Origin of the sequence: Nonomuraea sp. NPDC005730, from assembly GCF_040630865.1 — a bacterium.
Taxonomy (GTDB): Bacteria; Actinomycetota; Actinomycetes; order Streptosporangiales; family Streptosporangiaceae; genus Nonomuraea.
In genome coordinates this window covers 57,672-139,517 of the sequence record NZ_JBEXYK010000019.1, presented here as the reverse complement: position 1 = coordinate 139,517, position 81,846 = coordinate 57,672, and the positions used below count along the sequence as shown (strand labels likewise).

The 81,846-nt window shown below is 70.9% G+C and carries 78 protein-coding genes, 1 rRNA gene and 2 pseudogenes (1 of these 81 cut by a window edge); 54 read left to right on the top strand and 27 right to left on the bottom strand.

What is annotated here, in order from left to right:
• Positions 1-88, top strand: a 5S ribosomal RNA gene (rrf, locus tag ABZ444_RS23350); the annotation flags it as partial.
• A 1,043-nt stretch (positions 89-1,131) separates the two neighbouring features.
• Here rrf and ABZ444_RS23345 read toward each other — a convergent pair.
• The gene (locus ABZ444_RS23345) at positions 1,132-2,559 is read right to left on the bottom strand and encodes a hypothetical protein (protein ID WP_358000375.1); all 1,428 of its coding nucleotides are present in this window, start codon (positions 2,557-2,559) and stop codon (positions 1,132-1,134) included.
• On the opposite strand from ABZ444_RS23345, the gene ABZ444_RS23340 reads away from it, so the two are divergent.
• Positions 2,503-3,531, top strand: a complete 1,029-nt coding sequence (locus tag ABZ444_RS23340; protein ID WP_358000372.1) for a hypothetical protein — start codon at positions 2,503-2,505, stop codon at positions 3,529-3,531. The genes ABZ444_RS23345 and ABZ444_RS23340 overlap by 57 nt on opposite strands.
• An 80-nt stretch (positions 3,532-3,611) precedes the next feature.
• On the opposite strand, the gene ABZ444_RS23335 is transcribed toward ABZ444_RS23340, so the two are convergent.
• On the bottom strand, positions 3,612-4,538 hold the full coding sequence (locus ABZ444_RS23335; RefSeq protein ID WP_357983482.1) for an MBL fold metallo-hydrolase: 927 nt from the start codon (positions 4,536-4,538) through the stop codon (positions 3,612-3,614).
• Between the two features lie 110 nt (positions 4,539-4,648).
• Here ABZ444_RS23335 and ABZ444_RS23330 point away from each other — a divergent pair, with 110 nt between their 5' ends.
• A complete protein-coding gene (locus ABZ444_RS23330; RefSeq protein WP_358000369.1) occupies positions 4,649-5,041 on the top strand; it encodes a single-stranded DNA-binding protein in 393 nt (130 codons plus the stop codon).
• Between the two features lie 170 nt (positions 5,042-5,211).
• Here ABZ444_RS23330 and ABZ444_RS23325 read toward each other — a convergent pair whose 3' ends face one another.
• A complete protein-coding gene (locus ABZ444_RS23325) occupies positions 5,212-6,849 on the bottom strand; it encodes a DUF1015 domain-containing protein (protein ID WP_358000367.1) in 1,638 nt (545 codons plus the stop codon).
• Positions 6,850-6,972: 123 nt separating this feature from the next.
• Between ABZ444_RS23325 and ABZ444_RS23320 the strand changes: the two genes are divergently transcribed.
• A complete protein-coding gene (locus ABZ444_RS23320) occupies positions 6,973-7,398 on the top strand; it encodes a tetratricopeptide repeat protein (protein ID WP_358000364.1) in 426 nt (141 codons plus the stop codon).
• 163 nt (positions 7,399-7,561) lie between these two features.
• Entirely contained in the window at positions 7,562-8,077 is a 516-nt protein-coding gene (locus tag ABZ444_RS23315; protein WP_358000361.1) for a hypothetical protein, read from the top strand.
• A gap of 28 nt (positions 8,078-8,105) precedes the next feature.
• Here the strand turns inward: ABZ444_RS23315 and ABZ444_RS23310 are convergent.
• Positions 8,106-8,938, bottom strand: a pseudogene (locus ABZ444_RS23310) (IS5 family transposase).
• Between the two features lie 557 nt (positions 8,939-9,495).
• Positions 9,496-9,933, bottom strand: a complete 438-nt coding sequence (locus ABZ444_RS23305) for a TipAS antibiotic-recognition domain-containing protein (protein WP_358000358.1) — start codon at positions 9,931-9,933, stop codon at positions 9,496-9,498.
• Positions 9,934-10,054: 121 nt separating this feature from the next.
• On the opposite strand from ABZ444_RS23305, the gene ABZ444_RS23300 reads away from it, so the two are divergent.
• The gene (locus ABZ444_RS23300) at positions 10,055-11,026 is read left to right on the top strand and encodes an HAD-IIA family hydrolase (RefSeq protein WP_358000355.1); all 972 of its coding nucleotides are present in this window, start codon (positions 10,055-10,057) and stop codon (positions 11,024-11,026) included.
• Between the two features lie 334 nt (positions 11,027-11,360).
• Here ABZ444_RS23300 and ABZ444_RS23295 read toward each other — a convergent pair whose 3' ends face one another.
• The gene (locus ABZ444_RS23295; protein ID WP_357983467.1) at positions 11,361-11,708 is read right to left on the bottom strand and encodes an SCP2 sterol-binding domain-containing protein; all 348 of its coding nucleotides are present in this window, start codon (positions 11,706-11,708) and stop codon (positions 11,361-11,363) included.
• 127 nt (positions 11,709-11,835) lie between these two features.
• On the opposite strand from ABZ444_RS23295, the gene ABZ444_RS23290 reads away from it, so the two are divergent.
• The 13 genes from ABZ444_RS23290 to ABZ444_RS23230 all read left to right on the top strand — a co-directional run bounded on the left by ABZ444_RS23290 (position 11,836) and on the right by ABZ444_RS23230 (position 25,657).
• The gene (locus ABZ444_RS23290) at positions 11,836-12,009 is read left to right on the top strand and encodes a hypothetical protein (RefSeq protein WP_352326208.1); all 174 of its coding nucleotides are present in this window, start codon (positions 11,836-11,838) and stop codon (positions 12,007-12,009) included.
• A complete protein-coding gene (locus ABZ444_RS23285; RefSeq protein ID WP_358000352.1) occupies positions 12,006-12,818 on the top strand; it encodes a TlyA family RNA methyltransferase in 813 nt (270 codons plus the stop codon). Before ABZ444_RS23290 ends, ABZ444_RS23285 begins: the two co-directional genes overlap by 4 nt.
• Complete coding sequence (locus ABZ444_RS23280; protein ID WP_358000349.1) at positions 12,815-13,717, top strand: NAD kinase; 903 nt, start codon at positions 12,815-12,817, stop codon at positions 13,715-13,717. The genes ABZ444_RS23285 and ABZ444_RS23280 overlap by 4 nt, the downstream gene beginning before the upstream one ends.
• Positions 13,718-13,811: 94 nt before the next feature.
• Positions 13,812-15,521, top strand: a complete 1,710-nt coding sequence (recN, locus tag ABZ444_RS23275) for a DNA repair protein RecN (protein ID WP_358000346.1) — start codon at positions 13,812-13,814, stop codon at positions 15,519-15,521.
• Positions 15,522-15,594: 73 nt separating this feature from the next.
• Entirely contained in the window at positions 15,595-16,791 is a 1,197-nt protein-coding gene (gene steA, locus ABZ444_RS23270) for a putative cytokinetic ring protein SteA (RefSeq protein WP_357983505.1), read from the top strand.
• A complete protein-coding gene (locus ABZ444_RS23265) occupies positions 16,788-17,762 on the top strand; it encodes a copper transporter (RefSeq protein ID WP_358000343.1) in 975 nt (324 codons plus the stop codon). The genes steA and ABZ444_RS23265 overlap by 4 nt, the downstream gene beginning before the upstream one ends.
• A 1-nt stretch (position 17,763) precedes the next feature.
• Positions 17,764-18,615, top strand: a complete 852-nt coding sequence (locus ABZ444_RS23260; protein WP_358000340.1) for a hypothetical protein — start codon at positions 17,764-17,766, stop codon at positions 18,613-18,615.
• 72 nt (positions 18,616-18,687) lie between these two features.
• Positions 18,688-20,280 carry a lipid II flippase MurJ gene (locus ABZ444_RS23255; RefSeq protein WP_358000337.1) on the top strand — a complete coding sequence of 531 codons (1,593 nt, stop codon included), beginning with the start codon at positions 18,688-18,690 and terminating at the stop codon, positions 20,278-20,280.
• Between the two features lie 749 nt (positions 20,281-21,029).
• Positions 21,030-22,622, top strand: a complete 1,593-nt coding sequence (locus tag ABZ444_RS23250) for a glycosyltransferase (RefSeq protein ID WP_358000334.1) — start codon at positions 21,030-21,032, stop codon at positions 22,620-22,622.
• Between the two features lie 176 nt (positions 22,623-22,798).
• Positions 22,799-23,782: a TerC family protein gene (locus tag ABZ444_RS23245; RefSeq protein WP_358000331.1), complete on the top strand. Its 984-nt coding sequence runs from the start codon at positions 22,799-22,801 to the stop codon at positions 23,780-23,782.
• 108 nt (positions 23,783-23,890) lie between these two features.
• On the top strand, positions 23,891-24,532 hold the full coding sequence (locus ABZ444_RS23240) for a phosphatidylserine decarboxylase (RefSeq protein WP_358000393.1): 642 nt from the start codon (positions 23,891-23,893) through the stop codon (positions 24,530-24,532).
• Positions 24,519-25,346, top strand: coding sequence for a CDP-diacylglycerol--serine O-phosphatidyltransferase (gene pssA / locus ABZ444_RS23235; RefSeq protein WP_352364447.1), 828 nt, complete (start codon positions 24,519-24,521; stop codon positions 25,344-25,346). The genes ABZ444_RS23240 and pssA overlap by 14 nt, the downstream gene beginning before the upstream one ends.
• 35 nt (positions 25,347-25,381) lie before the next feature.
• The gene (locus ABZ444_RS23230; RefSeq protein ID WP_358000328.1) at positions 25,382-25,657 is read left to right on the top strand and encodes a hypothetical protein; all 276 of its coding nucleotides are present in this window, start codon (positions 25,382-25,384) and stop codon (positions 25,655-25,657) included.
• Position 25,658: 1 nt separating this feature from the next.
• Here the strand turns inward: ABZ444_RS23230 and ABZ444_RS23225 are convergent, their stop codons facing one another.
• A complete protein-coding gene (locus ABZ444_RS23225) occupies positions 25,659-26,315 on the bottom strand; it encodes an MBL fold metallo-hydrolase (RefSeq protein ID WP_358000325.1) in 657 nt (218 codons plus the stop codon).
• Positions 26,312-27,103 carry a maleylpyruvate isomerase family mycothiol-dependent enzyme gene (locus ABZ444_RS23220; protein ID WP_358000322.1) on the bottom strand — a complete coding sequence of 264 codons (792 nt, stop codon included), beginning with the start codon at positions 27,101-27,103 and terminating at the stop codon, positions 26,312-26,314. Before ABZ444_RS23220 ends, ABZ444_RS23225 begins: the two co-directional genes overlap by 4 nt.
• 217 nt (positions 27,104-27,320) lie before the next feature.
• On the opposite strand from ABZ444_RS23220, the gene uvrA reads away from it, so the two are divergent.
• Positions 27,321-30,161, top strand: coding sequence for an excinuclease ABC subunit UvrA (gene uvrA / locus ABZ444_RS23215; RefSeq protein WP_357983431.1), 2,841 nt, complete (start codon positions 27,321-27,323; stop codon positions 30,159-30,161).
• A gap of 70 nt (positions 30,162-30,231) precedes the next feature.
• On the opposite strand, the gene ABZ444_RS23210 is transcribed toward uvrA, so the two are convergent.
• A complete protein-coding gene (locus tag ABZ444_RS23210; RefSeq protein ID WP_358000319.1) occupies positions 30,232-30,948 on the bottom strand; it encodes a DUF2306 domain-containing protein in 717 nt (238 codons plus the stop codon).
• A 242-nt stretch (positions 30,949-31,190) separates the two neighbouring features.
• Between ABZ444_RS23210 and ABZ444_RS23205 the strand changes: the two genes are divergently transcribed.
• From ABZ444_RS23205 to whiA, 7 genes are all read left to right on the top strand, one after another.
• Positions 31,191-31,604 (top strand): Rieske (2Fe-2S) protein, encoded by a 414-nt coding sequence (locus ABZ444_RS23205; RefSeq protein WP_358000316.1) that lies wholly within the window; start codon positions 31,191-31,193, stop codon positions 31,602-31,604.
• 155 nt (positions 31,605-31,759) lie between these two features.
• On the top strand, positions 31,760-32,227 hold the full coding sequence (locus ABZ444_RS23200) for a Rieske (2Fe-2S) protein (protein WP_358000313.1): 468 nt from the start codon (positions 31,760-31,762) through the stop codon (positions 32,225-32,227).
• A 76-nt stretch (positions 32,228-32,303) separates the two neighbouring features.
• Positions 32,304-32,756 carry a Rieske (2Fe-2S) protein gene (locus ABZ444_RS23195; protein WP_358000310.1) on the top strand — a complete coding sequence of 151 codons (453 nt, stop codon included), beginning with the start codon at positions 32,304-32,306 and terminating at the stop codon, positions 32,754-32,756.
• 103 nt (positions 32,757-32,859) lie between these two features.
• Positions 32,860-34,764, top strand: a complete 1,905-nt coding sequence (gene uvrC, locus ABZ444_RS23190) for an excinuclease ABC subunit UvrC (RefSeq protein WP_358000390.1) — start codon at positions 32,860-32,862, stop codon at positions 34,762-34,764.
• A 44-nt stretch (positions 34,765-34,808) separates the two neighbouring features.
• Positions 34,809-35,675, top strand: coding sequence for an RNase adapter RapZ (gene rapZ, locus ABZ444_RS23185; RefSeq protein WP_357705735.1), 867 nt, complete (start codon positions 34,809-34,811; stop codon positions 35,673-35,675).
• Between the two features lie 11 nt (positions 35,676-35,686).
• Complete coding sequence (gene yvcK, locus ABZ444_RS23180; protein ID WP_358000387.1) at positions 35,687-36,643, top strand: uridine diphosphate-N-acetylglucosamine-binding protein YvcK; 957 nt, start codon at positions 35,687-35,689, stop codon at positions 36,641-36,643.
• A gap of 71 nt (positions 36,644-36,714) precedes the next feature.
• Entirely contained in the window at positions 36,715-37,695 is a 981-nt protein-coding gene (whiA, locus tag ABZ444_RS23175) for a DNA-binding protein WhiA (RefSeq protein WP_138714326.1), read from the top strand.
• Between the two features lie 187 nt (positions 37,696-37,882).
• On the opposite strand, the gene ABZ444_RS23170 is transcribed toward whiA, so the two are convergent.
• Positions 37,883-38,590 carry a hypothetical protein gene (locus ABZ444_RS23170; protein ID WP_358000308.1) on the bottom strand — a complete coding sequence of 236 codons (708 nt, stop codon included), beginning with the start codon at positions 38,588-38,590 and terminating at the stop codon, positions 37,883-37,885.
• Between the two features lie 182 nt (positions 38,591-38,772).
• On the opposite strand from ABZ444_RS23170, the gene gap reads away from it, so the two are divergent.
• The 5 genes from gap (at position 38,773) to ABZ444_RS23145 (ending at position 42,538) form a co-directional block, all read left to right on the top strand.
• Positions 38,773-39,777 carry a type I glyceraldehyde-3-phosphate dehydrogenase gene (gap, locus tag ABZ444_RS23165; protein ID WP_357983413.1) on the top strand — a complete coding sequence of 335 codons (1,005 nt, stop codon included), beginning with the start codon at positions 38,773-38,775 and terminating at the stop codon, positions 39,775-39,777.
• A 37-nt stretch (positions 39,778-39,814) separates the two neighbouring features.
• Positions 39,815-41,002, top strand: coding sequence for a phosphoglycerate kinase (locus ABZ444_RS23160; RefSeq protein ID WP_358000384.1), 1,188 nt, complete (start codon positions 39,815-39,817; stop codon positions 41,000-41,002).
• 1 nt (position 41,003) lies between these two features.
• The gene (tpiA, locus tag ABZ444_RS23155) at positions 41,004-41,789 is read left to right on the top strand and encodes a triose-phosphate isomerase (RefSeq protein ID WP_358000305.1); all 786 of its coding nucleotides are present in this window, start codon (positions 41,004-41,006) and stop codon (positions 41,787-41,789) included.
• Positions 41,790-41,888: 99 nt separating this feature from the next.
• Positions 41,889-42,119 (top strand): preprotein translocase subunit SecG, encoded by a 231-nt coding sequence (gene secG, locus ABZ444_RS23150; protein ID WP_090942947.1) that lies wholly within the window; start codon positions 41,889-41,891, stop codon positions 42,117-42,119.
• 74 nt (positions 42,120-42,193) lie between these two features.
• A complete protein-coding gene (locus ABZ444_RS23145; RefSeq protein WP_103961760.1) occupies positions 42,194-42,538 on the top strand; it encodes an RNA polymerase-binding protein RbpA in 345 nt (114 codons plus the stop codon).
• A gap of 49 nt (positions 42,539-42,587) precedes the next feature.
• Here the strand turns inward: ABZ444_RS23145 and ABZ444_RS23140 are convergent, their stop codons facing one another.
• A complete protein-coding gene (locus ABZ444_RS23140) occupies positions 42,588-44,192 on the bottom strand; it encodes an amidohydrolase (RefSeq protein ID WP_358000302.1) in 1,605 nt (534 codons plus the stop codon).
• A gap of 28 nt (positions 44,193-44,220) precedes the next feature.
• Positions 44,221-45,597, bottom strand: a complete 1,377-nt coding sequence (locus ABZ444_RS23135; RefSeq protein ID WP_358000299.1) for an FAD-dependent oxidoreductase — start codon at positions 45,595-45,597, stop codon at positions 44,221-44,223.
• A 304-nt stretch (positions 45,598-45,901) separates the two neighbouring features.
• On the opposite strand from ABZ444_RS23135, the gene ABZ444_RS23130 reads away from it, so the two are divergent.
• Both ABZ444_RS23130 and ABZ444_RS23125 read left to right on the top strand, forming a co-directional pair.
• Positions 45,902-46,918, top strand: coding sequence for a GNAT family N-acetyltransferase (locus ABZ444_RS23130; protein WP_358000297.1), 1,017 nt, complete (start codon positions 45,902-45,904; stop codon positions 46,916-46,918).
• A 138-nt stretch (positions 46,919-47,056) separates the two neighbouring features.
• Positions 47,057-47,236, top strand: a complete 180-nt coding sequence (locus tag ABZ444_RS23125; RefSeq protein ID WP_358000294.1) for a hypothetical protein — start codon at positions 47,057-47,059, stop codon at positions 47,234-47,236.
• 338 nt (positions 47,237-47,574) lie between these two features.
• Here ABZ444_RS23125 and ABZ444_RS23120 read toward each other — a convergent pair whose 3' ends face one another.
• Together ABZ444_RS23120 and ABZ444_RS23115 are read right to left on the bottom strand one after the other, a co-directional pair.
• A complete protein-coding gene (locus ABZ444_RS23120; RefSeq protein ID WP_358000291.1) occupies positions 47,575-48,006 on the bottom strand; it encodes an RICIN domain-containing protein in 432 nt (143 codons plus the stop codon).
• 369 nt (positions 48,007-48,375) lie between these two features.
• Positions 48,376-48,759: an STAS domain-containing protein gene (locus ABZ444_RS23115; protein ID WP_358000287.1), complete on the bottom strand. Its 384-nt coding sequence runs from the start codon at positions 48,757-48,759 to the stop codon at positions 48,376-48,378.
• Positions 48,760-48,972: 213 nt separating this feature from the next.
• On the opposite strand from ABZ444_RS23115, the gene ABZ444_RS23110 reads away from it, so the two are divergent.
• On the top strand, positions 48,973-49,296 hold the full coding sequence (locus ABZ444_RS23110; RefSeq protein WP_358000284.1) for a helix-turn-helix domain-containing protein: 324 nt from the start codon (positions 48,973-48,975) through the stop codon (positions 49,294-49,296).
• 748 nt (positions 49,297-50,044) lie between these two features.
• Positions 50,045-50,278 carry a hypothetical protein gene (locus tag ABZ444_RS23105; protein WP_358000281.1) on the top strand — a complete coding sequence of 78 codons (234 nt, stop codon included), beginning with the start codon at positions 50,045-50,047 and terminating at the stop codon, positions 50,276-50,278.
• A gap of 464 nt (positions 50,279-50,742) precedes the next feature.
• On the opposite strand, the pseudogene ABZ444_RS23100 reads toward ABZ444_RS23105, so the two are convergent.
• A pseudogene (locus tag ABZ444_RS23100) lies at positions 50,743-51,159 on the bottom strand (Clp protease N-terminal domain-containing protein); the annotation flags it as partial.
• 74 nt (positions 51,160-51,233) lie between these two features.
• On the opposite strand from ABZ444_RS23100, the gene ABZ444_RS23095 reads away from it, so the two are divergent.
• Both ABZ444_RS23095 and ABZ444_RS23090 read left to right on the top strand, forming a co-directional pair.
• The gene (locus ABZ444_RS23095; RefSeq protein WP_358000278.1) at positions 51,234-52,106 is read left to right on the top strand and encodes a hypothetical protein; all 873 of its coding nucleotides are present in this window, start codon (positions 51,234-51,236) and stop codon (positions 52,104-52,106) included.
• A 39-nt stretch (positions 52,107-52,145) separates the two neighbouring features.
• Positions 52,146-53,015 (top strand): oxidoreductase, encoded by an 870-nt coding sequence (locus tag ABZ444_RS23090; protein ID WP_358000275.1) that lies wholly within the window; start codon positions 52,146-52,148, stop codon positions 53,013-53,015.
• A 32-nt stretch (positions 53,016-53,047) separates the two neighbouring features.
• Here ABZ444_RS23090 and ABZ444_RS23085 read toward each other — a convergent pair whose 3' ends face one another.
• Positions 53,048-53,851 carry a class I SAM-dependent methyltransferase gene (locus tag ABZ444_RS23085; protein WP_358000272.1) on the bottom strand — a complete coding sequence of 268 codons (804 nt, stop codon included), beginning with the start codon at positions 53,849-53,851 and terminating at the stop codon, positions 53,048-53,050.
• 100 nt (positions 53,852-53,951) lie between these two features.
• Here ABZ444_RS23085 and add point away from each other — a divergent pair, with 100 nt between their 5' ends.
• The gene (gene add, locus ABZ444_RS23080; RefSeq protein ID WP_358000269.1) at positions 53,952-54,971 is read left to right on the top strand and encodes an adenosine deaminase; all 1,020 of its coding nucleotides are present in this window, start codon (positions 53,952-53,954) and stop codon (positions 54,969-54,971) included.
• A 40-nt stretch (positions 54,972-55,011) separates the two neighbouring features.
• Here add and pgl read toward each other — a convergent pair whose 3' ends face one another.
• From pgl to tkt, 6 genes are read right to left on the bottom strand one after another with little or no spacing between them, the layout of a single operon-like run.
• Positions 55,012-55,785: a 6-phosphogluconolactonase gene (pgl, locus tag ABZ444_RS23075; protein ID WP_357983369.1), complete on the bottom strand. Its 774-nt coding sequence runs from the start codon at positions 55,783-55,785 to the stop codon at positions 55,012-55,014.
• Positions 55,786-55,811: 26 nt separating this feature from the next.
• Positions 55,812-56,726 carry a glucose-6-phosphate dehydrogenase assembly protein OpcA gene (locus tag ABZ444_RS23070; protein WP_358000265.1) on the bottom strand — a complete coding sequence of 305 codons (915 nt, stop codon included), beginning with the start codon at positions 56,724-56,726 and terminating at the stop codon, positions 55,812-55,814.
• On the bottom strand, positions 56,726-58,327 hold the full coding sequence (zwf, locus tag ABZ444_RS23065) for a glucose-6-phosphate dehydrogenase (RefSeq protein WP_358000262.1): 1,602 nt from the start codon (positions 58,325-58,327) through the stop codon (positions 56,726-56,728). Before zwf ends, ABZ444_RS23070 begins: the two co-directional genes overlap by 1 nt.
• A gap of 1 nt (position 58,328) precedes the next feature.
• Complete coding sequence (locus ABZ444_RS23060; protein ID WP_358000259.1) at positions 58,329-59,945, bottom strand: glucose-6-phosphate isomerase; 1,617 nt, start codon at positions 59,943-59,945, stop codon at positions 58,329-58,331.
• Positions 59,942-61,033 carry a transaldolase gene (gene tal, locus ABZ444_RS23055; RefSeq protein WP_358000256.1) on the bottom strand — a complete coding sequence of 364 codons (1,092 nt, stop codon included), beginning with the start codon at positions 61,031-61,033 and terminating at the stop codon, positions 59,942-59,944. The genes ABZ444_RS23060 and tal overlap by 4 nt, the downstream gene beginning before the upstream one ends.
• Before the next feature lie 7 nt (positions 61,034-61,040).
• Positions 61,041-63,134, bottom strand: coding sequence for a transketolase (tkt, locus tag ABZ444_RS23050; protein WP_358000253.1), 2,094 nt, complete (start codon positions 63,132-63,134; stop codon positions 61,041-61,043).
• 272 nt (positions 63,135-63,406) lie between these two features.
• Between tkt and ABZ444_RS23045 the strand changes: the two genes are divergently transcribed.
• Entirely contained in the window at positions 63,407-64,351 is a 945-nt protein-coding gene (locus ABZ444_RS23045; protein ID WP_357983351.1) for a heme o synthase, read from the top strand.
• 125 nt (positions 64,352-64,476) lie between these two features.
• Entirely contained in the window at positions 64,477-65,667 is a 1,191-nt protein-coding gene (locus ABZ444_RS23040) for a PrsW family intramembrane metalloprotease (protein ID WP_358000251.1), read from the top strand.
• Here ABZ444_RS23040 and ABZ444_RS23035 read toward each other — a convergent pair.
• Together ABZ444_RS23035 and ABZ444_RS23030 are read right to left on the bottom strand one after the other, a co-directional pair.
• Complete coding sequence (locus ABZ444_RS23035) at positions 65,643-66,350, bottom strand: ElyC/SanA/YdcF family protein (RefSeq protein WP_358000248.1); 708 nt, start codon at positions 66,348-66,350, stop codon at positions 65,643-65,645. The genes ABZ444_RS23040 and ABZ444_RS23035 overlap by 25 nt on opposite strands.
• A gap of 22 nt (positions 66,351-66,372) precedes the next feature.
• On the bottom strand, positions 66,373-67,359 hold the full coding sequence (locus ABZ444_RS23030) for a COX15/CtaA family protein (protein WP_358000245.1): 987 nt from the start codon (positions 67,357-67,359) through the stop codon (positions 66,373-66,375).
• Positions 67,360-67,476: 117 nt separating this feature from the next.
• Here ABZ444_RS23030 and ABZ444_RS23025 point away from each other — a divergent pair, with 117 nt between their 5' ends.
• The 3 genes from ABZ444_RS23025 to ABZ444_RS23015 are packed head-to-tail and all read left to right on the top strand — an operon-like array spanning position 67,477 to position 70,283.
• A complete protein-coding gene (locus ABZ444_RS23025) occupies positions 67,477-68,592 on the top strand; it encodes a proline racemase family protein (protein ID WP_358000242.1) in 1,116 nt (371 codons plus the stop codon).
• Entirely contained in the window at positions 68,589-69,602 is a 1,014-nt protein-coding gene (locus ABZ444_RS23020; protein ID WP_358000239.1) for an ornithine cyclodeaminase family protein, read from the top strand. The genes ABZ444_RS23025 and ABZ444_RS23020 overlap by 4 nt, the downstream gene beginning before the upstream one ends.
• A gap of 12 nt (positions 69,603-69,614) precedes the next feature.
• Positions 69,615-70,283 carry a GntR family transcriptional regulator gene (locus tag ABZ444_RS23015; RefSeq protein WP_358000236.1) on the top strand — a complete coding sequence of 223 codons (669 nt, stop codon included), beginning with the start codon at positions 69,615-69,617 and terminating at the stop codon, positions 70,281-70,283.
• 241 nt (positions 70,284-70,524) lie between these two features.
• On the opposite strand, the gene ABZ444_RS23010 is transcribed toward ABZ444_RS23015, so the two are convergent.
• The 3 genes from ABZ444_RS23010 to ABZ444_RS23000 form a co-directional block, all read right to left on the bottom strand.
• A complete protein-coding gene (locus ABZ444_RS23010; RefSeq protein ID WP_358000233.1) occupies positions 70,525-71,442 on the bottom strand; it encodes an EamA family transporter in 918 nt (305 codons plus the stop codon).
• Positions 71,443-71,526: 84 nt separating this feature from the next.
• On the bottom strand, positions 71,527-72,297 hold the full coding sequence (locus ABZ444_RS23005; RefSeq protein WP_358000230.1) for an ABC transporter permease: 771 nt from the start codon (positions 72,295-72,297) through the stop codon (positions 71,527-71,529).
• Complete coding sequence (locus ABZ444_RS23000; protein WP_358000227.1) at positions 72,294-73,202, bottom strand: ABC transporter ATP-binding protein; 909 nt, start codon at positions 73,200-73,202, stop codon at positions 72,294-72,296. Before ABZ444_RS23000 ends, ABZ444_RS23005 begins: the two co-directional genes overlap by 4 nt.
• Positions 73,203-73,358: 156 nt before the next feature.
• Between ABZ444_RS23000 and ABZ444_RS22995 the strand changes: the two genes are divergently transcribed.
• The 10 genes from ABZ444_RS22995 to ABZ444_RS22950 all read left to right on the top strand — a co-directional run.
• Positions 73,359-74,135 carry a VOC family protein gene (locus ABZ444_RS22995; protein ID WP_358000224.1) on the top strand — a complete coding sequence of 259 codons (777 nt, stop codon included), beginning with the start codon at positions 73,359-73,361 and terminating at the stop codon, positions 74,133-74,135.
• Positions 74,136-74,228: 93 nt separating this feature from the next.
• Positions 74,229-75,464 (top strand): multidrug effflux MFS transporter, encoded by a 1,236-nt coding sequence (locus ABZ444_RS22990; protein WP_358000221.1) that lies wholly within the window; start codon positions 74,229-74,231, stop codon positions 75,462-75,464.
• Positions 75,465-75,555: 91 nt separating this feature from the next.
• Positions 75,556-76,254 carry a metalloregulator ArsR/SmtB family transcription factor gene (locus tag ABZ444_RS22985; protein ID WP_352328768.1) on the top strand — a complete coding sequence of 233 codons (699 nt, stop codon included), beginning with the start codon at positions 75,556-75,558 and terminating at the stop codon, positions 76,252-76,254.
• Positions 76,251-77,663 carry a Fe-S cluster assembly protein SufB gene (gene sufB / locus ABZ444_RS22980; protein WP_358000217.1) on the top strand — a complete coding sequence of 471 codons (1,413 nt, stop codon included), beginning with the start codon at positions 76,251-76,253 and terminating at the stop codon, positions 77,661-77,663. Before ABZ444_RS22985 ends, sufB begins: the two co-directional genes overlap by 4 nt.
• Complete coding sequence (gene sufD, locus ABZ444_RS22975) at positions 77,663-78,784, top strand: Fe-S cluster assembly protein SufD (RefSeq protein ID WP_358000214.1); 1,122 nt, start codon at positions 77,663-77,665, stop codon at positions 78,782-78,784. Before sufB ends, sufD begins: the two co-directional genes overlap by 1 nt.
• On the top strand, positions 78,781-79,098 hold the full coding sequence (locus ABZ444_RS22970) for a non-heme iron oxygenase ferredoxin subunit (protein ID WP_352325535.1): 318 nt from the start codon (positions 78,781-78,783) through the stop codon (positions 79,096-79,098). The genes sufD and ABZ444_RS22970 overlap by 4 nt, the downstream gene beginning before the upstream one ends.
• A 2-nt stretch (positions 79,099-79,100) precedes the next feature.
• A complete protein-coding gene (gene sufC / locus ABZ444_RS22965) occupies positions 79,101-79,847 on the top strand; it encodes a Fe-S cluster assembly ATPase SufC (protein ID WP_352325533.1) in 747 nt (248 codons plus the stop codon).
• Complete coding sequence (locus tag ABZ444_RS22960; RefSeq protein WP_358000211.1) at positions 79,844-81,100, top strand: cysteine desulfurase; 1,257 nt, start codon at positions 79,844-79,846, stop codon at positions 81,098-81,100. The genes sufC and ABZ444_RS22960 overlap by 4 nt, the downstream gene beginning before the upstream one ends.
• 2 nt (positions 81,101-81,102) lie before the next feature.
• Positions 81,103-81,540: a Fe-S cluster assembly sulfur transfer protein SufU gene (gene sufU / locus ABZ444_RS22955; RefSeq protein WP_352325531.1), complete on the top strand. Its 438-nt coding sequence runs from the start codon at positions 81,103-81,105 to the stop codon at positions 81,538-81,540.
• Positions 81,537-81,846: the 5' portion of a metal-sulfur cluster assembly factor gene (locus ABZ444_RS22950; protein WP_352325530.1), read on the top strand. The gene runs 50 nt beyond the window's last position; only the first 310 of its 360 coding nucleotides appear in the window; its start codon is at positions 81,537-81,539; its stop codon lies beyond the right edge, outside the window. Before sufU ends, ABZ444_RS22950 begins: the two co-directional genes overlap by 4 nt.

Here is an 81,846-nt window from a genome sequence, read left to right as displayed (position 1 = left end):
CGGTTACATTCCGAACCCGGAAGTTAAGCTTCTCTGCGCCGATGGTACTGCACTCGGGAGGGTGTGGGAGAGTAGGTCACCGCCGGACAATCTTTCAAAGGAGCCCCACACGGATCGTGTGGGGCTTCTTTGCGTTGTACGCGCTTCCCGATGAAGAGCTTCAAGGCCCGCGCAGCACGCCAAAGCCTTGGGAGTCCGGGTCTGTGTAATAGGCGGCTGCCAGTCGGGTCGCGCCAACCGGTTCGCGAACACGCAGCTGCCTCTCAGGAGCAGGGCGCTGCAAGCGTCCATAGGGTGACGTGCTCTCCGTGCCCGACTTGGCCCCTGTTGGTAATGAGTACATCGACCCCAGCAGACTTCCGTTCCGACGACTTGAGGCCGCGCGTGACAGCCCCATGAGCTTCGCGAACGGCAATGGGTGATGGCGGTGAGCTATTTCCGCGCACACGGTCCAGCCGCCTTCCCCGAGCAGCCTTTCCCTGGAAGGAGCGGTGGAGTGGGACTGGATGTTGCTCCCTTGCGTTTGATCGGTCGCATCACAGCGGAGGCTGCTCTCGGGGCGCCCGGCGCACAGCAGTTGTGAGGAGCCACCCTCAAGCCACAGGCACGTCACCGCTGTGCTTGTCGCAGGACCCATCGTTCAGAGACTTCTCCGATGCCTCCGGGCTACACCTGCATGAGAACGTCGGCCAGATGCAGTTGGGGAGACTTACTGTTCTTCTGTTGCTTGGGTTCGACCATGAGATCACTGCCGCGATCCTTCTAAGCAGTGTCCTTCTGTGGGTGGAGCGAAGGCGGAATGATCGCGGGTGGGCGCGTTGATGGAATGGTCGTGGGGTGTCTGGAGGGCTCGTGAACGTTCGGGGGCTTGCTAGGCTGGGGGGAGCGGGCCACCCCCACGGGTGGCCTTCGTCGCGTAAGGCCCGAGGGCGGGCGGCGACCAGCCACGGTGGACCGCCGTTGTGAGTCCGCTGAGTGAGCCAACGAAATGGACCAGAAGTGAACAGAGATGACGGATCGGACGGCGGACAGCGCGGGCGCGGCGACCACGGGGACAGGCGCTCTGGCGGCGGCAGGACTGGCGGATACGGCTCTCGCGGGCGTGATTCCGGTGGCGATCGTCCGTTCCGTTCAGAGGGCCGGCCGCGGCCGTACAACCGCGAGGACAGCGCGCCTCGAGGCGGGGAGGGTTCCCGCGACGAGCGCGCGCCGCGGCGCGAGGGCGGTTTCCGGGACGAGGGCCGCTCCTACCGCGACCGGGACGACCGCGGGCCCCGCCGTGAAGGCGGCTACGGTGACCGCCGTGAAGGCGGCGGCTACGGCGAGCGTCGCGAGGGCGGCGGTGGCTACGGCGATCGCGGGCCGCGCCGTGAGGGTTCTGACCGAGGTCCGCGTCGCGAGGGCTTCGACCGGGGTCCCCGCAGGGAGGGCTTCGACCGGGGGCCGCGTCGTGAGGGCGATGAGCGTCGTCCTTACCGGGACCGGGATGATCGCGGGCCGCGTCGTGAGGGCGATGACCGCCGTCCCTTCCAGGACCGGGGGCCGCGTCGTGAGGGCGATGAGCGTCGTCCCTTCCAGGACCGGGGGCCGCGTCGTGAGGGCGATGAGCGTCGTCCCTTCCAGGACCGCGGACCTCGGCGTGAGGGCGGCGGCTATGGCGACCGTGGTCCGCGCCGTGAAGGCGGCGGCTATGGTGACCGCGGACCGCGCCGGGAGGGGTTTGACCGGGGTCCCCGCAGGGAGGGCTTCGACCGGGGGCCGCGCCGTGAGGGTGACGAGCGTCGTCCCTTCCAGGACCGGGGGCCGCGCCGTGAGGGCGATGAGCGTCGTCCCTTCCAGGACCGCGGACCTCGGCGTGAGGGCGGCGGCTATGGCGACCGTGGTCCGCGCCGTGAAGGCGGCGGCTATGGTGACCGCGGACCGCGCCGGGAGGGCTTTGACCGTGGCCCGCGTCGTGAGGGCTTCGAGCAGGGGCCGCGCCGTGAGGGTTTCGACCGGGGGCCGCGTCGAGAGGGCTCCGACCGGGGTCCGCGCAGTGAGGGCTTCGACCGCGGGCCGCGCCGTGAAGGCTTCGACCGGGGTCCGCGCCGTGAGGGCGGCGGGTACGGCGAGCGCCGCGACGACCGCTTCGGTGACAGGGGCCCGCGCCGGGAAGGCTCTGACCGTGGTCCTCGTGGTGAGGGTTTCGACCGGGGTCCGCGTCGTGAGGGCGGGTTCCGTGACGACCGCGGCGGCGGCCAGCGTCGTGAGGGTTTCGACCGGGGTCCGCGTCGCGAGGGTGGTTACGACCGTGGCCCGCGCCGCGACGACTCCTACGGGCCTCGTCGTGAGGGCGGCGGCTACCGTGAGTCGCGTCCGTTCTCGCGTGACGACCGGGGAGAGCGTCCGGGCGGCGGCACCCGCGCCAGGTACGGTCGGGAGGAGCGCGACTCCGACGCTCCGCAGCGGGAGAGGCTGCCCGAGGTGGCGCCCGACATCACCGCGGAAGAGCTCGACAAGGAAGTGCGCGAGGAACTGCGTTCCCTGCCCGGTGACCTCTCTGACCTGGTCGGCAGGCACCTGGTCGCCGCGGAGCGCGCCCTGGAGGAGGACGACCCCGACAAGGCGCACGAACACACCAAGGTGGCGCGCCGGTTCGCCGCTCGCATCGGTGTCGTACGCGAGGCTGCGGGCATCGTCGCCTACCGGGCCGGACACTTCTCCGAGGCGCTCAGCGACCTGCGTGCGGCCAGGAGGATGACCGGGTCGGACGCGTACCTGCCGGTCATGGCCGACTGCGAGCGCGGTCTGGGCCGTCCGGAGCGGGCCATCGATCTCGTACGTTCGCCGGAGGCCGAGCGCCTCGACCGGGCCGGGCGCATCGAGCTGACCATCGTCGAGTCGGGCGCCAGGCGTGACCTCGGCCAGCAGGATGCGGCCGTGATCACCCTCCAGCGCCTGCCCGAGCTGCGCGACCCGCAGCCCAAGCCGTGGTCGGCGCGCCTGGCGTTCGCCTATGCCGACGCCCTAGCCGACGCCGGTCACCAGGAGGCGGCGACCGACTGGTTCGCGCGTGCGATGGCCTTCGACGAGGACGGCGAGACGGACGCGGCCGAGCGGTACGCCGAGCTCACCGGAGCCGTCATTGAGGACGTCGAGGAGGACTTCGAGGAGGACCTCGACTCCGAGGACGACTTCGACGACGCCGGCGCCGCCGACGAGGGCAAGCTGGCCGAGGAGGAGGAAGAAGACGCCGAGGCCCTGGCCGAGGCGGACGACCTCCTGGAGCCGGAAGCGACCGAGCCTTCCGAATCCGCCGAGCCTTCTGAAGCCGTCGAGCCGGAGGACGCCGTCAAGCCGGAGGACGCCGTCGCTGCCGAGGCCGTCGAGCCGGAGGCGGGCGAGCCCGCGGACAGTGGCGAGGAAGAGAAGCCGGCGGAGGCCGGGACGCCGGGGATCACGCCTGCGTTCATCGAGCCGAACTTCGGTGACGTGCTGGAGGTCGAGACGGACGAATCCGCTCAGGACCGGCCGAAGAAGAACGACGAGTAGGTGTTGCTGCTCCGCCGTACCCCGGATGGTTCGGGGTACGGCGGAGCTTTTGTGTCACATGGGGTGTGGCCGGCCGGTCGTCATCGTTCGACGCGGTTGAGCCAGTGGAGGATGCCCGCGACGTTCGACGGGGCGCCGCTCAGAAGTTCGAACTGCTCGGCCGTCGCGTCGTCGGACTTCAGGGCGGTGTAGCGCTCCTTGGTGCGGTCGCGGACCATGGCGACCGCGTGATCGAGGTCGAGGCCCTCGGAGTGTGCCTGGCGGGTGAGATCCACCCAGACCTGGAGCTCTTCGGCGGATCGCTCAAGAGTCTCCTGGACGGCGCCGACCGGTCCGTAATGGCTGAACAGCAACCGCTGCGGACCAAGTGCCTGGAACAGGGCGATCGAGTCGAGGGCCGTCTGAAGGTCGAAGTCCGGCGGCGGCGTGGCGGGGCGCAGGTCGCCGGTCTGGGGCAGGTATACGCCCGCGGCGTCCCCGACGTAGAGGTCTCCGGTGGCGGAGTCGATCAGGCCGACGTGGTGCTTGGCGTGGCCGGGCGAGTAGTGGCTGCTCAGCGTGCGGCCGTTGCCCAGGTCGATGGCCCCGGTGTCGCCCAGGGCGACGATGCGCTCGGCCTCGGTGGGGGACAGTTCGCCGAAGAGGGTGTCGAGCTGGTCACCCCAGACCATCCGGGCGCTGGCCATCAGACGCGACGGATCGGCCAGATGGCGCGCGCCCTTCTCGTGTACCACCACCTGCGCGGACGGGAAGAACCTCGCGATGTCCCCCACACCGCCCGCGTGGTCCAGGTGGATATGGGTCACCACCACCGTGGCCAGGTCGTCCGGGCCGACGCCGAGCGAGGCGAGCGCGTCGCGCACCACGGGGGACGAGGTCGAGGTGCCCGTCTCCACCAGGCACGGCCGATCTCCCAGGATCAGGTAGCCGGCGGTGATGCCCGCGTATCCGGCCATCTTGGTGTCGATCTCATAGACGTCGCCGCCTAGTGCGGTGATGTTGTCCACAGGCACTCCCGCGCGTACATCCGTCATCCCCAGAACGACGTTCGTATCGATCCGGGCTTCCCTTCATCGTAGAGAGTGATCTCCTCCGGAACACAAACGGGAGGACGACAATGGATCGGAACGAGGTCGTGCTGGTGGGGCGGCTGTCGGCCGCGGTCGAGGAATACGCGATGCCGAGCGGCGACATGGCCACGAAATGGCGCGTCATCGTACGCCGCCGGCGCAGGCACCGGCGAGGCCCGGCTCTCACCGACAGCATCCCGTGCGTCACGTTCGACCCCGGGGTGGCGGAGATCGTACGGGGTCTCAAACCGCGGGACTTCATCGAGGTGACGGGCGCGTTCCGTTGCCGGGTCTTCGGCCCGGCCGCCGCCAAGATCTGGCGGTACGAGGTGGAGGTCAGCGCCGTCGAACCTGTCGAGGAGATGGTTCCTGAGCCGGCTGAGGAGGTGGTTCCGAGCCGGGGGCCGCGGCAGGTGGCTCAGTTGGCCGGGGCGGGGTGACCTTGTCGGCGATGGCGAGGTGCCGCCTCGAAGGGGCGCTTCGATCTGGGCAGGGGGGCATGGGTCTGCCTTCCCGTTGGCCGGTGGCCACGCCTGATGCTGGGTTCGGGGCTTTGCTGGATCGGGATTAGGGGGAGCAGGGGAGGCGCGGCTACGCGGCAGGGGCGGCGTCAGTCGATGGCGAACGTGCGCAGGACCAGGCCGGTACGCGGTTTGGGGCCGAAGGAGGTGGACTTGCGGGGCACTCGTTCGCCGCCCGCGGCGACCGCCAGCACGTCGTGGACCATGAGCGGCTTGAGGATGACGGCTGTGCCGCCCGTCTGGATCGCGAGCCGCAACGCCGCCTCGGTGTCGTGGTGGACGATGCGTACGGCCCGCTCGTCGTCCTCCATGCCCCACACCTTGGGCAGGATGAACTCGGTGAGGATGGAGGTGTTCAGCGAGTTCCAGCGGTCCGAATGGTGGTCCGGCATCGCCAGGTTGAGCTGCACCGGGTCGGGGTCGGTGAGCAGATGGGTGCCGCCCTCACCGGCGAGCAGGAAGGCGGGCTCGGCCGCGTCCTGCAGCGCCGCCAGGCCCTGCGCCAGGTCGTCGTAGTCGTGCACCTGCCAGGCGCCCCTGGCCCTGGCGGCGGCCTCGGTCAAGGGGAGACCGGGGATGACGCGGTGGATGGCCTTGAGGTCGGGTGGGTAGGCGGTGGAGTCGACGATCAGGGCCAGCCCGAAGTCCCATGGGCCCAGCGCCTGCCGGGGTTCGGCCGGGGCGGAGGCCGGTTCCGCTGACGGATGGGCCAGGTGATCGGTCAGCTCGTGCCGGAACGAGGTGACTGGGCTGGGGGAGGGGTGTCCGGGGTGGTCCGGCGTGGCGGAGGGGGCGGGTGACAGCTGAGGTGTGCCCTGGGAGTTCTGGGTGGGCATGCTCAGGGGCGCGTTGAGGGAGACGTGCTGAGAGGCTTGGGGAATTGTGGGCCGGAGGGCTTCTTGTGACAGGTCGTGGGGCGTGGCCTGGTGGGTTCCGTCCCGCAGGGCTTGGCGGGCGGCGTGCTCCTGACGCTGGAGGACGCGGTAGGTGGCGTACCGGTGGTGGCCGTCGGCGATCAGGGCCTGACGGTTGCGCAGGTCGGCGTTGATGGCGTCGATCTCGTCCTGGTCGGTGATCGCCCACAGCCGGTGGGTGAGGCCGTCCTCGGTTCCGGCCGTGACGAGGGGCGGCCGTTTGGCGGCTACCTCGTCCACCAGGCGGGTGGCCCTGCCGTGGTCGCCGTTGTAGAGCAGGAAGATGGGTTCGAGGTTGGCCTCGGTGGTGCTCATGAGGGCCAGCCGGTCGGCGATGGGGCCGGGCATGACGTCCTCGTGGGGGAGGATGACACGTTCGGCGGGGTCGATCAGGCCGACGTCGCCGATCAGGCCGCGCTGGAGGACGTGCGGGCCGCTCTGCTCGTACACGTACAGGGCGGGGGTGTCGTCGGCCACGAGGACGCCGGCGTCCAGCCAGGCCCTCAAGGTGTCCCTGGCCTCGGAATAACGGGCTTCCAGCGGCACCTCGGTCCGGTGGCGGAGTCTGGACGAGGTTGCGGCCGGGCCAGGAGGGGTGCCGTGTTCGGTGGCGGGTGTCGCTTCGGGGTTGCAGGGAAGGATGAGCCGGACGACGTTGTTCGGGTGGGAGGCAAGGAGGGCTTCGACGTCCGCATCGCTGATCAGGTCGTACGGTGGGGAGGTCACCTTGGCGGGATCTTCGACATCGAAACGTACGCCTCGGAAGGGCCGTAGCACCAGTCCGTCCGGCACCGGCAGTTCAGGAGTCCCCATACCGGGCATGCTCCCATAAATGCTTGCGCCTACCAGGAGTTGCCCCAATCGTTTGCTGTCGCGCCCCTTACGCGGCGGAGCGGGAGCGAGGTTCGTCGTCCAGCGATGAAGGAGTCCTCACGCATGGTTCAGGGCGGAAATGGTCACGATGAGTCCTTGGGCGGCATTCCTGGGGGCGGTGTCTACGACTGGTATCAGCGTGGTGTGAAGTTGCTGAAGGAGGGGAGTCCGGCGGCTGCCGCGGCGCTGCTGGAGCGGGCTGCCGCTGCCGAGCCGCAGTCACGGAGCATCCTTGAGGCGCTGGCTCGGGCGCAGTTCAACTCCCGTCAGTACGCGGAGGCCGCGGCCAGCTTCCGGCAGATCGTGGATGCGAACCCGGCTGAGGATTATGCGTACTTCGGGCTGGGCTTGTCGTTGTGGCGTACGGGGGATCTGGAAGGGGCTCAGGAGCCGCTGGCCATTGCGGTGGCCATGCGGCCGGACGAGCGGCATTACGTGTCGGCCTTGAAGAGCGTGCGGGCGACGTTGAGGGCTCGGCGAGAGATGTAGGGGACTGACGCCGCCCAGAGCGGATGAAACGCCCGGCACAGGGACCCCGCGCGGCCTGTCCACTTACAGACCGCGCGAATAGGGCTTGGGTCGGAGGGCACAAGTGGCTACGTGCCTCGGCTGTCGATCATCATCGTGACCAGGCTTGACCTATGCTGAGCCAATGACCGGCAACGGCGCACCCACGAGAGGCTCGGGCGCTGAAGAGCCTGGCGTTGACGCGAAACTGCCCGCGACCGTGCGTATCGCCGGGGTTGTGTTGAGAAGGATGGAGAGCCCTTCATCGCTGGCCTGCTGGACCGGTTACTTCCCGGAGCCGACAGGCGCGGTCGAGACCGGGATGAGTCTGGTGATCGAGCCGGCCGCCCCGCCAGAAGAGGCCACCCTCCATTTCGCTCACGACGTCGTGAGCCACTTCGATGTCTTCGTCGACCAAGCTTTGGAGTACTGCCGCACCCGACTCCGGGAATCGCACTTCGAGCTCACAACTGAGGAACTGAGCTGGCTCGACCTTCCGGAGTTGCCACTGGCAGTTCCCGAAGCAACCGTGTGGGCCGACCAAACCTGGGCAATCCGTTTCACGGAGAGCAGGCTCCGGCTGGCGGACCCCTACGGAATCCTCGTGACGTTCAACGGAAGGCAGCCTGTCGACGTTGAGGGCCTCGACGACGAGCAATGAACCGCTCGACGCGCCATCGGGCGTGTGTTCACGGGTGGCGGTTGGGTCGGTTGTCCCAGCGGTGGGTTGTCCAGGCCCGGCGGGTCAGGCTGCGTACGGTGATGACGGTGTCGGCGAGATCGAAGAACGCGTTAATGACCGTTGCGTGGTGTTCGTGGCAGCGGGCGAGGCGCTGGAAGGCGTTCTGCCAGGCATGGGTCCGCTCCACATGCCACCTGTCAATTGCCTGGACCGGTGCCTTCTCGCCCTTGTGCGCGATCCGGCCGTCCAGGCCACGTTCGGCAAGCAGGGCGCGGGTCTTGTCGGAGTCGTAGCCGACGTCCAGGTGCACGGTGATGTCGTCGGGCAGGGGTCGGAGGTCGTCCAGCAGGTCCAGGGTCGCGGCGAGCAGCGGGGAGTCGTGACGGTTCGCTCCGGCCAGGAACGGCCCAGCGGAATGCCGTAACCGTCCGTCATCCTGGAACGCTTCAAGCCCTGCTTGCCGCGGTCGACCGGGGAACGCCCCGCCACCTCACCACCACCAGGCGCCTTGGTGATGCAGCCGTCCACAGCAATCCGGTCCAGGACCAGGCCGACGATCCGGTCGTAGGACTCCAGCGCGATCCGCTTGAACTGCGCGAAGACACCCAGACGTATCCACTCGTCACGACGGCTGCGGATCGTCGTGGCCGAGCACGTCGCATCCGCGATCGCCTCGTAGGAGCAGCCGAAACGCAGCAGCTTGTCGAAGACGACCCGGTCACCGATACGCCTGCGATGACAGCCCAACGGATGGCCCGGGTGGAACTCCGGCCGCATTGGCGACAGGGCCGCGAACTGCTCCCACAGCGGTTCGGTCAGCCATGACGGCAGAACAGGCACAAGTCTCCCCAACGATCACACAATGTCGCCACTCCATGATCGCCAGGACTCGTACCCGCTCTGCCACCAGTCTCCCCAACCGCCCCTATCCGCGCAGCCACTTAGTCGCCATGGCCAGGACGCTCCCCATCCGAGTTGCGGTGTTTGCTTGCGGCCGGTCGTGCTGATCGGGCGCGTCGCAGCAGATCGCTTGCTTAGTGAGGCTCTGTGCTGGAGGGCGGGTATCCGTGGCCCGGCACGCGACTATGCCGTGCCCTTGTCGGCCCATCAGGGTGACGTTGTTGCTGAGGTCCTTCCAGGGTCTCGATGAGACGTGCATGCCGTCACGCATGGGCGGCCATGTCCGCGCGTTCTCCAGACGCTGACGGCAGCCCGGGGACATTGCCGTGGCTGCATTTGGCCCCCATCATCATGGGCGGAAGCCTGCCGCGAGGGTCCTTGTCCGGTCTTGCGCGGCAGAACGGCGCCTTGAGGGGCCGCCCCCAGTTCCGGGCTTGCCGGCCGCCACGTTCCACACACGCGGCATCACGTCTATGCGACCCGTCAGATGGTGGGGGTCAGCCGTGGCGGGTGGCGTTGGCCAGGATGGCGGATCGGAGGTAGGCGGCCAGGCCGGGGGAGGTGCGGTCGAAGGTGGCGGTGAAGCGGGGGTCGGAGACGTACAGGTCGGCGAGGCCGCGGTGGATGCCGTACGTGCAGTCGTAGAACCAGCGGGAGAGGTGGGCGCGGTGCTCTTCGGCCAGGTCCATCGCGAGGCCGCTGTCGGCCGGGACGTCGGCGTGCATCGCCTCGGCGAGGCGGGCCGAAAGGGCGGCCGCCTCGGCTTCGTGCCGCTGCCAGTCCTCCTTCGTGTACGACGAGGTGCGGCGTGCGCTTTCGGCCCAGGCATGCGTGTCGCCCCAGCGTTCCTCGGCCTCCGCCGCGTATGCGTCATGGGTGGGGGCGTCGAGGAGTTCTGCGCGTTCCTGGGGCGTGGGGTCCGGCTCGCGGGACATGGTCGTCCTTCCGGTGTCGGGTACGGGCTGCCCGAGCCACGAGGAGAGGGCTTCCTGTGGCGGGGTACGAAGGCGACGCTAAAGTCTCACGCGGCGTGAGAGTCAAACGGGAAGAGGCGCTGTGCTGATTGACGGCTATGACACCCTGCTGCTCGACCTCGACGGTGTGGTCTACCTCGGGCAGCACGCGGTACCCGGGGCGAGGCAGGCGCTGGAGGAGGCGCAGGGCAAGGGGGTCCGGCTCGCCTACGTGACCAACAACGCCTCCCGGACGCCTGCCGCCATCGCCGCCCACCTGCGGGAACTCGGCGTCCCGGCGACGGCGGCCGATGTCGTGACCTCGGCGCAGGCGGCCGCGCGACTGGTCGCCGAGCGGGTGGCTCCGGGCGCCGCGGTGCTGGTCGTGGGCGGGTCGGGGCTGCGGGTGGCCGTACGTGCTCATGGGCTCAGGCCGGTGTCCGTCGCCACCGAGTCGCCCGCGGCGGTGGTTCAGGGGATCGCTCCTGGTTTGTCGTACGCCCTGCTGTCGGAGGGGGCGTTGGCCGTACGGCAGGGCGCGCTGTTCGTGGCCTCCAACGGGGACAGCACCATGCCGACCGGGCGGGGCGAACTGCCGGGGAACGGGGCGATGGTCCGGGTCATCGCCGCCGCCACCGGGGTCGAACCGGTGTACGCCGGTAAGCCGGATCCGCCGTTGCATCGGGAGTCGATGATCCGTACGGGCGCTCGGCGGCCGCTGGTCGTGGGGGATCGGCTGGACACCGACATCGAAGGGGCCTCCAACGCGGGGGTGGAGAGCCTGCTGGTGTTCACCGGGGTGGCCACGCCGCTCGACGTGCTGACCGCTGCGCCGCGGCACCGGCCCACGTACCTGGCCGAGGACCTCGGCGCGCTGGTCCAGCCCTATCCCGACGTGCGGGAGGGCACCTGCGGGGGATGGCGGGCCGAGTGGCGCGACGGGGCGCTGCACCTCGAAGGCGACGGCAGCCGGATCGACGGCCTGCGCGCGGCCTGCGACGCCGCCTGGACGGCCGCGGGCGACGGGCAGATCGGGGAGGACGCGGTCAAGGACGTCCTGAAGCGCGTGGGATGAGGCGTGCGGCACGGGCGGAGGTGCCGCCTCGACCTTGCCTTCCCCGTCGTGGCGGCGTCCTTCTTCCACGGTCCAAAACCCGGACTCGTACACGCGTGGTGCAGGGGCAGTGTCGTGATCGCGGAGGTGTGGGCTTGTCGGGAAAAGCACCAGAGAGGGGTGACGTGGCCGCCGGAGGGCGGCTCAGTCGGTCGGGGGTCGAGGGGCAGGTTCGCTGTTCGCTTGTCGCCTAACAGTTAACGCACGCGCCGAGTAGTTGCCTGACAGTGAACACACGCGCTGAGCAGCTGCGTAAGACTCAGCACCCGCATTGAACAGTCGCCTGGAGAACCGATCAGATCAGCTTGCGCAGGCGCAGCAGGTCGCCGAAGCTCGCGTCGATCTTCACCCGCCCTCCGAGCAGCGCACGGGCCAGGTCCAGTTCGCCGTCGACCAGCGCGACCAGGTCGTCGCTCGCGATGGTGATCTTCACGTCGGCCGGTTTGCCGCCCGCCGGCGGGTCCTCGGTGAACGGGTCGAGCCCCCCGTGGTGCAGCCGCCCGTAGAAGATCACGTCGAGGTCGGACACCCGGGCGCTGACCGTGCGCTCGACCACGTGTTTGGCACGATCCTCCGCGCCGATCTCGTCGAACTGGGCGACGAGCCTGGCCAGTGCCGCCCGGCACTCCTCGACGCTTGCCATGTTGGGCATCCTTTCTTTCCCTTTGCGGTCGGTAGCGTTCCACATCACTAGCACCCCCGTATGAGCTTCAACGCGTGACACGCCTGCCAAGGTCCCGGGCGCTCGCCCGAGGCGTTACGGTCGAGTCATGAGTGAGCTGCCGGAGGAGACCGGTGACGAGCGGGTCGACGCCATCGTGGCCGGTCTCGGTCGTGTGGGCGAGCTGCCGGTGAACGAGCACGTGGCGGTGTTCGAGGAGGCGTTCGCCGGGCTGGAGTCCACTCTCGCGGGTGCGGGCGACGAAGCGCTGGGCGAGCGGTGAGCCGGCGGATCCGTCTCGACAGCGAGCTGGTGCGCCGCGGGCTGGCCAGGTCGCGAGAGCAGGCCGCCCAGCTCATCGAGGCCGGGCGGGTCAGCGTGGGCGGCCAGCAGGCGAGCAAACCCGCGACCCAGGTCGACACCGCTTCGGCCATCGTCGTCGCCGAGTCGGCCGACGGGCCCGACTACGTTTCGCGGGGAGCGCACAAACTGCTCGGGGCGCTGGAGGCGTTCAAGAGCCTGTCGGTGGAGGGGCGCAGGTGCCTCGACGCGGGAGCCTCCACGGGAGGCTTCACCGACGTGCTGCTGCGCCACGGCGCGGCCCACGTGCTCGCCGTCGACGTCGGCTACGGTCAGCTCGCCTGGTCGCTGCGCACCGACGAGCGGGTGACCGTGATGGAACGCGTCAACGTGCGCGACCTGACCCCCGAGATGGTCGGCGAGCCGCCCACGCTGGTCGTGGGCGACCTGTCGTTCATCTCGCTGCGGCTCGTGCTGCCCGCGCTGGCGCAGGTCGCCGCGCCGCGGGCCGACTTCGTCATGCTGGTCAAGCCGCAGTTCGAGGTGGGCAAGGAGCTCGTGGGCGCGGGCGGCGTGGTGCGCGACCCCGAGCTGCGGGCCAGGTCGGTGCGCGAGGCCGCGGCCAAGGCGCAGGAGCTGGGGCTGAGCGTGCGGGGCGTGACCGCGAGCCCGCTGCCCGGCCCTTCCGGAAATGTCGAATACCTGCTGTGGCTGGGCAAAGGAGAGGGTGAGCCGCCCGTCGCCGAGCTCGATGCCGAGATCCAGCGTGCCGTCGCGGAAGGGCCGCAATGAACCGGACCGTGCTGGTCGCCGTCCACACCGGGCGGGACGCCGCCGTCGAGAGCGCCCGCCTGGTCATCAACCGGCTGGTCGGGGCGGGCATCAACGTACGCGTCCTGGACACCGAGGCACGTGACATCGGCTGTGGCGGGGTGGAGGTCGTCCCCAGCGACGACCCCGGCTCGGCCAAGGACGCCGAGGTGATGATCGTGCTCGGCGGCGACGGCTCGCTGCTGCGCTCGGCCGAGCTGGCCAAGCCCGCCGGCACGCCGCTGCTCGGGGTCAACCTCGGGCACGTCGGGTTCCTGGCCGAGGCGGAGGTCGCCGACCTGGCCTCCGCGGTCGACAGCGTGGTCGCCGGGCGCTACGACGTCGAGGAACGCATGACGATCGACGTCCTGGCCAGGCAGAACGGCCGGGTGATCGCCGACACATGGGCGCTCAACGAGGTCACCGTGGAGAAGCAGGAACGCATGCTGGAGGTGGTCGCCGAGATCGACGGGCGGCCGCTGTCCCGCTGGGGCTGCGACGGCGTGATATGTGCCACTCCTACGGGTTCGACGGCGTATGCCTTCTCGGCCGGCGGGCCGGTGGTCTGGCCGGAGGTGGAGGCGCTGCTGCTGGTGCCGATCAGCGCCCACGCGCTGTTCGCGCGTCCGCTGGTGGTCTCGCCCCGGTCCACGATGGCCGTGGAGATCCTGCCGGACACTCCGGGCGGGGTTCTGTGGTGCGACGGCCGCCGCCGTTTCGAGCTGCCCTCCGGGTCGCGTGTGGAGGTGCGCAGGGGCGCCGAGCCGGTGCGCCTGGCCCGTCTGCACGGGGTCGAGAACACCGGCGCGCCCTTCACCGACAGGCTGGTCGCCAAGTTCGAACTACCGGTTCAGGGATGGCGCGGGAGAGTGCGACCCTGAATGAATGGAGGGCAGAACGCGTAGGATCCCATGGGCAACAGATGTCCGGAGACAATCGACCGGCCATCAGGCACGGCAGTGACGGGAGTGGGCAGTGCGACCAAGGGTCGAGGAGGTCCGCATCCAGGGGCTCGGCGTCATCGACGAGGCCGTACTCGAGCTTTCGCCGGGCTTCAACGTGGTCACCGGCGAGACCGGCGCGGGCAAGACGATGGTCGTCACGGGGCTCGGGCTGCTGTTCGGCGGCCGTGCCGATCCCTCGCGCATCCGTCCGGGGGCCGACAAGGCGACCGTGGAAGGCACGCTCGTCGTCGAGTCCGGCGGCCGGGTCGCCCAGCAGGTCGAGGACCTCGGCGGTCAGGTCGAGGACGGCGAGTTGATCATCTCGCGCACCGTCTCGGCCGAGGGCCGCTCCAGGGCCTGGCTCGGGGGCCGTACGGTGCCCGTCGGCACGCTGACGTACCTGGCCGACGACCTGGTGGCGGTGCACGGGCAGATGGACCAGCAGCGGCTGCTGCAGGCCGCCAGGCAGCGCGCCGCGCTCGACCGTTACGCGGGGAACGAGCTGGTCAAGCCGTTGCGGGCGTATTCGCAGGCATACAAGCGGCACAAGCAGGTCGGGGCGCTGCTCGACGAGCTGACCACCCAGGCCAGGGAGCGTGCCCATGAGGCCGACCGGCTGCGGTTCGGCCTGGAGGAGATCGAGAAGGTCGACCCCAAGCCGGGCGAGGACGCCGACCTGCGCGAGGAGGAGGAGCGCCTCTCGCACGCCGACGCGCTGCGCAGCGCCGCCACCACGTCCCACACCGCGCTGCTCGGCGACCCGATGGAGGCCGGCGGCGGCGCCCGTGACGTGATCTCGCTGCTCGGGGAGGCCCGCGCGGCCGTCGAGGCCGTGCGCGACTACGACCCCCAGCTCGCCGGCGTGGCCGACCGGCTCGCCGAGGCCGGATACCTGATCTCCGACGTCGCCACCGACCTGGCCGCCTACGCCGAGTCCATCGAGGCCGACCCCGCCCGCCTCGGAGCCGTGCAGGAGCGCAGATCCGTGCTGGGCAGCCTGATCAGGAAATACGCCGAGGACAGCGCAGGGGTGCTGACCTGGGCCCAGCAGGCGGCGGCCCGCCTGGGCGAGCTCGAAGGCGACGACGAGCGCATCGAGGAGCTCACCCGCGAGCACGAGGAGCTCACCACCAGACTCACCACCCTGGCCGCCGAGCTCACCAAGGTGCGCGAGGCCGCCGCCGAGCGGTTCGGCCAGGCCGTGACCGAAGAGCTGACCGCGCTGGCCATGCCCCACGCCCGGGTCGTGGTGCAGCTCACCCAGAGCGCCGAGTTCGGCCCGGAGGGCGTCGACGAGGTGGAGCTGCGGATGTCCGCCCATCCGGCCGCGCCGCCGCTGCCGCTCAACAAGGGCGCCTCCGGCGGTGAGCTGAGCCGCGTCATGCTCGCCATCGAGGTCGTGTTCGCCGGTGCCGACCCGGTGCCGACGTTCGTGTTCGACGAGGTCGACGCGGGGGTCGGCGGCAAGGCCGCGGTCGAGATCGGGCGCCGGCTGGCCCGGCTCGCGCGCACCGCGCAGGTGATCGTCGTCACCCACCTCCCGCAGGTGGCGGCCTTCGCCGACCAGCATCTGGTCGTCGAGAAGGCCAGCGACGGCAGCGTCGTGCGCAGCGGTGTCGTCACGCTCAACCACGAGGGGCGCGTCCGCGAACTGTCGCGCATGCTGGCCGGTCTGGAGGACTCCGAACTGGGCCGGGCACACGCGGAGGAGCTGCTGGGGCTCGCAGCGGCCGACAGGTGATTCTGTGTGACATAGTGGACACGCGGCGTAGTGCTTGGCCTCCGCGCTGTTTCCCTCTGGCAGGATGGTCATGATGAAGGTTCCGGGGAGCAAGATGCCGGGCCTCCGTGGCAGGAAGGTCGGTGACCTTCCCGGTGTGACGGCAGTGGCGAGAATCGACCGGCGAACCAAGAGGCTGACCAAGCGCCTCCAGCCCGGAGAAATAGCGATTATCGACCATGTCGACGTTGACCGGGTCAGCGCGGAGGCGCTCGTCGCGTGCGGCGCGGCGGCTGTGGTCAACGTCGCCGCGGGCATCAGCGGCCGCTACCCCAACCTGGGGCCCCAGATTTTGCTCGACGCGAGCGTTCCGTTCGTCGACAACGCCAATCCCGAGCTGTTCGAACGCGTCAAGGACGGCGATGTCGTCCGCGTCCACGAGGGCGTGATCTACCTCGACGACGACGTCGTGGGCAAGGGCGACGAGCAGACGACCGAGGCCGTCGAGGCCGCCATGGCCGAGGCGCGCGCCGGGCTGGCCGTGCAGATCGAGGCTTTCGCCGTCAACACGATGGAGTACGTTCGAGGTGAGGGCAAGCTTCTCATCGACGGAGTCGGCGTGCCTGAGATCCGCACCCCGATGGAGGGCAGACATGTCCTCATCGTGGTGCGCGGATATCACTACAAGGAAGACATCGCCACCCTCCGCCCCTACATCAGGGAATACCGGCCCGTCCTCGTCGGCGTCGACGGCGGTGCCGACGCGCTGCTGGAGGCCGGCTACCTCCCCGACGTGATCGTGGGCGACTTCGACTCCGTCTCGACCAAGGCCCTGACCTGCGGCGCCGAGCTCGTCGTGCACGCCTACCGCGACGGCCGGGCCCCCGGCCTGGAGCGGGTGCACCAGCTCGGCCGCGAGGCGGTCATCTTCCCGGCCACCGGCACCAGCGAGGACATCGCGATGCTCCTGGCCGACGACAAGGGCGCCGAGCTGATCGTCGCGGTCGGCACCCACGGCACCCTGGAGGAGTTCCTCGACAAGGGTCGCTCCGGCATGGCCAGCACCTTCCTGACCCGGCTGATCATCGGCAGCAAGCTCATCGACGCCAAGGGCGTGAGCAGGCTCTACCGCAGCCGCATCACCACCTCCCAGCTCCTGCTGCTGGTGATCACCGCGTTGATCACCATGGGGGTCGCGCTCTTCCTGTCACCGCTCGGCCAGACCTGGCTGAACGGCCTGCAAGACGTCTGGAACGCATTCATCTTCTGGCTGGTCGGACTCTTCTCGTGATCGATTTTCGCTACCACGTCGTCTCCATCGTCGCGATCTTCCTGGCGCTGGCCGTCGGGATCGTCCTGGGCACCACGCTGCTGCAGGAGCCCGCGGTCAAGTCCGCGCAGGAGCTCACCGCGCAGCTCACCAAGACCAAGGACGAGCTGCGCGTGCAGATCGACCAGCTCCAGGGCCGCGAAGCGGGCAACGACGCCTTCGTCACCAGCGTCACCCCGAAGCTGGTGGCCGGCGAGCTGACCGGCCAGCGCGTGCTGCTGGTCGAGGCGCCGGGGTCGAGCACCACGTTCCGCGAGGCCGAGCAGCAGGTGCTGGAGGAGGCGGGCGCCGAGGTGAGCGGGCGCGTCACGCTGACCGAGAAATTCTTCGACCCCGACCGCAGCGGCGTGCTCGACGGCCTGGTCAACCAGCTCAAACCGGTCGACATGGTCTTCCCGTCCACGGCGACCGTCTGGGACAAGGCCGGCGCACTTCTCGCCTCCACGCTGCTCACCACCGACCAGGCCCAGGCGGGCACCCCCAACGCCGCGACCGCCGCCGTCATCAGCGGGTTCGAGGCGGGCGGGCTGGTCAGCACCGACGGCGACACCGCCAAGCGGGCCATGCTGGCGGTGATGTTCGCGCCGGAGAAGACGTACGAGGGGGAGCAGGCCGAGACCCAGCTGGGCGCGCTCGTCTCGGTCGCCGACCGGTTCGACGCGGGGGGCAAGGGCGCGGTGCTGGTCGGCAGCGCCGCCAACGCGGCCGTCACCGGGGGCGCGGTCAGTGCCCTGCGCGACGACGGCGACGTCGCCAAGCGCGTGTCCACCGTCGATACCGTCGATATGCCCACGGGCCGGGTCGTGGTCGTCTACGCTCTCCGGGAGCAACTGAGCGGGCGGGCCGGCCAGTACGGCATCGGCAAGGGGGCCTCGGCCACCCAGCCCGCGCTGCCGTCCACCACACCCTCACCGACCCAGTCAGGGAGCTGACATGGCCCGTGGCCTGCTCTACGCGCTGGCCGGCGCCGCGATCGGTGCCGCCGCCGCCCGTGCCGCCTACTCCGCCTTCACCCGGAACCGTCCGGCCGACCTGGGCGGGCGCTGGACGCGCAAGAACCATCGCGGCGAGCCCATCACCCTGCTGGAGGGGCCCGCGTTCGTGGCGGGCTCCGGCGCCGCGGCCGCGCTCACGCCCGGCCTGGCGCCGCGTACCCGGCTGGCCGCGGTGCTGGCCGGCGTCGGCACCGGCGCCCTCGGGGCCTACGACGACCTCTACGGCACCACGTCCTCCAAGGGCTTCAAGGGCCACCTGACGGCTCTGGCCCGCGGCGAGGTCACCAGCGGCGCCGTCAAGATCCTCGGGATCGGCGCCACCGGGCTGGGCGCCGCCGCCCTCGTCTCCGACGGGCCCGTCGACACCCTGGTCAACGGCGCGGCCATCGCGGGCGCCGCCAACCTCGCCAACCTGTTCGACCTGCGTCCCGGGCGGGCGATCAAGGTCGGGCTGCTGGCCGGCGGGCCGCTGCTGGCCGTCTCGCTGCTGCGGTCCTCGCCCGCCGCCGCGGCCTTGGTCGCCGTGCCGCTGGGCGCCGCCGCGGCGCTGCTGCCCGACGACCTCGGCGAGCGCGCCATGCTCGGCGACGCGGGCGCCAACTCGCTCGGCGCCCTGCTCGGGCTGGCCGCGGTCACCAAGCTCGGCAGGCCCGGCAGGCTCGTCCTCCTGGGCACGGTCGCGGCGCTCACCGCCGCCTCGGAGAAGGTCAGCTTTACCAAGGTCATCGCCGCCAACCCGGTGCTCAACCGGATCGACATGCTCGGGCGGCGTCCCGTCGACCACGTGTGACCCTCCGCGCGCGATTGTCGGTCGCACCTGCCAGGATGTCGGCGTGACCGGATACTGGGCGGGGGAGGCCGGGTGCGGAGCGTGACGGCGCGGGGCGTGGCGGGTGGCGCCCTGCTCATCGGGGCGATCACCGTGCTGGCGCGGATCGCCGGCTTCGCCAAGCAGTACGCCTTCGCCCAGACCGTCGGCACCAACTGCCTGTCCACCGCCTACATGACGGCCAACCAGATCCCCAACATCGTCTTCGAGGTCGTCGTCGGGGGTGCGCTGGCGGGCATGGTGGTCCCGGTGCTGGCCGGGTCCGCCGCCTCGCGCGAGCGTACCGGGCACATCAGCTCGGCGCTGCTGACGTGGGTCGTCGTGGTCCTGGTGCCGCTGGGGGCGCTCACCGCGTTGTTCGCCCGGCCGGTCATCGGCCTGTTCCTCGGCGAGGCCGTCAACGGGTGCGACACGACCCAGCTCGTCGCCCTCGCCACCCGGATGCTGGTCGTCTTCGCCCCCCAGATCCCTCTGTACGGCGTGGCCGTCGTGCTCTACGGCGTGCTGCAGTCGCACAACCGCTTCGCCGGGCCCGCGGTCGCGCCGCTGGTGTCCAGCATCGTGGTCATCGTGGCGTACCTGCTGTTCGTGCCGCTCAGCTCGGGGATGGTCGACCCGGCGCACCTGCCAGGGCCCGCCGAGCTGGCCCTGTCGGTGGGCACCAGCCTGGGCGTGCTCTCGCTCGTGCTGACCGTGCTCGGGCCCGTGTCGCGGCTGGGGCTGCGGTGGCGGCCCACCTTACGCTTCCCCGACGGTGTGGCCGGGCAGGTGCGCAGGCTCGCGCTGGCCGGGATCGCGGCGCTGCTCGCCCAGCAGGCCGCCATGATCGTCGTGGTGCTGCTGTCGAACAAGGCGATCGGCAACGGCGCCCTCACCGTCTACAACTACGCGTGGGCGATCTACCTGGTGCCGTACGCGGTGCTGGCCGTGCCGATCGCCACCAGCGCGTTCCCCCGGCTGTCGGCGCAGGCGGGCGACGCGGTCGCCTTCTCGGCGCTGGCGGCGCGGACCACCCGGGCCGTGGTGCTGGTCACGGGGCTGGCCGCCGGCGTGCTGGCCGCCGCGTCGGGGCCTGGGGCGGTGGTGTTCCTGGGAGGCAGGAGCGAGGTGCCGCCGCCTCAGCTCGCCCTGGCGATCGCGCTGTTCGCGCCGGGCATCGTCGGCTACGGGCTCATCGCCCACCTGAGCCGGGTGCTCTACGCGGCCGGGCTCGGGCGCGCGGCTGCCACCGGGACGGTGGTGGGGTGGCTCGTCGTCATCGTCGCGCAGACCGTGCTGGTGTTGCTGCTGCCCGCCGGGTGGAAGATCGGCGGGATGGCGCTGGGGATGAGCGTCGGCATGACCGCCGGTGGGGTGTTGCTGCTCGCGGCCGTGGTGCGGGTGCGCGGGAGCGGTGCCGCGGCGGGGCTGCCCAGGGCCGCGGGGGCGGCGGTCGCCGGTGGTGTGCTGGGGTATTTGGCGGGGGCTGGGGTGGTGAGGTGGCTCGGCGTCTCGGGCATCTGGCCGAACGTGGGTGCCGTGGTGCTGGCGGCGATCGTGGCCGTGGTGGTGGGGGCCGTCGTCGTGGCGGTGGTGGACCGGCCGGATGCCAGGGTGGTGGCTGGGCTGCTCCGACGGGGCGCCTGATCCACTGCCACTGATCTTTTGCCTAGGGTGCGGTAGGTGCGCTCCGGCGGTTCCTGGTCGCGTACGGCTTCGGGGGTTCGGGTGGCTGGTCGCGTACGGCTTCGGGGGTTCGGGTGGCTGGTCGCGTACGGCTTCGGGGGTTCGGGCGGCTGGTCGCGTACGGCTTCGGAGTTCGGGCGGCTGGTCGCGCACGGCTTCTAGGGCTCGGGCGGCTGGTCGCGTACGGCTGGTCCTGCACGGCTTCTGACACTTGGACGGCTGGTCCCTCGCGGCTTTTGGGGCTGGCACGCCTGGTGGCGCGGGGTTCTTGGTGGCGCGGCCCTTGATTTTTTTAGTTCCTGCTCTTCCGCGGTGCGTGGATTGCCGTTGGTGGTTGGTTCCGGAGGCGGGGTCTTCTGTGTGAGGCATAGCTTCCTCGGAGGCTTGCCTTTGTGGGGCTGGCCTGCGGTAGGTGACAGGCCATGCAGGGCCAGGAGCCGTCTGGGGCGTGGCCTGCGGAAGGTGTCTGGCCTTGAGAAGGTGTCTGGCCTTGAAAGGGGCGCAGGGCATCGGGCGCATGGTTCCAGTGGTGCCGGACCTTTCGTGGGCAGGCACCACGGGGCTGACGGGTGTGTGAAGGCGATCACACTCCTGGGGGCTCAGGGGCTGTCGAACTGCCCGGCATCCAGAAGGTGTCATGGGGCTGGGGAACCTTGGATCCTTGGCTTCGGACACAGGGGCCAGCGCGGTTGGTTGCTTGGTCGGTGGTCATGGCGTGCAGTCCAAGGCGTGGTGGTCGGGGGGCGGCAGCCAGCCTTGGGTACCTGTGGAGGGCCGGTACTGGGCGTCGGCGGGTTGTGCGGGTGAGATCGGGAAGCTGCGGCGTGAAAAGGGTTACGGTTTCAGCTTTGAGGTGTGGCTGCGGTCTCGGTGAGGGCCTAGGAGGGGTCGTGCGGGTGGCTTTTGTGATGGGGACCACGTCGGGTGGGACCGGGCGGCATGTACGGATGCTCGTCGAAGGGCTGGTGCAGCGCGGGCACCAGGTGGCGGTGGTGGGGCCGGGGAGCGTCGAGGAGGCGTTCTCCTTCCGGGCGGCGGGAGCCGCGTTCGCCGAGGTACCCGTGTCCGACCGGCCGCATCCGCTGAACGACCTGCGCGCGGTGCTCGCGATCCGGCGGTTGACGCGCGACGCCGACGTCGTGCACGCCCATGGCCTGCGAGCGGGGGCGTTGACGAGCCTGGCGCTGAGGGCATTCAGGGCTCAAGGGACAAGGGGCCGGCTGGCCCCGGTTGAAGAAGCTGGGCACCGGGAGGCGAGAGACCGAGGGGCCTTGGTTCAGGACGTCGGGCGTCGGGAGACTGCGGGCCAAGGGGCGCCGGTTCAAGACGCGGTGGGGCTGGAGACTGCAGGCCAAGGGGCGCCGGTTCAAGACGCGGTGGGGCTGGAGACTGCAGGCCAAGGGGCGCCGGTTCAAGACGCAGGGGAACGCGAGGTAAGGGACCGGAGGGGCTCCGTTCAAGACACAGGGGGACGAAGGGGCGACAGCCGGGAGGGGAAGAGGCGAGCAGCGAGGCGATCTGGGAAGGGGCCCGGAGTGGTGGTCACCTTGCACAACGCGCTGACCGCCGGCGGTTTCGTGGGGTTCGTCTACGGGGTGCTGGAGCGGATCGTGGCGCGGCGGGCCGACCGGGTGCTGGTGGTCTCGCCGGACCTGGCGGAGCGGATGACCGCCCTGGGAGCCCGGGAGGTGGCGGAGGCGGTGGTGCCGGCGCCGCCGCTCCGGCCCGCCCGGCGCAGGCCCGAGGAGGTGCGGGAGGAACTGGGGGCGGGTGATCGTCCTGTCGTGCTGACGATCGGCCGGCTCGCCCAGCAGAAGGGGCTCGACACCCTGCTGGACGTGGCGGCGGGGCCGTGGGAGTCGCCGGCGCCCCTGTTCGCCGTCGCGGGCGAGGGGCCCTTGCGGGCGGAGCTCGAGGACCGGATCCGGGGGCGAAGCCTTCCCGTCCTGCTCCTGGGAGACCGGGAGGACGTCCCCGACCTGCTGGCGGCCGCGTCCGTCGTGGTCAACTGCAGCCGTTGGGAAGGGCTGCCGCTCAGCCTCAGCGAGGCACTGATGGCGGGCAAGCCGGTGGTGGCGTCCGACGTCGGCGGGATCCCGTGGCTGGTCGGCGACGCGGGGATGCTGGTGCCGTACGGGGACGCCGAAGGGCTGCGCGGCGCGTTGCGCAAGGTCCTGGGCGAGCCGGGGACGGCGCGGACGCTGGCCGAGGCGGCGGCCCGGCGGGGACGGGAGTTGCCGGACGGTGACGATGCCGTGGAGAGCGTCCTCGGGATGTACGAGGGGACAAGATCGAATGGATGATGGGATCAGAGTGTCGGCGTATACTGCGTGGGTTAGGGAGGGGAGTATCCCTTCGCGACAGCCTCGTCATCACGGTGCAGCCCCACTCCACGGGGCCCCCGGGGCTGCCGGTCCGCGTTGCTCGCGGGCGGGAGAGACCTCCGGCAATGAGTCATGCATGCCGGAGGGTTTGAACCGTGACCGTACCTGTGTGGGCCTGGATCGCCGTCATCGGCGGTCTGCTGGTCGTCCTCGCCTTTGACCTCTGGATCGTCGACCGTGGCGAGGCCCGTGAGTTCTCCATGCGGCAGGCCGGATATTGGGTCACCTTCTATGTCGCCCTGGCCGCGTTGTTCGGCGTGGGGTTGTGGGCCACCTTCGGGGCCGCCAAGGCGGGGGAGTTCTTCGCCGGTTACATCACTGAATACAGCTTGAGCGTCGACAACCTGTTCATCTTCTTCATCATCATGAGCAGGTTCGCGGTGCCGCGGCCCTACCAGCACAAGGTGCTGCTCGTCGGCATCGTGCTCGCGCTGGTCATGCGCGGCATCTTCATCGCCCTCGGCGCCGCCGCGCTGGAGCGGTTCAGCTGGCTCTTCTACGTCTTCGGCGCCTTCCTCGTCTACACCGCCGTCAACCTGATCCGGCAGCACCTCAAGGGCGAGGAAGACGAGTTCAACGAGAACATCCTGCTCAGGTGGGTGCGCCGGGCGTTCCCGACCACCGAGGGGTACGTCGGTTCGAAGGTCAGCGTCAAGATCGACGGCCGCCGCATGGTGACCCCCATGCTCATCGTGATGGTCGCCATCGGCACCACCGACCTGCTGTTCGCGCTCGACTCGATTCCGGCCATCTTCGGGCTCACCAAAGACCCCTACGTCGTCTTCACGGCCAACGCGTTTGCCCTGATGGGGCTGCGTCAGCTTTACTTCCTGCTGGGCGGGTTGCTGCAGCGACTCGTCTACATCAGCTATGGTTTGGCGTTCATCCTCGGGTTCATCGGGGTTAAGCTGATAATGGAGGCGTTGCATGCCAGCGGCGTCTCCTGGGCACCCGAAATTCCCATCTGGGTGTCGCTCACGGTCATCGGCTCCACCATGGCGATCACCACGGTTGCGAGCCTGATCAAAGCCCGCATGACGAGCGGCGAAGGCGAGCACACGCACCCGGAGCAGGTCTAGCGGAACGGCTATCGAGGCGCTTTGCTTGTGTAGTTGCGCCGTGTAATAGTTGCGAGTTCCGTAACAGCATGGCAAAGCGCCTAGTCCAGTCACCACCAAAGGTTGTACGTGTCAGACGATTCTGCTAAGTCGAGCCGCGTCCGGCTCGCGCGCGGGGTCTCCCCGTGGCTCCTCCCGACGGCGGCCGCGGCGGCCGCCACCGCGCTGCTGACGCGCCGAGACCGGCGCTGGGCCCTGGCTGCGGCCCCGCTGGGTGCGCTCACCGGCGGCATGCTCTGGTTCTTCCGCGACCCCGAGCGCGATCCTGGCGAGGGGCGCATCCTGTCGCCCGCCGACGGCGTGGTGCAGAGCATCGACCCCTGGCCGGACGGCCGCACCCGCGTCGCGATCTTCATGAGCCCCCTGAACGTGCACGTCAATCGTGCGCCTCTTGCGGGAAATGTCACGTCCGTGCAGCATGTCGCAGGTGGGTTCCTGCCGGCGTTCAACAAGGACAGTGACCAGAACGAACGCGTGGTGTGGCATTTCGAGACCGCGCTCGGCGACATCGAGATGGTGCAGATCGCGGGCGCCGTGGCGCGCCGGATCGTGCCGTACCTGAGCGCCGGGGCCAAGGTGGCGCAGACCGAGCGCATCGGCCTCATCCGGTTCGGCTCGCGGGTCGACATCTACCTTCCCGAAGGCATCTCGCCCGCGGTCACCGTGGGGGAGAAGACGGTTGCGGGGGTGACCAGAATTGACCACGGCTGACGCCGGCAGCTGGCAGGCGGGCGAGGAAGAGCCCCGCGGTCCCGTGGGCAAGGCGTTCCGCCTGTCCGCCGCGGACTCGCTCTCGCTGGGCAACGCGGTCTGCGGGTTCCTCGCGGTCTGCGTTCTGGCCTACTCGGCGATTCAGCAGCTCACGGTCGCCGACGGCAAGTTCACGCCCACGCCGAGCTACTTCGCCACGGCCATCGTCCTGCTGCTCATCGGCGCGACCTGCGACCTGTTCGACGGGCTCGTCGCGCGGCGCTTCCGCGCCTCGGCGATGGGCGCCGAGCTGGACAACCTGGCCGACGTGATCAGCTTCGGGTTCGCGCCCGCGTTCATGGTCGTGATCTGGGGCGTCGGCGCGCCGCCTTCGGTGCCGTTCATCGCGGTGGTCACCGCCGCGGCGGCCGTGCTGGTCGCCGGTGTCGTACGCCTGGCGCGCTTCGCGTGCGTCAAGACCAAGAGCGGCGACTTCATGGGCCTGCCCATTCCCATGGGCGCCATGACCGTGATCTCGATCGTGCTGCTGTTCCAGCCCAGCATCTGGGCGCTGTTCGCGGTGCTCGGCGTGGCCTGGCTGATGGTCAGCCGGATCGAGTACCCCAAGCCGAAGGGGCAGCTCGCGGCGGTCGTCCTCGGGTGGATCATGGTGAACGTGGCCTTCCTCACGGTCTGGGTGGCCTGGCCGGAAGGCGGCGACCTGCCGATCAAGATCGGCGCGACCATGCAGATCGCGCTCGTCGCGGCGATCCCGCTGCGCATGTTGTTCTACAAGCGGGAGCTGCGCAAGGAAGCCGAGCGCATCGGCAACTAGGGGATTTTTCATCCATCTTCGGCTTTGATGGATTCATGTCGGCCATGCCGCGCGAGCACACGCGTACGTACTATCTCGGCAAGCTGGCCACGGAGCTGGAGCAGCGCGGGCTGGCCGCCACCCTGCGGGCCAACCCGCCCGCGCTGAGGATCAGCGATCCCGACACCGCGCTGCTGGCCGAGACGATCGACTGCGTGCCGCTGCCCGAGGGGTGGTTCTACCGCTGGTCGTGGGGCGAGCTCGTGGGCCTGGCCGACGATCCCGCCCTGGCGGCTGTGCGTATCGTGCGCGTGCTGGCCGCGGGCGGTTGAGCTACCAGCCTCTGGCCTTCCACTCGGGCAGCGCGGGACGTTCGGCGCCGAGCGTCGTGTCCTTGCCGTGGCCGGGGTAGACCCAGGTGTCGTCGGGCAGGCGGTCGAAGATGCGCTCGGTCACGTCGGTGTAGAGCCGCTCGAAACGCTCCGCGTCCCTGCCGGTGTTGCCCACCCCGCCGGGGAACAGGGAGTCGCCGGTGAACAGGTGACGGCCGTCGGGGCCGCCGTCGTAGAGCAGCGCGATCGAGCCCGGGGTGTGGCCGCGCAGGTGGATGACCTCCAGGCCGACCGGGCCGAGGGAGATCGTGTCGCCGTGGTCGACCGTGCGGCCGGCCGGGACGGGCAGGCCGGGCGCGTCGAGCGGATGGGCGATCACCTCGGCGCCGGTGACCCTGGCCACCTGTTCGAGGGCCTGCCAGTGGTCGCCGTGCTGGTGGGTGGTGACGATCGCGCCGAGCGGCTGGTCGCCGACGAGCGCCAGCAACCGGTCGGCGTCGGCCGCGGCGTCGATCAGCAGCTCGTCGCCGGTCTCGGTGGAACGCAGCAGGTAGGCGTTGTTGTCGTGGGGGCCGACCGCCAGCTTGGAGATGGTCAGGGCGGGCAGCTCGCGCACGTCGGCGGGGCCGCCGACCCGGACGTCGCCGGTGTAGGTCATGGGTAGTCCTTCGGGGGCGTCGCGGGCAGATCAGCGGGGGCCGGCATCGTCAGCCACGGCGGCGGCTCGGGAAGGAGCGCGCCGCCGTCACCAGGCGGCGACGGCTGTCCCGCGGGCACCAGGGTAACGCCCTCGCCGTCCGACCTTCCCGTCAACCAGGCCAGCATGTCGGCCGGGCTGCCCTGGACGGCCGGGCCGTGGCCGAGGTTCTGCCACCTTTGCCCCGGCTCGCCGGTCAGGATGACCTCGCTCACCGTGCTGCGGTCGTACGGCCAGGATCGGCGCAGGTCGTGCAGTTCGCGGCGGACGAACGTCTCCGGCCAGTCGTGGGGGCCGTACCCGGCGCCGAGGTCCACGTGGTGCATGCCCACCTCGCGCAGCCGGCGTACCAGGACGTACCAGGCGGGATGCGACGGCGGCCGCATGCCCCGGACGGGCGCCGGCCACGCCTGCGCGGGCAGGTCGCGGATCGCGGCGGCCAGACGGGCGGCGCTGTCGGCCAGGTCGGCCAGGTGGCGCGCGGCCGGACGGGCGGCGGCGGCCTCGATCTCGGCGGTCCTGGCCTCCGGGGAGCGGTACTGGGGGGTCTCGACGCCCGTCCTGGCCCAGGCGAGGAGGCGGAGGTGGGAGCGTGCGTTGCCGGACAGGTGGGCGAGCACGTGCCCTCTGGTCCAGCCGGGCAGCAGGGACGGGGCCGCGACATCGGCGTCGGACAGGGACGCGGCGGTGGTCAGCAGCCGGTCGGTCGCGGAGGCGAGTTCGGCCTGCACCGCGGGTAGAACGGTCATGTCCAGATATTTCATCACTTAGGTGTCCAAGATCGTGTGCGGGCATAAAGCGGCAGGTCAAGTGGTTGACTGTCAAAGGGCTCCTGCCGACGCGGGAGATGGCCGTAACCTGTGAAGGACGGATTTTCGGGGGCCGGGGATCGGCTCGCCGAAAATGTCGGTGCCCCCGTCTACCATCCCCCGTGGACCTATCCGCCTTTCGACCTCCGGGATCGCCGTGGCAGACCGCCTGATCGTGCGTGGTGCACGAGAACACAACCTCAAGGACGTCTCGCTTGACCTGCCGCGAGACTCGCTGATCGTCTTCACCGGCCTCTCCGGCTCCGGCAAGTCGAGCCTGGCCTTCGACACGATCTTCGCTGAGGGCCAGCGGCGCTACGTCGAGTCCTTGTCGGCCTACGCCCGCCAGTTCCTCGGCCAGATGGACAAACCCGACGTCGACTTCATCGAGGGTCTGTCGCCCGCGGTGTCCATCGACCAGAAGGCCACCAGCAAGAACCCCCGCTCGACCGTCGGCACCATCACCGAGGTCTACGACTACCTGCGCCTGCTGTGGGCGCGCATCGGCAAGCCCCATTGCCCGGCCTGCGGCCGTCCGATCGCCCGGCAGATGCCGCAGCAGATCGTCGACCGCGTGATGGACCTGGAGGAGGGCACCCGTTTCCAGGTGCTCGCCCCCGTCATCCGCGGCCGCAAGGGCGAGTACGCCGAGCTGTTCCGCGAGTTGCAGACCAAGGGCTTCGCGCGGGCCAGGGTCGACGGCACGGTCGTGCGGCTGGAGGAGCCGCCGACGCTGAAGAAGTACGAGAAGCACGACATCGAGGTCATCGTCGACCGCCTGTCGGTCAAGGAGTCCTCGCGTCGCCGGCTCACCGACTCCGTCGAGACCGCGCTGCAGCTGTCCGGCGGCACGATCACGCTGGAGTTCGTCGACCTGCCGGAAGACGACCCGGGCCGCGAGCGCTTCTACTCCGAGCACCTCTACTGCCCCTACGACGACCTGTCGTTCGAGGAGCTGGAGCCGCGCTCGTTCTCCTTCAACTCGCCCTTCGGCGCCTGCCCCGAGTGCACCGGCCTCGGCACCAAGATGGAGGTCGACCCCGACCTGGTGGTGCCCGACCCCGAGCGCACGCTCGGCGACGGCGCGCTGCACCCGTGGTCGGGTGGCCACACCAGCGAATACTTCGTCAGACTGATCGAGGCGCTCGGCCTCACGGTCGGGTTCACCCTCGACACGCCGTGGGAGCGGCTGCCCAAGAAGGCCCAGAAGTCGCTGCTGTACGGCCACGACGAGCAGGTGCACGTCCGGTACAGCAACCGCTACGGCCGCCAGCGCTCGTACTACACCACCTTCGACGGCGTCATCCCCTGGGTGCAGCGCCGGCACGCCGAGGCCGAGAGCGACGCCACGCGCGAGCGCTTCGAGGGCTACATGCGCGAGATCCCGTGCCCGGCCTGCAAGGGCGCCAGGCTCAAGCCGGTCACCCTCGCCGTCACGGTCGACGACCGGTCGATCGCCGAGGTCGCGGCCATGTCGATCGGCGAGTGCGCGAAGTTCCTGGCCGAGCTGAAGCTGTCCGACCGTGACATGCACATCGCCGAGCGGGTGGTCAAGGAGATCAACGCCCGCATGGGCTTCCTGCTCGACGTCGGCCTCGACTACCTCACCATGGACCGCGCCGCCGCCACCCTCGCCGGTGGCGAGGCCCAGCGCATCCGGCTGGCCACGCAGATCGGCTCCGGGCTGGTCGGCGTGCTGTACGTGCTGGACGAGCCGTCCATCGGCCTGCACCAGCGTGACAACATGCGCCTGCTCGACACGCTGATCAGGCTGCGCGACATGGGCAACACGCTGATCGTCGTCGAGCACGACGAGGACACCATCGCCGCCGCCGACTGGGTGGTCGACATCGGTCCCGGCGCCGGCGAGCACGGCGGCCAGGTCGTGGTCTCCGGCACCGTCCAGGAGCTCCTCGCCAGCGAGGAGTCCATGACCGGCCAGTACCTGTCGGGTCGCCGGAGCATCCCGATCCCGGCCAAGCGCCGCAAGCGCGACAAGAAGCGGCAGATCACGGTCAAGGGCGCGCGCGAGCACAACCTCAAGGGCGTCGACATCGAGTTCCCGCTGGGCGTGTTCACGGCGGTGACCGGCGTGTCCGGGTCGGGCAAGTCGACGCTGGTCAACGACATCCTCTACAACGCGCTGGCCAAGGAGCTCAACGGCGCCCGCACGGTGCCGGGGCGGCACTCCCGCATCAACGGCATGGACCAGGTGGACAAGGTCGTGCACGTCGACCAGTCGCCGATCGGCCGTACGCCGCGCTCCAACCCGGCCACCTACACCGGGGTCTTCGACCACGTGCGCAAGCTGTTCGCCCAGACGGCCGAGGCCAAGGTACGCGGCTACCAGCCGGGGCGCTTCAGCTTCAACGTCAAGGGCGGGCGCTGCGAGGCGTGCGCGGGCGACGGCACGATCAAGATCGAGATGAACTTCCTGCCGGACGTCTACGTCCCCTGTGAGGTCTGCCACGGCGCCCGGTACAACCGGGAGACGCTGGAGGTCCACTACAAGGGCAAGACGATCGCCGAGGTGCTCGACATGCCGATCGAGGAGGCGCTGGCCTTCTTCGACGCGATCCCGGCGATCAAGCGGCACCTGCAGACGCTCAACGACGTCGGTCTGGGCTACGTGCGGCTCGGGCAGCCGGCGACCACGCTGTCCGGCGGCGAGGCGCAGCGCGTCAAGCTCGCCTCCGAGCTGCAGCGCCGCCAGACCGGGCGGACGATCTACGTGCTCGACGAGCCCACCACCGGCCTGCACTTCGAGGACATCCGTAGGTTGCTCGGCGTGCTCGGGCGGCTGGTCGACGGCGGGAACACGGTGATCGTCATCGAGCACAACCTCGACGTCATCAAGACCGCCGACTGGATCATCGACATGGGTCCCGAAGGCGGGTCCCGCGGCGGCACGCTCGTGGCCGCGGGCACGCCCGAAGAGGTGGCGCTGGTCAACGAGAGCCACACCGGGCGCTTCCTGCGGAAGATCCTTTCGCTCTGAGTCAGGCGGCGGCTCGGGGTGCGGCTGTGTCTCACTGTGGGTCGGGTGGTGGCTCGGGTTTCGCTGGGAGTCAGGCGGTGGCTCTGGTGCGGCGGCGGCGCTTGGCGGCGTCGCCGCGCTCCAGCCACCACTCGGCGAACAGCAGCGGCAGCACCCAGCCCAGCCAGGCGCTCAGTGCGCCGACCGTGGCGGCCAGCAGCGCCTGGTCGCCGTGGAAGGTGGTGTCGAGCTGCGGTGACAGCGTGATGACGAACACCACGCCCCACAGGCGGTTGGTGATGATCGACATCGTCAGGGTGAAGCTGCGGATCATCCACCTGCGGTGATCGACGAACCTGCGCTGCCTGGCCATCCGCCAGCCGGCCAGGGTGCAGCCCAGCCAGAGCAGCGCCAGCACCACCCCGCTGGCCCTGGTCACCGGGCCGAAGGGCGTGGTCAGGCTGACCACCAGGCCCAGCAGGCCGCCGGGCAGGCAGCCGCCGAAGACGTACACCCGGCCGATCATGCGGTGGGCCCGCGGGTGGCGGGCGCGGAACCACGGCCAGACCTGCAGGCAGCACGAGATCATCGCGATCGAGCCGAAGATCACGTGCAGGGAGAGCACCGCGAAGTGCGGCGGGAAGAAGTCGGGCGCGGGCACCCGCGACCGGCTCGGGTCCAGCGACAGGTAGGGCGGCAGCGAGAAGGCGACGAACGCGATCGCCAGCACCGCGAGCGGAGCCACCCACGGCCGCCGCCACCAGCGCGGCCCGGACGTCGTGGGCGTGGGAGTCTCGGTGAGTGTCATGAGCGACACGCTCGCGCCCGGCGCTGACCGCGGGCGTACCGTCCGCTGACCGTCCGCTGACCGTGCGCCGACCGTGCGCCGACCGCTCGTTGCCTCGACGGTGGCCGTATCGGTCACCCGATGGGCGGACCGAGGGGTGGGGCCAATAAAGTTGAAGCACGGGTAACGGCTTGACCTGCTGGGGGTCGGCGGAGACGCGAAGGGTCGGCTAATTCATGACGGTGACGAATCAGGGCGAAGCCATGCCCGAAAACGGCGGCATCGGGCGGCGCGAGATGCTCGGCGTGGCGGGGGTGGCCGCGTGCGGGCTGGCGCTGGCCGGTTGCGGGGCGGGGGACGCCAAGGCGCAGCCGGTGTCGGGGATCAAGGGCAAGGTGCTCGCCAAGACGGCGGACGTGCCCGTCGGCGGCGGCACGATCGTGCAGGAGTGGCGGATCGTGGTCACGCAGCCCACGAAGGGCGTCTACAAGGCGTTCAGCGCGGTCTGCACGCACAAGGGATGCACGGTCGGCACCCCGAAGGACAACGTCATCACGTGCGCGTGCCACGGCAGCGAGTTCGCCGCCGACAGCGGTCAGGCCACCAAGGGGCCCGCGACCGCGCCGCTGACCGTCTACCAGGTCAAGGTGGAGGGCGACGGCATCGTCGTGGTCTGAGAGCGCGGGCTGAGGCCCGGTCCGCGGGTGCGGACCGAAGAAGGCTTGTTCTGGGTAATTGTGCGTGGTTTCCGGGATTGGGGTCGTGCAGGCTGAACCGGCGCGGGGGCGCCGGCCGTACCTGCATGTGAGACCGAGACCTGGGAGGACGCACCATGACAGAAACGACGCGCCGGACGGTCATGCTCGGCGCCGGAGGCGCCGGGCTCGCGGCGGTTCTGACGGCGTGCGCGAGCTACGGTTCGCCGACGACGGCGGCGAACGAGGCGCCGGCCGCCGATGAGCCGGCCATCGAGGAGTCGTCGTCGGAGCCCAAGAAGAAGGCGAAGAAGAAGGCCAAGGCGCTGGCCGACACCGGCGACATCCAGGTGGGCGGCGGCGCGGTCTTCAAGGACCAGAAGGTCGTGGTGACGCAGCCGACCGAAGGGGAGTTCAAGGCGTTCACGGCGATCTGCACCCATGCGGGATGCACGGTCGCCAGCGTCTCGAACGGCACCATCAACTGCCCCTGCCACGGCAGCAAGTTCAAGATCGAGGACGGTTCGGTGGCCGACGGCCCCGCCGGCGCGCCGCTCGCCGAGAAGAAGATCACCGTGGACGGTGACAAGATCAGACTCGCCTAATCCCCGTCTCATGAATTTCTCACCTGCCTCCGGTTGGGTGGGACGCATGGGAGATGACCTTCGAAGCCGTCGGGCAGTGATAGCGGGTGTCGGCGCGGGCGGGCTGGCGCTGGCGATCAGCGCCTGCGGCGCAAGCACCGAGACCCCGGCGGCCACCGCCCCCGACGCGGGCGGCCAGTCGAGCGCGGCTCAGCCGGGCGCATCGCAGTCGAGCGCCCCGCAGTCCAGCGCTCCGCAGGCCGGTGGCGCGCTGGCCAAGACCGCCGACATCCCCGTCGGCGGGGGCACGATCTTCAAGGACCAGAAGATCGTGGTGACGCAGCCGACGGCGGGCGAGTTCAAGGCCTTCAGCGCGATCTGCACGCACAAGGGCTGCCCCGTGGGCAGCGTCGCGGACGGCGCGATCGTGTGCCCGTGCCACGGCAGCAAGTTCAACATCGCCGACGGCTCGGTCACCGACGGGCCGGCCGACAAGTCGCTGGCCGCCCAGCAGATCAAGGTGGAGGGCGACCAGATCACCCTCGCGTGACCCGAACCGCGGTGAGCCCGTCGTGCCGTCCGAAGGTTCGGCGGGTCACCTTGTCGGTGGCGCCTACTAGTCTTTGACCGTGGCGAGAGCAGCGGGCAGCCCCTTGAGTTTCCGGCCCAGACCAGGTTCGATCCCCGAGTCGCCGGGGGTCTACCGGTTCAGGGACGCGCACGGCCGGGTGATCTACGTCGGCAAGGCCAAGAGCCTGCGGCAGCGGCTCAACTCCTACTTCGCCGACTTCTCCGCGCTGCATCCGCGCACCCAGTCGATGCTCACCACGGCCGCCGACGTCGACTGGACCGTCGTCGGCACCGAGGTCGAGGCGCTGCAGCTCGAATACTCCTGGATCAAGGAGTTCGACCCGCGCTTCAACGTCAAGTACCGCGACGACAAGTCCTACCCCTACCTCGCGGTGACGATGGGGGAGGATTTCCCGCGCGTCCAGGTCATGCGGGGCGCCAAGCGCAAGGGCACCCGCTACTTCGGCCCCTACTCGCACGCCTGGGCCATCCGCGAGACCGTCGACCTGCTGCTGCGCGTCTTCCCCGTGCGCACGTGCAGCGCCGGGGTGTTCAAGCGGGCCGGGCAGATCGGCCGTCCGTGCCTGCTGGGCTACATCGACAAGTGCTCGGCGCCGTGCGTGGGCCGGGTGACCCCGCAGGAGCACCGCGAGCTGGCCGAAGACTTCTGCGACTTCATGGCGGGCAACACCACCCGCTTCATCAAGCGCCTCGAGAAGGACATGCGCGAGGCCGCCGGCGAGCAGGAGTACGAGCGGGCGGCCCGGCTGCGCGACGACATCCAGGCGCTGCAGCGCGCGCTGGAGAAGCAGGCCGTGGTGCTCGGCGAGGCCACCGACGCCGACGTGATCGCGCTGGCCGAGGATCCGCTGGAGGCCGCCGTCCAGGTGTTCTACGTGCGCGGGGGCCGCATCCGCGGTCAGCGGGGCTGGGTGGTCGACAAGGTCGAGGAGACCTCGCCCGGCGAGCTGGTCGAGCAGTTCCTGCTGCAGATGTACGGCGAGGCCGGCCCCGAGTCGATGCCGCGCGAGGTGCTGGTGCCCGCGCTGCCGCCCGACGCCGAGGCGGTCGCCGAGCTGCTGACCGAGCAGCGCAGGGCCCGGGTCGAGGTGCGCGTCCCGCAGCGCGGCGACAAGAAGGCGCTGATGGAGACCGTCGAGCGCAACGCCAAGGAGTCCCTGGCCCAGCACAAGATCCGCCGCGCCGGCGACCTGACCACGCGCAGCAAGGCGTTGCAGGAGATCGCCGACGCGCTCGACCTCGACCAGGCGCCGCTGCGCGTCGAGTGCTACGACGTCTCCCATCTGCAGGGCGAGAACGTCGTGGCGTCCATGGTGGTCTTCGAGGACGGTCTGGCTCGCAAGAGCGAGTACCGGCGCTTCGCGATCAAGACCAAGGAGGGCGACGTCGCCTCGATCCACGAGGTGATCATGCGGCGGTTCCGGCGTTACCTGGAGGAACGTTCGGCCACCGGCGAGCTGGCCGCCGAGGACGACGACGGCCACGGGCCCATCGACCCCGAGACCGGCAAACCGCGCAAGTTCGCCTACCCGCCCAACCTGGTCGTCGTCGACGGCGCGGGCCCCCAGGCGGCCGCCGCGCAGCGGGCGCTCGACGAGCTCGGCATCGACGACGTCGCGGTGTGCGGCCTGGCCAAGCGGCTGGAGGAGGTGTGGTTGCCCGGCGACGACCAGCCAGTGATCATGCCTCGTTCAAGTGAGGGTCTCTACCTGCTGCAACGCGTCCGCGACGAAGCACACAGGTTCGCCATCACCTACCATCGTTCCAAGAGGTCCAAGTCAGTGAAGGAGAGCGCGCTCGACGGCGTGCCCGGCCTCGGGCCGGCGCGCAGGCAGGCGTTGCTCAAGCACTTCGGCTCCGTCAAGAAGCTACGCGAGGCCAGCGCGGCCGAGATCTGCGAGGTTCCCGGCATCGGGCCGGCCCTCGCCGAGGTCATCGTGTCGACGCTGAAGGGAGATACATCGTGAACACCCGCGAGGGAGCGCAGGGTGTCGGCGAACGGAGTGAGGCCATGAGCACCGAGCCGGCGTTCGTCATCGTCACCGGCATGTCCGGGGCGGGGCGCAGCACGGCCGCCAAGGCGCTGGAAGACCTGGGCTGGTTCGTCATCGACAACCTGCCGCCGGGGCTGCTGTTCGCGATGGCGGAGGAGGCGGGCAAGGTCAAGCTGGCCGCCGACAAGGTGGCCGCGGTCGTCGACGTGCGCAGCCTGGCCTTCACCACCGACCTCAACGCGGCCATCGAGGAGCTGGAGGGCCGCGGCGTTCGCGTACGGGTCGTCTTCCTCGAGGCCAGCGACGAGGAGCTGGTGCGCAGGTTCGAGAACGTCCGCCGGCCCCACCCGCTGCAGGGCGAGGGCCGCCTGGTCGACGGCATCACCCGCGAGCGCGGCATCCTGCGCGAGGTGCGGGCCAACGCCGACCTGGTGATCGACACCTCGTCCCACAACGTGCACGACCTGCGCAACAAGATCGTCGCCTACTTCGGCGGCGAGGACCGCCCGGGGCTGCGGCTCAACGTCGTCTCGTTCGGGTTCAAGTACGGCCTGCCGGTCGACGCCGACCTCGTCGTCGACTGCCGGTTCCTGCCCAATCCCCACTGGGTGCCCGAGCTGCGGCCGATGAACGGCCTCGACGCGCCGGTCAGCGACTACGTGCTCGGCCAGCCGGGCGCCAAGGAGTTCCTCGACGCCTACGAGGAGGTCCTGCAGGTGGTCGCCACCGGCTACGCCCGCGAGGGCAAGAGCTACGCGACCCTGGCCGTGGGCTGCACGGGCGGCAAGCACCGCAGCGTGGCCATGGCCGAGCAGGTCGCCGCCCGCCTGCGTGACCGCGGCATGGAGGTCCAGGTCAGTCACCGGGATGTGGGGCGGGAGTGACCCATGAACGTATGGAGGCGGGGCTGCCCCACCCGCTGAACGGTCCCCACGTGGTGGCCCTCGGCGGCGGCCACGGGCTCTACGCCTCGCTGTCGGCCTTACGGGTCGTGACCGACCGGCTGACCGCGGTGGTGACCGTGGCCGACGACGGCGGCTCCAGCGGCCGGCTGCGCCGCGAGCTCGGCGTGCTGCCGCCCGGCGACCTGCGCATGGCGCTGGCCGCGCTGTGCGGCGACGACGAGTGGGGCATCACCTGGAGCGAGGTCGTCCAGCACCGCTTCCGCAGTGAGGGCGAGCTCCACGGGCACGCCGTCGGCAACCTGCTGATCGTGGCGCTGTGGGAACTGCTCGGCGACTCGGTGGCCGGCCTCGACTGGGTGGGCCGGCTGCTCGGCGCGCACGGCCGGGTGCTGCCGATGGCCTCGGTGCCGCTCGACATCGTGGCCGAGGTCGAGCTCGACGGCGTCACCTCGACCGTGCGCGGCCAGGTCGCCTGCGCGCTCACGCCGGGCCGGGTGCAGGCCATCTCCCTGGTGCCCGAAGACCCGCCCGCGCGTCCCGAGGCGGTCGCCGCGGTGCACGAGGCCGACTGGCTGGTGTTCGGGCCGGGCTCGTGGTTCACCAGCGTGCTGCCGCACCTGAAGGTCCCCGAGCTGGCCCGCGCGCTGCACGACAGCAAGGCCAAGCGGCTCGTCACCCTCAACCTGGCCCCCCAGCCGGGCGAGACCGACGACTTCTCCCCCCAGCAGCACCTGGAGGTGCTCCGCCAGCACGCCCCCGACCTGGCCTTCGACGTCGTGCTGGCCGACACCGGCGTGGTCGACGACCTCGACGCCCTGGACAAGGCCGCGGCGGCGCTCGGCGCCCGGCTCGTCCTGGCCGACGTGGCCGCGGCCGACGGCTCGCCCCGGCATGACCCACGACGTCTTGCCTCCGTCCTGGACGAGATTTTCCTCCAGAAGCGTTGATCCTGGTCGGCGTGGCGCGAAGGTGCGAGAGACTGGCGGGGCCGGTCTGAATGGGGGAAGGACTAACGCTTATGGCGATGACAGGTGTGGTGAAGGACGAACTGAGCCGCCTGCCGGTGCTGAAACCGTGCTGCCGCAAGGCGGAGGTGTCCACGCTGCTGCGGTTCGCCAGCGGCCTGCACCTGGTGGGCGGCCGCATCGTGATCGAGGCCGAGCTCGACACCAACGCCACCGCGCGGCGGCTGATCAAGGACATCGGCGAGGTGTTCGGCCACAAGGCCGAGGTGCTCGTGCTCGCGCCGGCCGGGCTGCGCAAGGGCTCGCGCTACGTGGTGCGCGTCTACCGCGACGGTGAGGCGCTGGCCCGGCAGACGGGCCTGATCGACAACCACGGGCGCCCGGTGCGCGGCCTGCCCCGGCAGGTGGTGGCGGGCGCGGCCTGCGACGCCGAGGCGGCCTGGCGGGGCGCCTTCCTGGCGCACGGCTCGCTGACCGAGCCGGGGCGTTCGATGTCCCTGGAGGTCACCTGCCCGGGGCCGGAGGCCGCGCTCGCGCTGGTCGGCTCGGCCCGGCGGCTGAAGATTCATGCGAAGGCCCGGGAGGTGCGCGGCGTCGACCGCGTCGTGGTCCGCGACGGCGACGCGATCAGCGCGCTGCTCACCCGCCTCGGCGCGCACGACAGCGTGCTGGCCTGGGAGGAGCGCCGGATGCGCCGCGAGGTGCGGGCCACCGCCAACCGGCTGGCCAACTTCGACGACGCCAACCTGCGGCGTTCGGCGCGGGCGGCCGTCGCGGCGGGCGCGCGGGTGCAGCGCGCGCTGGAGATCCTCGGCGAGGAGGCGCCGGACCACCTGGTGGTGGCCGGGCGGCTGCGGGTGGAGCACAAGCAGGCGTCGCTGGAGGAGCTGGGCCAGATCGCCGACCCGCCGCTGACCAAGGACGCCATCGCAGGGCGCATCAGGCGGCTGCTGGCGATGGCCGACAAGCGCGCCTCCGACCTGGGCATCCCCAACACCGAGGCCAACCTCACCGTCGACATGCTGGCGCCGTAGCGGGCTCGCCGCCGTGCGGGCGCCCGCGGCGCCGTCCGGGAGACCCCCATCCTGTACGGCTCCGCGCGGTGCCCCGCACGCGCCGACGTCCCTGTACGCCCGTCATGGCCGGTCGTGAGGGCTCACGGGCCGCTCGCCGTGACGAAGCGCGCCGTGGGCCGCCCGACGGCGACCGAACGGGCTGCCGTCAGTCCCTGGCGGGCTTGCGCGGCGTGAACAGGTCCGCGGGCGCGGCCTCCTGCACGGGCGACTGCGCGAGCGACTGTGCGGACGAGTGGGCGGACGAGTGGGCGGACGAGTGGGCGGGCGGTTGTGCGGGCTCGAAGGGCGCCCGGTACTCCTGCCCGGCCTCCTCCGCCGCCTCCTGGGCCAGGGCTGCCCGGTCGGCGCGGCGTACGCGGAAGACGCGCAGCGTGACCAGCAGGAGCGCGGCCACGGCGGCGACCGCGATGTACAGCCACATCTGCCACGTCTGCGCGAGCGGCTCGCGGTAGACCGCCAGGGCGCGGGGAAGTCCCTCACCTGCGTTGGCCGCCGTGATGTCGCCGAGCCGCGGGGAGGAGGGCGCGCCGGTCGCGGGGGTGCTCCGCGCGGCGCCGATCATGATGGACACGCCCGAGATCTGGCCGCCGGCGACGGCCGCCGCCGCGTACAGGGCGGCCACCACCGGCAGCGCCCGGTTGCGCGGACGGGCCGCGCCCACGGCCAGGGCGACCAGCAGCGCGATCAGGAGCGACAGCGTCACCGACAGGGCGTGGCCGTTGCCCAGGGTGGCGACGGCCTTCGGCAGCCGGTCCTGGAAGAGCACCGCGAACCCCAGGGCCGCCGCGCAGACCAGCGCGGCGACCAGCCCCGCGATCAGTCCAGGAAGCAGGCCGGACCGCTTATGTGACATCTCAGCCCCCAGAGAATGCACGAATTTACTCCGACGAGTCGGGCACTTTACTCGAAGCTCGCAAATTGTGCCCCCTGAACGGGGATACGCAGGGCGGCACCTGAAGTGGTCTAAACCAATTTGGGTCCGATAGTGTTCGTGGTTGAGATTCAACCGCCATCTGTTCGAGGAGATCGGTTTCCGTGAGCATCCGCGTAGGCGTCAACGGCTTCGGCCGCATCGGTCGCAACTTCTGGCGCGCGGTCGCCGCCAGCGGCAAGGACATCGAGATCGTCGCGGTCAACGACCTGACCGACAACGCGACGCTCGCCCATCTGCTGAAGTACGACAGCATCCTGGGCCGTCTGCCGTACGAGGTGAAGGCCTCCAGCGACGAGATCACCGTCGACGGCAAGGCGATCAAGGCGTTCGCGGAGCGCGACCCGGCCAAGCTGCCCTGGGGCGACCTCGGCGTCGACGTCGTGGTGGAGTCGACCGGCCTGTTCACCGACGCCTCCAAGGCCAAGGTGCACGCCGACAACGGCGCCAAGAAGGTCATCATCTCCGCGCCGGCCAAGAACGAGGACGTCACCATCGTGATGGGCGTCAACGAGGACGTCTACGACCCGGCCAGCCACACGATCATCTCCAACGCGTCCTGCACCACCAACTGCCTGGCCCCGATGGCCAAGGTCATCCACGACACCTTCACCATCGAGAAGGGTCTGATGACCACCATCCACGCATACACGCAGGACCAGAACCTGCAGGACGGCCCGCACAAGGACCTGCGCCGCGCCCGCGCCGCCGCCCTCAACGTGGTGCCCACCTCCACCGGCGCCGCCAAGGCCATCGGCCTGGTGCTGCCCGACCTCAAGGGCAAGCTCGACGGCTTCGCCATGCGCGTGCCGATCCCCACCGGCTCGGCCACCGACCTCACCGTCGACGTCAGCCGCGAGGTCACCGCCGAGGAGGTCAACGCCGCGATCAAGGCCGCCGCCGAGGGCCCGCTCAAGGGCATCCTCAGCTACACCGAGGACGAGATCGTCTCCTCCGACATCGTCACCGACCCCCACTCCTGCATCTTCGACGCCGGCCTCACCAAGGTCATCGGCAACCAGGTCAAGGTCGTCGGCTGGTACGACAACGAGTGGGGCTACTCCAACCGCCTCGCCGACCTGATCGAGCTGGTCGGCCGCGGCCTGTGAGCGTGGTCGAGGCCGCTGCGGGGACAGGAGCATGAGCATGCGCACGCTCGACGATCTCGACGTCAAGGGGCGGCGCGTGCTCGTGCGCGCCGACCTCAACGTCCCGCTCGACGGGGAGAAGATCACCGACGACGGCCGCATCCGCGCGTCGGTGCCGACGATCCAGGCGCTGGCCGGGCGCGGCGCCAAGGTCGTCGTCTGCGCCCATCTGGGCAGGCCCAAGGGCAAGGTCGCCCCCGAGTACTCGCTCAGGCCGGTGGCCGCCCGCCTGGGTGAGCTGCTCGGCCAGGACGTCGCCTTCGCCACCGACGTGGTCGGCGACAGCGCGCGGCAGACGGTCGAGGCCCTCCAGGAGGGCCAGGTCGCCCTGCTGGAGAACCTGCGCTACGAGCCCGGCGAGGAGTCCAAGGACGACGCCGCCCGCGGCGCGTTCGCCGAGAAGCTGGCCGGTCTGGCCGAGCTCTACGTCGGCGACGGGTTCGGCGCGGTGCACCGCAAGCACGCCAGCGTCTACGACGTGCCCAAGCTGCTGCCGCACGCGGCCGGCGGGCTGGTCGTGGCCGAGGTCGAGGTGCTGCGCAGGCTGACCGAGGACACCGAGCGTCCCTACGTGGTCGTCCTGGGCGGGGCCAAGGTCTCCGACAAGCTGGGCGTCATCGCCAACCTGCTGACCAAGGTCGACCGGCTGCTGATCGGCGGCGGCATGGCCTACACCTTCCTCAAGGCCCAGGGCCACGAGGTGGGCCGGTCGCTGCTCCAGGAGGACCAGCTCGACCAGGTGCGCGGCTTCCTCGCCGAGGCCGGCAAGCGGGGCGTCGACCTCGTGCTGCCGGTCGACGTGGTGGCGGCCGTCACCTTCGCGGCCGACGCCGAGCACGAGGTGGTCGAGGCCACCGCGATCCCGGCCGACCGCCAGGGGCTCGACATCGGGCCCAAGACGCGCGAGCTGTTCGCGAGCAAGCTGGCCGACGCCAAGACCGTCTTCTGGAACGGGCCGATGGGCGTGTTCGAGTTCGACGCGTTCTCCGGCGGCACCAGGGCGGTGGCCGAGGCGCTCATCGGCTCCGACGCCTTCACGGTGGTCGGCGGCGGCGACTCCGCGGCGGCCGTGCGCAGGCTGGGCCTGCCCGAGGACGGTTTCTCGCACATCTCCACCGGCGGCGGGGCCAGCCTGGAATACCTTGAGGGCAAGACCCTTCCCGGACTCGCGGCTCTGGAGGACTGAGGTGGCCCAGCAGCGCAAGCCGCTCATCGCCGGCAACTGGAAGATGAACCTCAATCACCTTGAGGCCATCGCCCTGGTCCAGAAGCTGGCGTTCGCGCTCAGCGACAAGGACTTCGACAAGGCCGACGTGGCCGTCCTGCCGCCCTTCACCGACCTGCGTAGCGTCCAGACGCTGGTCGACGGCGACAAGCTGCGCATCGTCTACGGGGCCCAGGACCTGTCCCAGCACGACGCCGGCGCCTACACCGGCGAGGTGTCGGGCGTCATGCTGGCCAAGCTCGGCTGCACCTACGTGGTCATCGGCCACTCCGAGCGCCGCCAGTACCACGCCGAGGACGACGACGTCGTCAACGCCAAGGTGCAGGCGGCCTACCGGCACTCGCTCACGCCCATCCTGTGCGTGGGCGAGGGGCTGGCCGTGCGCCAAGAGGGCGGCCACATCGCGCACAGTCTCGGTCAACTCGACGGCGCCCTGCGCAAAATCAGCGCCGAGCAGGCAAAATCGATAGTGGTGGCCTACGAGCCCGTGTGGGCGATCGGCACGGGCGAGGTGGCCACCCCGCAGGACGCCCAGGAGGTCTGCGGAGCGTTGCGGGTGAGACTCGCGGAGCTCTACGACCCCGAAGTGGCCTCCGCGGTCCGTATCCTTTACGGTGGCTCGGTCAAGTCCGGCAATATCGTGGGGATCATGGCTCAACCCGATGTCGACGGCGCGCTCGTGGGCGGTGCCAGCATCGATGCCGGGGAGTTCGCCAAGATCTGCCGATTCTCCGAATTGCCTGGCTAACTGAGTCGTTCTGAGGGTGCGACTTGACACCAGGCCGTACCCTCAAGAGGCAAGTTTGAATCGTCACGCGTAACAGAGCACTGAAGGAACAGGCATACCGTGGAAATCGGAATCTCCATCGCCCTCATCCTGGCGAGCGGTCTCATGATCCTGCTCGTCCTGCTCCACAAGGGCAAGGGTGGCGGCCTGTCTGACATGTTCGGCGGCGGTTTCTCGTCGAACTTCGGTGGTTCCTCGGTGGTGGAGCGCAACCTCGACCGGCTGACCGTCATCACGGGCACCGTCTGGTTCGTCTGCATCATCGCTCTCGGCCTGCTCATGCGGCCCTGAGACAACTGATTAACGCGTGACAGTGATTCTCCCCCCGTGTCACGACGCGGGGCGATCGAGCGAGGAGTTCATCCGTGGGTAGTGGCAACGCGATCCGTGGCAGCCGAGTCGGCGCCGGCCCTATGGGGGAGGCCGAGCGCGGCGAGGCAGCTCCGAGAGTGCGGGTCTCGTTCTGGTGCGCCAACATGCACGAGACGCGCCCCAGTTTCGCCAGCGACGCGGCGGTCCCCGAGACGTGGGATTGCCCACGTTGCGGCCTCCCCGCAGGCCAGGACGAGGAGGCTCCGCCTGCCCCGCCCAAGAACGAGCCGTACAAGACGCACCTGGCCTACGTGAAGGAGCGCCGGAGCGACAAGGACGGCAAGGCGATCCTCGAGGAGGCACTGGAGCGCCTGCGCAACAACAAGTCCCCCTGGTAGGCGAGCCGGCGGAAGGGCCCTGGTGCTGGTCACCGGGGCCCTTCGCGCGTCACCGGCCGTGCACCGCCACGCCGTCGACGAACGTCATGCGCACCCGCGTCGTCCAGATGTCGGCCGGGGGCAGCTCGAAGGGGTCGCGGTCGAGCACCACCAGGTCGGCCGGGCGGCCGGGCGCGATCACGCCCGCCGGCGAGCGGTTGATCCAGGCCGACCCCTCGGTGTACGCGGTCAACGCCGTGGCCAGGTCGAGGCGCTGGCCGGGCAGGAACGGCGTCTGCGCCGTCGGATAGCCCGCGTGCACCGATCCGCCCGGTTCGGTACGGTTCACCGCCACGTGCATGCCCTGGATCGGGTCGGCGTCGGAGACCGGCCAGTCGCTGCCCGCGCAGAACCGGGTGCCGTGCGCCTGGAGATCCTTGAAGGGGTACTGCCACGACGAGCGCGGCTCACCCAGGAACGGCAGCGTCAGCTCGTCCATCTGGGCGTGGTGGGTGGCCCACAGGGGCTGCAGGTTGGCCGTGACGCCGAGCGCGGCGAAGCGCGGCACGTCGGAGGGCTCGATGATCTGCAGGTGGGCGATGTGGTGGCGGTTGGCCGGATCGGTGCCCTCGAAGCTGTCCAGGGCCTCGCGCACGGCGCGTTCGCCGATGGCGTGGAAGTGCACCTGGAAGCCCAGCCGGTCCAGCTCGGCGACGTACCGCTTGAGCTTGCCGGGGTCGACGTAGGACAGGCCCGTGCCGCCGCACCGGCAGTACGGCTCCAGCGTCGCGGCGGTGAAGTTCTCCGTGATGCCGTCCTGCATGATCTTGACCGAGGTGGCGGCGAACCGGTCCAGCCCCTCGGCGGCGGCCCGCCTGCGGACCAGGTCCTCGATCTGGTCCTCGCCGCGCGTCCTGTCCCACCACAGCGCGCCCACCACGCGGGCGCGCAGCCGGCCCGCGCGGGCGGCGTCGAGGTAGGTGGGAAGCTGGTCGTCCGAGCCGGCGTACGAGCCCACTATGGCGTCCTGCCAGCCGGTGACGCCCAGCGAGAACAGGTGCCGCTCGGCCTCGGCCAGCGCCCGCGCCTGGTCCTCGGCGGTGGGCCGGGGCGCCAGCAGGCCGACGAGGTCCATCGCGCCCTCGTGCAGGACGCCGGACGGGGTGCCGTCGGCGTCGCGCTCGATCCTGCCGTCGGCGGGGTCGGGGGTGTCCCGGGTGATGCCGGCCAGGTCGAGGGCGCGGGAGTTGACCCAGGCGGCGTGGTGGTCACGCTGGATCAGGTAGGCCGGCCGGTCGAGGAAGTCGAGCTGGGAGCGGTGGGGGAGGCCGTTGGGGAAGGCTGACATGTCCCAGCCTCCGCCGTCGATCCACTCTTTTTCTGGATTTTTCGTGGCGTAGTCGGAGATCTTGGCTATGTAGGTGTCTAGGCCGAAAATCTCTGACAAGTCGCACTTTGCTCGTTCGAGTCCGGCTTGTACTGGGTGCATGTGCGCGTCGACGAAGCCCGGGGTGAGCAGGCCGCCGTCCAGGTCGACGGTGTCGTGGCCGGGGGCGCGGCGGGACAGCTCGCCCTCCGGGCCGACGGCGGCGATCACCCCGTCCCGCACCAGCACGGCGTCGCGCCGCACGGCGCCGCCGATGAAGGCGCCGCCACCGCGGAAGAGGATGTTCATGGAGGTTCTCCCTTTTCTCAGTGCGGGGTCAGTGGCCGGTGATCAGGTCGGCGAAGCGGGCCAGGGCCGAGGTGCGGGGCATGGAACGCTCCCGGTGGTCGGCCACCCGGTACAGGCGGTACATCGCGTGCACCCCCATCCAGCGCAGCGGCTCGGGCTCCCAGGAGCGCACCTTGCGCCCCACCCACGGCAGCGACGTCAGCTCCGTCTCCTCCCCGAGTATGAGATCACGGAGCGTGCGTCCGGCGAGGTTCGTCGTGGTCACGCCGTGTCCGGTGTACCCGCCGGCCCAGCCGAGGCCGGTCGCGCGGTCCACGTGCACGGTCGAGCACCAGTCCCGCGGCACGCCGAGCACGCCCGACCAGGCGTGCGCGACCGAGGAGGAGCGGGCCTCGGGGAAGAAGTCGACCAGGAGCCGCCACAGGGCCTCGACCGTCCACTCGTGGGTGCGGCCGCGGGCGTCGATGCGGGAGCCGTACAGGTAGGGACGGCCCCTGCCGCCGAAGGCGATGCGGTCGTCGGCGGTGCGCTGGGCGTACATGTAGTAGTGCGCGAGGTCGCCGAGCAGTTCGGCGCCCCGCCAGCCGACCTCGTCCCAGAAGGAGGCGGGGAGGGGCTCGGTGACGATCATGGAGCTGTTCATGGGCAGCCACTGGCGGCGCAGGCCGTTCAGGCGGGCGGTGAAGCCCTCGGTGGCGCGGATGACGTGCGCCGCCCTGACTGTCCCGTACGGGGTCACCGCCCGGCCGGGGGCGATCTCGGTCACCGGGGTGCGCTCATAGACCGGGACGCCGAGGTCGCGTACGGCCCTGGCCAGCCCCTGGGCCAGCTTGGCGGGCTGGATGCGGGCGCAGTGGGGGCTCCAGGAGGCCGCCAGGGCGCCCGCCACGCGTACGTGCTCCGAGGGGTCGGCCAGGCGCAGGTCCGCCTCCTCGATGCCCCAGGCGCGGGCGGCGGCCACCGAGGCGCGCAGCCGGTCGGCCTGGGCGGGGGTGCGGGCCACGTTCACCACGCCGCCCTTGACGATGTCGCAGTCGATCGACTCGTTCTCGCAGACGGCGATGACCTCGTCGATGGAGGCGTACATCTCGCGCTGCAGGCGGCGGGCGTCCGAGCCGTACCGTTCGTGGGAGCCGGCCAGGTCGCCGGTCAGCCAGCCGCCGTTGCGCCCCGAGGCGCCGAACCCGGCGAACTCCTGCTCCAGCAGCACCACCCGGAGCGAGGGGCGGGCCTTCTTGAGGTAGTACGCGGTCCACAGCCCCGTGTAGCCGGCCCCGACGATCGCCACGTCGGCCTGCAGGTCGCCGTCGAGCCGCGGACCGGGCTCCGGCACCCCGGACGAGCGGTACCAGAAGGACACGTCACCGTTGACGAATCCGGACGACAAGGGAACTCGCGCATTCATGGCCCCATATCCTGCTATATCGGGATTAGGTGGCGCATCTCACGACGAAATTCGTGATGAAACCCGTCGTTGGCGGGCACGTGACACGTCCCCGGCATGACCACGGTGGACGAGCCACAGGACGGCAGCCCTCGCCCCTGGCCGGCACGCCGCGGCAGCACCTGGCATGGGGCGAAGCACCACCAAGAGACACAAACATGCCTATATCTGGCCAACATCGGCAAACGAAACGGCGGAGCCACTACCGTGTAGCAACCCCGTAACACGCCTCTTCCACGCTGGAACCACAACGGAAGGGGACCCCATGGCCTACATGCGCATCCGCGCCACCGTCGACGAGCGACCCGGACGCCTCGCCTCCCTCGCCACCGCCCTGGCCGAGCGCGGCGGCAACATCCTCGGCCTGTCCGTCCAGCCCGACACCACCGGCACCGTCGACGAGTTCGTCGCCGAGGTCCCCGCCCCCGCCGAAGACGTCGCCGCCGCCCTGACAGCCGCCGGTGGACGCCGCGTCCACGTCGTTCCCGCCGCCGCCCACGAGCTCGCCGACGAGACCACTCGCGCCCTCCTCCTCGCCGCCCGCCTGCACGCCCAGCCATGGCGCCTGCCCGCGATCCTGGCCGACCTGCTGCGCGCCGACTCCGCCCGCTGGGCCTACGGTGAGCACGTGAGCGAACTGCCCGACCCCCACCAGCTCGTCATTCCCGTCGCTCCCAAGCGCGTCATCCAGCTGCGCCGCCACGAGCTGCCCTTCACCCTCACCGAGGCCGCTCGCGCCGCCGCCTTCGTCCGGCTCGCCCAGCCCCCCACAGAGCCCGCCGGCACCGACCGGTCCCTGCGCCTGGCCGACAACACCGAGGTCGACGTCCGCCCCCTGACGCCCGCCTTCCGCGAGGCCGTGCGCGACCTTCACGACCGCTGCACCCCCGCCTCGCGTCGCTTCCGCTACTTCACCGCCATGCCGTCCCTGCCCCCGCGCCTGTTCGACCGGCTGTGCGACCGCGACCGCGGCGAATCCATCGTCGCCTGCCACGACGGCCAGGTCATCGCCCTGGCCAGCCTCATGTACCGCGCCGACCCCGGCGCCGCCGAACTCGCCTTCCTCGTCGAGGACAGCTGGCAGGGCCGCGGCCTGGGCGCCGCGCTCGCCCGCATCCTCATCGACACCGCCCGCAACCACGGCTTCGCCGAGATCCGCGCCACCATGCTGTCGGACAACACCCGCATGCACCGGCTCATGGCCGGCCTGGGGGCCGCCGTCGGCCTCACCGACGATCCCGGCGTGATCGAGGCCCGCCTGTCCGTCGCCGCCATGGTGTGAAACGCGAAAGTGCGCGGCCCCGGGCCGCGCAACCCCCGGCGACGGCGGCCAGAGCCTGCGGTGATCGGAGAGTTTCGGTGCCCGCGGCCCGCCAGAAGGTTCACCTTGTACGGTCTCCCGCGCGCCCCGTCCTCCTGCATGGCGGTCCTGGCTCTCGGTGGTATCGCCCTCACCCCGGCGGCCACCGCCTTCGCCGTCTCGGCCATGAGGGTGCCGTCGCATGCCCGTCCGGTCCAGGGCGTCAAGGCAGAGGAGTGGCAGCAGCTGCCGGGCCTGGCCTCCCGTTCAGCGGTGGACCGGGACGGGCTGGGCCCTTGAGGGTGGTCAGGCCACCCGGATCTCCGTCAGCAGCCCGCCCTGGATCGTGCGCCCCGATCGCCGTCGCAGGCTCCACACGCGCCGTGGACCCGAACGGCAAGACATGGAAGCTCAACGACTGACCGTCGCGAGCGTTCCCGGAGGGGCCTCAAAATCCACGACGCCCGGGTCGTCGTCGTCATCGACGCCGGCGTTCGCTCTGCCGCGCGCCCGGAGTTCCTCGCCCACCAGCTCGGTGACGCCCGGCTCCGGACGGCGACGAGTGCATCAAGCCCCCGGCCCGGACCGGGTCGGGGGCTTGATCGGTGCCGGGCGTCGCGCCTGGCCACCTCGATGGCTCAGGCGGTGCGCTTGGCCCAGAAGTGCACGCCGATCGGCCCGAACAGCGACAGCGACGTCGCCTGAGGAGACTGGCTCTGCCCCAGGTGCCGGAGGTTGGCGACGTTCTTGGTCGGCAGGGTGCCGCCAGGGCCTGACACGGCGGTGGGGTGGAACCACTTCTGGCTGTCGGTGTTGTCGCACGCGGCCACGACCACGTCCACGGTGTTCTTGGCGGTGAGGCACAGCGGAGAGCCCGTCTCCAGGCTGGCCCGCAGCGTGTAGACGAAGGCGGGCTGCCCGCCGCCGGAGGAGGTGGTCGCGGTCTGCGCCCATTGGCCGAGCGCGCTGTTGGTGTCGGCCTTCAGCAGGACGAAGGAGCCGTTGAAGTTGGCTTCCGCGGTCAGGACCAGCTTGGAGGCGTTGCCGCGATATTCGAGCTCCTTGTACACGGTGGCCGCCTGCGCCGGCGAGGCGAGCGAGGCACCGATTCCCGTTACGCACAGGGCGGCGGCGCAAGCGGCGGTACGTCTCAGTCTTCTTGACGTGAACATGCATCCCCTTGATGAAGAGGCCCGCCGGATTGCGGGCCTCGGGTAGTACACACGCCGCAGGGCTGGTCGGTCGGCGCACAAATACGCACTGCGCCAGTGATCCCGGGCACAGGAGAGGGGCGCCATGGAGGATTCCGCCAGTGACAGGTGCCCGCGGGGACGCCCGTGCGCCGCGCCGACGGCATGTCGCCGCGGGCCGCCTGTCGAAGCCGGACGGGCTGCGCACGGCCCCGGGCGTGCATCTGGGTACCTCGCGCAGGCGAGTGGTCAGGCGGGGTTCCGCTCGGGCAAGGAGTCGTCCGCGTTCGGCTCGTCCAGTGCGGTCAGGGCACGGTCGACGCTGGGGTGGATGGTCAGGAAGTCCGCTACGCCGGTGATCTCCAGGAGCCGGGCGGGGATGCCCTGGACGGCCGCCAGCTGCAGACCGCTTCCGAGCGTGCGCAGTTCGTCGTCCAAGTGGACCAGGACCTGCAGTCCCTTGCTGTCCATGAAGGTCATCGCGGCGAAGTCGAGCACCAGCGGAAGGCCGGCCCGCGCCGCCCGGGTCAGGTACTCCTGTAGGCGGAGGGCGTTGGTGGTGTCGATCTCGCCCGCCACGGTGACCACCACCGCGCCGGGTGTGTCCCAGGAGTCGATCAGTAGCGGGGTCATGACTATGCCCCCTCGGTTTGGTGGTTCACGATGGCTGCTTCCGGTGATGGGCATCGCTTCTCCCCGATGTCGGGGACCGTGTGCTTGCCGGGGCACACCCAACTGTAATCCCGAAACACAATACCGGAAAGAGTTTTCCGCACAGCCCCTTCGTGAAATGCTGTCGGAATGCGTATCTCCGACACGTCAGTGGAAGCACGAACCGATGAAGCGGTGGCCCGCCGTGCGGACGAGCGCCCATGGACCTTCCTCACCCATCACGCCCGGGTGCTGCTGGAGATCGCCCGCCATCCGGAGGCCCGGCTCCGCGACATCGCCGCGACCCTGGACATCACCGAGCGCACCGTGCAGAGCATCGTCTCCGACCTGCATCAGGGCGGCTATGTCGTCCGCGAGCGGGTGGGCCGCCGCAACCACTACAACCTCAACCTGGACCAGCATTTCCGCTATCCCACCGAGGCGGAACTGCCCATCCGGCTGCTGGTGGACATGTTCACCGAGCGAGACCTGCCCGAGAAGGCGCACCAGGACAACTGACCGTGGCCATGACCCGACCACCCAGACGACCACGACGCCGCCGCTTGAGCGATTAAGGAGCATCCGTGCAGCTCCGGCCGGCTGACCTGTGAGTACCTGGACATGGCTGAAGTCGACCCGGCCGCGACATGTGGCGATGGCCTGTGTCTGTACGACCGGGTTCATCCCGGACGCACCGGTTAGGGACAACCTGCGCGAGAACCTGGCGTGGGTGGACCAGCTCGTCATGATCGACGCCCGCTTCCGCACCGGCCGGCTGCGGGCGACCAGGGCGCCTACCGGCGTGCGTACCGCGTCCAATGAGCTCTCCGCGAGTCGTGGAGGCCGCGCCGCCGGTTCTGAGCCGTCGCGGGCTGTATTGCGATCAGCCGCCTCCTCGCCCCGCCGGCCGACCGCACCGATCCAGGCGGTGCCGGCCATCAAGCCATTGCCTTCGGGCAAGGATCTCGCCGGGCGGCGCCCGCGGCTCGGACACAGAGCTGGTAACGAGACTAGGCTTGGGCGTATTGGGGTGTAGCCGCGAAGGGATCCGATCATCAGCAGCGACTCCGTCTCTCCGTGGGAGGACCGGTCAAGGCGGGTACGCCGCCGCGTCACCGAAGCAGCCGTCCTGGGCGCCCAGCCCCAGAGCGCGGCCGACGTCGCCCAGTGGACCTGCCCGCATGGTCGGCATGCCGGGCGTGGCTGCGTCGCCTGCTATCACGCCTGCGCCGACGCCGGTCCGGCGCAGCCGCTCTGGGAGGTCGCGGTGTGGTTCACCACAGAGCGGCCGATCCCGATCAGGGCGTTGCAGGACGTGCACCGCCACGACCGCGACCTCACCCTCACCCAGCCGGCGACGCCTCTCGTCTACCTGTTGAGCGCACGCGTGGGGGCTGCCCTGGGCGCGGAGGCGGTGGCGGGAGTGGTGGGGTTCCTGGTGCAGAACAGGCACATCGTCGACGAGTTCACCGTGACGGAGATCCGCGCCGCCCACTCCTGACCGCGGTGAACGCGCCAGGCCGACGGGCGTGATCTGCTGCTGTGCGGACTTTGCGGCCTCCGTGGTGCGATCTGACCGGCGCGGTCCGCGGAATGGCCGACGTGCCTGCCGCGATGCGGATCTACTTCCGTTACTACTGGTCAGGCACATGTGGTGGAGGCGGAGAGCCCTGGCACCACCGCTCCAGGCCAAGCGGATCGGCCGGTGCGCCCAGCCCGCCTGACGTGCGCGATGTGTGGATCCCGGACATGGGGCTTCCGGTCGGCGAGCGGGCCTCAGCCCAGGCCCTCCTCGCGATCTTCGGGCTTGCCGGGCTCGGGCTCGGCGGCGGCGGGGCCGATGCCCAGGTGGCGCTCGATGCGTTCCAGGCTCTCCTCGATGCGGGTGAGCCGTTCGGCGAGCACCGAGCCGCCGCCGAAGTACACCTCCGTCGGCCGTTCCCTGGTGCCGCGGCCCACCCGGTCGAGCAGGCGCTGCCGGACGTCGGCCAGGTCGGCGCCGGTGTCCGCCAGAGCCTGGGCGGCCAGCCCCTCGCCCTCCCTGATCAGCCCGAGCAGGATGTGCTCGGTGCCGATGTAGTTGTGGCGCAGCTGCAGCGCCTCGCGCAGGGACAGCTCCAGCACCTTCTTGGCGCGCGGGGTGAAGGGGATGTGCCCGCTCGGGGAGCTGGCCCCGCGGCCCACCTCGCGCTCCACGAAGGTCCGTACGTGCTCCAGCTCCACGCCGCAGCCGTCGAGCACCAGCGCGGCCAGCCCCTCGCCCTCGTGGATGAGGCCCAGCAGGATGTGTTCCGTGCCGATGTAGTTGTGGCTCATCTGCCGCGCCTCCTCCTGGGCGAGCACGACGACCCTGCGCGCACGGTCGGTGAAGCGTTCGAACACCGGGGGGCCTCCGTTCGACTGGGGCTGCCTCCACTATGCGCTACAAACCGCGCCGTGTGGGGTATTTGTCCTGTGTGGATCTTGACGAGGTGGCCGGCCGCCTCTACGCAGTCCCGCCGGCGGAGTTCACCGCCGCCCGCGCGGCCGAGGTCCGCGCGGCCAAGGAGGCGGGCGACGTACGGCTCTCGCGCGACATCGCGAAGCTGCGCAAGCCCACCGTCTCGGCCTGGGCGGTCAACAGGCTGGCCCGGGAGTACTCCGCCGAGCTGAACGAACTGCTCGGCGTGGGGGAGCGGCTGCGCGCGGCCTGGCAGGCGCAGGACGCCGAAGCGCTGGCCGAGCTGACCCGGTCGCGTGGCGAGGCGACCGCCAAGGTGGCGAGGCTGGCCAGGCAGGCCGGCGGCCTGTCGGCGGCGGCCGCCTCCGAGGTGGACCAGACACTGGACGCCGCCGTCGTGGACGCCGGCGCCGCCGACCAGGTGCGGGCCGGCCGCCTGGCCAAACCGCTCAGCTACAGCGGCTTCGCCCCCGCCCCTTCCACCGCACCCGCCACCGCACCCGCGGCCGCGCCCTCCAGCGGGCCCCGGCCCGCGTCGCGTGGGCGGGGAGGGGCCGGGAAGGACGCGGCGGCCGAGGCGCGGGCGCGGGCGGAGGCCGAGGCCAGGCAGGCCCGAGAGGCCAAGGAGGCCAAGGAGGCCAAGGAGGCCAAGGAGGCCAAGGAGGCCAAGGAAGCCGCGAAGGCGAAGGAGCGCGCGGAGGCAGAGGCCGCCCACCGGGAGTGGGCCGAGGCCCTGGAGTCGGTCACCCGCGACTACGACGAGCGCGCCGAGAAGGTAGCCCGGCTGGAACGCAAGCTCGCCAAGGCACGCAAGCGGCTGGAAGAGGTCCGGCAACGTCTGGAGGTCACCCGCCGCGAGGAGCGCCACGCCCGCCGCCGACTGGACTAAGGTGCACGAAACGCGTTCGTACACCTGCAAGGAGGGGCGATGGCCCCCTGGACGCCCGCCGACATCCCGGACCTCACCGGCACAACGGCCATCGTGACCGGCGCCAACAGCGGCATCGGCCTGCCCACCGCCCGCGAGCTGGCCCGGCACGGAGCGCGCGTCGTCGTGGCCGCCCGCTCGGCGGACAAGGGCGAGGCCGCCGTGACGGAGATCCGGCGGGCCGTGCCGGGGGCCGACGTCGCGTACGGCGCCCTCGACCTGGCCGACCAGTCCTCGATCCGGCGCTTCGCCGACACGGTGGACAAGGTGGACCTGCTGGTCAACAACGCCGGGATCGGCCTCATCCCCCGTCAGGTGACCAAGGATGGCTGGGAGCTGCAGTTCGGCACCAACCACCTCGGCCACTTCGCGCTCACCGGGCTGCTCCTGCCACGGCTCCTGGCCGCCCCGCACGCCCGTGTGGTCACCGTCTCCAGCGACGCGCACTCCATGGGCCGGCTCGACTTCGACGACCTCGCGCTGGAACGCGGCTACCGCCGGATGAGCGCGTACGGACGGTCCAAGCTCGCCAACCTGCTCTTCGTCCTGGAGCTCCAGCGGCGGGCCAGCAGCGCCGGTGCGGGCCTGATCAGCGTGGCCACCCACCCGGGTGCCACCGCGACCCGCTTCGTCAAGCTGGGGCCCCTGCAGCCCCTCCTGCGCCTGTTCCTGCAGTCGGCCGACGCCGGCGCCGCCCCCTCCCTGTACGCCGCCACCTCGCCGGACATCACCGGCGGCGAGTACGTCGGCCCCCGGCTGAAGCTGCTCACGCCCTCGGAGACGGCCAGGTCCGAGGAGGTCGCCCGGCGGCTGTGGGAGGTGTCCGCGCAGCTCACGGGCGTACGGTTCGAGGAGATCGCCCACCGCTGAAGAACGCGCCGCAGCCCTGGAGCACGAGCCGGTCAGCGCAGGCCGCGGGCCAGGTGGGCGCAGACGGGGAAACCCGTGGTGGCGTACGGGGCGGCAAGGCGGTCGTAGCAGGCCCGGACGCGGGCGTAGGTCTCCGGCGGCCGGCGGGCGATCGTCTCGAAGCGCGGGCCGCCCGCCTCGACCACGCCGCTCCACCAGGCGGTGACGTCCACCCGGTGCCGCCAGCGCAGCGTCCGCACGTCCACGGCCGTGAAACCCGCCTCCGCCAGCAGCCCGGCGAAGCGTTCCGGCCGCTCCACGGCGGCGAAGGGGCGGACCGGAGGTTCGTACGGCACCCCCGCCGCCGCCAGGGCCTCGGCGAAGACGTTCGTGGCCGTCATCTCGTCGGACTTCCACCAGGTCAGCGCGACGGCGCCGCCGGGACGCAGCACCCGGCGCAACTCCGCGAGCGTCGCCGGGACGTCGGCGACGTGGTTGACGACGAAGTTGCCCGCCACGGCGTCGAAGGAGGCGTCCTCGAACGGCAGGACGGGCAGGGTGGCCCGGCGGACCGTGGCGGCGGGGTGGCGGCGGGCGACCAGCTCCAGCATGGCGGGGTCGGCGTCCACGGCGGTGACCTGGGCGCCGGCCGCGAGCGCGGCCGCCGTCACCACGCCGGTGCCACATCCGACATCGAGTACCCGCTCCGGACGCCGCTCCACCCGGCCTTCCGGACCGGGGGTCACGGCGGCGCCTGCGGTCACGTCGGGGCCGCGGGTCACGGCGGCGAGCAGGGGCTGGACGGTGTGCGAGCTGAGCCGCGCGAAGCCGCGGTCGTAGGCCTCGGGATCCCTCACGGACAGGAGCCTACCCCGCGGCACGAATCCTGACATTTTAAGGTGAAATTTCGCCCCTTTCTCTGTTTTAAGGGGAAATCTCAGGCTTATGGTCTTCGCCATGACCATCGACGCCTTCATCGACGCGCTGCCCAAGGTGGAACTGCACGTACATCTGGTCGGATCGGCCTCGGTCGACACCGTGCTGGAGCTGTCCCGGCGGCATCCCGGCAGCGAGGTCCCGACCTCCGAGGAGGAACTGCGCCGCTTCTACACCTTCCTCGACTTCCCCCACTTCGCCCGCGTCTACCAGGCCGTCAACAGCCTCGTCCGCGATCCGGAGGACGTCGCCACCCTCGTCCTCGGCCTGGCCAGGGACCTCGCCGGGCAGGGCGGCCGGTACGCCGAGCTGCAGGTCACCCCGTACGCCCACCACATGGTCGGCATGCCCATGCGCGAGGTGACCGAGGCCCTCGACCTGGCCGCCCGGCGCTCCCTGACCGACCACGGCGTGGAGATGGCCTACATCTTCGACATCCCCGGCGAGTACGGCGAGGAGGCCGCCCGGATCACCGTCGACCACGCTCTGCGCGAACCTCCCGCCGCATTGGTAGGTTTCGGCATCGGAGGCATCGAACAGGACCGCCCCAAGTACCGCGACGCCTACCGCGACGCCTTCTCCGCCGCCCGCGCCGCCGGCCTGCACAGCGTCCCGCACGGCGGCGAGATGAGCGGCCCCGAGACGATGTGGGAGGTCATCGAGGGCTACGGCGCCGAGCGCATCGGCCACGGCATCAACTGCCTGTCCGACCCCCGCCTGGTCGCCCACCTGCGCGAGACCCAGCTCCCCCTGGACGTCTGCCCCACCTCGAACGTCTGCACCGGCCAGGTGCCCGACCTCGCCGCCCACCCGCTGCCCCGGATGCTGGAGGAGGGCCTGTACGTCACCCTCAACAGCGACGACCCGCCCATGTTCGCCACCACGCTGGCGGGGGAGTACCGCGCCGCCGCCCACGTGCTCGGCCTCGGCGCCACCGAGCTGGCCCAACTCGCCCGCAACGCCGTGAACGCCTCCTACCTGGCCGCCGACCGCAAGCAGACCCTCCTCAAGGAGATCGACACCCTGACCGCCGACATCTGACGGCCAGGAAGCGTCGTGCGCCCGCGACCCGCGCCTGAGGTCAGGGGGAGGCCAGGCGGCCCAGTTCTGGGGGGATCTTGGCGGCGGCGGCGCGGTCGAGCAGGAACAGGGTGCCGGCTCGGCCGCGGGCGCCGGCGGCCGGCACCTGGACGTGTCCCGAGTCCGACAGGGCCAGGCGTACCGCGCCCGACTTCTCCTCGCCGGCCGCCACCACCCACACCTCGCGCGCCGCCTGGATGGCGGGCAGGGTCAGGGAGATGCGGGTGGGAGGCGGCTTGGGGGAGCCGTGCACGGAGACGACCGGGCGCGTGTCGTACAGGGCGGGCATGCCGGGGAACAGCGAGGCCACGTGCGCGTCGGGGCCCATGCCGAGGAGCATGACGTCGAAGGCGGGCACCGGCCCGTGGTCCTCGGGGCGGGCCGCGGCGCGCAGCTCGGCGGCGTACGCCTCGGCCGACTCCTCGGCCGTCATGCCGGAGTCGGGGCCGCGCATGACGTGGATCCGGCCGGGGTCCAGGTCCACGTGGTCGAGCAGCGCCTGGCGGGCGCCGGTCTCGTTGCGTTCCTTGTCGCCGGTGGGCACGAAACGTTCGTCGCCCCACCAGACGTCCAGGCGCCGCCAGTCGACGGCGTCACGGGCGGGCGTGGCGGCGATGGCGGCCAGCGTGGCGATGCCGACCGTGCCACCGGTCAGCACGATCGAGGCCGACCCCTTGGCCGACTGCACGTCGACCAGGCGCGTGATGATGCGCGCCGCCACGGCCTTGGCCAGGACGTCGGCGTCGCGGTGCACGACAACGTTGGGAACGCTCACGACACTTCTTTCTCAAGTGGAGGGGGTCAGCCCTTGTACGTACGGGCGAAGCGCTTGACGGCGGCCTCGTAGACCTCGTCGCTGTCCAGCCGGCGCAGCTCCTCGGCCATCAGCTCGGAGGTGTGCCGCCTGGCCAGGGCCACGTTCCGGTCGGGCTGACCGGGACGGGACAGGGTGGCCAAGCGCGCGTCGGAACGCATGACCGACAGCTCGCCGTCGCCGGTCTGCAGCCGTACGGCGGTCAGGCCGGGACCGGCCGACTCGCCCACCTTGACCGGCGCGCCCAGCCGCTCCGACAGCCAGGCCGCCAGCAGCGGCGCGCTCGGGTGCCCGGGGCTGGCCTCCACGACGCCCTTGCGCACCTTGCCCACCGGCTGGTCGAACGCCGCGGCCAGCAGGCTGCGCCACGGCGTCAGCCGGGCCCAGGCCAGGTCGGTGTCGCCGGGGGCGTACCCCTTGGCGCGGGTGACCAGCGACGCGGCGCCGCCGTTCTCGAAGCCCTTGGCGTCGGTGATGCGCCGCTGCGCCAGGGCGCCGATCGCGTCCTTGGACGGCACGTCGGGGGCCGCGCCCGGCCACCAGGCCACCACGGGGGTGTCGGGCAGCAGCAGGGGGCTGACCACGGAGTCGGCGTGCTGGGTCAGCTCGCCGTACAGGCGCAGCACCACGACCTCGCCCGGCGTGTTCTCACCGATGCGCAGCTCGGCGTCGAGCCGGTTGGGCTCGGCCTCCTCCCGCTTGATCACCACGATGACGCGCGAGGGGTGCTCGCGGGCCGCCTCGGTGGCGGCGCGCAGCGCGTCGTACTGGTGGCGCTCCTCGGAGACCACCACGAGGGTCAGCACCATGCCGATGGCGGGCGCGCCCATCTGGTGGCGCAGCAGCATGAGCTGCGCCGCGATCTTGCCGGCCGTCGTGTCCGACAGCATGAAAGTCGTCACTAGAGTCTCCTCCACACGCGGCCGTCGCGCGCCATCATCGCGTCGGCCGACTCCGGGCCCCAGGAGCCCGACTCGTAGCCCTCGGGCTGTCCCTGCGTGGCCCAGAAGTCCTCGATCGGGTCGAGGATCGTCCAGGACAGCTCGACCTCGCGCTGGTGCGGGAAGAGCGGCGGGTCGCCGATCATGACGTCGAGCAGCAGCCGCTCGTACGCCTCGGGCGAGGACTCCAGGAACGACTCGCCGTAGGCGAAGTCCATGGACACGTCGCGCACCTCCATGGCGGTGCCCGGGACCTTCGACCCGAACCGCACGGTGATGCCCTCGTCCGGCTGCACGCGGATGACCAGGGCGTTCTGGCCCAGGATCTCGGTGTCGGTCTTGCTGAAGGGCAGGTGCGGCGCCCGCTGGAACACCACGGCCACCTCGGTGACCCGGCGGCCCAGCCGCTTGCCGGTACGCAGGTAGAACGGCACTCCGGCCCACCGCCGGTTGGCGATCTCCAGCTTGACGGCCGCGTACGTCTCGGTGGTCGACTCGACGGAGATGCCCTCCTCCTGGAGGTAGCCGACGACCTTCTCGCCGCCCTGCCACCCGGCCGCGTACTGGCCGCGGGCGGTGTTGAGCCCCAGGTTGGACGGCAGCCGCACCGCCTTGAGCACCTTCTCCTTCTCCCGGCGCAGCGCCGAGGCGTCGAAGGAGGTCGGGTCCTCCATGGCGACCAGCGCGAGCAGCTGGAGCAGGTGGTTCTGGATCACGTCGCGGGCCGCGCCGATGCCGTCGTAGTAGCCGGCGCGCCCGCCGATGCCGATGTCCTCGGCCATGGTGATCTGCACGTGGTCGACGAAGCTGCGGTTCCAGATGGGCTCGTACAGGTTGTTGGCGAAGCGCAGCGCCAGGATGTTCTGGACCGTCTCCTTGCCCAGGTAGTGGTCGATCCGGAAGATCGAGCTCTCCGGGAACGCCGACGTGGTGATCTCGTTCAGCTCGTGGGCCGACTTCAGGTCGTGGCCGAACGGCTTCTCGATGACCACCCGCCGCCACGACCCCTCGGGCGCGTCGGACAGCCCGGTGCGCTTGAGCTGCTCGACCACCACGGGGAAGAACTTGGGCGGGACGGACAGGTAGAAAGCGTAGTTGCCGCCCGTGCCGCGGGTCTGGTCGATCTCCGCCAACGCCATCGCCAGCGCGTCGAAGGCTCCGTCGTCGGAGAACTCTCCCGGGACGAAATGGATGCCTTCGAGGATCTGCTTCCAGACCTCCTCGCGGAACGGCGTGCGCGCGTGCGCCTTGACCGCGTCGTGCGTCAACTGCGCGAAGTCCTGGTCCTTCCAGTCGCGCCTGGCGAAACCGACCAGCGAGAAACCGGGCGGCAGCAGGCCGCGGTTGCCCAGGTCGTAAATGGCCGGCAGCAGCTTGCGCTTGGCCAGGTCGCCCGTCACGCCGAACAGCACCAGCACGCACGGCCCCGCCACCCGCGGCAGCCGCTTGTCACGCGGGTCGCGCAAGGGGTTGGCCTCGGCGACCTCCAATGTCGTGGCGGTGTTCGCCACGGCCGCCGCCACCGCGACGACCTCCTCCTCAGGAGATGCTTCGTCAGTCATCTCAAACCTCCTGTGCGGCTGCGAGCAAATGCGCGACACCCGTCGCGCGGTCCGTCAAGTGCAGGCGGACGGCGGGCCGTCCGCGGGTCTCCAGCGCGGCCAGGTCGCCCAGCGCCTGCGCGAGCTGGAGCCGTCCCAGCGTGTACGGCTGTCCCGGGACGGCGACGTCGTCGGTCACCGCGCCCGTGATCTGCAGGAACACGCCGTTCTGCGGCCCGCCCTTGTGGTATTGGCCGGTCGAGTGCAGGAAACGCGGCCCCCACCCGAACGTCACCGGCCGGTTGGTGCGGATGGCGAGCAGGGCGCGCAGCGTGGCCGCGTCGGCCATCATCCACGCGTCGGTCATCTGCTCGAAGTCGGCCCCCTCGGGCACGGGCGCGTCGAAGGCGGCCAGCCGGTCGAGGTAGGCCATCACGGCCAGGTAGCCGTCGTGCGGGATGGCCTTCAGCAGCTCGGCCAGCACGCCGGGCAGGTCGTGGGAGCGGACCGCGCCGTAGACCTCGACGGGCCCGTCGACCAGCGTGGGCGCGCCGAGCGGCAGGTCGGGCAGGGCCAGCAGGGCCGCGGTGTTCTCCTTGGACTCGGCCACGTTCGGCTGGTCGAACGGGTCGATCTCCAGCAGCAGCCCGGCCACGGCGGTCGCGTACTCCCAGACCAGGAACTGGCCGCCGAGCGGCCCGTCGACGCGTACGGCGCCGTCGTCGGACTCGATCGCGACGACCAGCTCGTCGCCGGTGTGGTTGGGGTCGGCGTTGACGATCGGCAGGATGCCCCTGCCCTGCTTGCCGGTGGACTCGGCGACGAGCTGCTCGATCCAGTCGGGCAGCCCGTTGATGCCGGAGAGCTGGTCCTCCAGCACGAGCTTGTCGCGCCCGGCCAGCGCCGCGCCGCCGAGGGCCGCGCCCAGGTCGAGGCCGGGGTTGCCGGCGTCCAGGGACAGCAGCGGCAGCACCTCCTCGGCGTCGTCGAGCAGCCGCTCGACGTCGGCCCCGGCCAGCGCGCTCGGCACCAGCCCGAACGCCGACAGCGCCGAATAGCGGCCGCCCACGTCGGGGACGGCCAGCACCAGGTGGTAGCCGCCGTCGATCGCCCGCTGCTCCAGCGGCGAGCCCTGGTCGGTGACGACCACGATCCGGTCGGCGGGCGAGATGCCCGCCTCGGTGAAGATCTGTTCGTAGATGCGCAGGTGGCAGTCGGTCTCGACGGTCGAGCCGCTCTTGCTGGCCACCACCACGACCGTGGACTCCAGCAGGTCGGTCAGCGCCCGCCGGACCTGCGCGGGGTCGGTCGTGTCGAGCACGGTCAGCGGCACGTCGGCGGTCTGGCAGATCACCTCGGGAGCCAGCGACGAGCCGCCCATCCCGGCCAGCACCACGTTCGTCAGGCCCTCGGCGCGCGCCCGCTCCACGAGCTTGCCCAGCTCGGGAAGGAGCTCGCGGGAGGTGCGCGGCAGCGTCAGCCAGCCGAGCCGGACCGCCGCCACCGCCTCGGCGTCCTCACCCCACAGCGTGGGGTCGCCGCCGGCCAGCCGCGCGGGCACGCCGTCGGCGACGAGGCGCCCCGCGACGGAGGAGGCGGCCGCGGCCACCCCCTCCTCGCGGTAGGACACCTCGATCATGGCACCAGATTCTTGGTGACGCTCTCCAGCAGCTCGTTCCAGGACGCCTCGAACTTCTCGACGCCCTCCTCCTCCAGGACGCGCACGACGTCGTCGTAGTCGATGCCGGCGTCCTTGAGCGCGGCCATGGTGTTCCAGGCCTGCTCGTAGAAGGGGCGTACGGTGTCGCCGGTGACCTGGGCGTGGTCGGCGGTGGCGTCGAGGGTCTTCTCCGGCATCGTGTTGACGGTGCCGGGGGCGACGAGCTGGTCGACGTACATGGTGTCGGAGTAGTCGGGGTTCTTCACCCCGGTCGAGGCCCACAGCGGGCGCTGCGGACGGGCGCCCGCGGCACGCAGGCGCTGCCAGCGCTCGGAGCTGACGACCTCCTCGTAGGCGGCGTAGGCCAGACGCGCGTTGGCGATGCCGGCCTTGCCCTTCAGCTCCGGCTTGCCGAGCTTGTCGAGCCGCTTGTCGATCTCGGTGTCGACGCGGCTGACGAAGAACGAGGCCACCGACTCGATCGTGGCCAGGTCCAGGCCCTTGGCCTGCGCGGCCTCCAGGCCGGCCAGCCAGGCGTCCATGACCGCGCGGTAGCGCTCCAGGGAGAAGATCAGCGTGACGTTGACGCTGATGCCCTCCGACAGCGCCTGCGTGATCGCGGGCAGGCCCTCAAGGGTGGCCGGGATCTTGATGAACAGGTTGGGCCGGTCGACCATCCACCACAGCGCCCTGGCCTCGGCCACGGTCTTCTCGCTCTCGCGGGCCAGCCGCGGGTCGACCTCCAGCGAGACGCGGCCGTCCACGCCGCCGGTGGCGTCGTAGACCGGGCGCAGCACGTCGGCGGCCCAGCGGATGTCGTACGTGGTGATGGCGCGGACGGCCTCCTCCACGGTGACGCCGCGTACGGCCAGGTCGTGGAGCTGGGCGTTGTAGGCGTCGCCCTTGCTGAGCGCGCCGGCGAAGATCGTCGGGTTGGAGGTGACCCCGACGACGTTCTTCTCGCGGATCAGCTGGTCGAGGTTGGCCGTGCGCAGCCGCTCGCGGCTGATGTCGTCGAGCCAGATGGAAACGCCCTGGCCGGACAGCTTGTTGAGGTTGTCGCTCATCTTCTTCTCAGTTTCCCGTCGTCTCGCCCTTGTCCTGACCCAGCTTGGCGAGGCTCGCCTTGGCCGCGGCCGCCACGCGCTCGGCCGTGAGCCCGAACTGCTCGTACAGCGTCTTGTACGGCGCCGAGGCGCCGAAGTGCTCCAGGCTGACCACTTCGCCGCACTCGCCGACGAACTGGTGCCAGCCGAGCGCGACGCCGGCCTCGACCGCGACCCGAGCCCTGATCGAGCTCGGCAGGACGGTCTGCCGGTAAGCGGAGTCCTGCCCGTTGAACCACTCGACACACGGCATCGACACCACTCGTGCCGGGATGCCCTGCGCCTCCAGCAGCTCGCGGCCCTGCACGGCCACCTCGACCTCGCTGCCGGTGGCGATGATGATGACGTGCGGCTGACCGTCGGACGCGTCGCGCAGCACGTAGCCGCCGCGGGCCACGCCGTCGGCGCTCGTGCCCTCGTAGACCGGGACGTTCTGCCTGGTCAGAGCCAGGGCGGCGGGACGGTCGGTGTGCTCCAGGATCGTCTTCCACGCGTGCGCGGTCTCGTTGGCGTCGGCCGGGCGGACGACGTCGAGGCCGGGAATGGCGCGCAGCGCCCACAGGTGCTCGATCGGCTGGTGGGTGGGGCCGTCCTCGCCGAGGCCGATGGAGTCGTGCGTCCAGACGTAGGTGACCGGCAGCTTCATCAGCGCGGCCAGGCGCACCGAGGGGCGCATGTAGTCGGAGAAGACCAGGAACGTGCCGCCGTAGGGACGGGTGCCGCCGTGCAGGGCGATGCCGTTGAGAATCGCGCCCATGGCGTGCTCGCGGATGCCGAAGTGCAGCGTGCGGCCGTAGGGGTTACCGGGGAAGTCCTTGGTCTGGTACTCCTCGGGGATGAAGGACGGCTCGCCCTTCATCGTGGTCAGGTTCGACTCGGCCAGGTCGGCCGAGCCGCCCCACAGCTCGGGCAGCACCGGCGCCAGCGCGCCCAGCACCTCGCCGCTGGCCTTGCGGGTGGCCATCGAGGAGCCGGTCTCGAACTCGGGCAGGGCCGTGGCCCAGCCGGCCGGCAGCTCGCGGTGGGAGATGCGGTCGAACTCCTTGGCCCGCTCGGGGTTGGCCAGGCGCCATTCGGCATAACCCTTGTCCCACTCGGCGCGCTCGGTACGGCCCCGGGCGACCACCTCACGGGCGTGCTGCAGCACCTCGGCCGGCACGTCGAAGCTCTTGGCCGGGTCCATGCCCAGGATCTCCTTGGTCGCGGCGATCTCCGCCTCGCCCAGGGCCGCGCCATGGATCTTGCCGGTGTTCTTCTTGTTCGGCGCCGGCCAGCCGATGATCGTGCGCAGCCGGATGAAGGAGGGCCGGCCGGTCTCGGCCTTGGCCGCCTCCAGCGCCTCGTACAGCGCCTGGACGTCCTCCTCGTACTCGCCGCCGGCGGTCCAGTCGACGCTCTCGGTGTGCCAGCCGTAGGCCTCGTAACGCTTGACGACGTCCTCGGACTTGGCGATGAGGGTGTCGTCCTCGATGGAGATGTGGTTGTCGTCGTACAGGACGACGAGGTTGCCGAGCTTCTGGTGGCCGGCCAGGGCGCTGGCCTCGTGGCTGATGCCCTCCTCGATGTCGCCGTCGCTGACGAAGCACCAGATGTGGTGGTCGAACGGCGAGGAGCCGCGCTCGGCCTCGGGGTCGAACAGCCCGCGCTCACGGCGGGCCGCCATCGCCATGCCGACCGCGTTGCCCAGGCCCTGGCCGAGCGGGCCGGTGGTGGTCTCCACGCCGGCGGTGTGGCCGTGCTCGGGGTGACCCGGGGTCAGGCTGTCCCACTGGCGCAGCCGCCGCAGGTCGTCGAGCGTGAGGCCGTAGCCCGACAGGTAGAGCTGGATGTAGAGCGTCAGGCTGGTGTGGCCGCACGACAGCACGAACCGGTCGCGGCCCGCCCAGTTGGGGTCGCTGGGGTCGTGGCGCATCACGCGCTGGAACAGCAGGTATGCGGCGGGGGCCAGGCTCATGGCGGTGCCGGGGTGACCCGAGCCCGCCTTCTCGACTGCGTCCATCGCCAGGGCCCGGACGACGTCGACGGCCTTCTTGTCGAGGTCGGTCCATTCAAGGGCTGGCACGAGTTCGGTGCTCAAGTGCTCGATCTCCGGAATCTAGTTGTCATTTGGCAGTACCTGTTGGCTATCCCGCCCACACGGGACCCTAACCGAGTGGAGCTGGCGATCGATTCCCATTCCACCCTCGCGTGTCCATGAATGGCGCAAGCCCCCCATTGGCCGGACCGTCCGCCCCTGCGACTACAGTTTGGTTGTTCGCAGAGGCGCCACGGCGCCACTCATCGATCCGCTCTAATCAGAGGTTACGCGTTGACTCCGCACAGGCTGGAAGCGCCTTGACGGTGCTGACCAACAGGCAGGCCACGGCCCCCTCGACCGAGCCCGGGGCGCCGCGCACGTTCGGCATGGTCGTGAAGGCCTACGTCGCGCTCACCAAGCCGCGGATCATCGAGCTGCTGCTGATCACTACCCTTCCGGTGATGTTCCTGGCGGCCGGCGGCCTGCCGCCGCTGTGGAAGTCGATCGCCGTCATGGTCTTCGGCACCCTGTCGGCGGGCAGCGCCAACGCGCTCAACTGCTACGTCGACCGCGACATCGACCAGAAGATGCGGCGCACCCGCCGCCGGCCGCTGGCCAGGCACCAGGTGTCGCCGCGCGGCGCGCTGGTTTTCGGCATCGTTCTGGGGATTCTGTCCACTGTTGGCCTGTGGCTCACCACCAATTGGCTGGCCGCGGTGCTGTCCACCGGGGCGATCCTGTTCTACGTCATCGTCTACTCGATGCTGCTCAAGCGCCGCACGGCCCAGAACATCGTCTGGGGCGGCATCGCGGGCTGCATGCCGGTCATGATCGGCTGGGCGGGCATCACCGAGCGGCTCGACTGGGCGCCCCTGGTGCTGTTCGGCGTGGTGTTCTTCTGGACGCCGCCCCACACCTGGACCCTCGCCATGCGCTACAAGGAGGACTACGCGGCGGCCAAGGTGCCGATGCTGCCGGTGGTGGCCACCGAGCGGCGGGTGATCCTGGAGTCCGTGGCCTACACCTGGGCGACCGTGCTGTGCTCGCTGGCCCTGTGGCCGGTGGCCGGCACCACGCTGTTCTATCCGGTCGTCGCGGCCGTGCTCGGCGTGGTCTGCCTGTGGGAGGTCCACCGCCTGCTGGCCCGGCTCAACGCCGGCAAGAGCGGCGTCGACCTGCGCCCGATGCGCTTCTTCCACTGGTCCAACGCCTACCTCGCGCTGCTGTTCCTCGCCGTCGCGATCGACCCGCTGCTGGCCTGACCGCCGTGACCGTCCTGACCGCCGTGCGCGACGCCTTCGAAGTGCGTGTCCGGACGGTGAGGAGTGCCTGTCCCGCGCGGGCGGTCGGCACGGACCCCGGCCCTTCGATCCGTTAAAGTCACGGTATGGCGACCCGTGATCCACGCTGGGTGTTGAAGGACCGCCCGTCGTTCGCGTTGATCACCGGGCTGGTCCTCACCGGCATCTGCGCCCTGGTCTCGTTCTCCTTCGACGTGATCAACGGCGAGCCGGTGCAGTTCTTCATCGCGCTCGGGCTCGCCCTGGCTCCGGTGCCGCTGCTGCTGGCCGCCGTGCTGGCGCTCGACCGCATGGAGCCGGAGCCGCGCAGCAACCTGATCTTCGCCTTCGCCTGGGGCGCGGGCATCGCCGTGCTGGTCGCCGGCGCGATCAACTCGCTCAACCTCCACTACTTCATCGACACCGCCAAGCTCTCGCCGACCAGCGCCCGCAACCTGGCGGCCACCTTCGGCGCGCCGGTGGTCGAGGAGACGATGAAGGGCCTGGTGCTGCTCGGCCTGCTGAAGTTCCGCCGGGCCGAGCTCGACGGCCCCACCGACGGCATCATCTACGCCAGCATGGTCGGCCTCGGCTTCGCCATGAGCGAGAACGTCAGCTACTACCTGTCGGCGCTCAACGGCAACGGCGTCAGCAGCCTGGCGGTCACCGTGGTGCTGCGCGGCATCCTGTCGCCGTTCGCCCATCCGCTGTTCAGCTCGATGATCGGGGTGGCCGTCGCCTACGCGGCCCAGCGCCGGGGCCCCGAGCGGGTCTTCCTGGTGCTGGCCGGCTGGTCGGGGGCGATGATCCTGCACGGCCTGTGGAACGGCCTGGCCTCCTACGGCGGCTTCCCCGGGCTCGTGGTGGCCTACCTGGCGCTGCTGGTGGTGCTCGTCGTGCTGATCGGCGTGGTGTTCAGGGACCGGCGGCGCATCGTCGCGCTCATCCAGACCTACCTGCCGCCGTACGAGCCGACCAAGCTGGTCGGGCCGGCCGACATCTACATGTTGTCCACGTTCGCCAGGCGCCGCCGGGCCAGGCAGTGGGCCAGGGCCTACGGCGGCAAGCAAGGCGTGCGCGCCATGCGTGACTACCAGCTCGCCGCCACCGAGCTGGGCCTGCTGCACGAGCGGGCGGCCCGCCACATCGTCGACGAGCAGGCCTTCCACGAGGAGCAGCGTGCCCTGCTGGAGTGCATGAGCACCGCCCGCGCCGACTTCCCGGTGCCGCCCGTGCACGCCCGCCGGATGGCCAGGGGCACACCGCCGCCCGGCTACGCGCCCGGCGCGCCCCGCTGAGCCAGGATCCGGGTCAGCGAGACCTCGCGCGGCCCGGGGAAGACCGGGTCGGAGTGCAGCAGCAGCGCGTCCACGACGGCCTTGCCGGTGGCCAGCAGCTCCCGGGTGGCGTAGGCGTACGTGGTGGCCGCCCACTGACGGGTGGAGTCGTCGCCCACGCCGAACGTCTCCAGCCCGGCCGTCCGGCACAGCGCGACGGCCCTCGGCAGGTGGAAGACCTGGGTGACCACGGTGACCCGCTCGGCGCCGAACACCCGGCGGGCCCGTACGCACGAGTCCCAGGTGTCGAACCCGGCGTAGTCGAGCACGATCACGTCGGCCGGCACGCCCCTGCGCAGCAGGTAGTCGCGCATGGCGGTGGGCTCGTCGTACTCCTTGCGGCTGTTGTCGCCCGACAGCAGCAGCGCGCGCACCTTGCCCGCCCGGTAGAGCTCGGCCGCCACGTCGAGCCGGCGGGCCAGCATGGGCGTGGGCTGCGTGCGCCACAACCCCGCGCCGAGCACCAGCGCGGCCTGCGCGGGCGGCACCCGGCCCAGCCAGCCGCCGGTGTCGGCCACCACGCGGTGCGGTGAGCTGTCGAGCCAGGCCCAGGTCATCGGCGCCAGCACGAGCACGCTGACCAGCACCAGCCCCTGATACGTACGGCGCAGCAGCCTGCGCGAGAGCCTAGGGAGTCCCAGCACACCCCATACCATCGCACAACGGTCAGACCGGAGCGGGTGCTTCCGTGTGAACGGCGGCGGCCGGGACCTCCAGCGGGCCTCTGGTGCGCAGCGAGGTGACCACCCGCAGCGCGGCGATCCACACCAGCGAGGCGCCGAGCACGTGCAGCAGCACCAGCGCGGCCGGCACGGCCAGGAAGTACTGGGTGTAGCCGATCACGCCCTGGCCCAGCTCCACCACGAACAGCCCGAGCACGGCCCGCCTGGCGGCCCGGGGCGCGCCGGTCACGCGCAGCGCGAACAGCAGCGCGAACGTCAGGCCGACGACGACGTAGACGATGTCGGCGTGCAGCCGGGCCACCGTCTCGATGTCGAAGCCGAACCGCGAGGCGATGACGTCGCCCGAGTGCGGGCCCGTGCCGCTGACCACCACGCCCGCCACCAGCAGCACCGCCGTGGCCGCGAGCAGCGCGTGGCCGAGCCGCCGGACGTCGCGGTGGGCGACCCCGGCGGCCGGGCCGTCGCCCTCGCCGGCGCGGGCGTAGAGCATCCAGCAGGCGGCGATCAGGGCCATCGAGATCAGGAAGTGCATGCCGACCGTGAACGGGCTGAGCGCGCTCCTGACCACCAGCCCGCCCCACAGGGCCTGGGCCAGCACGCCCACCGGCTGCAGCAGCGCCAGGCGCACCAGCGGCCGCCTGCGCGGGACCAGGCGCAGCACCGCGAGCACGCACGCCGCGCCCACCGCCAGCACCAGGAACGTCAGCAGCCGGTTGCCGAACTCGATGAGCATCGTGAGCATCGACATCTCGGGATGGGCGATCGGCACGAAACTGTCGGGCGTGCACCTCGGCCAGGTCGGGCAGCCGAGCCCGGAACCGGTCACCCGCACCCCCGCGCCGGTCACCGCGATGCCCGCGTTGGCCACCACGGAGGCCAGCGCCCAGCCGCGCATCGAGCGCGCGCTCGGCGCCCAGAACGAGCGCAGGGCGCGGACGAGGACGTTGGGGCGGCCGGTGGATTCCTTCACGTCAACGATGGTACGGGCCAGGTGGGACGGTCCCGTCAGGGGCTTCTCCCGAACGTGACAATGTGACATGTTACTCCTGGCGGCTTCCTCGACCCGGTCCCGGAGGGGTTTCGAACTGTGATCACTACTGTCGACTACCACACGGGCGGTGAGCCGTTCCGGATCGTCACCGGAGGCGTCCCCGGCATCCCCGGGGCGGACGTGCTCACCCGGCGGGAGAACGCGCCCGCCCACGCCGACCACGTCAGGCGGCTGCTGTGCCACGAGCCGCGCGGGCACGCCGACATGTACGGCTGCTTCCTCGTCCCGCCCGACGACGCCGGGGCGCATCTCGGCGCGCTGTTCTGGCACAAGGACGGCTTCTCCACCGCCTGCGGGCACGGCACGATCGCCCTCGGGGCGTACGCGGTGCAGGAGGGGCTGGTCGAGGCCGACCCAGACGGGGAGACCGACGTGGTGGTGGACGTGCCGTCGGGGCGGGTCAGGGCGCGGGTGCGGTGCTCGGGCGGGCGGGTGGCGGGGGTGACGTTTGTGAGCGTCCCGTCGTTCGTGATCGCCCGGGACGTGGCCGTCGCCGGGACGAAGGTTGATATTTCGTACGGCGGGGCGATTTATGCGTCTATTTCGGCTGGGGTGCTGGGCCTGTCCGTCGAGCCCCGCCACCTGACCGCCCTCGTCGGGCACGCCCGCCGCATCAAGGCCGCCCTGGCCGGCCACCCCGCCACCCGCCACCCGCGCGACGACCGCCTGTCCGGCGTCTACGGCGTGATCTTCTACGACGACCTGCCGGACGACGACCTGCCGGACGACGACCTGCCGGACGACGACCTGCCGGACAGCGGGTCGGCGGACGGCGGGTTGGCGGACAGCGGGCTGACGGGCGTGGGGTTGCCGGGAGAGGGGCTGTCGGGCGGCGGATCGGTGGGCGGCGGGTCGCCGGGTGCCGGTCGGAGCGTCCGGCAGCGCAACGTCACCGTCTTCGCCGACGGCGAGGTGGACCGGTCGCCGTGCGGGTCGGGCACCGCCGCCAGGATGGCGCTGCTGCACGACGCGGGCCTGCGCGGCACCCTGGTGCACGAGAGCGTCGTCGGGTCCGTCTTCCGGGCGCGGGTGGCCGGGGCGACGGCCGAGGGGATCGTGCCGGAGATCGAGGGCATGGCCTATCGCACCGGCCGGCACGTCTTCGAGCTCGATCCCGACGACCCGATCGGAACGGGGTTCACACTGCGATGAGCGCGCTTCCCTACATCGACGGGCCCGAGCTGGAGCGGCTGGTGCCGGTGGGCCGCGCGGTGGCCGTACTCGAACAGGCCCTGCGCGCCGGGCTCGACCCCGAGCAGACGCCCCGGCGGCCGACCGTGGACCTGCCGGCCGGGCAGCTCCTGCTCATGCCCGCCGCCGCCGGCCCCTACGCCGGGGTCAAGGCCGTCACCGTCACGCCCGCCAACCCCGGGCGCGGGCTGCCTCGCATCCAGGGGACGTACCTGCTGCTGGACGGCCATACCCTGGCCCCGCTCGCCGCCCTGGACGGCATCGCGCTCACGTCCCTGCGCACGCCCGCCGTCTCCGCCCTGGCCGTCGCGCACCTGGCCGAGCCGGACGCGCGCCGCCTGGTGGTGTTCGGCAGCGGCCCGCAGGCGTACGGCCATGTCGTGGCCCTGCGCGAGGTGCGGCCCGTCGAGCACGTCACGGTCGTGGGCCGCGACCCCGCCCGCGCCGCCGCCCTGGCCGCCCGCTGCCGCGACCTGGGCCTGACCGCCACCCCCCTGACCACCGCCCCCCTGACCACCGAGGCCCCCACCACCGGAGCCCCCACTGCCGAAGCCTCCACCGCCGAAGCCGCGGCGGTGCCCGACGAGGTGGCCGACGCGCTCCGGGCCGCCGACCTCGTCGCCTGCTGCACCACGGCCGCGCAGCCGCTGTTCCCCGGTAAGCTCGCCCGGGACGGCGTCACCGTGGTCGCGGTCGGCTCGCACGAGCCCGGCGTCCGCGAGCTCGACGGCGACCTCGTCGCCCGCGCCACCGTGGTCGTCGAGGCCAGATCGGCCGCCCTGGAAGAAGCCGGCGACGTGATCATCCCGATCCGCCACGGTACGATCACCTCTGGTCATCTCGCCGGAAACCTCGCCGAGCTGATCGCCGGAAGGGTGGTGACCGGTCCCGGCCCGCGGGTGTTCAAGAGCACCGGCATGGCGTGGGAGGACCTGGTGGTCGCCGCGGCCGCGTACGAGGCGTGGAAGTAGGAGGGAAGGCGGATGGCTGCCGAGGACCGGCTCGACCTGCCCATGGTGGGGGAGCGGCAGAGCCTGCGTGAGCAGGTCGCGCACGCGCTGCGGGCCGCGCTGATCACCGGTGAGATGCGGCCAGGGGTGGTCTACTCCGCGCCCGTGCTCGCCGCGCAGTTCGGCGTCTCGGCCACGCCGGTCCGCGAGGCCATGCTCGACCTGGCCAAGGAGGGCCTGGTCGAGGCCGTGCGCAACAAGGGCTTCCGGGTGACCGAGCTGTCCGACCGCGACCTCGACGAGCTGACCCAGATCCGTGAGCTGATCGAGGTGCCCACCGTCTCGCGGCTGGCCGACAGCGCCCGCGCCGAGGAGTTCGAACGGCTGCGCCCGATCGCCGAGGAGATCGTCTCGGCCGCCGACCGGGCCGACCTGCTCGCCTACATCGACGCCGACCTGCGCTTCCATCTGGAGCTGCTGGCCCTGTCCGGCAACGTCCACCTGGTGGAGGTGGTGCGCGACCTGCGCAACCGGGCCCGGCTCTACGGCCTGTCGCAGCTGGCCGAGCGCGGCTCGCTGACCGACTCCGCCAGGGAGCACCTGGCCATGCTCGACGCGCTCAAGAGCGGCGACGGCAAGGCGGTCGGTCACCTGATGGGCGAGCACATCGGCCACGTCCGGGGCATCTGGGCCGAGCACTGACGCCTGCCGCGTTTCTTTACCGTCCGAATTTAGAAGGTTTGTCCGTTTTGGGGTAATGTGTTTGTGAAAGCTTTCACGTACTGATCTCCGTGAAGCCTCACAAGCCCGGTCACGCGGACGCCCGCATCCGCTGACCTTCACCGGGCTCGGCACCCGCCCACCTCAAGCCGAGCCCTCCGCCGCGCGCCCGAGAGATCCCCATCCCCGCGGGCGCGCGGCGGCATTTACCACTCGGTGCCCCCTACCGCCCGGTCATCCTCGTCGAGCCGAGGCTGGCGGCCACGACGCACACGATCGCCGCCCACTGCTGCACGTGCAGGACCTCGCCCAGCACCAGCACGCCCGCCAGCGCCGCCACGGCCGGCTCCAGGCTCATCAGGATGCCGAACACGTGTTTGGGCATGCGCCTCAGCGCGTGGAGCTCCAGCGAGTACGGGATCACCGACGACAGCAGCCCCACGCCCAGCCCGATCAGCAGCAGCGACGGCTCCAGCAGGTCGGCGCCGCCGGTCGTGACGCCCACCGGCGCGATCACCAGGGCCGAGACGATCATCGCGAACGACAGACCGGTCGTGCCGGGGAAACGCCGCCCGGCCGCCGCCGACAGCAGGATGTAGGCCGCCCAGCACGCGCCCGCCACCAGGGCGAACCCGATGCCGAGCCACCAGCTCGCCGACGCCTGCTGCCCCCAGGGCGCCAGCAGCGCCACGCCGAGGCCCGCCAGGCCGATCCAGGCCAGGTCGAGCCGGCGCCGGGAGGCGGCCACGGCCACGCCCAGCGGGCCGAGGAACTCGATCGCCACCGCGACGCCCATCGGCAGCCGCGACAGGGCCTCGTAGTACGACAGGTTCATCAGCGCGAGCGTCAGGCCGAAACCGGCGCCGACCGCCCAGTCGCGCCACCCCAGCCCCCTCAGCTTCGGCCTGGCCACCGCGGCCATGATCAGGCCGCCCGCCGCGATGCGCAGGAACACCACGGCGCTCGGCGGCAGGACGGCGAACAGGTTCTTGGCGAACGCGGCGCCGAGCTGCACCGAGACGATGGCCAGCAGGACGAGCGACGAGGGCGGGATCGAGTCCGCGGCCTGGCGCAGCAGGCGGCCAGGCCGGGGCAGCGCCGGGCGGCGATCGAAGGGATCGTCGAGGGCGAAGTCGGTCACGGAACTCCTCGCGCGGCAGGTGGGGCAGTCGTCAGAGCGTACTGACCTCGGACGACATCTCCGCACGCGGGGTGGCGCGTCCCCTCACTCCCAGCGGAACAGCCGCGAGACCAGCGTCAGGGTCAGCACGGCCCAGCCGGCCAGGACGAGCACCGGCCCCAGCGGCAGCGCCGCCCCCTGGGCGAGCACCGCGCGCAGCCCGCCGGTCAGCGCCGAGATCGGCAGCAGCTCCAGGACCGGCCGCGCGCCCTCGGGGAACTTCGACAGCGGGAACACCACCCCGCCCGCCCCCAGCAGCACCAGGTAGACCAGGTTGGCCGCGGCCAGCGTCGCCTCGGCCCGCAGCGTGCCCGCCAGGAGCAGGCCGAGGCCGCTGAAGGCCGCCGTGCCCAGCACGACCAGCACCGCGGCGGCCAGGAACGACCCGTGGGGCCGCCAGCCCAGCGCCAGCCCCACGGCCACGATCACAGCCGCCTGGATGACCTCCACGGCCACCACCGCGGCCGTCTTGGCCAGCATGAGCCCGGACCTGGACAGCGGGGTCGCGCCCAGCCGCTTGAGCACGCCGTAGCGGCGCTCGAAGCCGGTGCCGATGGCCTGCCCGGTGAAGGCCGTGGACATGACGGCCAGGGCCAGCACGCCCGGCACCAGGAAGTCGACCCGCCGGCCGCCCCCGACGTCGACCAGCGGCGCCAGCGAGAAGCCGACCAGCAGCAGCACCGGGATGATCAGGGTGAGCAGGAGCTGCTCGCCGTTGCGGAGCATCGTGCGGACCTCCGAGCCGGCCTGCGCGAGCACCATGCGCGGGAACGGCGCGGCGCCCGGCGCGGGCGAGAGGTCGAGCACGGGGGTCATCGCAGCTCCCTGCCGGTCAGTTCGAGGAAGACGTCTTCGAGGGTACGGCGCTCGATGCGCAGGTCGTCGGCCGTGACGCCCTCCGCCGCGCACCAGGCCGTGACGGTGGCCAGCAGCTCGGGCCCCACCTGGCCCTCGATGATGTAGTGGCCGGCCGGCGACTCCTTGGCCGCGCTGCCCACCGGGAGCGCGTTGAGCAGCTCCTCCAGCGTGAGGCCCGGCCGGGCCCTGAACCTGAGCTGCCGCTCGGCCCCGGTCAGCGAGGCCGGGCTGCCCTCGGCCACCACGCGCCCCCTGTCGATGATCAGGACGTGGTCGGCCAGCCGCTCGGCCTCCTCCATGTGGTGGGTGGTCAGCACCACCGACACCCCGGCGCCGCGCAGCTCGCCGACCAGGTCCCAGCAGGCGTGCCGGGCCTGCGGGTCGAGCCCGGCGGTCGGCTCGTCGAGGAACACCAGCTCCGGCCTGCCGATCACGGCCGCGGCCAGCGACAGCCGCTGCTGCTGCCCGCCCGACAGCCGCCGGTAGGGGGTGCGCGCGTGCTCGGCCAGCCCGAGCCGGGTCAGCAGCACGTCGGGGTCGTGGGGGCGGGCGTAGAAGCGCGCGACCAGGCGCAGCCACTCGGCGCAGCGCATCGCCGGCGGCACCCCGCCGGCCTGGAGCATCACCCCGACGCGCGGGCGCAGCTCGGGCAGCGTGGGCGCCAGGCCGAGCACCCGCACCGTGCCGGAGTCGGCCTTGCGGAACCCCTCGCAGATCTCGACCGTGGACGTCTTGCCCGCGCCGTTGGGCCCGAGGACGGCGGTGACCGCGCCGCGGCCGGCCCGCAGGGTGAGGCCGTCGAGGGCGGTCCGGCCGCCGTAGCGTTTGACCAGGTCGACGATCTCGACGGCTGGGGAATCCATGGCCACGAGTTTAGGGACTGCGCCGGGCGGTCCGGCCCTCAGGTACGCGCCCGGCGAACGCCCGTCGGGCGGCCCTGCCCGGAAATGGACGGCCCTTGACCGGACCGTTCCCCGGAAAGGTGTGAGAACCGGGGGAAGTGCGGCGATGAGCTCCACATGTCGCGACGCAGTGGATACGACCCAGGAGTCCCGTGCTGGGTGGACCTGGCCAGCACCGACGTCCCCGGCTCGGCCCGGTTCTACGGGGACCTGTTCGGCTGGCGGGCCGACATGGTCGACGACCCGGCGGCCGGCGGCTACGGGATGTTCGTGCACGAGGGCAGCAAGGTCGCCGGGATCGGCCCCGTCCGCGGCGGCGGCTCCACCTCGCTCTGGAACACCTACGTCGCCACCGACGACGCCGCCGCGCTGGCCGGCCGGGTCAGGGACGCCGGCGGCACCGTCGTGGCCGAGCCCATGGCGATCTTCGACGAGGGCACCATGGTCGCCCTGCGGGCCCCCGACGGCTCCTACGCCGCCGCCTGGCAGGCGGCCGCCCACGTGGGGGCGGAGCTGGTCAACGAGCCCGGCGCGTTCTGCTGGAACGAGCTGTGCACGCGGGACGCGCCCGCCGCCGAGCGTTTCTACTCGGCGGTCTTCGGCTGGACGTCGCGAACGTCCGACCTGGGCGGCATGGCGTACACCGAGTGGGTGGCGGGGGAGGCGGCCGTCGCGGGGATGATCCCGATGCCCGCGGAGGCCCCGGCGGACCTGCCGTCGTTCTGGCTGACCTACTTCGCGGTCGCCGACCTCGACGCGGCCCTGCACGCCGCCGCCGACGCGGGCGCGGACGTGCTCACCGGCGTGACCGAGGCGCCGCCCGGCCGGTTCGCGCAGCTCATCGACCCGCAGGGCGCGGCGTTCGGGGTCATCCAGCTCAACGAAGCATCATGAAATATCTGATAACCGGGAATTAGGAGGACCGTATCCCGGTTTGATCCCTCGGCCCTCGTGGGTCATCGGCCTGCGAGGGGAAGGGGTTCAGGCATGTCCGTGGCAGAAGCCGCGTCCACCGCCATGGGAAGCAAGGACGAGACCAAGGGCGGGAGGCGGGGGCTGCTGCTGGTCATCCTGGGCGCGCTGTCGGCGATCGGCCCGCTGTCCATCGACATGTACCTGCCCGCCCTGCCCGCCATCACCGAGGAGATGCTCAGCGCTCCTGCGCAGGTCCAGCTCACCCTCACCGCCTGTCTCATCGGCGTCTCCGTCGGCCAGGTCGTCGCCGGCCCGGTCAGCGACGTGCGCGGACGGCGCGTCCCGCTGATCGTGGGCGTGTCGGGGTTCATGGTGGCCTCGCTGCTGTGCGCGTTCGCGCCGTCGGTGCCCGTGCTGATCGTCCTGCGGCTGCTCCAGGGCATCCTGGGCGGGGCGGCGCTGGTCATCGTGCGCGCGGTCGTCCGCGACCTGTACGACGGCGCCGCCATCGCCCGCATCTTCGCCACGCTCATGCTGGTCAGCGGCCTGGCGCCGATCCTCGCCCCCATCGCCGGGGCCCAGCTGCTCGCCTTCACCTCCTGGCGTGGCGTGTTCGTGGCGCTCAGCGTCGCCGGGCTCGTGCTGCTGCTGGCCGTGCTGCCGGGGGTGCGCGAGACGCTGCCCGCCGACCGGCGCGAGAGCGGCGGCCTGGGGCACACCGTGCGCACCTTCTGGCAGCTCCTGCGCGACCGCTCGTTCATGGGCTGCGCGCTCACCGCCGGGCTGGCCTTCGCGGCGATGTTCGGCTACATCTCCGGCTCGCCGTTCGTGCTCCAGCAGGTGTACGGCGCCACCCCGCAGCAGTACTCGCTCATCTTCGGGCTCAACGCGCTCGGCCTGACCGCGATGGCCCAGCTCGGCGGCCGCCTGTCGGGCCGCGTGGAGCCCGCCCGCCTGGTCGTCGTCGGGCTGGTCACCGGCCTGGTGGGCGCCGCGCTGCTGCTGACCGCCGCGCTCACCGGGCTCGGCCTGGCCGGCATCGTGGCGGGCCTGTTCGTGATCATGCTGGGTCAGGGGCTCGTCCTGCCCGGCACCGGCGCGCTCGCACTGGCCGGGCAGCCCGCCCAGATCGCCGGCAGCGCCTCGGCGCTGCTCGGCGTGCTGCAGTTCGCGCTGGGCGCCCTGGCGGCCCCGCTGGTCGGCCTGGCGGGCGAGGGCACGGCCGTGCCGATGGCCGGCGTGATGCTCGGCCTCATCATCTGCTCCACGCTCGCGTTCGCGATTCTGGGACGCCGAAAGGTTAGGTAAGCCTTACCTGCGTGAGCAATTCCATTGGTGGCCTGCTCCGATTCATTTGTGCAGCGGGAAGGAATTACGGCACACTGATGTTGTGAAAAACATGCCCACGATCGAGCCCGGTAGCGAGCGCAGCACCCGCGCGCGCGTCGCCAGGCTGATCCTTGAGCATGGTCCCGTGACGGCCGCCTCGCTCGGCGAGCGGCTGGGGCTGACGCCCGCCGCGGTGCGCAGGCACCTCGACGCGTTGCTGGCCGAGGGAATGATAGAGCCTCGCACGGTCAGGCCGCGCGGTCAGCGCGGGCGCGGACGGCCCGCCAAGCTGTTCGCCATCACCGACGCGGGGCGCAGTGCTTTCGAGCACGCCTATGACGACCTCGCCGGGAGCGCACTCCGCTTCCTGGCCGAGCGCATGGGACGAGAAGCCGTGACCGACTTCGCCCGCTCGCAGGTGTCGAGCCTGCTGACGCGGCTGGAGCCGGTCATGCGGACGGTGCCGGCGGACCAGCGCGTACAGGTGCTGGCGCAGGCGCTGTCGGCAGAGGGGTACGCCGCCTCGGCCAGCAAGGCCAAGTCGGGCGGCGACCAGCTCTGCCAGCACCACTGCCCGGTGGCTCACGCGGCCGCGGAGTTCCCGCAGCTCTGCGAGGCCGAGACGGAGGCGTTCGCGCAACTGCTCGGCACCCCGGTGCAGCGCCTGGCCACGATCGCGCACGGCGACGGGGTCTGCACGACCCACGTGAGCCCCAAGTCGCTGGCTGAATCCGCACACAGAGACAAGAGCAAGGAGACCGGAAGGTGACTGTCACCGACCGCCCGGAGCTGGAAGGCCTCGGGAATTACAAGTTCGGCTGGGCCGACCCGGATGCCGCGGGCGCGGTTGCCAAGCGTGGCCTGTCCGAGGAGGTCGTCCGCAACATCTCCGCGCTCAAGAACGAGCCGGAGTGGATGCTCGACCTTCGCCTGAAGGGCCTCCGCCTGTTCGCCAAGAAGCCGCTGCCCACCTGGGGCTCCGACCTCACCGGCATCGACTTCGACAACATCAAGTACTTCGTGCGCTCGACCGAGAAGCAGGCCGCTTCCTGGGACGAGCTGCCCGCCGACATCAAGAACACCTACGACAAGCTCGGCATCCCCGAGGCGGAGAAGCAGCGCCTCATCGCCGGCGTCGCGGCCCAGTACGAGTCGGAGGTCGTCTACCACAAGATCCGTGAGGACCTTGAGGAGAAGGGCGTCATCTTCGTCGACACCGACACGGGCCTGAAGGAGCACGAGGAGCTCTTCAAGGAGTACTTCGGCTCGGTGATCCCGGTCGGCGACAACAAGTTCGCCGCGCTCAACACCGCCGTGTGGTCCGGTGGCTCGTTCATCTACGTGCCGCCGAACGTCGAGGTCGAGATCCCGCTGCAGGCCTACTTCCGGATCAACACCGAGAACATGGGCCAGTTCGAGCGGACCCTGATCATCGTGGACGAGAACTCCTACGTCCACTACGTCGAGGGCTGCACCGCGCCGATCTACTCCTCCGACTCGCTGCACAGCGCGGTCGTCGAGATCATCGTGAAGAAGAACGCCCGCTGCCGTTACACGACCATCCAGAACTGGTCGAACAACGTCTACAACCTGGTCACCAAGCGCGCCGTCGCCTACGAGGGCGCGACCATGGAGTGGATCGACGGCAACATCGGCTCCAAGGTCACGATGAAGTACCCGGCCGTCTACCTGATGGGCGAGCACGCCAAGGGCGAGACGCTGAGCGTCGCCTTCGCCGGCGAGGGCCAGCACCAGGACGCCGGCTCCAAGATGGTGCACCTGGCGCCCAACACCAGCTCCAGCGTCATCTCCAAGTCGGTGGCGCGCGGCGGCGGCCGTACCTCCTACCGCGGTCTCGTGCAGATCGAGGAGGGCGCCCACGGCAGCGCCAGCACCGTCAAGTGCGACGCGCTCCTGGTCGACCAGATCAGCCGCTCCGACACCTACCCCTACGTCGACGTGCGCGAGGACGACGTCTCGATGGGCCACGAGGCCACGGTCTCCAAGGTCAGCGAGGACCAGCTCTTCTACCTCATGAGCCGCGGGCTCGGCGAGGACGAGGCCATGGCGATGATCGTGCGCGGCTTCGTCGAGCCGATCGCCCGCGAGCTGCCCATGGAATACGCGCTCGAGCTCAACCGGCTGATCGAGCTGCAGATGGAAGGAGCCGTCGGCTGATGGGCCTGAACGAGAAGCCCCTGTCGACCCTGCACGAGAAGGCGTCCTACGACCTGGGCGACTTCGAGGTCCCGGCCGGGCGCGAGGAGACGTGGCGCTTCACGCCGCTGTCCCGCCTGAAGGGCCTGCACAACGGCAAGGCCGACCCCGTGGGCCACGTGCGCCTCGACGTCGAGGCCGCGCCCGAGGTCGTCGTCGAGACGGTCGGGCGCGACGACGCCCGCGTCGGCAAGGCGTTCACGCCCACCGACCGGGTCAGCGCGCAGGCGTGGAACAGCTTCGAGAAGGCGACCGTGATCACGGTGCCGCGCGAGGCCGTCACGTCGAGGCCGACCGTGCTCACCCTGACCGGTGAGGGCGACGGCGCCGCCTACGGCCACATCGTGGTCAAGGTGGAGCCGATGGCCGAGGCCGTGATCGTGCTCGACCACAAGGGCAGCGCCGTCTACGCCGACAACATCGAGTTCGTCGTCGGCGACGGCGCCAACCTCAAGGTCGTCAGCCTCCAGGACTGGGACGACGACGCCGTCCACGTCTCCCACCACCACGCCCAGCTCGCCAAGGACGCGACCTTCCGCAGCTTCGTGGTGACCCTCGGCGGCGACCTGGTCCGGCTCTCGCCCAGCGTGGCCTACACCGCGCCCGGCGGCGACGCCGACATGTCCGGCGTCTACTTCGTCGACGCCGGCCAGCACCTGGAGCACCGCCTCCTGGTCGACCACTCCCAGCCCAACTGCAAGAGCAACGTCGACTACCGCGGCGCGCTGCAGGGCCAGGACGCGCACGCCGTCTGGATCGGCGACGTGATCATCAGGGTCGAGGCCGAGGGCACCGACACCTACGAGCTCAACCGCAACCTCATCCTCACCGACGGCGCCCGCGCCGACTCGGTGCCCAACCTGGAGATCCTCACCGGCGAGGTCGCCGGAGCCGGGCACGCCTCGGCCTCGGGCCGCCTCGACGACGAGCACATCTTCTACCTCCAGGCCCGCGGCATCCCCTACGACGAGGCCCGCCGCCTGGTCATCAGGGGCTTCCTCGGCCAGCTCATCGAGAAGATCCAGATCGAGGAGATCCGCGACCGCGTGCTGGCCGCGGTGGAGGCGGAGCTCGCGCGATGAGTTTCGAGAAGGTCTGCCAGGTCGCCGACATCCCCGACGGCGGCGTCATCGGCGTCGAGGTCGGGGAGACCCCGGTGGCGCTGGTGCGCAAGGGCGCCGACGTCTTCGCCCTGCACGACGTCTGCTCCCACGCCGAGGTGAAGCTCAGCGAGGGCGAGGTCTACGACGGCACCCTGGAGTGCTGGCTGCACGGCTCGTGCTTCGACGTGCGCTCCGGCAAGCCCACCGGCCCGCCCGCCACCAAGCCCGTGAACGTCTACACAGTCAAGATCGACGGCGACGACGTCCTCGTCTCGCTCTCGAAGGAGTCATAAACGTGTCCACCCTAGAGATCCGTGACCTCAAGGTCGCCGTCGAGGACAAGGAAATCCTGCGCGGCGTCAACCTGACGGTGAAGTCCGGCGAGACGCACGCCATCATGGGCCCCAACGGCTCGGGCAAGTCCACCCTCGCCTACGCGATCGCCGGTCACCCCAAGTACACGATCACCGGCGGCCAGGTGCTGCTCGACGGCGTCGACCTGCTGGAGCTGTCGGTCGACGAGCGCGCCCGCGCCGGCCTGTTCCTCGCCATGCAGTACCCGGTCGAGGTCCCCGGCGTGTCGGTGTCGAACTTCCTGCGCTCGGCCGTCACCTCGGTCCGCGGCGAGGCGCCCAAGCTGCGCGAGTTCGCCAAAGACCTCAAGGCCGGCATGGACGCGCTGTCCATCGACGCCGCCTTCGCCCAGCGCAACCTCAACGAGGGCTTCTCCGGCGGCGAGAAGAAGCGCCACGAGATCCTCCAGCTCGAGCTGCTCAAGCCGAAGATCGCGGTGCTCGACGAGACCGACTCCGGCCTCGACGTCGACGCGCTGCGGGTGGTCTCCGAGGGCATCAACCGCTTCCGCTCCACGGGTGAGACCGGCGTGCTGCTGATCACCCACTACACCCGCATCCTGCGCTACGTGAAGCCCGACTTCGTGCACGTCTTCGCCGGCGGCCGGATCGTCGAGGAGGGCGGGCCGGAGCTGGCAGACAAGCTCGAGGCCGAGGGCTACGAGCAGTACACGAAGGCATCTGCATGACTTCCACCAGCTTTGACGTGGAGAAGATCAGGAAGGACTTCCCGGTCTTCTCCCGCGAGCTGCCCGACGGGCGCCCGCTCGTCTACCTCGACTCGGGCAACTCCTCGCAGAAGCCCAACCAGGTCATCGACACCATGCGCGACCACCTGGCGCTGCACTACAGCAACGTCGGGCGGGCCATGCACGTGCTCGGCTCGGAGTCGACCGAGGCGTACGAGAGCGCGCGCGACAAGGTGGCGGCGTTCGTCGGGGCGGGCTCGCGCGATGAGGTGATCTTCACCAAGAACGCCTCCGAGGCCCTCAACCTCGTGGCCTACTCCTTCGGCAACCCCGCCAACACCGACCCGCGCTTCACCCTCGGCCCCGGCGACGAGATCGTCATCTCCGAGATGGAGCACCACTCCAACATCGTGCCGTGGCAGATGCTCGCGCAGCGCACCGGCGCGACGCTGAAGTGGTTCGGCGTCACCGACGACGGGCGGCTCGACTTCGACCCGGCCGTCGTCACCGAGCGGACGAAGATCGTCTCGATCGCCCACCAGTCGAACGTGCTCGGCACGGTCAACCCGGTCACCGCCGTGGCCGCGCGGGCGCACGAGGTCGGCGCGCTGATCATGCTCGACGCATCCCAGTCCGTGCCGCACCACCCGGTGGACATGGCCGCGCTGGGCGCCGACTTCGTGGCCTTCACCGGTCACAAGATGGTCGGCCCTTCGGGCATCGGCGTGCTGTGGGGCCGTACCGAGCTGCTGGAGGCCATGCCGCCGTTCCTGGGCGGCGGCGAGATGATCGAGGCGGTCTGGATGGACCGCTCGACGTACGCGCCGATCCCGCACAAGTTCGAGGCCGGCACGCCGCCCATCGTCGAGGCCATCGGCCTGGGCGCGGCGGTCGACTACCTCACCGCGGTCGGCATGGAAGCCATCGAGGCGCACGAGCGCTCGCTGACGGCCTACGCCCTCGACGCCCTGCGCGAGGTGCCGTCGCTGCGGCTGATCGGGCCCGACTCCCTCGACCAGCGCGGCAGCACGCTGTCGTTCACGCTGGAAGGCATACACCCCCACGATGTGGGGCAGATCCTGGACGACCAGTTCGGGGTCGCCGTCCGCGTCGGGCACCACTGCGCGCGCCCGCTGCACCTGCGGTTCGGAATACCGGCGACCACGCGGGCGTCGTTCTACCTGTACAACACCACGGGCGAGATCGACGCCCTGGTGCGCGGCCTCCATCACGTTCAGAAGGTGTTCGCATAGCCATGATCGGCGAGTCGATGTACCAGGAGCTGATCCTGGAACACTACAAGCACCCGCAGGGGCGGGGGCTGCGCGAGCCGTACGACGCGGAGGTTCACCACGTGAACCCGACGTGCGGCGACGAGATCACGCTGCGGGTCAGGGTGGGCGACGCCGGTAAGATCGAAGACGTCTCCTACGACGGCCAGGGCTGCTCGATCAGCCAGGCGGCCGCCTCCGTGCTGCACGAGCTGGCCACCGGCTCGACGGTCGAGGAGTCGCTGTCGGTGGTCGACGAGTTCACCCGGCTCATGCAGGGCCGGGGGCAGGTCGAGGCCGACGAGGAAGTGCTCGGGGACGCGGTGGCGTTCGCGGGCGTGGCCAAGTTCCCGGCGCGCGTCAAGTGCGCGCTGCTGTCGTGGATGGCCTACAAGGACGCTGTGGTGAGGAGTGCCCAATGAGCAAGCCTGTGGAGACTCCGACCGGCTTCGACGGTGACACCACCGTCGAAGAGGTCATGGAGGCGCTCAAAGACGTCGTCGACCCCGAGCTCGGCATCAACGTCGTCGACCTGGGGCTGATCTACGGGCTCAACCTCGACCCGTCCGACGCCGGTCAGCCGGTGGCCACCATCGACATGACGCTGACCAGCGCGGCCTGCCCGCTGACCGACGTCATCGAGGACCAGGCCCACTCCGCCCTGGAGGGCATGGTCTCCGACGTGAAGATCAACTGGGTCTGGCTGCCGCCGTGGGGCCCGGACAAAA

Bases quoted from the DNA above. Each gene is read 5' to 3' on its own strand.
- ABZ444_RS23330 (WP_358000369.1), top strand. From the start codon at position 4,649: ATGGATCGGAACGAGGTCGTGCTGGTGGGGCGGCTGTCGGCCGCGGTC.
- ABZ444_RS23325 (WP_358000367.1), bottom strand. From the start codon at position 6,849: ATGGGGACTCCTGAACTGCCGGTGCCGGACGGACTGGTGCTACGGCCC.
- ABZ444_RS23320 (WP_358000364.1), top strand. From the start codon at position 6,973: ATGGTTCAGGGCGGAAATGGTCACGATGAGTCCTTGGGCGGCATTCCT.
- ABZ444_RS23315 (WP_358000361.1), top strand. From the start codon at position 7,562: ATGACCGGCAACGGCGCACCCACGAGAGGCTCGGGCGCTGAAGAGCCT.
- ABZ444_RS23305 (WP_358000358.1), bottom strand. From the start codon at position 9,933: ATGTCCCGCGAGCCGGACCCCACGCCCCAGGAACGCGCAGAACTCCTC.
- ABZ444_RS23295 (WP_357983467.1), bottom strand. From the start codon at position 11,708: ATGGCAAGCGTCGAGGAGTGCCGGGCGGCACTGGCCAGGCTCGTCGCC.
- ABZ444_RS23290 (WP_352326208.1), top strand. From the start codon at position 11,836: ATGAGTGAGCTGCCGGAGGAGACCGGTGACGAGCGGGTCGACGCCATC.
- ABZ444_RS23280 (WP_358000349.1), top strand. From the start codon at position 12,815: ATGAACCGGACCGTGCTGGTCGCCGTCCACACCGGGCGGGACGCCGCC.
- steA (WP_357983505.1), top strand. From the start codon at position 15,595: ATGAAGGTTCCGGGGAGCAAGATGCCGGGCCTCCGTGGCAGGAAGGTC.
- ABZ444_RS23260 (WP_358000340.1), top strand. From the start codon at position 17,764: ATGGCCCGTGGCCTGCTCTACGCGCTGGCCGGCGCCGCGATCGGTGCC.
- ABZ444_RS23250 (WP_358000334.1), top strand. From the start codon at position 21,030: ATGGCGTGCAGTCCAAGGCGTGGTGGTCGGGGGGCGGCAGCCAGCCTT.
- ABZ444_RS23230 (WP_358000328.1), top strand. From the start codon at position 25,382: ATGTCGGCCATGCCGCGCGAGCACACGCGTACGTACTATCTCGGCAAG.
- ABZ444_RS23225 (WP_358000325.1), bottom strand. From the start codon at position 26,315: ATGACCTACACCGGCGACGTCCGGGTCGGCGGCCCCGCCGACGTGCGC.
- ABZ444_RS23220 (WP_358000322.1), bottom strand. From the start codon at position 27,103: ATGACCGTTCTACCCGCGGTGCAGGCCGAACTCGCCTCCGCGACCGAC.
- ABZ444_RS23210 (WP_358000319.1), bottom strand. From the start codon at position 30,948: ATGACACTCACCGAGACTCCCACGCCCACGACGTCCGGGCCGCGCTGG.
- ABZ444_RS23205 (WP_358000316.1), top strand. From the start codon at position 31,191: ATGCCCGAAAACGGCGGCATCGGGCGGCGCGAGATGCTCGGCGTGGCG.
- ABZ444_RS23200 (WP_358000313.1), top strand. From the start codon at position 31,760: ATGACAGAAACGACGCGCCGGACGGTCATGCTCGGCGCCGGAGGCGCC.
- rapZ (WP_357705735.1), top strand. From the start codon at position 34,809: ATGAGCACCGAGCCGGCGTTCGTCATCGTCACCGGCATGTCCGGGGCG.
- yvcK (WP_358000387.1), top strand. From the start codon at position 35,687: ATGGAGGCGGGGCTGCCCCACCCGCTGAACGGTCCCCACGTGGTGGCC.
- whiA (WP_138714326.1), top strand. From the start codon at position 36,715: ATGGCGATGACAGGTGTGGTGAAGGACGAACTGAGCCGCCTGCCGGTG.
- ABZ444_RS23170 (WP_358000308.1), bottom strand. From the start codon at position 38,590: ATGTCACATAAGCGGTCCGGCCTGCTTCCTGGACTGATCGCGGGGCTG.
- ABZ444_RS23160 (WP_358000384.1), top strand. From the start codon at position 39,815: ATGCGCACGCTCGACGATCTCGACGTCAAGGGGCGGCGCGTGCTCGTG.
- ABZ444_RS23140 (WP_358000302.1), bottom strand. From the start codon at position 44,192: ATGAACATCCTCTTCCGCGGTGGCGGCGCCTTCATCGGCGGCGCCGTG.
- ABZ444_RS23135 (WP_358000299.1), bottom strand. From the start codon at position 45,597: ATGAATGCGCGAGTTCCCTTGTCGTCCGGATTCGTCAACGGTGACGTG.
- ABZ444_RS23130 (WP_358000297.1), top strand. From the start codon at position 45,902: ATGGCCTACATGCGCATCCGCGCCACCGTCGACGAGCGACCCGGACGC.
- ABZ444_RS23125 (WP_358000294.1), top strand. From the start codon at position 47,057: ATGGCGGTCCTGGCTCTCGGTGGTATCGCCCTCACCCCGGCGGCCACC.
- ABZ444_RS23115 (WP_358000287.1), bottom strand. From the start codon at position 48,759: ATGACCCCGCTACTGATCGACTCCTGGGACACACCCGGCGCGGTGGTG.
- ABZ444_RS23090 (WP_358000275.1), top strand. From the start codon at position 52,146: ATGGCCCCCTGGACGCCCGCCGACATCCCGGACCTCACCGGCACAACG.
- add (WP_358000269.1), top strand. From the start codon at position 53,952: ATGACCATCGACGCCTTCATCGACGCGCTGCCCAAGGTGGAACTGCAC.
- zwf (WP_358000262.1), bottom strand. From the start codon at position 58,327: ATGACTGACGAAGCATCTCCTGAGGAGGAGGTCGTCGCGGTGGCGGCG.
- ABZ444_RS23060 (WP_358000259.1), bottom strand. From the start codon at position 59,945: ATGATCGAGGTGTCCTACCGCGAGGAGGGGGTGGCCGCGGCCGCCTCC.
- tal (WP_358000256.1), bottom strand. From the start codon at position 61,033: ATGAGCGACAACCTCAACAAGCTGTCCGGCCAGGGCGTTTCCATCTGG.
- ABZ444_RS23040 (WP_358000251.1), top strand. From the start codon at position 64,477: ATGGCGACCCGTGATCCACGCTGGGTGTTGAAGGACCGCCCGTCGTTC.
- ABZ444_RS23020 (WP_358000239.1), top strand. From the start codon at position 68,589: ATGAGCGCGCTTCCCTACATCGACGGGCCCGAGCTGGAGCGGCTGGTG.
- ABZ444_RS23015 (WP_358000236.1), top strand. From the start codon at position 69,615: ATGGCTGCCGAGGACCGGCTCGACCTGCCCATGGTGGGGGAGCGGCAG.
- ABZ444_RS23005 (WP_358000230.1), bottom strand. From the start codon at position 72,297: ATGACCCCCGTGCTCGACCTCTCGCCCGCGCCGGGCGCCGCGCCGTTC.
- ABZ444_RS23000 (WP_358000227.1), bottom strand. From the start codon at position 73,202: ATGGATTCCCCAGCCGTCGAGATCGTCGACCTGGTCAAACGCTACGGC.
- ABZ444_RS22995 (WP_358000224.1), top strand. From the start codon at position 73,359: ATGTCGCGACGCAGTGGATACGACCCAGGAGTCCCGTGCTGGGTGGAC.
- ABZ444_RS22990 (WP_358000221.1), top strand. From the start codon at position 74,229: ATGTCCGTGGCAGAAGCCGCGTCCACCGCCATGGGAAGCAAGGACGAG.
- ABZ444_RS22985 (WP_352328768.1), top strand. From the start codon at position 75,556: ATGCCCACGATCGAGCCCGGTAGCGAGCGCAGCACCCGCGCGCGCGTC.
- sufD (WP_358000214.1), top strand. From the start codon at position 77,663: ATGGGCCTGAACGAGAAGCCCCTGTCGACCCTGCACGAGAAGGCGTCC.
- ABZ444_RS22970 (WP_352325535.1), top strand. From the start codon at position 78,781: ATGAGTTTCGAGAAGGTCTGCCAGGTCGCCGACATCCCCGACGGCGGC.
- ABZ444_RS22960 (WP_358000211.1), top strand. From the start codon at position 79,844: ATGACTTCCACCAGCTTTGACGTGGAGAAGATCAGGAAGGACTTCCCG.
- sufU (WP_352325531.1), top strand. From the start codon at position 81,103: ATGATCGGCGAGTCGATGTACCAGGAGCTGATCCTGGAACACTACAAG.